Source organism: Acinetobacter thutiue, from assembly GCF_030385805.1.
GTDB lineage: Bacteria > Pseudomonadota > Gammaproteobacteria > Pseudomonadales > Moraxellaceae > Acinetobacter > Acinetobacter corruptisaponis.
The window spans coordinates 115343-230685 of the sequence record NZ_JAUDZE010000004.1; the positions used below are offsets into that span (position 1 = coordinate 115343).

84 protein-coding genes, 1 pseudogene and 2 CRISPR repeat arrays (2 of these 87 running past the window's edge) are annotated in these 115343 nt (G+C 41.3%); of the genes and pseudogenes, 40 read left to right on the forward strand and 45 right to left on the reverse strand.

Annotation, left to right across the window (positions count from 1 at the left end; translation table 11 throughout):
* Positions 1-1002 carry the 3' portion of an SWIM zinc finger family protein gene (locus QTA56_RS10885; protein WP_267980973.1) on the forward strand. Its footprint begins 336 nt before the window's first position, so the window shows 1002 of its 1338 coding nt (coding positions 337-1338); its start codon lies off the left edge, out of view; it ends in the stop codon at positions 1000-1002.
* Positions 1003-1061: 59 nt separating this feature from the next.
* On the opposite strand, the gene pstB is transcribed toward QTA56_RS10885, so the two are convergent.
* The 6 genes from pstB to QTA56_RS10915 form a co-directional block, all read right to left on the reverse strand.
* Positions 1062-1976, reverse strand: coding sequence for a phosphate ABC transporter ATP-binding protein PstB (gene pstB / locus QTA56_RS10890; protein ID WP_267980974.1), 915 nt, complete (start codon positions 1974-1976; stop codon positions 1062-1064).
* A gap of 14 nt (positions 1977-1990) precedes the next feature.
* Positions 1991-3385: a phosphate ABC transporter permease PstA gene (pstA, locus tag QTA56_RS10895; RefSeq protein WP_267980975.1), complete on the reverse strand. Its 1395-nt coding sequence runs from the start codon at positions 3383-3385 to the stop codon at positions 1991-1993.
* Positions 3382-4761, reverse strand: a complete 1380-nt coding sequence (gene pstC, locus QTA56_RS10900) for a phosphate ABC transporter permease subunit PstC (protein ID WP_267980976.1) — start codon at positions 4759-4761, stop codon at positions 3382-3384. The genes pstA and pstC overlap by 4 nt, the downstream gene beginning before the upstream one ends.
* Positions 4762-4860: 99 nt before the next feature.
* Positions 4861-5892 carry a substrate-binding domain-containing protein gene (locus QTA56_RS10905; RefSeq protein ID WP_267980977.1) on the reverse strand — a complete coding sequence of 344 codons (1032 nt, stop codon included), beginning with the start codon at positions 5890-5892 and terminating at the stop codon, positions 4861-4863.
* Between the two features lie 305 nt (positions 5893-6197).
* Positions 6198-7730 carry a pyridoxal phosphate-dependent decarboxylase family protein gene (locus tag QTA56_RS10910; protein WP_267980978.1) on the reverse strand — a complete coding sequence of 511 codons (1533 nt, stop codon included), beginning with the start codon at positions 7728-7730 and terminating at the stop codon, positions 6198-6200.
* Between the two features lie 3 nt (positions 7731-7733).
* Complete coding sequence (locus QTA56_RS10915; protein WP_267980979.1) at positions 7734-9104, reverse strand: diaminobutyrate--2-oxoglutarate transaminase; 1371 nt, start codon at positions 9102-9104, stop codon at positions 7734-7736.
* 467 nt (positions 9105-9571) lie between these two features.
* Between QTA56_RS10915 and QTA56_RS10920 the strand changes: the two genes are divergently transcribed.
* Positions 9572-10273 carry an SIMPL domain-containing protein gene (locus QTA56_RS10920; RefSeq protein ID WP_267980980.1) on the forward strand — a complete coding sequence of 234 codons (702 nt, stop codon included), beginning with the start codon at positions 9572-9574 and terminating at the stop codon, positions 10271-10273.
* Between the two features lie 44 nt (positions 10274-10317).
* Here QTA56_RS10920 and QTA56_RS10925 read toward each other — a convergent pair whose 3' ends face one another.
* Entirely contained in the window at positions 10318-10947 is a 630-nt protein-coding gene (locus QTA56_RS10925) for a TetR/AcrR family transcriptional regulator (RefSeq protein ID WP_267980981.1), read from the reverse strand.
* A gap of 111 nt (positions 10948-11058) precedes the next feature.
* Between QTA56_RS10925 and QTA56_RS10930 the strand changes: the two genes are divergently transcribed.
* A complete protein-coding gene (locus QTA56_RS10930) occupies positions 11059-11526 on the forward strand; it encodes a hotdog fold domain-containing protein (protein WP_267980982.1) in 468 nt (155 codons plus the stop codon).
* A gap of 54 nt (positions 11527-11580) precedes the next feature.
* Here the strand turns inward: QTA56_RS10930 and QTA56_RS10935 are convergent, their stop codons facing one another.
* The 3 genes from QTA56_RS10935 to QTA56_RS10945 form a co-directional block, all read right to left on the reverse strand.
* Positions 11581-12675, reverse strand: coding sequence for a fatty acid desaturase family protein (locus QTA56_RS10935; protein WP_267980983.1), 1095 nt, complete (start codon positions 12673-12675; stop codon positions 11581-11583).
* Positions 12676-12689: 14 nt separating this feature from the next.
* Entirely contained in the window at positions 12690-13757 is a 1068-nt protein-coding gene (locus tag QTA56_RS10940; protein ID WP_267980984.1) for a ferredoxin reductase, read from the reverse strand.
* Between the two features lie 209 nt (positions 13758-13966).
* Positions 13967-14881: a LysR family transcriptional regulator gene (locus tag QTA56_RS10945; protein WP_267980985.1), complete on the reverse strand. Its 915-nt coding sequence runs from the start codon at positions 14879-14881 to the stop codon at positions 13967-13969.
* Positions 14882-14985: 104 nt separating this feature from the next.
* On the opposite strand from QTA56_RS10945, the gene QTA56_RS10950 reads away from it, so the two are divergent.
* From QTA56_RS10950 to dps, 5 genes are all read left to right on the forward strand, one after another.
* A complete protein-coding gene (locus QTA56_RS10950; RefSeq protein ID WP_267980986.1) occupies positions 14986-16053 on the forward strand; it encodes an HlyD family secretion protein in 1068 nt (355 codons plus the stop codon).
* Positions 16046-17656: a DHA2 family efflux MFS transporter permease subunit gene (locus tag QTA56_RS10955; protein ID WP_267980987.1), complete on the forward strand. Its 1611-nt coding sequence runs from the start codon at positions 16046-16048 to the stop codon at positions 17654-17656. The genes QTA56_RS10950 and QTA56_RS10955 overlap by 8 nt, the downstream gene beginning before the upstream one ends.
* Positions 17657-17659: 3 nt before the next feature.
* Positions 17660-19108, forward strand: coding sequence for an efflux transporter outer membrane subunit (locus QTA56_RS10960; protein WP_267980988.1), 1449 nt, complete (start codon positions 17660-17662; stop codon positions 19106-19108).
* A 153-nt stretch (positions 19109-19261) separates the two neighbouring features.
* Entirely contained in the window at positions 19262-19960 is a 699-nt protein-coding gene (fabR, locus tag QTA56_RS10965) for an HTH-type transcriptional repressor FabR (protein WP_004755822.1), read from the forward strand.
* Positions 19961-20180: 220 nt separating this feature from the next.
* Positions 20181-20678, forward strand: coding sequence for a DNA starvation/stationary phase protection protein Dps (dps, locus tag QTA56_RS10970; RefSeq protein WP_267980989.1), 498 nt, complete (start codon positions 20181-20183; stop codon positions 20676-20678).
* A gap of 64 nt (positions 20679-20742) precedes the next feature.
* Here dps and rapA read toward each other — a convergent pair whose 3' ends face one another.
* The 14 genes and pseudogenes from rapA to QTA56_RS11040 form a co-directional block, all read right to left on the reverse strand.
* On the reverse strand, positions 20743-23580 hold the full coding sequence (gene rapA / locus QTA56_RS10975) for an RNA polymerase-associated protein RapA (protein WP_267980990.1): 2838 nt from the start codon (positions 23578-23580) through the stop codon (positions 20743-20745).
* 145 nt (positions 23581-23725) lie between these two features.
* Positions 23726-24370, reverse strand: coding sequence for an RluA family pseudouridine synthase (locus QTA56_RS10980; protein ID WP_267980991.1), 645 nt, complete (start codon positions 24368-24370; stop codon positions 23726-23728).
* 171 nt (positions 24371-24541) lie between these two features.
* Positions 24542-26371: direct repeats of the CRISPR family, unit length 28 nt; unit sequence TTTCTAAATGACGTATGCCGTCATGAAC.
* Between the two features lie 234 nt (positions 26372-26605).
* Entirely contained in the window at positions 26606-27907 is a 1302-nt protein-coding gene (gene hemL / locus QTA56_RS10985; protein WP_267980992.1) for a glutamate-1-semialdehyde 2,1-aminomutase, read from the reverse strand.
* An 83-nt stretch (positions 27908-27990) separates the two neighbouring features.
* A complete protein-coding gene (gene thiE, locus QTA56_RS10990; RefSeq protein WP_267980993.1) occupies positions 27991-28602 on the reverse strand; it encodes a thiamine phosphate synthase in 612 nt (203 codons plus the stop codon).
* A 336-nt stretch (positions 28603-28938) separates the two neighbouring features.
* The gene (locus tag QTA56_RS10995; RefSeq protein WP_267980994.1) at positions 28939-30636 is read right to left on the reverse strand and encodes a hypothetical protein; all 1698 of its coding nucleotides are present in this window, start codon (positions 30634-30636) and stop codon (positions 28939-28941) included.
* Positions 30637-30827: 191 nt separating this feature from the next.
* Positions 30828-31775, reverse strand: a complete 948-nt coding sequence (locus QTA56_RS11000) for a hypothetical protein (RefSeq protein WP_267980995.1) — start codon at positions 31773-31775, stop codon at positions 30828-30830.
* Positions 31776-32036: 261 nt separating this feature from the next.
* Complete coding sequence (locus tag QTA56_RS11005; protein WP_267980996.1) at positions 32037-32906, reverse strand: hypothetical protein; 870 nt, start codon at positions 32904-32906, stop codon at positions 32037-32039.
* A gap of 91 nt (positions 32907-32997) precedes the next feature.
* The gene (locus QTA56_RS11010; protein ID WP_267980997.1) at positions 32998-34164 is read right to left on the reverse strand and encodes a helix-turn-helix transcriptional regulator; all 1167 of its coding nucleotides are present in this window, start codon (positions 34162-34164) and stop codon (positions 32998-33000) included.
* A 120-nt stretch (positions 34165-34284) separates the two neighbouring features.
* Positions 34285-35333: direct repeats of the CRISPR family, unit length 28 nt; unit sequence TTTCTAAATGGCGTATGCCGCCATGAAC.
* Positions 35334-35459: 126 nt separating this feature from the next.
* Positions 35460-36071 carry a type I-F CRISPR-associated endoribonuclease Cas6/Csy4 gene (cas6f, locus tag QTA56_RS11015; RefSeq protein ID WP_267980998.1) on the reverse strand — a complete coding sequence of 204 codons (612 nt, stop codon included), beginning with the start codon at positions 36069-36071 and terminating at the stop codon, positions 35460-35462.
* A gap of 11 nt (positions 36072-36082) precedes the next feature.
* Positions 36083-37096, reverse strand: a complete 1014-nt coding sequence (cas5fv, locus tag QTA56_RS11020) for a type I-Fv CRISPR-associated protein Cas5fv (protein ID WP_267980999.1) — start codon at positions 37094-37096, stop codon at positions 36083-36085.
* Positions 37097-37107: 11 nt separating this feature from the next.
* Positions 37108-38097 (reverse strand): type I-Fv CRISPR-associated protein Cas7fv, encoded by a 990-nt coding sequence (gene cas7fv / locus QTA56_RS11025; protein WP_267981000.1) that lies wholly within the window; start codon positions 38095-38097, stop codon positions 37108-37110.
* A gap of 1 nt (position 38098) precedes the next feature.
* Entirely contained in the window at positions 38099-41053 is a 2955-nt protein-coding gene (locus QTA56_RS11030) for a CRISPR-associated endonuclease Cas3'' (protein ID WP_267981001.1), read from the reverse strand.
* Positions 41050-42030: pseudogene (gene cas1f, locus QTA56_RS11035) on the reverse strand (type I-F CRISPR-associated endonuclease Cas1f). The gene QTA56_RS11030 and the pseudogene cas1f overlap by 4 nt, the downstream one beginning before the upstream one ends.
* 109 nt (positions 42031-42139) lie before the next feature.
* On the reverse strand, positions 42140-42511 hold the full coding sequence (locus tag QTA56_RS11040) for an Mpo1-like protein (protein ID WP_267981002.1): 372 nt from the start codon (positions 42509-42511) through the stop codon (positions 42140-42142).
* 177 nt (positions 42512-42688) lie between these two features.
* On the opposite strand from QTA56_RS11040, the gene QTA56_RS11045 reads away from it, so the two are divergent.
* Complete coding sequence (locus QTA56_RS11045; RefSeq protein WP_267981003.1) at positions 42689-44137, forward strand: CYTH and CHAD domain-containing protein; 1449 nt, start codon at positions 42689-42691, stop codon at positions 44135-44137.
* A gap of 275 nt (positions 44138-44412) precedes the next feature.
* On the opposite strand, the gene QTA56_RS11050 is transcribed toward QTA56_RS11045, so the two are convergent.
* Positions 44413-45045, reverse strand: a complete 633-nt coding sequence (locus tag QTA56_RS11050; RefSeq protein WP_267981004.1) for a hypothetical protein — start codon at positions 45043-45045, stop codon at positions 44413-44415.
* A 106-nt stretch (positions 45046-45151) separates the two neighbouring features.
* Between QTA56_RS11050 and QTA56_RS11055 the strand changes: the two genes are divergently transcribed.
* Positions 45152-45535 (forward strand): DUF3144 domain-containing protein, encoded by a 384-nt coding sequence (locus QTA56_RS11055; RefSeq protein ID WP_267981005.1) that lies wholly within the window; start codon positions 45152-45154, stop codon positions 45533-45535.
* A 53-nt stretch (positions 45536-45588) separates the two neighbouring features.
* Here QTA56_RS11055 and QTA56_RS11060 read toward each other — a convergent pair whose 3' ends face one another.
* From QTA56_RS11060 to icd, 3 genes are all read right to left on the reverse strand, one after another.
* Positions 45589-48357, reverse strand: coding sequence for a M16 family metallopeptidase (locus tag QTA56_RS11060; RefSeq protein ID WP_267981006.1), 2769 nt, complete (start codon positions 48355-48357; stop codon positions 45589-45591).
* A gap of 144 nt (positions 48358-48501) precedes the next feature.
* Positions 48502-49320: a PhzF family phenazine biosynthesis protein gene (locus QTA56_RS11065; RefSeq protein WP_267981007.1), complete on the reverse strand. Its 819-nt coding sequence runs from the start codon at positions 49318-49320 to the stop codon at positions 48502-48504.
* A gap of 188 nt (positions 49321-49508) precedes the next feature.
* Entirely contained in the window at positions 49509-50765 is a 1257-nt protein-coding gene (gene icd / locus QTA56_RS11070) for an NADP-dependent isocitrate dehydrogenase (RefSeq protein WP_267981008.1), read from the reverse strand.
* A 197-nt stretch (positions 50766-50962) separates the two neighbouring features.
* On the opposite strand from icd, the gene QTA56_RS11075 reads away from it, so the two are divergent.
* Positions 50963-51766, forward strand: coding sequence for an rRNA large subunit pseudouridine synthase E (locus QTA56_RS11075; RefSeq protein WP_267981009.1), 804 nt, complete (start codon positions 50963-50965; stop codon positions 51764-51766).
* 115 nt (positions 51767-51881) lie between these two features.
* Here QTA56_RS11075 and QTA56_RS11080 read toward each other — a convergent pair whose 3' ends face one another.
* Both QTA56_RS11080 and QTA56_RS11085 read right to left on the reverse strand, forming a co-directional pair.
* On the reverse strand, positions 51882-54113 hold the full coding sequence (locus QTA56_RS11080; RefSeq protein WP_267981010.1) for an NADP-dependent isocitrate dehydrogenase: 2232 nt from the start codon (positions 54111-54113) through the stop codon (positions 51882-51884).
* A 503-nt stretch (positions 54114-54616) separates the two neighbouring features.
* Positions 54617-56320, reverse strand: a complete 1704-nt coding sequence (locus QTA56_RS11085) for a M61 family metallopeptidase (protein ID WP_267981011.1) — start codon at positions 56318-56320, stop codon at positions 54617-54619.
* A gap of 436 nt (positions 56321-56756) precedes the next feature.
* Here QTA56_RS11085 and QTA56_RS11090 point away from each other — a divergent pair, with 436 nt between their 5' ends.
* The 9 genes from QTA56_RS11090 (at position 56757) to QTA56_RS11130 (ending at position 67410) form a co-directional block, all read left to right on the forward strand.
* Positions 56757-58079, forward strand: coding sequence for a D-alanyl-D-alanine carboxypeptidase PBP6B (locus tag QTA56_RS11090; RefSeq protein WP_267981012.1), 1323 nt, complete (start codon positions 56757-56759; stop codon positions 58077-58079).
* Positions 58080-58172: 93 nt separating this feature from the next.
* On the forward strand, positions 58173-59459 hold the full coding sequence (locus QTA56_RS11095; protein WP_267981013.1) for an NAD(P)/FAD-dependent oxidoreductase: 1287 nt from the start codon (positions 58173-58175) through the stop codon (positions 59457-59459).
* Positions 59460-59584: 125 nt separating this feature from the next.
* On the forward strand, positions 59585-60067 hold the full coding sequence (locus tag QTA56_RS11100) for an FKBP-type peptidyl-prolyl cis-trans isomerase (protein ID WP_267981014.1): 483 nt from the start codon (positions 59585-59587) through the stop codon (positions 60065-60067).
* Between the two features lie 122 nt (positions 60068-60189).
* A complete protein-coding gene (locus tag QTA56_RS11105; RefSeq protein ID WP_267981090.1) occupies positions 60190-61632 on the forward strand; it encodes a cryptochrome/photolyase family protein in 1443 nt (480 codons plus the stop codon).
* A 185-nt stretch (positions 61633-61817) separates the two neighbouring features.
* Complete coding sequence (locus QTA56_RS11110) at positions 61818-62564, forward strand: hypothetical protein (protein WP_267981015.1); 747 nt, start codon at positions 61818-61820, stop codon at positions 62562-62564.
* On the forward strand, positions 62564-63469 hold the full coding sequence (locus tag QTA56_RS11115; protein ID WP_267981016.1) for a hypothetical protein: 906 nt from the start codon (positions 62564-62566) through the stop codon (positions 63467-63469). The genes QTA56_RS11110 and QTA56_RS11115 overlap by 1 nt, the downstream gene beginning before the upstream one ends.
* Positions 63456-64706: a glycosyltransferase family 2 protein gene (locus QTA56_RS11120; protein ID WP_267981017.1), complete on the forward strand. Its 1251-nt coding sequence runs from the start codon at positions 63456-63458 to the stop codon at positions 64704-64706. Before QTA56_RS11115 ends, QTA56_RS11120 begins: the two co-directional genes overlap by 14 nt.
* The gene (locus QTA56_RS11125) at positions 64707-66554 is read left to right on the forward strand and encodes a hypothetical protein (protein ID WP_267981018.1); all 1848 of its coding nucleotides are present in this window, start codon (positions 64707-64709) and stop codon (positions 66552-66554) included. It abuts the gene before it with no gap.
* Positions 66532-67410: an alpha-amylase family protein gene (locus QTA56_RS11130; protein WP_267981019.1), complete on the forward strand. Its 879-nt coding sequence runs from the start codon at positions 66532-66534 to the stop codon at positions 67408-67410. Before QTA56_RS11125 ends, QTA56_RS11130 begins: the two co-directional genes overlap by 23 nt.
* A 49-nt stretch (positions 67411-67459) precedes the next feature.
* On the opposite strand, the gene wecB is transcribed toward QTA56_RS11130, so the two are convergent.
* Positions 67460-68590, reverse strand: coding sequence for a non-hydrolyzing UDP-N-acetylglucosamine 2-epimerase (gene wecB, locus QTA56_RS11135; protein ID WP_267981020.1), 1131 nt, complete (start codon positions 68588-68590; stop codon positions 67460-67462).
* Between the two features lie 2 nt (positions 68591-68592).
* Positions 68593-69807: a tetratricopeptide repeat protein gene (locus QTA56_RS11140; protein ID WP_267981021.1), complete on the reverse strand. Its 1215-nt coding sequence runs from the start codon at positions 69805-69807 to the stop codon at positions 68593-68595.
* 229 nt (positions 69808-70036) lie between these two features.
* On the opposite strand from QTA56_RS11140, the gene QTA56_RS11145 reads away from it, so the two are divergent.
* Positions 70037-70738: a VIT1/CCC1 transporter family protein gene (locus tag QTA56_RS11145; protein WP_267981022.1), complete on the forward strand. Its 702-nt coding sequence runs from the start codon at positions 70037-70039 to the stop codon at positions 70736-70738.
* A 119-nt stretch (positions 70739-70857) separates the two neighbouring features.
* Entirely contained in the window at positions 70858-71901 is a 1044-nt protein-coding gene (locus QTA56_RS11150) for an NAD(P)H-dependent flavin oxidoreductase (RefSeq protein ID WP_267981091.1), read from the forward strand.
* A gap of 536 nt (positions 71902-72437) precedes the next feature.
* Here QTA56_RS11150 and QTA56_RS11155 read toward each other — a convergent pair.
* Positions 72438-72836: a hypothetical protein gene (locus tag QTA56_RS11155; RefSeq protein WP_267981023.1), complete on the reverse strand. Its 399-nt coding sequence runs from the start codon at positions 72834-72836 to the stop codon at positions 72438-72440.
* Between the two features lie 392 nt (positions 72837-73228).
* Here QTA56_RS11155 and QTA56_RS11160 point away from each other — a divergent pair, with 392 nt between their 5' ends.
* Together QTA56_RS11160 and QTA56_RS11165 are read left to right on the forward strand one after the other, a co-directional pair.
* Positions 73229-73948, forward strand: coding sequence for a response regulator transcription factor (locus QTA56_RS11160; protein ID WP_267981024.1), 720 nt, complete (start codon positions 73229-73231; stop codon positions 73946-73948).
* Between the two features lie 38 nt (positions 73949-73986).
* The gene (locus tag QTA56_RS11165) at positions 73987-75813 is read left to right on the forward strand and encodes a sensor histidine kinase (protein ID WP_267981025.1); all 1827 of its coding nucleotides are present in this window, start codon (positions 73987-73989) and stop codon (positions 75811-75813) included.
* 53 nt (positions 75814-75866) lie between these two features.
* Here the strand turns inward: QTA56_RS11165 and ppk1 are convergent, their stop codons facing one another.
* Positions 75867-77945, reverse strand: coding sequence for a polyphosphate kinase 1 (ppk1, locus tag QTA56_RS11170; protein ID WP_267981026.1), 2079 nt, complete (start codon positions 77943-77945; stop codon positions 75867-75869).
* 124 nt (positions 77946-78069) lie between these two features.
* Entirely contained in the window at positions 78070-78744 is a 675-nt protein-coding gene (gene mtgA, locus QTA56_RS11175) for a monofunctional biosynthetic peptidoglycan transglycosylase (protein ID WP_267981027.1), read from the reverse strand.
* Between the two features lie 124 nt (positions 78745-78868).
* On the opposite strand from mtgA, the gene QTA56_RS11180 reads away from it, so the two are divergent.
* Positions 78869-79675 (forward strand): rhomboid family intramembrane serine protease, encoded by an 807-nt coding sequence (locus QTA56_RS11180; protein ID WP_267981092.1) that lies wholly within the window; start codon positions 78869-78871, stop codon positions 79673-79675.
* 273 nt (positions 79676-79948) lie between these two features.
* Here the strand turns inward: QTA56_RS11180 and QTA56_RS11185 are convergent, their stop codons facing one another.
* Both QTA56_RS11185 and QTA56_RS11190 read right to left on the reverse strand, forming a co-directional pair.
* Complete coding sequence (locus tag QTA56_RS11185; RefSeq protein WP_267981028.1) at positions 79949-82432, reverse strand: ABC transporter permease; 2484 nt, start codon at positions 82430-82432, stop codon at positions 79949-79951.
* Positions 82429-83133, reverse strand: coding sequence for an ABC transporter ATP-binding protein (locus QTA56_RS11190; RefSeq protein ID WP_267981029.1), 705 nt, complete (start codon positions 83131-83133; stop codon positions 82429-82431). Before QTA56_RS11190 ends, QTA56_RS11185 begins: the two co-directional genes overlap by 4 nt.
* A 36-nt stretch (positions 83134-83169) precedes the next feature.
* Here QTA56_RS11190 and QTA56_RS11195 point away from each other — a divergent pair, with 36 nt between their 5' ends.
* Positions 83170-83799 carry an arylesterase gene (locus QTA56_RS11195; RefSeq protein WP_267981030.1) on the forward strand — a complete coding sequence of 210 codons (630 nt, stop codon included), beginning with the start codon at positions 83170-83172 and terminating at the stop codon, positions 83797-83799.
* Positions 83800-83826: 27 nt separating this feature from the next.
* Here the strand turns inward: QTA56_RS11195 and aac(6')-I are convergent, their stop codons facing one another.
* Entirely contained in the window at positions 83827-84267 is a 441-nt protein-coding gene (aac(6')-I, locus tag QTA56_RS11200; RefSeq protein ID WP_267981031.1) for an AAC(6')-Ighjkrstuvwx family aminoglycoside N-acetyltransferase, read from the reverse strand.
* Between the two features lie 106 nt (positions 84268-84373).
* Entirely contained in the window at positions 84374-84988 is a 615-nt protein-coding gene (locus QTA56_RS11205; RefSeq protein WP_004674784.1) for a carbonic anhydrase, read from the reverse strand.
* Between the two features lie 237 nt (positions 84989-85225).
* Here QTA56_RS11205 and QTA56_RS11210 point away from each other — a divergent pair, with 237 nt between their 5' ends.
* Positions 85226-86239, forward strand: coding sequence for an alpha/beta fold hydrolase (locus QTA56_RS11210; protein ID WP_267981032.1), 1014 nt, complete (start codon positions 85226-85228; stop codon positions 86237-86239).
* Between the two features lie 20 nt (positions 86240-86259).
* Positions 86260-87270, forward strand: a complete 1011-nt coding sequence (locus QTA56_RS11215) for a hypothetical protein (protein ID WP_267981033.1) — start codon at positions 86260-86262, stop codon at positions 87268-87270.
* Between the two features lie 32 nt (positions 87271-87302).
* Here the strand turns inward: QTA56_RS11215 and QTA56_RS11220 are convergent, their stop codons facing one another.
* On the reverse strand, positions 87303-89333 hold the full coding sequence (locus QTA56_RS11220; RefSeq protein ID WP_267981034.1) for a ligand-gated channel protein: 2031 nt from the start codon (positions 89331-89333) through the stop codon (positions 87303-87305).
* 226 nt (positions 89334-89559) lie between these two features.
* Positions 89560-90198, reverse strand: coding sequence for a Fe-S biogenesis protein NfuA (nfuA, locus tag QTA56_RS11225; RefSeq protein WP_267981035.1), 639 nt, complete (start codon positions 90196-90198; stop codon positions 89560-89562).
* Between the two features lie 153 nt (positions 90199-90351).
* Here nfuA and QTA56_RS11230 point away from each other — a divergent pair, with 153 nt between their 5' ends.
* On the forward strand, positions 90352-90969 hold the full coding sequence (locus tag QTA56_RS11230; RefSeq protein WP_267981036.1) for a rhomboid family intramembrane serine protease: 618 nt from the start codon (positions 90352-90354) through the stop codon (positions 90967-90969).
* Between the two features lie 166 nt (positions 90970-91135).
* Complete coding sequence (locus QTA56_RS11235) at positions 91136-92266, forward strand: helix-turn-helix transcriptional regulator (RefSeq protein ID WP_267981037.1); 1131 nt, start codon at positions 91136-91138, stop codon at positions 92264-92266.
* Positions 92267-92287: 21 nt separating this feature from the next.
* On the opposite strand, the gene epmA is transcribed toward QTA56_RS11235, so the two are convergent.
* Both epmA and QTA56_RS11245 read right to left on the reverse strand, forming a co-directional pair.
* Positions 92288-93271: an EF-P lysine aminoacylase EpmA gene (gene epmA, locus QTA56_RS11240; RefSeq protein ID WP_267981038.1), complete on the reverse strand. Its 984-nt coding sequence runs from the start codon at positions 93269-93271 to the stop codon at positions 92288-92290.
* The gene (locus tag QTA56_RS11245) at positions 93268-94335 is read right to left on the reverse strand and encodes a 4-phosphoerythronate dehydrogenase (RefSeq protein ID WP_267981039.1); all 1068 of its coding nucleotides are present in this window, start codon (positions 94333-94335) and stop codon (positions 93268-93270) included. Before QTA56_RS11245 ends, epmA begins: the two co-directional genes overlap by 4 nt.
* Before the next feature lie 444 nt (positions 94336-94779).
* Between QTA56_RS11245 and QTA56_RS11250 the strand changes: the two genes are divergently transcribed.
* The 10 genes from QTA56_RS11250 (at position 94780) to QTA56_RS11295 (ending at position 109203) form a co-directional block, all read left to right on the forward strand.
* Positions 94780-95997 carry a tyrosine-type recombinase/integrase gene (locus tag QTA56_RS11250; RefSeq protein ID WP_267981040.1) on the forward strand — a complete coding sequence of 406 codons (1218 nt, stop codon included), beginning with the start codon at positions 94780-94782 and terminating at the stop codon, positions 95995-95997.
* 132 nt (positions 95998-96129) lie between these two features.
* Positions 96130-97089 carry an Abi family protein gene (locus QTA56_RS11255; protein ID WP_267981041.1) on the forward strand — a complete coding sequence of 320 codons (960 nt, stop codon included), beginning with the start codon at positions 96130-96132 and terminating at the stop codon, positions 97087-97089.
* Between the two features lie 594 nt (positions 97090-97683).
* Positions 97684-99192, forward strand: a complete 1509-nt coding sequence (locus QTA56_RS11260) for a recombinase family protein (protein WP_267981042.1) — start codon at positions 97684-97686, stop codon at positions 99190-99192.
* A 2-nt stretch (positions 99193-99194) separates the two neighbouring features.
* On the forward strand, positions 99195-100103 hold the full coding sequence (locus QTA56_RS11265) for a ParB/RepB/Spo0J family partition protein (protein WP_267981043.1): 909 nt from the start codon (positions 99195-99197) through the stop codon (positions 100101-100103).
* On the forward strand, positions 100090-100962 hold the full coding sequence (locus QTA56_RS11270) for a plasmid partitioning protein RepB C-terminal domain-containing protein (protein ID WP_267981044.1): 873 nt from the start codon (positions 100090-100092) through the stop codon (positions 100960-100962). The genes QTA56_RS11265 and QTA56_RS11270 overlap by 14 nt, the downstream gene beginning before the upstream one ends.
* Positions 100963-101235: 273 nt before the next feature.
* Complete coding sequence (locus tag QTA56_RS11275; RefSeq protein WP_267981045.1) at positions 101236-102546, forward strand: TolC family protein; 1311 nt, start codon at positions 101236-101238, stop codon at positions 102544-102546.
* Positions 102536-104230: an efflux RND transporter periplasmic adaptor subunit gene (locus tag QTA56_RS11280; RefSeq protein ID WP_267981046.1), complete on the forward strand. Its 1695-nt coding sequence runs from the start codon at positions 102536-102538 to the stop codon at positions 104228-104230. The genes QTA56_RS11275 and QTA56_RS11280 overlap by 11 nt, the downstream gene beginning before the upstream one ends.
* Before the next feature lie 4 nt (positions 104231-104234).
* A complete protein-coding gene (locus QTA56_RS11285) occupies positions 104235-106403 on the forward strand; it encodes a site-2 protease family protein (protein WP_267981047.1) in 2169 nt (722 codons plus the stop codon).
* Positions 106396-108396 carry a preprotein translocase subunit SecA gene (locus QTA56_RS11290; protein WP_267981048.1) on the forward strand — a complete coding sequence of 667 codons (2001 nt, stop codon included), beginning with the start codon at positions 106396-106398 and terminating at the stop codon, positions 108394-108396. The genes QTA56_RS11285 and QTA56_RS11290 overlap by 8 nt, the downstream gene beginning before the upstream one ends.
* Positions 108397-109203, forward strand: a complete 807-nt coding sequence (locus tag QTA56_RS11295) for an efflux RND transporter periplasmic adaptor subunit (protein WP_267981049.1) — start codon at positions 108397-108399, stop codon at positions 109201-109203.
* Positions 109204-109245: 42 nt separating this feature from the next.
* On the opposite strand, the gene QTA56_RS11300 is transcribed toward QTA56_RS11295, so the two are convergent.
* Together QTA56_RS11300 and QTA56_RS11305 are read right to left on the reverse strand one after the other, a co-directional pair.
* Positions 109246-110484: a hypothetical protein gene (locus tag QTA56_RS11300; RefSeq protein WP_267981050.1), complete on the reverse strand. Its 1239-nt coding sequence runs from the start codon at positions 110482-110484 to the stop codon at positions 109246-109248.
* Positions 110485-110563: 79 nt separating this feature from the next.
* Positions 110564-115343, reverse strand: partial view of a tandem-95 repeat protein gene (locus QTA56_RS11305; protein ID WP_267981051.1) — the 3' portion only. It continues 31619 nt past the right edge of the window; the window shows 4780 of its 36399 coding nt (coding positions 31620-36399); its start codon lies beyond the right edge, outside the window; its stop codon occupies positions 110564-110566.

Here is a 115343-nt window from a genome sequence, read left to right on the forward strand (position 1 = left end):
TTTATTGCCAGTGGCACAACCAATGTTGATTTTAATGAACCTATGCTGAATGCTTTAAATGTAGTCAAGAAAAATGAAGTAATGGTATTAGGTGTTGGCGAAAAAGAAGTGAAAGTAAGTACTTCTCAAGGCACAATCACGGAAAAGAAAGTCAAATTACCACAACGCTGGATTAAAGGTTTAACCAGTGTGCAAGTTTATTTAGCTGATATGACAGAAAAATTTGAGTTAAATAAGCTACAAACCATTCAACTGTTACAATCTATTCCCAAAGGTAAAAGTCTATCATCTTTTTATTTAAGTTTTAGAGCCAATCGTTATCAATTTAGTCCAATTGCAACAGCAAATAGTGTTTATATTGGTGGCATTGAGCGTTTACAGTTATTACTCGGTTTATTGCCTTATATTGAAAAAAGTAAAATTTATCAGGCAATTGATGGAGAAAGCTGTGCGATCTGTTTATATTTGTCTCATATGCGCTTTACTCTTGCACTTTCTCCTGCCAATAATCGTGGATTTTCAGGCGAGGGTAATATTTTGGAGAATATGCTGCAAGATATCCCCTTAGAATATATCCATGCTGTGAATGGTTTATGTAAAGCCAATGAAAATTTTAACCCAACATTGCTTTCAATTGAACATGCCATTGATTTTCAAAAAATGGATAGCTTAACGCATTCATTATCGGCAATAGGATTATTAGGCTTTGATTTGCACAATCGGCAGCATTATTATCGGCGTTTACCGTTTAAAATGGAGCGAATCTTATTACTTAACCCACGTTTGAAAAATGCCAAAAACCTAGTCAAAAATAATGGTATACAATTGATTAAAAATAATGTTGGTGATATTGAAGCTCAAGTCACAGGCACTGATGTGATTCATACCGTTATTATTAAAAATGGACAAGCCAAATGTACCTGTGAATGGTTTAATCAACATCAAACCAAACGAGGTTTATGTAAACATATTTTGGCTGTAAAAATAGCAACAAACCCTTAAATAAAAAGAGAAATCAATTCAATGATTTCTCTTTTTTGATTTCTATTTAAGTTGATATATCAACCAAAACGGCCTGTGATATAAGCTTCTGTGAGTTGATGATCAGGCTGAGTAAAGACTTTTTCAGTCGAGTTGACTTCAATCAGGTCACCCAAATGGAAGTAGGCGGTACGGTCAGACACACGCGCAGCCTGTTGCATGGAGTGGGTCACGATTGCAATGGTGTATTGTTCAGACAGTTCAGAAATCAGTTCTTCAATTTTCGCCGTCGCAATCGGGTCCAGTGCTGAACAAGGCTCATCCATCAGGATCACTTCTGGGCTGACCGCAATGGTACGCGCAATACATAAACGCTGTTGCTGGCCGCCAGACAAACCTGTTCCTGGTTGGCTTAATCGGTCTTTCACCTCATCCCACAGACCTGCTTTACGCAGACTGTTTTCAACAATTTCTTCCAGATCATATTTGTCACGTGCCAAGCCATGCAATTTCGGGCCATAGGCAACATTGTCAAAAATTGATTTTGGAAATGGGTTTGGCTTCTGGAACACCATTCCTACCTGTGCACGCAGCAATACCACGTCAAGGTTGGGATCATAGATGTCCTGATTATCCAGTGTCACCTTACCTGTCACACGACAGCTATCAATGGTGTCGTTCATACGGTTTAAGGTACGCAGGAATGTTGATTTACCACAACCCGATGGACCAATGAACGCAATCACTTCATTCTGGTAAATATCTAGGTCAATGCCTTTGATCGCTTCAGTTTCACCATAATAAACATGAACATCCTTGGTACTGATTTTCACTTCACTGGTTTTTGGCTTTTTACCTGAAGAAGCTGTTTCAAACTGAGAGACAAATGCAGTACCTGATTGCTGAACTTGCGCTTCAGATGACGTAAATTCTGTTTGTTGTGGATTCACTGATTTATCCTTTTCTACGGCGTTCATAATATCAATCGTATTCATTGTACTCTCCTCAATTACCAACGCACTTCAAATTTCTTACGGAGCCAGATTGCAAGGCTGTTTAAACCAATCATGAGGGCAAGCAACACAATAATCGCTGCCGCGGTACGTCCCTCAAAGAAATTGCGCAATTCATTACCCTGCCATAAATATACCTGTACTGGCAATGCGGTTGCCTGATCTAGTGGTGTAGTCGGAACGCTGGCAACGAAAGCACTCATACCAATTAACAATAATGGCGCGGTCTCACCCAACGCATGTGCAATCCCAATGATTGCGCCAGTCATAATCCCTGGCAATGCAAGTGGCAATACATGATGAAAAACGGTTTGAACTTTTGATGCACCAAGACCCAGAGCAGCCTGACGAATCGATGGTGGCACCGCTTTTAATGAGGCGCGCGTGGTAATAATCACGGTAGGCAAGGTCATAAGACTCAGTACCAAACCACCCACCAACGGCGCAGATAAAGGCAACTGCATCCAGCCAATAAAGATTGCCGCACCCAGCAGACCGAACACAATCGATGGAACTGCTGCCAGGTTGTTGATGTTCACTTCAATGATGTCGGTCATCATGTTCTTTGGCGCGAACTCTTCAAGGTAAATTGCACTCGCCACCCCAATTGGAATCGAGATGATGATGACGATCAACATCATGAACAATGAACCCATGAATGCCCCAGCCAAACCACTGGTCGCAGGTGAACTGCGTGAATCTGGGCTAAAGAACAGATTGGTATTGAACGTATTGGCAATGACCCCCTCTGCCTTTAACTTATCTGCAAGCTGACGCACTTCTGGATCAAGCTGTTGCTGGTCATCAGGCAGATTACGGTCAATATTTCCAGCGAGCCAGACATCCACATTGGCATCGGCCAGGAACTTAATCTCCTGCTTACTTCCAATCAGGGCTGGATTTGCCAACACCATGTCACGTAAACGATAGGCTTCAGAACTGGTGTACAAACCATTTAAATAATCACGCTGATCTTCAAGCGATTTATCTTTGGACACGATGCCATTCACGATCAGGGCATCCCAGTCCACCATACCCATTTCAGTTTGCCAGGCCACCATACGCTCTTCAAAGTGCGCGGGGGTTTCACCTGCCGTCTGCTTTGGTTTTGCACCAACATTAATAATGGCTGGATCAAAATAAACTGGAACCGTCATGCTGCTTTGCCAGAAAGATGGCAGACCTTTTGCCAGAATACTACCAAACAGCAAGGCAACAAATGCAAGGCCAATCACCACTGCCGAGAAGCCAGCAAAACGGAACGCCTTTTCTTTGCGGTGGCGCTTTGCCAAAGAACTTTGGATTTTTCTTTTGCGCTGTTCACGTTGTTCAGCAGCCACTTGTGGATCAAATACGTTCTGATCCAGAGGAGATGTATTTGATGAACTCATTCGTATTGCTCACGATATTTGCGCACGATGTACAGTGCAATAATGTTTAAACCCAAAGTGATCACAAACAAGGTTAAACCAAGGGCAAATGCCACCAATGCCTGTGGACTGGCAAAATCAGTATCACTGGTTAACTGTTTCACAATGGTCACAGTAACGGTTGAAACGGCTTCAAATGGATTGGCATGCAGCAATGGACTGTTCCCTGCGGCCAGCACCACGATCATGGTTTCACCCACCGCACGGGACACCGCAAGCAGGAAAGCACCTGTAATCCCTGGCAATGCGGCTGGCAACACCACCTGACGGATGGTTTCCGACTTGGTCGCGCCCAACCCCAAAGAACCATCACGCAAGGCACGCGGAACCTGGGTAATGATGTCGTCTGAAAGTGACGAAACGAATGGGATGATCATGATTCCCATCACAAAACCTGCCGTTAAGGCACTGGTCGCATTGATGTCAATTCCCACACTCTCACCGACCATCTTAAAAAATGGCCCAATGATCATCAGGGCAAATACACCATAAACGATGGTTGGAATACCCGCCAATACTTCAATGGTTGGCTTGGCCCAAGAGCGTAGGCGTTGTGATGCATACTCAGCCAAATAGATTGCAATCAGCAAACCAATTGGTACAGCAACCAGTAAGGCAATACCACTCACCATTAAGGTGCCCCAAAGCAGCGGTAAAATGCCGTAGCTTCCCTCTGCATTTCCTGTGGTACTAAAACCTGGGTTCCACTCTGTTCCGAAAAAGAAATCCACTGGACTCACAAAATGGAAAAAGTGCAAGGCTTCTTTCAGCATCGAGAGCACGATACCGATTGTTGTCAAAATCGCGACACCTGAACACAAAATCAGGCCAACATTAATCGCTTTCTCAACCTTGTTACGGGCACGGTATTGCTGGCTCACATGGCGTTTCGCCCACACCAGACCTGCCAAAGCCACACTGATCACGACCGCTAATTTTGCAAAGGAACCAATCGTCTGGAATTTTGCAAGCTGTTGCGCCGCTGCAACTTCATAGGCTGCGGGTTGATCGGTGACCCCAAAACCCGATGCAATTGCCTGCACACGGTCAATCAGCACATCACGCCCTGCCGCATCCATCGTTGCGCTGACAGAGGCTGGAATATTATTAAAGATAATATGCTGTAGCACACTTGGCTCAACCAAGTTCCAAATGATCAAAATTAAAAAAGCAGGAACACCACACCACAAGGCCACCAACGCCCCATAATACACTGGACGAGAATGGAGTGTTGCCGAGTTACTTCCCTTACCTGCCAGATTACGGCTTTTGCTCAGCCCGATTTGATATGCGATTGCCACAAGGGTCAATAACACACCGATAAGTAGCAGATTCATGTAATCTCCACTGTTTTCTCAATTTTCATGATTTGAAAAAACCTAGCTAGATAAAAAGGCTGATGATCACAAGTTTCACCAGCCTCCCTTTTCACAATATTATTTTACTGATTTGCCAGCTTTAAAATCAGCCAGAATTTTCGCACGCTCTTTGTCGCTTAAAGGAATCAGGCCAGCTTTTTCCAGTTTAGAACCTTTACCAGAAATTTTTTTGTTAAGGAAAAACTCTGGATACTGAGCTAAACCTTTGATTGATTTTAAGTGTTCGCCTTTCACGTAGAAGAACAATGGACGAGAAACAAGGTAGCTACCATCCAGCACGGTTTTCTCTGATGGCGTTACACCATTTACAGTCGCTACACGCAACTTGTCACGGTTTGAGTCATAGAAGCCCAGACCAAACACGCCAACCGCATTTGGCGAGGTTTTCAAGCGAGCCAATGTTTCAGTATAGTCACCCGCAACTTCAATCACACGACCATCTTTACGGAAACTTGAACATGCTTTCTTCTGTTCGTCTTTATCAAGGTTCTTGAAGTAATCAAATGATTCACAACCTGCATCAATCATTTTTTCCTGGAACACTTCACGTGTACCGTGGTTAGATGCAGGAATCACCAAAGTGATTGCCTCATTCGGTAATGATGGGTCAATCTGGTTCCATGTGGTATATGGGTTTGGAACCAATTTGCCATTTGATGGAAGTTGTGCTGCAAGTGCAGTAAACACGTGTACAGGCTTTAATTTATACGCCGCTTTTTTTACGTTTGACGCGAAAACAATCCCGTCATAACCAACCTTGATTTCCTGCACCTGGTTTACACCAGCTTTCTTACACGCATCAAGTTCAGTATCCTTGATTTTACGTGAAGCATTGGCGATGTCGATGGTGTTGTCACCCACACCTTGACAGAATTGTTTCAAGCCACCGCCTGTACCGCCTGAACCGACAACAGGTGCCTTGAATTGTGGGAAAGTATTACCAAACTCTTCAGCAACAATACTTGCAAACGGCAATACAGTTGATGAACCAGCAATCTGGATGGTGTCACGAGCTGCGTTTGCAGCCGTTGCTACAGTTGCCCCAGATATAGCGAATGCAATTGCGATATGACGTGGATTTAAGCGCATTATGTGTTTCTCTCATTTATGCAATTTAATTTACAACGCTTGTTACTTGAAGTGTTGTACTTTGGTTAATTGCATTTTGAGTGGATAATATGACAATTAGGTGACAACTTTATGACGCTTTTATGATGTTAATGATTGTAAGCTAGACAAGGGTATTATTGACTATTTTTTAACCAATTATCTATAATTTTATAATCACCTTGTTTCTAATGATCTATAGCAAAACGATTAAAAACAACTCATTACAGATAAATTATAAAAAAAGACCGCCTAAGCGATCTTCTTCTTTTCTACATAACACCCGATTAATCAATCGGCGGTGTATAGGTACCATCTGCAATCGAATTCTTAATACGATCAGCTTCTGCAAGCACAAGTGCAAGCAAATTCTGAACATTTTCAAGTGTTGCAACTGGACTTAAGGTGGTCATCTTCAAAGACTGAACATGACCCACTTTAGTCACACCAATATTCGCTTCACCACGTGCAAACAGTTCATCTGCCACGTTCTGGTTCAGGCTATCGATAAACTCAGCAGGATAACCCTGTGGCACAACACGGAACAACACGGAAGCAAATTGTGGCTCAACCAACAATTCCAGACCATCAGTTGCCTTGATATAGTCAGCAACCTCACGGGTCAACTTCACACCGTGGTCAATCATTGAACCATAAAGTTCTTCGCCCAATGCTTCAACTGTCATCCATAATTTCAATGCATCAAAACGACGGGTCGTTTGTAGTGATTTAGACACAAGGTTAGGTACACCATGTTCTTCATCATAGGCAGAGTTTAAGTACTCTGCTTCATAATGCATAAAGCGATAGTTGGCTTCATCTTTCAACAAGAAAGCGCCACAGCTAATGCTTTGGAAATAATGCTTATGGAAATCCAGTGTAATGGAGTCTGACAATTCAATCCCATCCAGCATGGCACGATGATCATTGGAAAGAATCAGTGCACCGCCCCAAGCTGCATCAATATGCATCCATGAACCATATTTATTGGTAATCTCACGGATTTTCTTGAGTGGATCAATTGCGCCTGCATCCGTCGTACCCGCTGTTGCAACAACACACGCCACGATTTTGCCTTCAGCTTGAAGATGAGCCATGGTTTTTTCCAGTGCATCAACATCCATCTGTGCATTTTCGTTCACAGGAACAGTCACAACTGACTGGAAGCCCATACCCATCATTGCCATGTTCTTTTGCACAGAGAAGTGTGCATTTTCAGAACAGATGACTTTGACGTTTTTCATTGCTTCTGCTGGAATACCATCGCGCTGAACTGACCACGGCTTGCCGTTTTCGGCTTGCCAGTTTTTCGAGATGCACCAGTCACGCGCCAACAATACACCCATCAAGTTTGACTGTGTACCGCCAGAGGTGAACACACCCGCCTGACCTGAGCCGTAGCCAACTTTTTGGCGAAGCCAGTCAACCAGCTGAACTTCCATCAATGAACCCGCTGGGCTTTGATCCCATGAGTCCATTGACTGGTTGGTCGCATTGATCAGCACTTCCGCAATCTGGCTCATCACCATGGTTGGACAGTGCAAGTGTGCTAGTGAATGTGGATGATGTACTTTCAGGCTTTTATTGAGAAAAAGCTCAACCATACGTTGTAATGATTGCTGTACACCCAAACCTTCTTTTGATGGATGAAAAGAAATTGCGGCACGCAAGTCCTTAATGCTTCCACCTGTGTACATTTTGTCGTTTTGCAACCATGCTGAAACGGCATTCACCGCTTCGCCCATTGCCGACTGGTAGTCAGCAATGGATTGTGCATCATTGCAGAGTAACGCTTTACGATGTTCTGCAAAATCAACCATGAATTAGCCTCGTACCGCTTTCAATGCTTCAGCAACCGCTTTCTTGAAGCGTGCAATCACTTCAACACATTCATCCTGATTGATGATCAATGGGCAAAGTAAACGGATCACTGTACCGTTACGACCACCTTTCTCAAGCAATAACTTATTGTTGAAACAAGCCGTTTGAATCGCAGCCGCCAATTGCGCATCTGCTGGCAGAGAACCCATATGGTCTGCTGGTTTGCGCTCATCAACGATCTCAACACCGATCATCAGGCCACGACCACGCACATTACCAATACATGGGAATTCCTGTGCCAGTTTCTTGAACTCAGCCTGTAGGAAATCACCACGCTGTTGCGCATTTTGAGCAAGATTCTGTTCAGTAATGGTTTTTAATACCACCAAGCCAGTACCCATAGCCAACTGGTTACCACGGAACGTACCCGTGTGACCTGCTGGTTGCCAGGCATCAAACTTACGCTTAATACCCAATACAGCAAGTGGTAAGCCACCACCCACCGCTTTAGACATCACCACAACATCTGGCTCGATTCCAGCATGTTCAAAGGCAAACATTTTACCTGAACGTGCAAAACCAGCCTGAACTTCGTCCAGAATTAAAACGATGTTGTGCTTTTCAGTTACTTCACGGATTTTTTGCAACCATTTTACTGGCGCAGTCACCACACCACCTTCACCCTGAATCGCTTCAAGAATAACGGCAGCAGGTTTGGTCACACCACTTTCAACATCTTCGATAAAGTTTTCGAAGAAGTAGGTTAAGGCATCTACACCTGCCTCACCACCCAGACCCAGTGGGCAACGGTATTCATGCGGGTACGGCATAAACTGTACGCCTGGCATTAAGCCATTTACCGCATTCTTCGCAGACAGGTTACCCGTCATTGCCAGTGAACCATGTGTCATCCCATGGTAACCACCAGAGAAACTGATCACTGAGCTACGACCTGTATAGGTTTTTGCCAGCTTGATGGCTGCCTCAGTTGCATCTGCACCAGATGGACCACAGAACTGTAGGCAATATTCTTCTTTACCGCCTGGCAAATAAGCCAAAAGCGCCTCAGTAAACGCATCTTTTAAAGGAGTCGTTAAGTCTAAAGTATGCAATGGCAAACCACTTGCCAATGTGTCCTGAATACTTTGAATCACCGCAGGATGATTATGACCTAAAGCCAATGTCCCTGCCCCAGCTAAACAATCGAGGTACTGTGTACCTTCAACATCAGTAACCCAGCAGCCTTGTGCTTTCGCTATCGCTAACGGTAATTTACGTGGATAACTACGAACATTCGATTCCATCTGACTTTGGCGAGTCAGATAATATTCGTTGGTTGCATCAGCGGCAGGGTTTACGGAAGTAACGCTCATATCGAATTACCATCTCTGATATGGGTAAAAGAAATAAGTCTGGTGACTTGCGGTCGTTTGACTCGGTGCTTTTTAGAATCTAGTGCAGACACAATGTTTTATATCTTTCAACTAGGTGCGAGATGATACCTAATTTTCAAAGAAAATAAACACTTTTTATGCCCGACATTCATCTAATCTTATTGAAAAAATACTTCTTTCCAATAACTATGATGAATTATCATCATACTATGTGACAAGTGAAAGAAAGTATGCTTTTTTTATTTGCAGTTTGTATTTTAGATAAATGGTCAAACACTTTTACCTAATCCACTATTTTTAATCATTTTTTGCTTTATTTTTCTGTTGCAAAACCTCCTTAATCCATTACAAAGACACCACAAAATATGCAGAAGTTTCCCATCACTTCTTTTTAAGATCAAAGCTGTGAAAAATAATTTTTTAATCCTCATTTTCAGGAAAATTTTATGCGTACTTTAGCACTTGTTACCATGATGGTCGGCGCGGCCCTTAGCCCCTCCCTTTTTGCCCATGACACCGAGAACCTGAACTACAATATTGTCAATATTCAGGCCGATGCGTCACGTCAGGTGGCCAATGATGAAATGCGTGCAGTTCTCTATATTGAGAAAAGCCATAAGCAGCCCGCTGAGCTTTCCAGCCAGATTAATCAATTGATGAATCAGGCACAGGCGATTTCGCGTAAATATTCACAAGTTAAAGTCGAAACAGGTGCGCAAAGTACCTACCCTGTTTATGACAATGACAGCAGTAAATTAAAAGAATGGCGTGCCCGTGCTGAAATTCAGCTTGAAAGTAAGGACTTTAAGGCGGCAAGCCAGTTGATTAGCGAGTTGCAGCAAAGCTTCCAGACCCAATCCATCAATTTCACCGTATCGGATGAACAGCGTAAGAAAGTTGAAAATGAATTGATGATTGAGGCCTCTAAAAACTTCCAGCAACGTGCCCAGGCGATTACTCAGGCATGGAATAAAACCCAATATAATCTAGTCAGTTTAAACCTGAATACCAGCAACTACTTCCCACAACCGATGATGCGTGGTGGCATGGCAAAATTTGCAATGGCGGAAGCTGCACCTGCACAGGACATGGCGGCGGGTGAATCAAAAATCACGGTTAGCGCCAATGGGTCGATTCAGTTTAAATAACTATCCAGAATCAGGAAAAGGCATGCAATATGCCTTTTCCTGTATCAATTTACACCTAAATTCTGCAAGGAATCCCAAGCTGCTTTTGCCAGCACATCCCGATAGACTTTAGGTGCGGTGTCTACTTTGCCAGACAACCAGGCCCGACAATAACTTTCAGTTGCCCCAATCACCAGTGACATCATGAGTTCTGCTGGAACTGATTTTAATAAGGCGGCATCGGCATAGCTTGAAACATGGCTGACTATTTTTTGATTTCTTGCTTTATTCTTTTCATTCAATGTCTGTCGGTATTCACCCTGCATCACACTAAAATGGGCGAGCACCAGGAACTGGGCAAACTTTGGCTGCTCAGACACCCAATCGGCATAAGCATAGATCAAGGCATACAAAAACTCTTGTAAAGATTGTGTCTCCTGTAAATACTGCTCCCGTAATTGTGTCTGATCATCCAGCGCGGCAAAAACCAGCGCAGCAATGATTCCATCCTTATTGTTAAAATGATGGTAAATCGCCCCCACGCTACTCCCCGATTTTTCCCGAATCATTTCAATGCTGGTCGTTTCCAGACCATATTCCAGAAAGCAGGACAACGCATCCAATAAGATCTGTCGTTTTAGTAATGATCTACGTTGTGGGTATAAACGTTCCAATAATTGCTGAGCTGCCTGCATAGTTCAATCAGATTTATCAATGGTCGGAACTATTGTGGATGACTTGACCACAACCTGCAAACAGAATTATATTCCGTAAAAGAATTTAATTCTGTTAATGGAAATCTTAAAATGGCTTCAACTTTAGAGTTATGGAATAAAGTCTCTGCCTTACCTGCTGGCAAATGGACATTCACACGCATGCTGTGCCTAAAAGCTCCTTATTTCGGCAGCATTTCGCCCTTATTTGAGGAGCTAAAACCCAATTCCTGTAAAATCTCAATCAGGAAAAAACGTGCTGTACTGAATCATATTGGTACGGTTCATGCGATTGCGATGTGCAATATGGCTGAACTGGCAGGCGGCACCATGACTGAAGTCACGGTTCCCCCTAGCCATCGCTGGATTCCCAAAGGCATGACCGTTGAATATTTAAAGAAAGCGGAAACTGATCTGGTCGCAATCGCCACACCAGTGGACAGTCATTATGATTGGGAAAAGGCAGGCGAGTATCTGGTTAATGTCGATATATTGGATCAGCACAATGATAAAGTTTTCCGTGCAACCATCACCATGTGGATTTCGAAAAAGAAGAAGTAAAAATAAAAAAGCCCTGAATTCAATCTATTCAGGGCTTTTATCTTACTTCAAAGCTTACTTTTTAAAAGGCAGCGCATATTTAAAAATACGTCCAACCACTTCACCAAACTGTTTTACAAAACTCGCATTATTGTAGTTTAGACCATACTTTTCACACACGGCCTGTACTTTCGGTGCAATTTGGCGATAACGGCGTGCAGGAATATCTGGGAACAAATGATGCTCAATCTGATGGCTGAGATGCCCTGTCAGAATATGGAATGCCTCTGACCCCATTAAATTGGATGAACCACGGATCTGGCGCATGTACCAATGCCCACGACTTTCATCTTGCAACACTGTTTTTGGGAACACTTCTGTATCTTTGGTAAAGTGACCACAGAAAATAATGCTGAATGTCCAGATATTACGGATGCCATTGGCAACCAGATTTCCTGTAAACACAGGAATGGCTGATGGCCCTGCAATCAATGGGAAAAATACATAATCCTTAAACAATTGCTTGGCGATTTTCTTCTGTACAGGATTCCACTCCTGCTTAAACTCTGCCATCGTTTTACGCTTATAGACTACCTTGCCCAATTCCAGATTCTGGATGGCGACCCCCCATTGAAACAATAGGCTAAATGGCAAAATGTATAGCGGTTGTATGACCGAAAACCTGGTCCAGCGTTGTTCAGGAAACAGGCGAAATACGCCATAACCAACATCATCATCCATACCTTTAACATTGGTATAGGTATGGTGCTTATAGTTATGGGTTTGTCGCCAGTTATCCGAGGTGCCAACCGTGTCCCACTCATAGGTTTGACCGTTAAATTTAGGGTCATTCATCCAGTCATATTGTCCATGCATGACATTATGGCCCAATTCCATATTTTCCATGATTTTGGCAAAGCCTAATAATCCTGTTCCCAATAGCCATGCAGGCGGAAACCATCCAGCAAACAGTAAGGCACGACCTAGAAAGCTACTATAGCGGATTGACGAATAAACACGGCGAATGTATTTGGCATCTTTTTCGCCCAAATCGTCCAGCACTTCCTGCTTGATTTGATCCAGTTCCCTGGCAAAAGCAGCCAGTTCGGCTTCAGTTAAATTACGATTTTTAGGATTTTGAAAAAATTGATATTTTACAGGCATATTCATATTGTCATTCTCGCTTATAGATCAATCACAAGATCAGATTGAGCTGAATTTACGCAAATCTTGAGTAACTGGCTTGGCTCATGGTTTGCTGAACCATTCAGTAGATTTTTGGTCGAACCTTGTGCCTTGGTGCAGGCACATTTATTACAGATTCCCATACGGCAACCATGCTTCGGCTTGATCCCCTGATGTTCCAGACTGCTTAGAATCGACTGACCTTTTGGAATGGCGATGGTCTTATTGGATTGTGTCAATGTGACATTGATAAAACCCGTATCAGTTGCATTGGTATCAAACTGGCTTAGGCTAAAGGCTTCAGTCTGGATTGAGGCTGCATACTTAAACAATGTTTCCACAGTTGCCACAAAGCCTGATGGGCCGCAGGCATAAACCGTGGTTTCATTTAAAGATTTAAGTTGATCAACATGAGGCTGGTTTAAACGTTGATCCTGTTCCTGTGTATAAAAAATTTGATAAGTAAAATTCGGAAAGTTTTCAGCGACTTCTTTTAGGTACTCAGCATAAGCCGCATCTTCATGCGTTTTCACCCAGTACATCAATTGCACAGATATGGTTTTAAACTGTCTGGACTGACAGAAAGCCTCAATCAAGCTCAGCATTGGCGTAATGCCACTACCTGCTGCAAGCAACAATAACTTTGGTGTCTGAACCTGCTGCTGCATTTCACCATAAGGCTGTCCCAAACGCAGAATATCACCTGTTTGACTTTGATCAACCAACCAAGAACTGACCAGACCTTGATCAACTTTTTTCACCGTTAGGCAGAGATGGTCTGCATCGACCTGCATCAGGCTATAGGTTCTTTCGTAATGACGACCCGCAATTTCCACCGTCACAGGATGATGCTGGCCTGCAACACCACGTTGCACATGGCGGTTACATTGCAAAATAAGACTCACCGTATCCTTTGCCACAATTTGTTTTTTTACGATTTTGGCAAGTGGTTGATTAATTGACCATAAAGGGTTGATTTTCTGTAACCAAAAATTGGCATCATGGCTGTTCATGACGCTTTGAGCCATTGAGTTAAACAGGGAAGCCCTCTTTTCGATTGCTTGCATGCGCAGTTACTCTAGTTGTTTTCTTAATTATTATACATATGTATATTTATTTGTATATACACTTGTATATTTATTCAAAAAGAATTGTAAACATGATTTTTTACAAAATGTTTACCATAAAATGAAAACAGATGGCCTACACCTCTCTTAAAGCTCATCTATAAGATCAGGTTTGTATGCACTGGTGAGGATCAGATTGAGATTGTTTTTTAAGAACTGATCGCATGATGGGGATTTAAATGCTCACGCATAAACTGGATAAAGACCTTGAGGGGTACAGGTAGCTGATGACGATTGGCATAATACAAATAATAGCTATGTGTCTGCGGTGACCAATCTGTCAATAAAGGCACAAGTCGGCCTTGCTGAATATCTTCAGCCACATAGCTTTCCACCATATAGCCAAGACCAATGCCCTCACAGATTGCTTTCATCAGCAAATCCACATCATTGACAATCAATGAACCCGCCACTGCAATTTCCAGTTGCTGCTGGTCTTTTTCAAAGTGCCATGCAACCAGGTTTTGGTCAGCTTTGCGTAGCTGGATACAATTATGCTGCTGTAAATCCTGTGGTGTTTGGGGAGCAGTATGTATTTTTAAATATTCAGGGGAAGCCAGCACCATAATACGTGATTCAGGGCTGGCAACCACCCGCAGCATATCCTTTTCTATCCTGAGTCCATAACGAATCCCTGCATCAAAACGACCTGAAACAATGTCGCTGTCACTATTATCCACCACAACCTCAACCTGAATTGCGGGATAAGCCGCTAGAAATTTTTTTAACAGGGGTGCAAGAATCATCTGGGCAGGAACGCTCGAAACACTTAGCCTCAAGGTGCCAATGGGGGTATTTCTAAAATCATTGATCGACTCAACCGCACTGTTCAATTCAGAAAAAGCGGGGGTAATCCGTGCCAGTAACCGCTCACCCGCTTCCGTCAGTGAAACACTGCGTGTGGTACGGTATAACAGCCTTACTCCCAAGCGCTCTTCTAGGTTACGAATGGTCTGGCTTAGGGTTGAGGGAACAATCCCCAACTGAATGGCTGCCTTGGCGAAATTCCCCTGTTCAGCCACGGCGGCAAAAGCACTCAGTTCAGCAAATTCTGTTCCACGCATTATTCGGTCCAGACGAATAGTTCATTCATATTATATGATATTAACATCCACTTTAGGCAAGCGCATACTTTGGCAAATTTTTATTTGTGCATAAGTTGAATGTCATGGCCGAAAGTGAAGTGAATAAAAAACAGAGCAACAACAACTGGTTAAAACAGAACCGCCGCTTCATGCTCATGCTTGGCCCACTGGTCATTATTGTCATCAGCGCATATTTCTATATTACAGGTGGGCGCTTCATTGGCACTGATGATGCCTATGTTCAGTCAGCACGTACCGATATCAGCAGCAATATTGCAGGGCGTGTCACAGAAATCGCAGTGCATGACAATCAACAGGTTCACCGTGGCGACTTACTGTTTAAGCTAGATGACCGCGATTTGCGAATTGCGGTGGAAAGTGCAAAAGCAGAACTGGAAAATGCCAAAATGCAGGTTGCGGCATTAAAGGCGACTTATTCACAACAACAAAACCATGTACAGGCGGCGCAAGAAACGGCTGACTATTATAGAAAAGAATATGAACGGCAAAAAAATCTGGCGGCTCAGGGTATTTCATCACAGACCCAACTGGATGAGGCTGAACATGCCTATCGCAATGCCCAGCAGCAAATTGCCATCAAGCAGGATGAACGTAAAAATGTGCTGGCCTCATTAAATGGTCAGGTCAATCCCAATATCAACCAACACCCTGCTGTACTCAAGGCTCAGGCTGCGCTTGATCAGGCGGAGCTAAATTTGTCTTATGCCACGGTAAGGGCACCTGTCGATGGAATCGTGACCAAAGTCGATCAGCTTCAATCGGGTTCTTATATTCAGGCAGCCAGTCCCGTATTTGCCCTGATGTCGAAAAATATCTGGATTGAGGCCAACTTCAAGGAAACTGAACTGACCTATATGCACCCAGGCCAAAATGTGACCATCGAAATAGACACCTATCCTGGACATGAGTTTCATGGCAAGGTCCTCAGCCTAAGTCCAGGCACAGGTTCCAGCTTTTCAATTTTACCGCCAGAGAACGCAACGGGTAACTGGGTCAAGGTGGTACAGCGTTTGCCTGTCCGTATCAGTATTGACGATGCAGATGCCAATGTCCGATTACATGCAGGACTCAGTGCATTGGTTAAGGTTGACACACAGCATAGCCGTTTAAAGAGTTTGACTCATGGCTAACCCGAACCCTCCCCAGGAGGATGTGCTTGAGGAAGCCATTGAGGATGCAGGTATGGGAACAGCAGTTCCCCAGCCACCGCATAGCGAAAAATCAGTTTCCGAACTAAATAAAGGACTGATCACAGTTTCAGTGATGGCTGCCACGATCATGCAGGCAATTGACTCAACCATTGCCAATGTGGCACTGCCGAAAATGCAGGGCACATTATCCGCCACACAGGATCAGATGAGCTGGGTGCTGACCTCATATATTATTGCCGCCGCAATTATGATCCCATTGACGGGTTGGCTGGCGGGACGCTTTGGTCGTAAGAAAGTTTTCCTGATTTCAATCATGGGCTTTACCATTGCCTCCGCCCTGTGTGGTCTGGCCACTAGTTTGCCTGAAATTGTAATTTTTCGGCTGTTGCAGGGTATGTCTGGTGCAGCTTTAGTTCCTTTATCGCAGGCCGTTTTATTTGACATTAACCGTCCCGAAGACTTTGGCAAAGCCATGGCAATCTGGGGCGTGGGTGTCACCATGGGTCCCATTTTAGGCCCAATGCTGGGTGGGTGGCTGACCGAAGATTATAGTTGGCGTTGGGTTTTCTACATCAATGTGCCGATTGGCATCATGGCTTTTCTCAGCCTGTCAGCTTCAATGCCTGAAACCGTCAAACATAACAACCCTTTCGATTTCTACGGATTTATTAGCTTAAGCCTTGGTCTGGGTGGTCTGCAAATGATGCTGGATCGGGGCGAACTGAAAGGCTGGTTTGGCTCTACTGAAATTATGGTTGAGGCTTTAATCGCCATTACAGCCTTTTATCTGTTTATTATCCATACCCTCACCCATAAACAGCCATTCTTAAGCCCCAAACTGTTTAAAGACCGTAATTTTGTCACGGCCAATGTGTTTATCTTTCTGGTGGGTGTGGTGCTGTTTGCCACGCTGGCCCTCGTTCCCCCCATGTTACAGCATGAAATGGGTTATCCCGTAATGACCACAGGAATGGTCACAGCCCCCCGTGGTGCAGGCACAATGCTCGCCATGATGCTGGTAGGGCGGCTCAGTGGCAAGGTCGATGCCCGTTTAATTATGGCATGTGGTTTGGGACTCACCGCTTTCTCACTCTGGCAAATGACAAACTTTAGCCTGCTCATGAGTGAAAACCTGATTATTACATCTGGATTTATTCAGGGTTTCGGCATTGGTCTGGCTTACGTGCCATTATCCACCCTTGCCTTTGCCACGCTTTCCCCAGCACTGCGCAATGAGGGAACCGCCTTTTTCAACCTGCTCCGCAATATTGGCAGTGCCATTGGTATTTCAATCGTACAAACCCTGCTGACTCAAAACACGCAAATCTTACATTCACATATGGTTGAGCACATTACCCCGTATAACCTCGGTGATACAGCTTTCTATGCCCACCATCTCAATCCCAACACGCAGGCTGGGTTGCAATCCATCAACCATATGGTGACCAAACAGGCGGCCATGATTGCCTATATCAATGACTATAAACTCATGATGGTGATTACCCTTGCCGTCATTCCCCTGTTGCTGCTATTACGCAAACCCAACCATGCGCCCAGCAAAGAACATACGGTTATGGAGTAACACATGAAATATTCAATCCCTTTGCTGTTGCTATGTACGAGTACACTGAATGGCTGTATGGTGGGGCCTGATTTTCAGCATCCCGATGTCGTGACCCAAACCCACTATAATACGGATGCCGACCTATTAAACGGTGATCAACGACTTGCAATTGGACAACAGATACAGGCGCAATGGTGGACACTGTTCGCATCAAAATCATTAAATGATGTGATTCAACAAGCACTTCAGAATAACCATGATCTTGCCGCGGCCAAGGAAACAGTCGCCCAGGCCAATGAGTTTGTTCAGGCTGAACGTGGGGGCTTACTGCCACAGGTTGCAATGACAGGTACTGTAGGCCGACAGAAATATGGCGCTGCCCTGTTTGGGCCTGCTGACTTTAGTATTCCACCATTTACCTATTACGAACTGGGACCAGAAATAAGTTGGTCTCCTGATCTGGCGGGTGGTAAAAAACGTGGTATTGAACGGCAACAAGCGATGGCCGAATATCAGTTGCATCAGCTGGATGCCGCCTATGTTAGTCTGACTGCACAGGTGGTGCAGCAGACATTGGCGATTGCCACCGCCCAGTCTGAAATTGCCATTACCCAACAATTGATAAATGAGGATGAAAAAAACTTAAAGCTCGTACAAACAGCATTGCAAGGGGGCGTTGCCACCCAGGTTGATGTGTTAACCGCACAAAGCCAGCTTGATGCCGATCGTGCAACCTTACCAGCGTTAAAACAAAAACAAAGTATTGCCCAACACGCACTTGCAATATTGGTTGGGTCTGCGCCCGCAGATTGGACTCCGCCCAATTTCTCGCTCAATGACTTTCATCTACCTCAACAATTACCCCTGAGTTTACCCTCTGAACTGGTACGCCAACGACCTGACATTCTGTCAGCCGAAGCCAACCTACATGCGGCCAGTGCTACCATAGGCGTTGCAACCGCCAATTTGTATCCACAGGTCAATTTAACAGGAAACATCTTACAGGAAGCCCTAACACCAAGTGGTCTATTAAAAAGCGTCAATAGTGCATGGGCTTTGGCAGCAGGCTTAACCGCCCCAATGTATCAGGGAGGTCGTTTAACTGCTGAAAAACATGCGGCTGAACATGGTTATCAGGCAGCTCTGGCACAATATAAACAGACCATTTTACAGTCCTTTGCCCAGGTGGCTGACAGCTTGCAGGCTCTACAACATGACCACGAAGAATTTGAGGCGCAACAACAGGCAGTCAATACGGCGCACTCATTTCTGCAACTGTCACGTAAAAGCTATCAGGCGGGTTCTACAGGTGTTCTACCTGTTGAGGATGCAACACGACAGGCTTACCGTACACAACTGGGGCTGGTGCGCAGTCAAGGTCAGCGTCTTGCGGACACTGCCCAGCTATTTACCGCACTGGGTGGCTCACCTGTTCAGCAGTCGCATGACACGCCAGATCAATCGAGATAAATCCAAGCCTATTTATTTTGCAGAAATATACCCTAGATGAATATGGAGCTTTCCCTGTTTCCCACAGTGGAAAGCAACCCTGATTGATTTACATTTCACAAGCCCATCGACAATCGCTATAATCCCAAGCAGCTTATTTATGTTTTGAAAATGATGGTTCATTCTTCTGTTTTACCACCCAGTCCTAAACCCGCAACAGATGAACAGGATCTTATCCCCATAAAATCTCCTGTACGTTCGGTTGGCCGAAAAGCCACCATTACCAAAGAAGAGTTATTTCAAGCCACCTTGAACCTGATTGGTCCACAAAAGAGCATCTCTTCCCTGAGTTTAAGGGAAATCGCGCGTGAGGCAGGCATTGCACCCAATAGTTTTTATCGTCATTTTAGGGACATTGATGAACTCGCAATCGCCCTGATTGATCGGGCAGGCTTGGTACTGCGTAAAATCATTCGTGAAGCGCGCCTACAGGCGGTATTGCAACATAGTATTATCCGCAGTTCAGTCGAAGTTTTTATTCAGCTTCTGGATGCGGATGAAGGTTATTTGGGCTTATTGTTGCGTGAAAGCTATACGGGTTCAACTTCCTATAAAGAGGCGGTAGACCGCCAGCTTTCATTCTTCCAGCAAGAGTTGCACGAAGACCTGATTCGTCTGGAACAGATCAACAATAACAGTCACATGCCACATGCGGATATTGCCGCCAAGGCCATCACCCAACTGGTGTTTAACATGGGTGCGAAAGTGATTGACCTGTCTGCTGAACAACGGATTGAAGTCGCTGAACAAACCATGCTCATGATCCGTATGATCCTGACAGGTGCCCGTCACTTAACAGAAGAACCGCTCTAGTTTTATATTTCCGTGTGGTGCAGCCCTTACTTGTACCACACTCAATCAACCCACTTACATTTCTTCCCATATTCCCCTCTTTATATTCCGTACAATATTCAAACTGATACAAAAGCAGCCAAAATCGAAACATTCAGGCGTATTTAGCGGCGTAAAATATTTATCGAAATAAATGGTTTTGATCCATTTTCATTCTTATTAAAATTGAAATGAGGTAACTATGAGTTCTTCAGCAGCGAAAGCTTTAAAAGTTTATACACGTAATAATTTAGATGATTCCATCAAAGAAGCAACGGTCAAAATATTAAATCAAATACTTGCAAATCTTATTGATTTATCCTTGCTCACCAAGCAGGCACACTGGAATATGCGCGGTAGCAACTTTATTGCCGTACATGAAATGCTGGATATGTTCCGCACCTCATTGATCACCCATCTGGACAATGTGGCTGAACGTGCTGTACAAATTGGCGGTACGGCACTGGGAACGACCCAAACGGTATCGCAAACATCGCATTTAAAACCGTATCCTGTGGAAATTCATGCGGTACAGGATCATTTGAAAGAACTTGCCGATCGTTATGGCGTGGTGGCAAACCATTTACGTGACACGATTGATAAGATTCAGGACCCGATTTCTGAAGATATTATCCATGCTGCCTTGGAAGACCTGGATCAATATTTATGGTTCCTTGAAGCTAATATCGAACAAAAGTAATTTCTGTTCAGCAATAAAAAAACGAGGGTCAAATGATCCTCGTTTTTTATTGCATGGTGATGATTTAAGGTTTGACCACCACCAACACCTGAATCGCTTCTGGGGTAACAGAAAGACTATCCAGTAAACCCAAGCCTTCCTGTTGGAATTTCTGTAAACGCTCAATTTCATCCTGACGGATGCTTGGATTAAATTGCTTGAGATAAGTTAAACGGTCAATTTCATATTGCCACTTGTGACCATAATGTCCTTTCGCTTGCTCAATTAATTCTGGCAATGAGGTTTTGGCAATCTCCAAAGCTTGCGCATAGCGGGTTTCAATCACATCACGACGGGCTTTCACCACCTGACGACAGCTATTGCCATCCAGATGATGCAAATATGGACGTAAAATGCTTGGATCAATCTTGGTTGACAAGTCCTGACCATTTTCACTCAGCAACACACGAATCAACTGTTTCGGCAGGCTTGATGGCAAGTTCAATGCCTTCGGCGCAACCACATCAACCTTAAACCACACTTCCAGTAACACCGAACCTTGCTTTAATGCATTCGATTTCAGCAAAGCCACATTGGTACTACCAAATGACTGTGTACGGATCATTTCCATGACACTTTCAATAAATGGATGTTCTAGTGTCAGATATTGTGCATCTTCACGGATTTGTGCCTGATCACGATAGAACGTTGCGGTCATGCCCTCTTCGTCCAGGGTTAAACCCTGCACCTGCATCTGGTCGGTTGGCTTGATAATGACCGTACCATTGCTTTGCTCATCAAAGTCAATATTGGTCGATGACATAAAACGCTTTACGAACATTGGTAAAGTGGTGTTGTCATCATAATCCTCAAGTGCCTGTACAATGCCCTGTGCCACAACTGGACGACAAGAATTGTACTCAAGCAAACGGTCACGGCCTGCCTGTAACTCAGCTTCCAACGCCTGACGCTGTACATTGACTTCTTCAAGCAAGTCTTCAAAAGTCTGACCTTGATCTGCCAATAGACAGTCTTTCAATTCAACAATAAAGTTCTCTTGCAGCGTTTGTGCTGTTGGAGAAATATTGCTGAAAATATTCAGTGCTTCGTTATACCAGCGGAACATACGTTCCTGCGCTGTACCGATCAAATATGGCACATGAATCTGGATACGGTTTTCCTGGCCAATACGGTCCAGACGGCCAATACGTTGTTCCAGCACATCAGGGTTGGCAGGCAGGTCAAACAATATCAGGTCACTGGCAAACTGGAAATTACGCCCCTCTGAACCAATTTCAGAACAGAGTAGAATCTGCGCACCATAGCTGTCCTCAGCAAAATATGCCGCCGCCTGATCACGCTCTAATAAACTCATGCCCTCATGGAACATCGCGGTACGAATACCCGCATGTAAGCGCAATACATTTTCCAATGCCTCCACCACAGGCCCACTACGTGCAATCAATAAAACTTTCTTATGTTTTAAATCCTTGCGTAGCACTTCCATCAACCAAGGCACACGCGGATCATTTTCCATCCATGCGCCATCCAGTTGGCCTTCTTCTGGCCACATCTGCTCACGCATTTTGCCATCAAATGACCAGTCTTCTGGGGCTGGTAACGGTGCTGGCTGGCAATCACGGCCTGGGAAACCCTGAATCGCCTCACGGGTGTTACGGAACAGGATACGACCTGTACCATGACGATCCAACAGTTCGTGAATCGCACGCATACGCTGTTCAGGCTGATCATCAATACGATGACCCAATAAGCCCTCAAGTGCGACCAAATGCTCTTCAGTCAAGGCCTCATCTGACATCAACACTTCAGCCACTTTTGCTGTTTGTTGATATTGCTCTTCCTCATCAAGGAAACGATCTAAGCTACTAAAACGTTGCGGATCAAGCAGGCGTAAACGGGCAAAATGGCTTTCCACACCCAACTGCTCAGGGGTTGCGGTGAGAAGCAGGACACCCGCCGTTTGTTCTGCCAGTTCTTCGACCAGATCATAACGGTCATTGCCGCCCTCTTCTTCACTCCACATCAGGTGGTGTGCCTCATCGACAACCAATAGATCAAAACCTGCTTCCAAAGCCTGCTCACGCAGGTCTTCATGGTCAATCATCAAATCGACACTGGCAATAATGCATTGCTCAGTCAGGAATGGATTCAATTCAGGATCATGCTCTTTAATCGAAGCAGTACGGGTGAGGTCAAACAGGGAGAATTGCAGGTTGAAACGGCGACGCATTTCAATCATCCATTGATACTGCAATGAATCAGGCACCAAAATCAGGATACGTTCTGAACGGCCTGTCTTGAGTTGCTGGTGAATGATCAGGCCCGCTTCAATGGTTTTACCAAGCCCAACCTCATCCGCAAGAAGAACACGGGGCGCAAAGCGCTTACCCACTTCATGCGCGATATAAAGTTGGTGTGGAATCAGGCCAACACGTGCACCGAGCAAACCACGTAATGGACTGGTGTGCATTTGAGCCTGCAACAACATGGCCTCAATACGCAGGTCATACCATTCCTTATAATCGACCTGACTGGCCAACAGACGTTCTAAAGGTTTTGACAACTGGATTTGCGCACCAATACGGGTTTCATTCAGTGCCTTGCGTTCCTGTTCGCCATTTGTCAAAGTGCGAACCACATCGTAACGGAGCACACCATGACGATCTTCGATGGATTCAACAATCCACTTGATGCCTTCCTGATCCTGAACTTCATCATTCACATTGAAGATGATACGGGATAAAGGCGCATTGTTGCGTGCATAGACACGGGTTTCATCACTTTTGGGGAATAAAATGCTGATAGAACGTTCATCTACATCAATAAGAACGCCTAAACCGAGTTCTGTTTCTGTATCTGATAACCAACGTTGACCAATAGCAAACTGCTGCAATTTTTCCACCTTTATCTCAAGTTAGCCTACATATTGTATTCCGTAGCCCTGATAGGGTTTAAGGTATTTTATGTAGTTTTCAACCATGTATTTTGACACAAAGCACCATCAAATAGCGTGCATCACATCATGATTTATTAAAAAGTTTTAGCAACTAAAACGGTACGGCACAATCAAAACTGAGTTGTGCACCTGTCTTAGGGTGAGTAAAGCTTAACTGCGTTGCATGTAAACACAAACGGTCATAAAGCTGCTGCTGTTCTGGCGTGGCATATAAGGTGTCACCAAGAATTGGATGACCTAAATATTGCATATGCACACGAAGCTGATGGGAACGCCCTGTAATCGGGATGAGTTTAACCCGCGTTACCGTTTGTCCCTGAATGTCGAAATGTTCAATGGCCTGCCATTCTGTTAATGCTGGTTTGTGATAGGACTCATCCACAATATGCAATGGCGGGCGGCTTGGATCATAGATTACAGGAATATCAACGGTACCCTGCCCCTCTAAATGGCCCGCAACCAATGCCTGATAGATTTTTGAGGTTTGACGATCCTGAAATTGACGGGAAATGGCGCTTTGTCCAAACCTGGATAGGCCAAAAACCAATATGCCCGAAGTATCACGGTCTAAACGATGAATGAGTAAAGTTTTTGGTTCTAGTTTTAATAAACGATTGATCAAACAATCTTGTAAATCAGGTGTTTTCCCTGGCACCGTCAGCAACCCTGCGGGTTTATGGATGACCATAAAATCTTCATCACGATGAATCAAATGTTCACTTAGAAAATCACTCAAGGTAGCCTTCCAACGACTGGATGAAAACAAGCGGGCAATCATAAAAAGCTTACCAGCAAATTACAATCACATTTTACCTAAATTGCTTATTTTTTTATTGCCAGTTATAGCCTGTCTGCTATTCATTTAAGAATCCAACCTGAAATATAACCGTTATAGAACTTCTTTACTTTTTTAAATGACGTATGCCGTCATGAACCAACATCAACCAGCAGCAAGAACGCTGTTTACTTTCTAAATGACGTATGCCGTCATGAACAGCGGACAACAGGCGCAGAAAGATATAGCTGATTTCTAAATGACGTATGCCGTCATGAACATAATCTGCCCGATAAGCCATATCACTCAAACTTTCTAAATGACGTATGCCGTCATGAACCTGGATACAACAAGACAAGGCCTTTAAAAGTTTTTCTAAATGACGTATGCCGTCATGAACGGTTAAGGTGATCCCGAAAGAATTCATTCTGGTTTCTAAATGACGTATGCCGTCATGAACGTTGAGCGCTTTGGCACGTTGTAGCATTGCCTTTTCTAAATGACGTATGCCGTCATGAACGTATTATCTATCAAGCAATTCAAAAAATGAAATTTCTAAATGACGTATGCCGTCATGAACCATTTTTAATTGGCTCAGTGGTTGCGGGTAAATTTCTAAATGACGTATGCCATCATGAACTCTGTAAGAAATGCTTGCTGTTTCGCAGAATTTTTCTAAATGACGTATGCCGTCATGAACACATAACAGGTGAAGCAATCATTAATCTCGATTTTCTAAATGACGTATGCCGTCATGAACACGATGAAGCGCATTTCAAAGCAAAATAATTATTTTCTAAATGACGTATGCCGTCATGAACCAACAAACAACTATGGTTTTGATATTTGGAACTTTCTAAATGACGTATGCCGTCATGAACTTGCAGCAATATCATTCTCTGATTCACATGCTTTTCTAAATGACGTATGCCGTCATGAACCGCGCTGGGTGTCTGAAATTCCATTAAACTCATTTCTAAATGACGTATGCCGTCATGAACCGGTTGTCACAGTGCTGTGTCTCTTATTCTCATTTCTAAATGACGTATGCCGTCATGAACACGATGCGGTAAGAGTGGAATATTCAGGGCGTTTTCTAAATGACGTATGCCGTCATGAACATCATTATTGCATTGTGAGCGGTCACGATCAATTTTCTAAATGACGTATGCCGTCATGAACTCAGGTAGTAACTAAACCGACCATCTTTTAAATTTCTAAATGACGTATGCCGTCATGAACGATTTTTACCCTTGATTGAGCAAAATGTGGGTTTTCTAAATGACGTATGCCGTCATGAACGTTGAGCGCTTTGGCACGTTGTAGCATTGCCTTTTCTAAATGACGTATGCCGTCATGAACCGGGTTCTGGCATGTATTCGATTTCGGGGAATTTTCTAAATGACGTATGCCGTCATGAACTAGGGCCACGCGGTAACTTGCGTGACAGTGCTTTTCTAAATGACGTATGCCGTCATGAACACACATTTAACAATTGGTTGAATCCAATCAACTTTCTAAATGACGTATGCCGTCATGAACGCGATCAAACCATTCATCGTCCTGCCCTTGGCTTTCTAAATGACGTATGCCGTCATGAACCTGCTTCAATTACGTTTCTTGATCCACCATTCTTTCTAAATGACGTATGCCGTCATGAACTCTAGAATCGTGAATGGTGACTTTAACCACAATTTCTAAATGACGTATGCCGTTATGAACTTCTTGGGTTGTGTGAAAATTAACACCAGATATTTCTAAATGACGTATGCCGTCATGAACATTTGTAAGGAAATGAACCAAGCCACTTTGACTTTCTAAATGACGTATGCCGTCATGAACATCATCACGAATCTCTACCCCCATGTCCAATGTTTCTAAATGACGTATGCCGTCATGAACAATGTATGCGACTGGCGGCAACTCACATGCTTTTTCTAAATGACGTATGCCGTCATGAAATCAAATAAAGGTAAAAAGAAAGTTATAACAAAGACTTACTATAATTTTTCCAATTTACCCAATCAAAAAACAACCTATTCCAACCTTTTGATTTTATTAAACTATTTAAGTATCCATAAAAAATAGGGTAAATAAACTGAATAAAGATATTAGAGGTCAGGACTGAGGTCGTGTACTTGCTAAAAAATACTGAAAAAAGCAAGCATATCTGACAAATATGCTTGCTATATCGTTTTAGCCTTTCATCTCGGCAAACGTTTCTTTCGCTGCCTGAATAGTATCAGCAATATCCTGATCCGAATGGACAGAAGAAATAAAACCTGCCTCAAAAGCGGACGGTGCAAGGTACACACCACGCTTTAACATACCGTGAAAGAATTTTTTAAAGGCTTCAACATCACAGGCCAACATGGAGTCAAAACTGGTAATGTCATCTTGATCTGTAAAATAAAGGCCGAACATACCACCCACCTGCTGGGTTTTGAATGGAATTCCTGCCTCATCTGCTGCCATCTGTAATCCTGCAAGCAATTTTTCTAACTGTGCAGCCAGTCCTGTATAGAAGTTTGGCTCACGTAAATGCTTGAACATGGCAATCCCCGCACGCATTGCCAATGGATTACCTGACAATGTGCCCGCCTGATAGACTCCACCCAAAGGTGCGATACATTCCATGATTTCGCGTTTACCACCAAATGCACCCACAGGCAGGCCCGCACCAATAATCTTACCGAGTGTCACCAGATCAGGCTTCACATTATATAAGGTGTGTGCCCCGCCTAGAGCAACACGGAAACCTGTCATGACTTCATCAATAATAAATACGGATTTGTATTCATCACAGACATCACGAATGGCCTGTAGGAAACCATCAATCGGTGTGACCAGATTCATGTTACCTGCCACTGGTTCAATAATTACCCCAGCAATCTCATGACCAAACTTGGCAAAACATTCTTGCAAGGCCTCAATATCGTTATATGGCAGTGTTAAAGTATGCTTGGCGAAATCAGCAGGCACACCTTTTGAAGTAGGTTCGCCCTCTCCTAAAGTCAGTAAACCAGAACCCGCTTTAACCAGCAATGAATCTGAATGACCATGATAGCAACCTTCAAATTTTACAATCTTGTCGCGACCTGTATAACCACGTGCCAGACGAATTGCAGTCATGGTTGCTTCGGTACCTGAACTGGTCATACGAACCAGTTCAATTGACGGCATAATCTCGCAGATCGTATCTGCCAGAGTGGTTTCATGTACCGTTGGTGCACCAAAGCTTAAACCATCCTCAGCCGCAGTTTGTACCGCCTGAATGATATCAGGATGGGCATGACCCAGAATCATCGGCCCCCATGAACCAACATAATCGACATAACGCTTGCCATCCACATCCCACAGGTATGCCCCTTTTGCCTTTTCAATAAAGACTGGCGTACCACCAACACCGTTAAATGCACGTACAGGTGAATTGACCCCACCTGGAATATGTTTATTTGCCTGTTTAAATAGCTGTTCTTGCTTTGGAGATAAACTCATAAAATGCTCAACCTAAATCGAAAACATGGGGAGCAATAAAGTTCCGAAGAACATCTCAGCTCCCGTAAAACGAATAAAAGAAATTATGCAAATAATTTTGCCCATGCATTTACACGGACAGGAATTTCAGCTGTTGTCCGTCCTAATATATCACTAATCACCGCACAAAGGCTTGCCCCAACATCAATCACCGTCTGGGAGTTCTCAACGGTCAGGCCACCAATTGCACAAATAGGCACATCAAATTTTTGTCTTGCCTGTTGAATAACTTCAATCCCAACATTTCCCGCTTCTGGCTTGGTTGAGGTTGCATATATAGCTCCAAAAGCAACATAGCTCGCACCCTCGGCAATCGCTTTTTCAGCAAGTTCCAATGAGTTGAGGCAGGTACGGCCAATAATCACGCCTTGAGGCAGACGTTGAATTGCATCGGTGATTTCACCATCTGATTGTCCGAGATGAACACCTAGACCAAATTGTTCTGCCAGCGATAAATCATCATTAATCACAAATGGAACCTGATATTTTTCACACAGGATCTTAATCTGCTCCACTTCAAGCGGCTGATCGGCTTTTGCGATTTTTTTACGACGATACTGCAAAATGGCAATATGTCCTGTTGCCAATGCAACCTGTAGTTTTTCTAGTAATAATTGGATTGGATCATCATTGGTAATGAGGTATAGACCGTGCATAAATTACTCAGTTCAACATATAATTTTTCATTCATACTTTAGTCAATATCGCATTCAGAATCTATACCGATTATTTTATCATTCTATTTTTTGCTACAATATCAATCAAAATCGCTTTTCTTCTTATCTTTTGCATTACCTTGATTCAAGCACAGTCTACTGCTTCTCTCATTTCATCGGATTATGATTCACTTTAAACAGCCTGTCTATTCCGTAAACAAGGAATAGACTTTTAGATATTTTTATGCTTAACAATATGAAATACTTTATTTTTCCTCTAATAGAATAAAAAAAAAGCCGCACTATTAGAGATGCGGCAGAAAATTTTAATTCAAATCACTTATTACAAAGATCAACATCTGCTTGATAGCTTTGTGAAACTACATTTTTAACTTTATCCCAAACTATTGGGTTTTGATCTGAATATGTAGTTTTATACTGTATGCTACTACTTTTATAAGTAATTGCTACTGAAATATCTTTGTATGGTAAAGGACTACAGAAAGCAATTAACCTATTATTAGAACTTAAATAATCTTGCCATGTTGTATTTACTCTACGACAAGCAGCTTCTTTAGCTGTCTCACCCGATACTGCTAAAGGATCATACATTTTAAACGGTTGGAAGTTTTTCTCAGCAAATCCAGTATAACTCACAGCACATGCAATAGATGTATTATCATATAACCCACCATTAGAAGGATAAAGCGAAGCTGGAGCTGAATATGTTTCTATACGATCATCACCCTCAGCTGAAACACTATTTGTAATCATAGTGCCAGTGCCAGTGCCAGTGCCAGTGCCAGTGCCAGTAAAATCTAAACTACTTTTACCTGCATTTTTTAAATCTTTTAAATTTACTGTATAGATTTTTTTATAACTTGCTAATGCAACAATACCTGTTTTAGGATTCCAGGCGCCATAGGTCATTACTGTATCGTTTACACTATACTCATAACTAATCGCCCATGTCTCTCCATTATCCTGAGAAATATAAATACCATCCTGTGCAAGTAAAACTAAAGAATCCCCCGCCCAAAACATATCAGAAACATACACTGTTTGATTTGCATTTCTCTTCGTTTTAGGATAAGCATGATAAGTCCATTGCCAGTCAGCGGCATCTGAATTTGCTGGAGCTGTGATATAACTTTCCATATCGACATCGTTGGTACTATAGCGAATATATGGTTTATTTGGAGACCATACCACTTCATTTTTATAAGTAGGACATAATGAGTCAATATATCGGCTTTTTTCAGTAGGTAGATTGTTAACTTTATATTTACCTATAATTTTCCAAGATTTTATGTCAAATGGTGGCATCCCCATTATAGTTGAACAGCCCATAGCATAATCATTATCATGTTCATTAAAAATCAGTATATTTCCTTTAGTTCTACCTGATAATTTTGAACCAAAATTAGTACTTGGCAAATCAATCTCTTTTTTATTATTTAGAGAATAAATACGCTCATACTTAATACCATCAGTTGATCGATTAGTATAATCTCCCCGCTGGGATACACTTCTTAACCATACTCCTTCAGAATATTTCATACGAATGAATAGATCTTCAATTCCACAATTAGCCGTTTTATCTTTTTCTGCTTCCGTCCATGTTTTCCCACCGTCTACAGTAATTGTCATATCAGAACGAGGACATTCTAAGTGTGAAGCGGAATATTTTAAATTTTCACCATCTACATCATAATAATGGTCATCTGCTCTTTGTGCATACCAATTCACACCATTCAATGAACCACCTAAAACCTTGCCACCCACGAAAGCAAAACCATCGTCCAATGCTTTAAGTTTTGCGATATATTGATCATCCGCAAGCGTCAGCTTTAAATCAAAAGTCGCTGTTGAAGTTGGATTTTGATTTGTATTATTTGGCTGTGTAGGTGTCTGTGAACCTTGCTCATTAATTTGGCTATTAGACGGTGGGCTTAGACTTTTCTTATTTTTTTTATGGCATCCTGATACAGCCAACATACTTAGAAATAACACACTTAAAACTGGATACTTCATCACAATCCCCTTACACATATAAATATTCTTTAGTAGTGTTCAAGAAAAACTCAGCGCTGTCTATTCCATAAACAAGGAATAGAATTTTAAGTATTTTTATGCTTAACAGAATGAAATACTTGAATTTTATTATAATAAAATAAAAAAAAGCCGCACTGGAGATGCGGCAAAAACTAAACAGTTAAAATCAATTAAAAACGAAGCCAAAGACCCAACTTCGCCACTGGAAACCATTCAAGATTCGATTTAAATGATTCTTTTTCTGCTTCCAACGCAGCGCCTAGCGTAGTGGTATGGTCTTTATCCTGAACAGCCAGATTGCCATTTTCAGGATACAACTCGATGGTTGGCTTGCCTGCATATAACGCACCAATCTGGGTGGTTAATCCAAAACGGCTCGTTAATGCTGGACTCCAGCCAATGCCAATATATGGCATGGTTTTCTTTTCATAATGGAGGCTACCATAAACTTTACCGACTTTATTCGCATCAAAGGTTGCATCATCAAAAACATATTCAGCCGTTCCAAACAAGGCATTGTCTTCATTTGGTTCAAGCGAGCCTTTGATTTTATTATCCTGATTCACCATGCCAAGCGTTACATGGAATTTACCTGCAAATGGACGGATATTGGCATAAAACGATTTAACGTCTGTATCAATATCCATTTTATATTTTGTTCCATCCATCAGTTCAAAAGATGCAAACTCAACATCTTTCCACGATCCTTTATTAAAGCCTGCTGTCAGGTCAATATAAGGATTGACTGAGAAGCCCACACCACCGCCAAATCCAAAAATTCCAGCCTCGGCAAATGCAATAAATGGTTTACTGTCATGGGTATAGTTCAAACCTAAAATCCGTTTGGTTAGGTTTTCCTCACCAGTTTCTAGTTTTGAAGCTGGTTGAATCACAGGTTCTGCCACAACAGGTGAACTAAATCCTTGTTCAAGCGTAGTCGTTTGGACAGTGTCTGTAGCTGCCGCTGTTGTCACATTCGTGGCAGTATTTTGTTCCTGAGCAATGACTGGTGCCGTAGTGACCTGACTATTTTCCTGACGTGTTACATTTACATTCAATTCTGCCATAGTGGCTGTGGAAACCAGACAAATGCCACAGGCCAACACATATTTATTCATACCAAAACTTCCCCTTTAAAAGCACGCCATTTTGATAGGCGAAAACTAGCGCAATCGCTAAATACAAAAACATATCAATCATATTTTATTTATACTAAACAAAACATTCCTCAAATGAGGAATGGACTTTATTGAAAAATTCATATTCAACATTTTTAAATAGTTGATTTTTATTTTAAAAATAGAAAAGCCACACTGGAGGTGTGGCATTGAGGTGAAAAGCTGTTGTTTTAGTTTATTACACGAATAATCCGCAAATTATCAATAATCCAATAATTCCTCCCAAGTAATCGTTTTATTAATAAACAGTTTGTTATTACTAAATGACTGATAAATCACATTCGTTTCATCCGCATTTGCAGACACTGTGGCATAGTTTTGAGGATTGCTCATACTGCTTACTTTTAACAGACCATTATAAGCATTGGAATCTTCATTTTTAAAGAGGAATGGCTGCTCAGTATTAAATTTAATACCGTAATCTCCAACTTCACTTCCTGTTGAACTCGACTCACCACTCATCTTGATAGAGAACGCGTCATTCCCCATATCTTTACTCTCAAATTTGTAATTATTGAGTAGGTATTCAACCGTTCTTTTTTGTTTCTTCTCATCTATTTCTATAGAGCTCACTTTAAAATTATTGATTGTTACAGTTGAATTAAAATCATCACCTTCCGCAGTAACGATTCCATTAATGGTACTTTTCTCACCATCATCAATAATTAATTTATCATATTGATATGTATATTTATTTCCAGTTGCTGTCTTATTTACAGTACCAGAGACAGTAACATCATCCCCAAATAAGCCCTTACAATCATTAAAAGTAATTTTGTTGGCTGTTTTCGTGATTGTTCCACTTTTACACTGAACATTGTCATTATCAAAAGCGTCATCAGTTCCAGTAATTAAACCATCTGTAAAACCCATTGGCATGAGTACACTAACCGCTGAACCCACTAGCCCATTTACAGTCTCTTGATCATTCCAGTTAACGGTTTCCTTTGGGGTACTTGGTGTGCCCTCTCCACCATTACCTTTTGGTGAACTATTACTATTATTGTCAGAACCACCACATCCAGCCAATAGTAGACTGCCAACTAAAATACTTAAAATTGTATATTTCATCCTAATTTCTCTTTATTGAGTTTTACTGCTAGTTTTAGAGAAAAATGCTGTTTTGTCTATTCCTCAAATGAGGAATAGACAAAAGGATTTTTTATATATTTAGGTTATAACGTGGAAGATTCAACAGCAGCTTAACCAACTCAGCCTGACGACTGGTTGAAGTTTTTTTAAAAATGGAGTGAAGCTGTTTTCTGACTGTATCTAAATGAACCTGATGCTTTTGTGCTATTTCCTTTGGTAGATCACCCTCTAATAAAGACAAGGCAACTTTTGCCTCGGCAGGTGACAAATTAAATGCAGCATGTAATAAATGCGCATCAACAGTAGATGAATAACCTGGATGATAAAATGTCAGCATGACTGAGGGACGGATACCAAAAGCTTTCATTTCCTGTTCAGAAATGAGTAGCGTGGCAAAGATATATAAGATCTCATCATTTTCATCAATGATTTTAATACAGCCATCATCCAGTATCTGCTCAGATAATAATTGTCTGGATTTAAATAGATATTCAATATGTTTTAAATTCTCCATCAATTGGGATTGATAGGGTTCTGGTAAAATAAACTTATTGTCTTCAATTTTAAGAATTGTATTTTTATCAAATAACTGTTTAGCTGCCATGTTTAAGTGAGAGACCTGCCCCGCAAGATTTAAGAGCATAATCGGCTGAGATAATTTATCAATTAAGGCATAACCCATAATCGCTTTGGTTGAAAACTCATAGATATGCCGTTGAATCGCCACAACACGCTTTAGGTGTACAATCAATTGATCCAGAAAATCCAAATCTTCTTTCTTAAGCGGTTGCCTTTCTATTGAAGTAAACACACCTAAAAGGACACATAATTTATCATCTAAAATTAATTCATGCGCTGCGGTGTAACGCACCTGTATGGGCAATAAAATATTTTGGTAAAGCGCGGAGTGAGCAACAAACTCATCTGATACGGTATGATGGCACTGATACCAGCCCTGACGTTCAGGCCTTAGAAACTCTCCCCAACGTGGATCATCTTCAACTGAATAATGTAAGTATTTAACTTCTGTACTTGCGATTTCTTCTTCTGTGATTACACCCACACTGTGACTAAATGAAAATGCCTGTTTTTGAAAGTCCAGTGCCAAAATATGTACTAAGGAAAGATTAAGAACTTGATTTAGTCGTGTTGCAAATTTATTCCATCCCTGTGTGCCTAAAGGGATTTTATAAATAAGCTCTACAAGCTCATCGTAGTACATATTATAAGGATTCATAAACAGGACCTAGTTAAGGCAATTATATTTAAAATATAGCAAAATTTATTTGTAGAGAGATCAGTATCTTTTAATGGATAAAAATAGTAAATAATTGCCGCTTATAGTCAGAGTTTGTAATTTTTAAATAACGTATGCCGTCATGAACAAGCCAGTGGATGAGATTGTCAGTGAGTTGGGTTTCTAAATGACGTGTGCCGTCATGAACGAATGGGCTAAAGTCATGTGTGATTGGCATGATTTCTAAATGACGTGTGCCGTCATGAACTTCCGTGCATCCTCAATCCGCACAATTAAACTTTTCTAAATGACGTATGCCGCCATGAACACTAGCTGGTATGCGCCTAGATCACGCCTGATTTTCTAAATGGCGTATGCCGCCATGAACAGTTTTCCACATGATTCCGCTATCTTCACATTTTTCTAAATGGCGTATGCCGCCATGAACTAGCCCCGTTTTCACAACCCTGTTGGGTTGGTTTTCTAAATGGCGTATGCCGCCATGAACCTGGCAAGGTCGGTTGCAGTTAAAACACCTATTTTCTAAATGGCGTATGCCGCCATGAACATGTTGCTGTTGTTTTTGTTTTTGTTCTTCAGTTTCTAAATGGCGTATGCCGCCATGAACACGGTATTAAAGATGCAATCGAGGGCCAATACTTTCTAAATGGCGTATGCCGCCATGAACTGTGGTTGTGTCTGTTGAATATCAGCGCGTGGTTTTCTAAATGGCATATGCCGCCATGAACTATTACATTTGGAAAATATTGCCCATTTCAAATTTCTAAATGGCGTATGCCGCCATGAACTTTTGCTATATTCCACCTTTGCCTGATCTATCTTTCTAAATGGCGTATGCCGCCATGAACAAACGGATACGTCTAGGACGTTCAAAACGATGTTTCTAAATGGCGTATGCCGCCATGAACATCAATGATTTACAGGCCTGTGGCTTTTCCAATTTCTAAATGGCGTATGCCGCCATGAACTATTTCAGTTTTATAAACGTCTTGAAGCTGAATTTCTAAATGGCGTATGCCGCCATGAACATGCTCGCTCTCCTGGTGCTGGTCTTGTTGCTTTTCTAAATGGCGTATGCCGCCATGAACGGGAAGATGATACAGATTTACCACAAGTATTTTTTCTAAATGACGTATGCCGTCAGTAATAATAAAGTAAAAAAACAAGTTACAACAAACATTTATCATGGATTTTAGCAATTTACCCAATCAAAAAATGTCTTATTGTAACTTATTGATTTTATTAAGCTGTTAAAGAATAGAAAAAATATTGGGTTAAAACTCTGGCACTGTTGTCGTTCGACTTAGCCCATAGGTTCCAAATTCTCCATCTTTTGCTTCGTCAGCAACAAATTTACCAATGTATAGCCGATAAAACCGATCTATGTTTTCCTCACGTTTGGCACTTAAGCTTTTTAAACTTGTATAAGGCTCAATCACAGGTTGTTCAACATATTCCTTAAAATGTTGTTTCGCTTCATCCAAAGAGATATTGCGACGTTGTGCCTGATGCGCAATACGCTCTTGTAAATTCATTTTTGGATTAACTCGGAAATAATTAGCATGTCCAGTAATCTTTGCTTGAGGTACGTCACGAGGTTTTGTGATATGCACATAATCAATCAATCGTTCTAGCCATTTGTCTAAATTAAGCTGCTGTAGCTCGTTTTCAGTATTGGCAAAGATACGGATTTTTGTACCCAAAAATCCAAGTTTCTTTTGCTGATTAATACGATACTGCGGAAAAGATACACCAAACGGTATCTTTTCCTGTTCATCAATATGTTCAACAAAAGCAATATGGAGCTGGGTATAAACTTTTGACCATAATTCATATAGAGAAAAATCAGGGCTATCCATTAAAGTTAATTCAATATAATAGTTCATACACACTTTCCCTAAATACGAATATCTGTGACATATGCAAGTCCTTTCTTTCCTAAGTAAAAAGAGGATACTCCAGCATTTTCAATCTTTTCTTCCAAATCACGTGCCTGATCTTTAGAAATATTAAGATTGATAGTGAGTTCACCGCTCGCCTTACTTAAAATTGAAATTACTTCTCCTTCACCCTTTTTCTTCTCTTTAAGTAAAAAAGGATTGCCCCAAATTAACTTTTTACTACCTGTAGTATAACGATCCATAAAATCTTTTTTGGTAAACCCACGCTTTGAAATACCACTTAATCCACCACTTTTCGTTAATGCATTCGTGAGATCATACTTTTTAGATAATCTTTCAATTTGTAGATATAAAGCAGAAGCATACAAGCTCATTAAAGGTAATTGCTCTTTAGCATTTAAATAATTCACATCATCAAATTTACTTTGTAAAATATCTAAAGCATCTTTTATTGAATCAATGATATCAATTGCTTTTTCAGCATTCAGTAACTCAATCTGGCTACAAACTGTAATTGGATCAAGTTCAATATCAATTTTAATCTGATATTTTTCATCCAAAATAAACTGAACTACAGTATCCAAGTCTAACCAAAGAATGCCCCATAATTCAGAAGAATATTCCGACTTAAAGGCAGGATCATTCGCCTTAATCATGCCTGTAAATGAGTTTTGATCTGTGCTACCCGAAACATTTCGGATATAGACCATTTCATTACTGATCATTGATTTATCTATGATATCTTCATCTTGCAGAATTTTTTCGATCTCAGAAAAGTAGTATTCTTTATCTTGACGAGCTTGATAAAGCTTTCGTTGTTCACCAATTAATCGGTTTAAAATCCCCATAACAGTATCTTTAGTCACATCACGCTTTTTATAATTTCCTGCTTGTTTCAATGTAGTCATTGATGCGATGAAATTACGCCCACCTTTCGGTAATGGTTCATTATTTGACCCATCCAAAAAAGAGTTACGCCAAGAGGAATCATATTCAATAATAATCTGCATCACTCACCTCATTATTGCGCTTCAAAATAAACCGCATAATCCGATTGAGGTTCAGAGTTTGCTTGATCGGGATGACGTTTAATCCGCATCATTTTATTGCTATCGTTATAATCCACCTCTAAAGCATCAACACACATATAACCCTTGGCTTGTTTAATCACCAATTCTTGAAGCATGTTTAAAGTTTCATTGACAAGAATATCAATCGCAGTATTATCTAATAGAATTCCAACTTCGCCCTCATTAAAAATCGTACCTTTACGCACATAATTTTTATGGAAAACAGCTTTTGGTTCTTTTGATGGATCTAAACTTTTAATAAATTTTTGTACGGTTTCAGCAATTTTCTCACCTTCACCTTCTTTAATGAGCATGGATGCACGATCAAATTTTTTATCGAGTGAAATAAATTGCAATTGTTCAATACTAATTGAACCATAAGCTTCATATTCAGTATCACCAAAAGTTGTTTTAGAGAAAATTGAATTTTCACCCCGCTTATATGTTTTTGTACCATCTGCTTGTGTAATTTCCTCACTTGAACTCGCATTAGAAAGCTGTTCAAAGTTACCATTCCCTAATTGATCAATAAAATCTGTAATCAACAATGGACTTGTACGTTTACATTGGCTTGAAGGTACAACATAACCACGAATTAAACCTGTAACTGATGCTAAAACATCAATCAAATTTTTATCTTTAGCATAATGTAAATCAAATGACTGGTCACGAAATAAATGATGACGTATACAATTTTGGCTGATATATAACGGTGTTTCATCAAAATTAATATCCGATGCTTCTTTACGATATTTATAGCCTGTTTCTTCTTTGATCTTGCCTGATAAGTTACTAAATCCACGTAACTTAGGTAAAGTATGATTATCAACAGTCTTACCATCATGTCCCATCAATGATGTTGGACCATTCCAATTTACTACCCCATAACCATATGCTGTAATTTTAAAGTCCACGCTTTTTACGCCATTTACTTTAGCCATACTATTTTTCCTCGTGTGTTGTTGTTAAAAATTTTAGTTTATCTAATGAAATAGAGCCTATTGGCTGTTGATCTGTTATTGCATAATAAATTGCTTCAGAATGTCGAACTCCTGTCCCCCCTACTTTATTGAGATCATCTTCGATATAGCTTAGATATAAAGGAAAATCTGCGTCTCTTGCATAGCTTTCTAATACTGCACAACGAGCTTGCTGTTTTTTCTCAGGAATCCCTTTGACAGGATGCGTCGAATCAACATTGCCGTGCTTTTGTGCAATAAAGTTAATCAAACCTAAATCTTTGATAATATTCAATGATTCTGTCAGATTATCATATTCAGTAGTATCATCCAAAGGTGGTGTATAAGCATATCTATTTTCAAAAATCGGCTGTTTAAAATCATTCAAATTTAAAACCGCCAATTGCACAAAGCGACTATCACCTCGTAATGAATTTTTACTGATCTTTGATTTTCTTTCAGCCATTTTAGGTTTTATCACTTTGGTCGGTTCAGTCACCTTTTTATTCATTAGATCAATGCTTTTCTTTAATGCCTTGTTCATATCTTGCATAACAGCAGACCTATCACCTAACTGCATTTGTTGTTTATAAAATTCACTATAAAGCTTATATAACTCAGCAATCTTAAATACTTTTCCATTCAAACGATCTTGTAAAAAGTCATACCACGCTTTAGTTGTTTGCAAACTATTTAATTGATTTAAAAAATAAGCCAATGAACCTTTGCAACTACCATTTTTCACATTTTCAGTAATCGCAATCTGTAAAATATTAACATCTCTACTTTCACCAAAGCGATCTAAACGCCCCATGCGCTGTAACATATTTTCAGGTGAAGTCATTTCACTTAACATATGTTTACTTGTAATATTTAATGATGCTTGTACAATCGGACCACTTCTTAATACATCATATTTTTGTGAGCCATCTTTTTTAAATGAATCAAACACTTCATCAAACCATATCTTTTTATCACTTCGTTTATATTTGGAGTGGAATAAGACACTATTCTCTTGATTTTTTTGATAAATAAAACCAAGTTGTGCCGTTTGTGCTGTATTGGAAATAATAAAAGTTTGATCTGAGTAAGTTTTATAAAATGGATTTCCCTCAATAACAGATTCATCATAATCAACAAAATCAATTTGGTATTGGCTTTGGTTAAAAGATGACATTTCAATAACATCATCTTTATGTACATTTAAAATATTTTCCAAATAATAGTAATGTGGCGTTGCCGAAACCAACAAAGTATTTTTCTCACAGCGTTTACGCATATTCTTATTGGTGATGAGTTCTGCAAATAAAAGATTAAAAATCTCCATGCCGATATATTCATGATACTCATCAAATACCACATACGCATCTATAAAAGGCAATAAACTATTCACATTGGTATGAGTAACAATTGAACCTAGAATTTGGTCAATTGTGGTGACAACGACATCACCAGAAAAAGGTTCTGGCTCATTTTTAATTTTGCCACCTTCATTGATATATTTAAATTCACCTGTCAAAATCTCAACTTTTGCATCAGGTAAATAATCCTGTGTTAATTCCTCAAAAATCCCTTGGCAGACTTGCACACGTGGGCAAACCCAAATAATTTTCTTAGCATCTTTAAGTCTTGCCCATTCCAAAGCAATTTTAGTTTTGCCACAACCCGCAGGACCAGCAAGCACAGCTATATCTCGTAAATCTGCAAGCTCTTGTGCAACTTGATTTTGCTTTTGTGTTCTTTCACTATCAGGAAATTTGTACTCTACATTTTTTAAATGTTCTGCTAAATTCGATAAAATTTCTTGATCATCTAACAATTCATCTAACCGTTTTTCAGCAATATAATCCATTAAATCTTGGGCGGTTTGTTTTGATACAATGCGGTCAGCACTAATCACGCATGCTCTTAATAAGTTATGCTGTGCATTTATTTGAATTTTTCCAGTCAGCACATCTATCGAATCTGTACTTGCATAAGATTTAAACTCAGGAAAATTCCGACTTTTAAAACTATATTCAAAATTTTCAATCAATGTGTTTAAGTTTTCTTCATTCCAAGGCAAATTTTGTTCAATCAACTCAATCGCATCAAAATGTTTAGCGATTCCATTTATACGTTTAATAACATTTGTACTATTTATAACTAAAATCGAAAATTTTTCAGCACTAATATTTTTAATTAAATATTCATAGGCTTTATAACTACTTGTAAAGTCATCATTTTGACGATAGGGCTTGGCGTGATGCCAATACAAAACATGTTGAATGCTTTCTTTCTGACGATTATTTAAATTCTTACATTGCGACTCTAATAAATTAAATATTAATAATGAAATTTCATTATGGCGAGGATGCTTATCAAAAGTGAATTTCACATCAATATGCTGACCATCTTCCTCAGGATCTTTTTGCTTACCTTTTTTCACCCAATCCTGAAAATGAGGATCTAATTTACCAAGATCATGTAAGCAACCTGCTAAAAATGCTACTTTAGATAGATTTTCATATTCATCATTATCAACAATTTTTTTAAACAGTTGCTGTGCTAAATAACCAATTGCAAATGAATGCTCTGCTAAAGGCTGTAATCGAGTATTTGCATAAAACTCGTCTTTTTTCGCTTTCATTGTCATCACATCCATAAATACTTCTTTTTGTGTACTATTCACAGGTACAATACCCTGTTCATTAAATTTATTCCGATTGCCCACAATCCACATCAATTCACTTCTACGACGACAACGTATCCAGTGACAGGAAACTGCGGTATTTTTGGTCACAGTTTTTCTCAACAATTTCTTAACAGCAACCAGCCCCTCTTCCGTAATCACTGTTTGCCAAGTGTTATCGCCTATTCGATCAGCAAAGGCATCCAGCACTCGACGAGTGCGAGCTAAAGCTTTCTTTTCACATTGGGAAATGAATGTGACAATCATAATTCATCCCCCTGATTTAAAAAGTTTCTGCAAGCTTGCAATTTGACCTGTTCAAACATCCAATCCAGACACCGATATTCGGTAAATTTTTGAAGTAACTGTTGGCGGAACTCCTGCTCAGTCATGCCCTCTTTGGCACAAATAAAAGCCCACGGCAACACCACCGCATCTTTAATCAAATCTGCTACATCAAAGACTAAAGCTCCACGTCTGGTTTTTCCATGCATTACCGCGAAACTATGACTAATACCTAAGACCCAAAGCGTTGTCGCACTGAGCCCATAAGCCAAATAATTCCCATGATTCAAAAAATCATTGGCTAAATCCCCTTGTTCTGGATTACGTTCAAAACTGAGTTTGCAACGAGTCGCCGCAATTTTATAAAGCTGTTTAGTAGTCATGGCTTCGGCAAGCAATAGATCTCCAACTTTGTTTTGACGTGGAATTTTTTTCTCAAAACCAGTTAAAGCTTGTTAAATATCCGCATCATCCAGATAAAAACCCTCCTCTTTTAAGTCTTTATCTTTGGCCCAGATCCTACGGATAAATTCAATACGGGCGATTTGAAAGGCTTTTGCCACCTCCAAACGTTTGGCTTCATCAAACCAGAAACTCATCCAGCCTTGCATGTATTCAGTGGGGCGATATTCACTTTGTGGGGTCAGCCATTCCACTTCACTGCCTGAAAATAAAGGCGTTCCGCCACCACCACAAAAGCCGACCAATACGCCTGCACTACACAGCATTCGCATTGCCGCTTGAGTAATAGATGTACCTGTTCCCAATAAAATCACTGTGGTGTTAGCGATCGGAATATTCCAGTATTGATTTTCCCTTGCTTTTTGATGGGAAGTGGCTTCGGTCAGGTATAGAACTCGCCCATCTTTTTGCATCACTCGACAATGTTCAAGGTAATATAAATTTGCTCGTTTAGAATGTAATATTGCTTTTAAGTCAGATGGGTTAAATTGTTCCATTCTTTTGATTTCTCTTGTTTTTTCTTATACTACTTGAACAGTTCGCAATAAAAAAGCTGCCGAAGCAGCTAGGCGACACCTGATGTCGTTTTAATAAGTATTTTTAAGATTAAGACTCAATTTTATCAAACTGGCGATCAATTAGACTTAAGCGACCACGCACGATATCAGACAACATTCTCCAGTCAGAGATAAAGCTGTAAAATGGTTGTTTAAAACTGGCTGGCTTATTATGTTCATGAAAGAAGTGCCCCACCCACGCACAGGCATAACCAGACACCAAACCATAAGCCAAGTATTTTGCCTTACGTTGACGGATAGCTTTCGTCCAAAAATAAATACCGAGAGAACTACCAACCGCATGTAAACGACGGCTATTGATATTGCGGTGTTCAGTTAAATAAAAGCGATAAAATTCATTATAGTTTTTAATGGGTAATACGAATTCCACTGGCTGAGTGATATTTGCTGGTGCATTCATTTTATGATCGTCCTAATCGTGCAAAAACTCTTCACACGTTACTGCATTTCTTGAACAAAATAAAGTTATTGTATTGCAACATACTTTCTCTTCAAAAAACTTTAACAATCATTTGTGTGATCAACAGGCTATACTCATTTCAATTCATTATTTTAAATGGTCAGGAGCCATCAGGTCATGGAAATCGAGCTTAAATTTCAACTTCCTGCATCCAAGAAAAAAAGTGTCTTACAAATATTAAATAAGCATAAGGCACAAAAAATTCATTTACAGGCCAAATATTACGATACGCCTGATCGCTTACTCGCCAAAAATTATGTGGCGATTCGCTTGCGTCAGGAGGGAGATGGCTGGGTACAGACCTTTAAGGCAGCCAGTAAAAATCATTTACAACGGATAGAAGAAGATGTTGTATTGGGCAAATGTGAACAGGAACCTGAACTTGATTTGTCGCTTTATCAGCATAACCAGACCGTTCAGAGTGTGTTGCAAGACATTCTGGGTGATGCACCTGCTAATTTACAATTGCAGTTTCAAACTGATGTGCAACGTACTTATCACTTATTTGAATTTAACAATTCACAGATTGAAGCGTGTCTGGATGATGGTGAAATTCGTACAGGCAAAGATCAGGCGAAAATCTGTGAAGTTGAGTTTGAACTCAAGCAAGGTTCTGCTCAGGATTTAATTGAATTTGCTCAAACATGGGTAGGAAAATATCAATTATGGCTGGATGTGCGTAGTAAGGCAGAACGTGGCAATTTATTGGCTATGGAGAAAAAATCCTCTCCTGCCACCAAAGCAAAATCACTTAAATTAGATCCGAATCTATCGGCTGAACAGGCACTGAAATTGGTGATTGAAAATGGCTTAAACCATATTCTACCCAATGCGGCTGCCATTGCTGGTGGCGTGGCTGAGGCAGATCATATTCATCAGGCACGGGTGGGTTTGCGTCGTTTACGTTCAGCATTAAAACATTTTTCCAATTGGTCACAACATATCAATCCTGCTTGGGAAAGTGAGTTAGCTGATATTTTTAGGGCATTGGGTCAATCACGTGATCATGATGCCATTCAGGATTCCGTCATTCCATTGATCAAGGAAGTCTGTGATTTTGATTTTGCATTAAGCTCCAGTAGCGATCCTGAAATTGCCACACGTTTAAGCAATACTCAAACCACACAATTATTTTTATCTCTCCTTAGCTTTATTTACAGTGAAAATGAAGCAAAGACCAAATTGTCCAAACAGGTCGCTAAAAGCTTAAGCAAGCTCTATCACAAGATTTTAAAAGATGCCGCCCAATTCCCTGAACTTTCCATAGAACAGCAACATCGTACCCGTAAGCGAGTTAAGCAGTTACGTTACTGTATTGACTTTACTGCTGGGCTTTATCCTGAAAAGCAGGTTCAGCAATTTCTGAATAAATTGCAACCGATTCAGGAATATTTAGGTTTTTATAATGACCTATTTGTGGCTGAGCAGATTTTCCAGCAACAAGCAGCAGAACAAGCTCAGTTCTTGTTTGCATTGGGTTGGGTCAAAGCTCAGCAGCCGCATGTAGCAAAAAAAGCAAATAAAAAGCTACAGGTGCTTTCTCATAAAGATATTTTTTGGGCGTAATTGTTTCTTTTATATAGCTAATCCAAGCAGCAAGTACAACAAACTAAAACCAGCATTTACTATCGTGGTGGGTGGCATGGATGCCGCCTGTTTGGCTGTGATACAAGGAAGTATCATCAGCCAAACAAATGGTTTTATCTACTTTGTCCGAAAACAAAGTAGGAAATCGCCTATGCGAAAACATTTAAACTTTACATAATGTTAGTGGCTGTGCAGTTATTTATCAAAACTAATACCCTACTCTTAAAAAGATATTTACTAAACTTAGACTATTCTCAGCGATACTTTCCAAAAATTTTCCAAATACCATTATCCGCAATCGGATCACTATAACTATCATTACGCTGTTTACGGGGTTTATCCCGTGCATCCACCAGTTGAAAATGTGGCTCAACACTTAAAATCATGCCATTCATATAGAAACGGGTTCGGGTATATTCACTCTGCCCATGCTGGAACACATAGGTCCGTAAATCAATAAATTCTCGATGTGCGACCAAAGCAGCCGTATCATCACTTTCTAACCATTCTTGCATAGCAAAAATCTGATCGGTTTCGAACTGCCCACATTTTTCCACCAGTGCCGCCACCCCGCGAAAAGTTTTAGATTCTTTGGCACGGGTTTTATTGATGCGGATACGGTCAACATGAAAGAAAAATAACGGCAAATTTAAATGACTGGGTAAATGAATCGCATCCACCACTTCATCCTGCATAAATGGCTGGCAAAGCTGCTGTGCCCGCTCGATCAAAGGCTGCCATTGTCGATAGTATTCATCCACTTCATGTTTCAGGCCATAATAAATCGGCAAGCCTTCTACATGCTGTAAATATTGCGGAGGATGAATATGTTGGCGCAGTAAGGCAATATCGGTTTTTAAGCTTTGCATCGCAATTGCATCTGACATTTTGGTTATTCTGTTTTGCTTAGGCTATTTTAGATTAAGGCAAAGGTTTAGTTTCAGCAAGGCTTTGTCTATAATAGTGTGTCTTAATTTGTCGCTGGAAATAATCATGTCTCAAAAAATTAACGCCACTGATGTGACGGAAGAAGACGCTTTAAATGCAATATTTTTTGAGCGTGCCGATGAATTTATCAAACAGGCCAATGAATTTTGCCGCCCGCCAAAAGGACAAAAAACTGATCCAGCCGAGTTACGGGGGCAAGTCAGTGCAGCCATGTTATTTGGAACAGCCCGCTTTAATACCTGGGTGGCAGCCAATAATTTTAAAGATGGCAATGAAATGCGTGATGCTAAAGAACAGGTGATGTCTTATATCTTGCAGCAGTTCCAGATGATGCTTGAAGACAACTTTGATGAATATTGTGACCAGTTTGAAAACTATTTACGTTTCCGTAAGAATGAAGATTTCCATGCACATAAACATGATCATTAATGATCTCCATATAAATAGTAAAGCCACCGATTGGTGGCTTTACTTTTGATCATTTATTTTCTAGCCTGAGCCTGCCCATACTGATCCGCCATCACCTCAACAAACTGATCCAGCTTTATATATTTCCTGATCACGGCATCTACATCAGCCTTGCTCAGCTTGGCAATCTCCTGATCACGCTTTTCACGATCCAGTAGGGTTTTATTACGTTCCAACTGTGCGGTTAACATGCCATGAATCTTGCGCTCATCTTCCAAGGAAGTGACACGTTTTTTCATAATATCGGCTTTGGCTGCTTCCAGTTCCTGTTCAGTTACACCTTTACTCAACAAGTCTGTCAAAACCTTATGCACAGACTGGGATACCTGATCAGAACGTCCAGCGGTATAGTTCGCTGTAATACTGATTGAGCCACTTTCTGTATCTGAATCCAAGTCCAGATTACTGCCAAAACCATAGACCAGCGCATTCTTTTCACGTAGTTCCTGTGCCAAACGTGAGGAAAGCTGCGAGTTCCCCATAATATGACTGAGAATAATCAATGCTGGTGCATCTGGATGGTAAGCACCAACAGGCATGGTAAGAACACTTTGGTAACTTCCAAACTCTCGCTGTTCTGACAGGGCATGTACTTTCTGCGCTTTAAAAGCGACATAAGGTGAAGTGATCTTTTGATAAGCCTGTTTGGTTTTCCACGAACCAAACGCTTTCTGCAACATTTGCTGCATCTTTTTCGGATCAAAATCCCCTGTTACCGCAATTTGGGCATGGTTGGTCACGAAGAATTGGTTATAGAACTGTTTAATTTGCGCTTGAGTCGCATCATTTAACTGTTTCTTGACCAGATCAGGCTCAAAGTGATAACGCATATCACCAGGCTGGTAGGTTTCCAGCAATCTTGCCAAGGTCATGGATGCAACAGTGGCAGGCTCGGTATACGGGCGATCCAGTACCGACAAGCTTTGGTTTTTCGCCAGATCAAATTCAGACTGGGCAAATTTAGGTTGCTTAACCACCTCAATAATAAAGTTGAGGAAATCTTCAAACTGGTCTTTTTTGGCATTGATGTTAATGGTCAAACCATTGCCATTTGACGTGACAGAAGCTCCACCACTTGCCGCAATTGCTCTATCGGTAATTTCCTGCAAGCTATGCTTTTCTGAACCACGCAGCATCAGGTAGCTGGTCAGGTCTAAAGTGACACCCTTGCCAAATAAGGTTTTTTCATCGCCAAAGTCCAGACTGATGGTGGCATAAGTTTTGTCATCGCGTGTTGGTATTGGGAATAAGGCATAGCGAATACCGTTTTTAAATTCACCACGTTGAATCTTTTGCTCATTCTTTTGCAACTGCTGGGCAGATTGAGTGACAAACTGGGTGACTTCCTGCTTATAAACGCTGGCATCTTTCAATGGTTCAGCTTTCTCAGCACTCTGGTCCAGCGTTTTAGGTTTTTCCTGAGTATTTTGAGCCATTGCCTTTTTCTGGTCTTCAGGTGTTGGCAAGATGTCTCCAGAAATACGGTGTGATGAAACTAAAAACTGCTTCAAGATCTGGTTGGCATCATTCAACTTTAAGTCCTGAATGGCCTGTAAATCTTTAAAATACTGATCCCACTGTCCATGTGAAGCCACAGCATAATCACTCAGGCGTGAACCTAAAGCTGTCGCATCCTTGGCAATAGTATCAGCGGCATTCTTGGTCATGTTCTTGACCCGCTGCAACTCTGCATCGGTAAATGGCTGGCTATTTTCCACACCTGTCGTTAAGGCTTCATCGACTTTTTTGGCATCATGATTCGGCGCATAAATCGCCCCCATAAACACCAGATTAAAATCCTGATCTAGCCATGTTGTGGATTGCACAGCGGTGCTAATACCTGTTTCCACCATACTCTTATATAGGGTACCACTCGGCTGCATGGTATAGAGTGCGGGCGCCATCGACAAGGCAGACTGTAGCTGTGCATTCTGCCCATTCATATAGACATGGAATTTGGCCAGGTCACTACCCTTTTGCACAGTAAACTGACGCTGCTCAATCTTACTGGAATCCAGTACAGGCACTTTTACAGGTGCAGGCACAGCCCGTGCTGGAATGGGGCTAAAATATTGATCAATTTTATTCAGTACTTCCGTTTTATCAAATTTACCTGAAATAACCATGATGGCATTATTTGGTGCATACCATGTTTTATAGAATTGGTTGAGTTCGTTCATGTTAATGGATTTTAATTCTGGCAAATCTCCAATCGGCAAACGCCCCAAATATTGATTACCGTATGCCGCTTTAAACATCTGATCCATTAAAACCGCAAAAGGCTGATCCATACGGATTTCGCGTTCACGTTTCACGATCTCGATTTCAGACGGTACAAATTTCTCCTGCAACACCAACTTGTCCATACGCTCAGATTCGAGGTACAGGATTTCATTTAAGGCGGTTTTTTCTGGACGGACAATATTCAGATACTTGGTGGAGTAATAGTCAGTACTGGCATTGGTCATCAGGGTATATTGGTCTAAACGGCGTTGAAACTCTTCACCCTTGACATTTTGTGTGCCTTTAAAAGCCAGATGTTCCAGTAAATGAGCCAGACCACCCTTGCCTTTTGGATCATTCAATGAACCTGTCAGGTAGATTGTGTTGACGTAAACCTTGTTTTCTTTATCGTTTGGTGCAAGAATAACTCTGAAACCATTATCTAATTTATACTCTTCAATATTTTTTTCAGTTTTGACCAGTACTGTCTGAGACCAGGAAGTTGCACTTAACCCGATTAAACAAAGAGAAAGGGTAAGCTGCTTAAACCGCATTAACATAGATTATCCAAGTATTTTTGGTGATTTAAATAAAAACAATAAGCTATAGTAGAGAACGATTCGCATTTTTAATAGTGATGTTTTGAAAAAAGCTGCTGATTTAAACAGCTTTTTTCTTTGTTTTTATAGAGATTTAGTTACAAATCAGATCATCAGTTCGGCCTGCATGTATAGTTTCGCATAGCCTGAGATTTCAATACGCTGTTCCGACTCAATGACACATTCCAGAATCCCACCTCGAGTGGAGGCCTGATAAGCTATCAGCCGTTTTTTATCCAGTTTTTCCGCCCAAAGCGGTGCAATTGCGGTATGAATTGAACCCGTTACAGGATCTTCGGCGATACCAACTGCTGGGGCAAAATAACGCGAAACACAGTCAAACTTCCCCTCACCTCTGGCAGTTATGGCAACATCAGGTTGAGATGCGGTAATGGCGGCACGTAATCTGCCTAACTGTTTTAATTTCTCAAAATCTGGCTGCTCATCCAATACATCCTGTACCGACTCATACTCAACAATATAGGCCTGGGCATTGAGATAGACGGCCTTAAATGGCTTGCTCAGACCCTCACGAAGTTCCTGCGGATAGTCTGACACCAGTTCAGCCCTACGAATTGGAAAATTCATTTTAATTTTGCCATCATCTTCCTGACTGACCACAAAAATTCCCAGCTTACGTACATGAAACTGAATGGTTTTCTCAGCAGTAAAATCCTTAAACAACACAAAGGCACTGGCCAAGGTGGCATGGCCACAAAAATCAACCTCAGCCGTTGGGGTAAACCAGCGGATTTCATAATTGGTCTTATCCACCTTTTTGACAAATGCAGTCTCGGATAGATTGTTTTCCAGCGCAATATTCTGCATCAGGATGTCATCCAGCCATTGCTCGGTGACAATCACCGCCGCAGGATTGCCCTTAAATAGTTGTTTGGTAAACGCATCCACCTGATACATTTTCATTGCACAGCACTCTCAAGATTTTTAATTTATTTTGAACACATGGTCTATAAATGATAGATACAGATTTTTTTAAATTTACGATACACGACCAGCTCTGTACATTTGACAGAAATTGAAAGTTCAATAGCTTGATAAAAGCATGAATAAAAAAGAGTGGTCGAAACCACTCTTATAGGACAAATAAAAACTTATTCGCCCATATGCTCAATGATTGCCTGACCAAATTCAGAACAGCGCAACAAGGTCGCACCTGGCATTAAACGCTCAAAGTCATAGGTAACAGTTTTCGCCTCAATCGCCCCTGACACACCCTTGATGATCAAGTCAGCAGCCTCTGTCCAGCCCATGTCACGCAGCATCATTTCAGCAGAAAGGATGATTGAACCTGGGTTAACCTTATCCTGTCCCGCATATTTCGGTGCTGTACCATGAGTGGCTTCATACACCGCAATTGCCCCACCAATGTTTGCACCTGGCGCAATCCCAATACCACCGACCTCTGCCGCAAGTGCATCGGAAATATAGTCACCATTGAGGTTCAATGTGGCAATGACAGAGTAGTCTGCTGGGCGCATCAGGATTTGTTGCAGGAATGCATCGGCAATCACATCCTTGATCACAATGTCCTTACCCGTTTTCGGATTCTTGATTTTTACCCACGGCCCACCATCAATTAGCTGACCACCAAAACGCTCCACTGCAAGCTCATAGCCCCACTCCTTGAACGCCCCTTCGGTATATTTCATGATATTTCCTTTGTGAACCAGTGTCACAGAGGGTTTGTCATTATCAATCGCGAATTGAATGGCTTTCCGTACCAAACGCTGGGTACCTTCTTTGGATACAGGCTTGATCCCGATGCCACAGCCCTCAGGGAAACGGATTTTGGTAACACCCATTTCTTCTTTCAGGAACTTAATGACTTTCTTTGCTTCTGGAGAATCGGCTTTCCACTCAATCCCAGCATAGATGTCTTCCGAGTTCTCACGGAAAATCACCATATCCGTCAACTCAGGATGTTGCACGGGTGATGGCACACCCTCAAACCAGCGCACTGGACGCACACATACATATAGGTCCAATTCCTGACGCAGCGCGACATTCAGGGAACGGATACCACCACCAACTGGTGTGGTTAAGGGACCTTTAATTGAAACAATAAACTCACGCAAAGCTTCAAAAGTTTCTTCTGGCATATAAGTGCCATAAATCCTGTCGGCTTTTTCGCCGCAATAAACTTCCATCCATTCGATCGAACGTTTGCCACCGTAAGCTTTTTGAACAGCAGCATCTACAACTGCCTTCATTGCTGGTGTAATATCCACACCAATACCATCACCTTCAATGAAAGGAATGATAGGATGATTTGGAACATTCAGTGACAGGTCTGTATTAACTGTGATTTTGTCACCATCTGCAGGAACCACGATCTTCTGATAACCCATTGTACAGGTTCTCCCTCATGTAGCTGGCGATTAATGTATACCTTGTTTTTTATGGCATACTTTGATTTTTTACTTCCTGATTCAGTGTAATTCAATCTTGTATCTTTTTAGATTTATATGAGAAATAATAACATTTCTCAGTAAAATAAAAGCATACATTTACCAAATACCCCATACTCTTAAAGTAGTATTTTTATATGAAAATTGTCGTATTTAACAAACCTTTTGACGTGCTGTCACAGTTCCGTGAGGATGAAGCCCATCTCACGCTTTCCCATTTTATCCACGATCCTGATTTGCGTCTTGCAGGTCGCCTTGACCTTGATTCTGAAGGACTCATGTTCCTGACAGATCATGGCGGGTTAAACCAGTACATCACCAATCCAGCGAACAAGAAATACAAGACTTATCTGGCTCAGGTGGATGGTGATGTCACTGAGGAAGCGCTTGAACAGCTTCGTAAAGGTGTGGAACTGGCAGATGGCATGACCCTGCCTGCCAAGGCAATTAAGGTGGATCAACCAGAATGGTTATGGGATCGTGATCCACCTGTACGCTACCGTGCCAATATTCCGACCAGCTGGATTGAATTGCAGATTTGTGAAGGGCGTAACCGTCAGGTACGCCGTATGACAGCGGCGGTTGGCTTTCCAACTTTACGCCTGATTCGTACCAAAATTGGTGCCATTGATTTAGTGCGTCTGGGTTTGCAGCCAGGTGAACAAACAGATATTGAACCGCTGCTTTATCCAGATTTTAAAGACCTGCCTGAAGATAAGCCTTACCGTTCTCGTTCCTATGTAAAAAAACCAGGTGGTACTGGCGGCAAGCCAATGCAGCATAAAAAGAAAGAAATTGATAAAAAAGATGGTGACAAGAAAAAGTCAGGGACTAAACGTATCTGGCAAATGGATGAAAGTGAAAAACCGCGTCGCAAGACCAATGGTACAACACGTCCAAATACCAAAGCGCCTCGTGGCCGTAATCGTAATGGCCGTTAAGATTTAATATTTCTTAGGTTAGTCATTAAAGCCCACTTCAAAGCCCCATAAAAAAAGCTAGTACCAAGGCACTAGCTTTTTATCAATACCAACTCAAAGTAAGTATTTTAGATTTTTAAACAGTTGCAAGCGCTGCATTGAATGTTTCACTTGGACGCATCACCGCATTCACTTTTGCTGGATCAGCAGCATAGTAGCCGCCAATGTCAGCCGCTTTGCCCTGCACTTGAGAGAATTCATTCACAATCTTCTGTTCATTCTCAGCCAGTGCTTTCGCAAGTGGTGTGAACTGCGCCTTTAACTCAGCATCTTCATCCTGTGCAGCAAGCGCCTCAGCCCAGTACAACGCCAAATAGAAATGGCTGCCACGGTTATCCAGCTCACCAGTACGACGTGATGGAGACTTGTCATTATCCAGTAACTTGCCTGTTGCCTGATCTAAAGTCTTGGCAAGCAATTTTGCACGCGCATTATCTTCTTTAATACCAAGCTCTTCCAGAGAAACAGCCAGCGCAAGGAACTCACCCAGTGAATCCCAGCGTAAATGGTTTTCTTCCACCAACTGCTGAACGTGTTTTGGTGCTGAACCACCCGCACCTGTTTCGTACATACCGCCGCCAGCCATTAACGGAACGATAGACAACATCTTGGCAGAAGTACCCAGTTCCATAATTGGGAACAGGTCAGTCAGGTAATCACGCAGGATGTTACCTGTTACGGAAATCGTGTCTAAACCACGCGCCACACGCTCCAGCGTATAACGCATTGCACGCACCTGAGACATGATCTGGATATCCAGACCATCGGTATCATGCTCTTTCAGGTATTTTTCAACTTTCTTGATTAGTTCATTTTCGTGCGGACGGTATGGGTCAAGCCAGAAAATCGCTGGCATGCCAGAGTTACGCGCACGTGTCACCGCAAGTTTTACCCAGTCACGAATCGGCGCATCTTTGACCTGACACATACGCCAGATATCACCTTGCTCAACGTTCTGGGTCATTAACACTTCACCTGTATCAAGGTCAGTGATGTTGGCAATGCCCGCTTCTGGAATCTCAAAAGTCTTGTCGTGTGAACCGTATTCTTCCGCCTTTTGCGCCATCAATCCCACGTTTGGCACAGTCCCCATGGTTTTAGGGTCAAAGTTACCGTTCCACTTACAGAAATTGATCATTTCCTGATAGATACGTGCGAAAGTTGATTCTGGCATCACCGCTTTACAGTCGTAAGGCTTGCCGTCAGCACCCCACATTTTACCACCACCGCGAATCATTGCAGGCATGGACGCATCCACAATCACATCATTTGGAGAATGGAAGTTATCAATGCCTTTGGCAGAGTCAACCATTGCCAAGCGCGGACGATGTTCCTGACATGCATGTAAATCCTCAATGATTTCTTCACGAAGCGAGGTTGGCAAGGTCGCGATCTTTTCGTAAAGGCCTGCCATACCGTTATTGACGTTAATTCCCAACTCGTCAAATAACTTGCCATGTTTTTCAAATGCATCTTTATAGTAGATCTTGACACAGTGACCAAACACGATTGGATGCGACACTTTCATCATGGTCGCTTTTACGTGCAGTGAGAACAGGATGCCTGCTTCACGGCAGTCTTCCAGTTGCTTCTCATAGAATTCACACAGCGCTTTTTTACTCATGAACATTGAGTCGATGATTTCACCATCCTGCAACGCCACTTTTGGCTTCAAGACAATGGTTTCACCCGTTTTGGTGATCAATTCCATTTTCACGTTACGTGCATGATCCAGTGTCATCGACTTTTCACCATGATAGAAGTCGCCCTCTTCCATGTGTGAAACGTGGGTTTGTGACCACTGTTTCCATTCGCTCATTGAATGCGGATGCTTTCTGGCATAGTTCTTTACCGCAGCAGGCGCACGACGGTCAGAGTTCCCTTCACGCAATACTGGATTTACTGCTGAACCGAGACATTTACCATAGCGGTCTTTAATTGCCTTTTCTTCTTCAGTCACTGGATTCTCTGGATAATCAGGAATCGCATAGCCTTTTGACTGAAGCTCCTTGATGCATGCCACCAACTGGGCAACCGAAGCACTGATATTTGGAAGTTTGATGATGTTCGTATCTGGATCCTGCGTGAGACGTCCAAGCTCCGCAAGGTTATTGGTCACTTTCTGCTCGTCGCTTAGGTAGTCCGAAAATTCTGCGAGCACGCGCGCGGCTACAGAGATGTCGCTTTTAACGATCTCAATGCCAGCTGGCTTAGTAAAGGTCTCAATGATCGGCAGTAGAGAGTAGGTCGCCAGTAGTGGCGCCTCATCAGTCAGTGTGTAAATGATTTTTGACTTTCCACCAGCCATATATAGCCCCTTGTGTTAAATGTTAGTTGTGAAGAACCGAGCTTTTGGCCCAGTCTTTGAGAACCGATGTGCTTAAATAAAACCCTGAGAGTATCGGCCCTCATCGCATCTCAGTCAACGCAATATCGAGTGATAACGACATTTCGAAAAAAAATACTACAAAACTCTATAAAAGTTGCAGCTATGTTTAGCCACCTCACATGAAGTTTTGGCTTTTCAAACACAAAACCGTTTCAGCTTAAATGAGATCTTTAAATTTACCATTTCGCAAACAAATAAACATAATGCCTTAGTATGAGTACGACACTAACAAAGTTTAATGAACAACATATGACTTTGGTCATGGTAAAAACAATCTAGATGCCAAGCCCTCAACTTTAGCAATACGCCACCTTGCAAGATGAACAGCACACCTGTATTCAGACCATTTCTATGGTGCTACAGATATGCATTTTAAATAATCATAAAAAAAGCACTGATTCACAGTGCCTTTTTCATGGGGATTAAACTTTCAACCAACGATCAAGTTTATTCTGATCTTCAATTTTCAACTCAATGGTGGTTAGTGCGTTTTCTCCACCCGAAATTTCAAACCGCAACAGCTCATCACGGCGGAAAGCATAAACCGTAAACGTTCCCTGCTGTTTTGCATATTTCGCCAGAACCTTTTCCGATGCTTTAATACCATCAATCGCAAGGATCACATCATTGGCAGACAGTCCAGCTTTTGCAGCAGCACTGTCACGGCGGACTTGCTGAATCACCACACCCTCAGCCTTATCCACGACTTTTAAACCAAATGGCAGCGCCTTGTCATTTTTAAGGACATAATTTAAACCAAACTCAGGCAAAAGCTGATCCAGCGGCAACTCATCTGTGGTATTGATCAAGTGATTGATTTGCTCAACCCAGTTATCCCCTGTCAGCTCATGACATAACTCAAAAATGGTGCGTTCATTGACCTGTATACCCTTTTGGGTATTTTCATATAAACGACGCATCAAGACATCAAGGTTTGAACCACGCAAACGCAGCCCCAAGTCCAGACAAAGCGCCACCAGACTGCCTTTGTTGTAGTAACTGGTGCCTGCATTGTTTGAGTTTTCATCCTGACGATAGAACTTGATCCATGCATCAAAACTGGACTCTGAAACAGACTGGAGCAGACGTCCTGGATTCTGCAAATAGCGGTCAATCTGTGCCTTTAATAAATCCAGATAGGATTTCTGCGAAATCACCCCACTACGCAGCAAAATCAGGTCATCATAATAAGAAGTAAAACCTTCAAATATCCAGAGTAAGCTGGTGTAACCCTCTTTGTGCAAATCATAATGGGCAAAATTTTCAGGACGTATAAATTTCACCAGCCATGAATGGAAATATTCATGGCTACATAAACCCAGAAAACGTTGATAGTCTTTGGAAGGTTCCTGTGTTTCATTCTCTTTCGGCAAATCATCACGCGGGGTGATCAGGCTGGTACTATTGCAATGTTCCAGACCGCCATAACTATTGCCCGTTGCCATGGTCATAAAGGTATAGTTTTGAAATGGTGCTGAACCAAACAGATCAATTTCAGTACGGCATATTTTCTCAATATCGGTTTTTAAACGATCCAAATTGGTATTGTGCTTGCCTGAAATCACAAACTCATGCGGAGTGCCATTGGCTTCAAAGCTAAAACGGCTTTGTTCAGCCAGCTCAAATGGACTGTCAATCAGTTGGTCATAATTGTCTGCTTTTAAGGTGAAGCGTCCCTTGACCAGACTTTTACTTGGCAGTCCCGTGGCAATCTGGAAATGCTTGAGTTCATCAGGCAGGAAAATTTCAACCTCACAAGGTGATTGTTCCTGATCTTGCAGACCTAAACAGACACAGGCAGGATTGACATACAAACGGGTTTGATCAACATACGCCCCACGCACCGATAAATCATAGGCATAGACATCATACTCAACCGTAATCAATTCATGGTCGTTATTGAACAAACGCCAGCGGTTTTTCTCGGTTTTTTTAATGCTGAGTAAACGCCCTGCTTCATCAGAAGCCTGAACCGATTCAATATGTTTTGAGAACTCACGGATCAGGTAACTGCCTGGAATCCAGGTCGGCAACCATAGCTCCTGATTGGGATTGGCAAGGAAACGTAAGGTCACATGAATAAGGTGTTGGCGATAATCGTCGAACTCAATTTGATAGTGCAACATAGCTTTAGATCGTAAAAATAAGACTCACTTCACACAGCTTAGCATTTTTTTACAAAGTCATGCGTAGATGTCTTAATTGTCTGCAAAAGTTTGGGGGCTGTTGTCACTTTATCTATGGTTGCGACAGTGGACATTTTTTAGGCGATACAAGGCATGACTTGTGAAATTTAGTCATTCTAAATAAACAAGGCATAACGTAGTAGCGACAAAAATGTCCCTGTCCCAAAGGGTTGTGGCTAAAATTCCCTCATACTTCGTTATGAAACTTGGCAAGGGAATAGCCATTCCCTGCGTTTCACGCCTCGTCTGATGAAATTTTAGCCTACAACGCAATTCATATATAAAATGTCAACAGCCCCTAGATTCTTCAACAAAAAAGTCATAGCATGCTTTTTTCGCATTCCATGCCACTGGATCGGCAGCACAAGGTGTTTACGTGAAATTTATCCTCTCCCTGTTTACGTTGTTTAGCTTAATCTGTACCCATCTCACCCATGCCAATTTACTGAATATTGCACCTGAATCGGTGGAAGCGCAGGCATGGTCAATTATGGATGCCCAGTCAGGCCAGGTCATTGCTGAACATAATAGCCACGTACAACGTGCCCCAGCCTCATTGACTAAAATGATGGTGGCCTACATTACCCTCAAGGAAATTGAAGTTGGAAAATTGCGTAAGGAAGAGGTGCTGACAGCGACACCTGTGGTTAAAATGGTCATGTGGGATGAATCGCAAATGTACCTGAAAGAGGGTGAGCAGATTTCGGTTGATCAGTTACTTGCTGGCTTAATCGTCATGTCTGCCAATGATGCCGCTGTCACCCTTGCGGAAAAGATTTCAGGCAGTGTGCCTGAGTTTGTTGCCCGCATGAATCGGGAAGCACAGGCCTTGGGAATGAAAGATACCCATTTCAGCAATCCTGCTGGCATCACCATGACTGACCATTATTCAACTGCGGCAGATCTAGGCTTGCTGGCAAAGGCCATCGTCAAGCAAACACCTGAATATCTACATTATTCAAAAATGCCAAGCTTTAGCTATAACCAGCGTTTTCACCATGCCACCAATTTTGCATTAAAACTTGACCCTACCTCAGATGGTCTAAAAACAGGTTATACCAAGGCTGCTGGCTATAATCTGGCCTTGACTGCGGAACGTCCAACCTTTAATCCACACGTTGATAAACGTCGTTTGATCGTGGTTGTGTTAGGTACCCCGAGTGCGGTTAAACGCGCCGAAGTCGCGCACAAGCTGATGGACCTAGCCTATACCTATACCCGTGATGAGGAAGTCATTCCAAAGCAAAGACTGATTGCTGAACTGCCTGTGATTAAGTCCACCCTAAAAATGTTTAAGGTCGAAACCAAGCAACCGACTATTGTCACCACATCCTTATATGATCAGGCAACGCCAATTGACCTGAATAGTTTTGATTTATTGACCCAGCGCATCCATCTAGTTGATGCAAACCAGCAGGTCAGCACAGTTGAACCACTGCAAACCACCAATACCCATATCAACATTGAGTTGAATGAACAGCATTTGACTGCACCTTTAACCCAGGTCATGAATCTGGCAACCGTGTCGATCTACCAAAATAACCAGTTGATCCGTAGTTTACAGATTGAAAATGATGTACAGATTGAGGAAGCAAGTATTTTTCAAAAAGTCATGATCTGGTTTGCAAACCTGTTTTCGTTATTTTCAACACAGGATTCTTCCAAGACTGCCAAACTCTACCCACTAAATCAAGGTTAAAAACAGACTATTTTGCTCAAGATTTACCATACAGCCTTGTATGCAAGGATGGCATAATCCAGTCATCCTTTCACAAAAATAATGAGGCTCATCATGAGCAAAACCTTACATCATATCGTGATCGTGGGTGGTGGCGCAGGTGGTTTGGAACTTGCGACCCAACTGGGTGAACGTTTTGGCAGGAAAAAGAAAGCCAGAATTACGCTGGTTGACCAAAACCTCACCCACATCTGGAAACCCCTGCTCCACGAAATTGCCGCTGGCTCCCTCAATCCCCACGAAGAACAGACCAATTACTTTGCCCACGCGGAAAAGCATCATTTTGAGTTCGTGCTTGGCACCCTACTGGATGTCAACAAGGATCAAAAACAGATTACCATCTCACCTCCCCAGCTTTCCAAAGAACACACGCCACTGATTCAAAGCCTGAGTTACGATACCCTGGTGCTTGCGGTGGGTTCGGTATCGAATGATTTTGGTACTGAGGGTGTACGTGAATATTGCCATTTCCTTGACAGTCGCCAACAGGCGGATATTTTCCAGCAGGATTTATTCCACCTCTACATTGAAGCGCAAAACCATTCCACTGAACGTGCCCTAAACATCGGTATTGTGGGTGCGGGTGCCACAGGTGTGGAACTGGCGGCTGAACTGATCGAAACCACCAAAAACTTCTATCGTTATGGCTTAAAGAAGATTGATCCGAAACAGGTCAAAATCACATTGATCGAAGCATCTGACCGCATCCTGCCTGCACTGAATGAAAAAACCGCAGCACATAGTGCCAAGCAACTCAGGAAAATGGGCATTGAGATTCTGACCGAGCATAAGGTGCAAAAGGTTGATGACTCCAATGTCTACTTTAGCAATGGCGATGTGTTGCATTCCGATATTACTGTGTGGGCGGCAGGCGTAAAGGCACCCAAAGTTCTGGAGGCATTAACCGATTTTAAACGTGACAAGATCAATCGACTGATGGTTTATGCAACGCTGCAAACCTATTCTGATCCAAACGTGTTTGCCTTTGGTGACTGTGCCAACTGTCAGTTGGATGCTCGTCAGCCACCGCTTGGCCCACGCGCACAGGTTGCTAGCCAGCAGGCAACTTTCTTGGTGGATGCGATGGCGGCCCGTTTATCAGGCTCACCACAACCAATGTTCACCTTTAACGACAAGGGATCGCTGGTTTCATTGAGCCGTAATCAGGCGGTGGGTGAATTGCTTGGTGATGTCAGCGTACAGGGATTTATTGCCAAAACCATGTATGTTTCCCTGTACCGACTGCATCAGGCCAATATTCATGGCTACACCCAGGCTGGGGCACTCACCGTCAAAGATTTTCTGACTCGTCGTGTACGTCCAAAAATTAAGCTCTATTGAGTTGAAATTTTAAATTTCGCTCCTATTTATAACTAAATCGTTTCAAAAAGTGGAAAATAGTCAACAAAAGCTATTTTTCACTTTATGATATACAGTTAAAACTATTGATGACATGGATTCAAAACATGACTGCTATTGCAAATAACCACGTGGTTTCATTCCACTACACTTTAACAAACGCTGAGGGTGAAACACTTGATCAATCTCAAGGTGAACCACTTGCATATTTGCACGGTGCGGGCAACATCATTCCTGGTTTAGAAAATGCACTTACAGGTAAAACTGTAGGTGAGAAATTTACTGTAAATGTTCCAGCTGCTGAAGGTTATGGCGAATACAATCCAGACTTAGTTCAAGAAGTTCCAGCGCAAATGTTCCAGGGCGTGGACAACATACAGCCTGGCATGCAGTTTCAGGCACAAACTGATGATGGCGTTCAAATCGTAACTGTTAAGGCCATTGAAGGCGACAATGTGATCGTTGACGCAAACTTCCCACTTGCTGGTCAAGACCTGACTTTTGAAGTTGAAATCATTGAAATTCGTGATGCATCTCAAGAAGAGCTTGATCACGGCCACGTTCACGGTGCAGGTGGTCACCACCACTAATTCATTTTTAAATGAATTGATTAAGGCAAAGCTTCGGCTTTGCTTTTTTATTGCCTGATACTTTTATAAAATAGAAAAATCGCTTAACTTCAATGGGACTCTCTTCTCTTGATATTCTGCCTATGTCCCATGCCTATCAACTGATCTGGTTTCGTCAGGACCTTAGAATCCATGATCATGCTGCACTTTGGCATGCAATGCAGGCTGGTCAGTGTATGGCACTGGTGATTCTGTCACCTGAACAATGGCAACAACATGACGATGCCCCCATCAAGATCGAGTTTTATCTCCGCCAGCTACAACAATTAAAACAGCAGCTTGATACCCTTAACATCCCATTAATCATCCAGCATATTCCTCTATGGAAAGATGTGGCCAACTTTTTTACGGACCTTATCCAGCGCATAAATATCGGCAATGTCTATGCCAATATTGAACTGGGCGTAAATGAATTAAAGCGTGACCATGATGTACAGGAAGTATTAAACCAGCAGCAAAAAGAACTGCTCCTGTTTCATGACCGTACATTATTCCCGATCCGTTCCATTCGCAATCAGTCCAACCTGCCTTATCAGGTTTTTGGGGCATTCAAGAAAACCTGTTATCAGCGTTTACAACATGGATTGCCGCAGTGTTATCCATTGCCTGACGCTCAGCAACCGCTTGCAGAGGATTTTTCATTTTTTAACCCAGCCAACCTGACCACCCTACAACAAGCCTATGCCTCAACGCTTGAGCAAAACATGATTGATCATTGGCCTGTTGGAGAGACATACGCCTTAGATTTATTAGATGAGTTTGTAAGGGAAAGGTTGAGTAACTATAAACAAGCGCGAGACTTCCCTGCACAAGTTGGCACCAGTCAACTTTCAGCCTACCTGAATATTGGCATTCTCTCTATCCGCCAATGTATTCAGGCGCTGTTTAGGCAACAACATGGTGATTTTGTCATCCAGTCTGAAAGCCAGCAGGTGTGGCTGGATGAGCTGTTATGGCGTGAGTTTTATCAGCATATCCTGTTTGATTTTCCACAGGTTTCCAAACATCTTCCCTTTCAATCCGCAACACAGAATATCCCGTGGCGTGATGACCCAATTGCGCTGGAACAGTGGCAACAGGGAAACACAGGCATTCCAATTGTGGATGCAGGCATGCGTCAGTTACTGGCAACAGGCTGGATGCATAATCGGGTGCGGATGATCTGCGCCATGTTTTTAAGCAAAAACCTGCTCATCGACTGGCGTAAAGGTGAGCAATGGTTTATGCAGCATTTGGTTGATGGCGACTTGGCGGCAAACAATGGTGGCTGGCAATGGTGTGCCTCCACAGGCACTGATGCGGTTCCCTATTTTCGGGTATTCAACCCAATCAGCCAATCATTAAAGTTTGACCCGAACGGCGACTACATTCGTCAATGGGTACCTGAACTCACTGATCTGGATGCAAAAACCATACATGAACCTTATGCCAATGCCATGATTCAGAATCTGGACTACCCTATGCCAATCGTGGATTTAAAGACCAGCCGCACACGGGCAATTGAGGCCTTTAAGACATATTTATAATCATTTAAAGGCTACTGCCGAGACGGACCCGTTCTATTTCTTAACATATCAATATAGACAGAACAAACTGTATGTTACTGTTTATGCAATTAAATTCTAAAAATGAATAACATAAAACCTAACGAACCCATAATCCAATAATGTTACATTGGTCACAAAACAGATTTAATAAAACTATAAGCCCCATGCAAAAGAACCCTGCACCAGCACTCGTCTTATGGATTATTTTAGCCCAAGTATTCATGGGAATTGTTGCATACGAGTGGTTGCCAGCAACCTATCGTGGAAGCTGGATATTGTTACTGATTTTGCTGATTTCTGGTGCTTTTCTGAATATTGGAATGGCACTTATTCTGGGTTTGGTCGCGTTTGTGGGTATGGCTGTTTATTTCTCTTTTGATCTGGCCAATCAAACCTATATTGAAAGGCAGTTGCTACTTTTGTTTGTTATTCCCATTGCGCCAATCTTCCTGAGTGCGATACGCCATAATATCCAGAATGCGCTGAGAACCTATCGGGCAATCCAGAGCTACGACCGCAATTACCAGCATGATATTTTACCGCTTACGGCGCTCAACCATTTTCAGGTCGAACTGAGAAAACTGTTAAAGCTCACGCATAAAGACCACTATACAGTTTACACCACCCACATCAACAATGCCCTGCTGATCCGTGAGATGCTGGGTGAGGATGTCTGGAAAGAAACCCAGAACCAGATCATGGCCATTCTTTCCACCGACCACAACAACGTGATTTACCACTTTATCAATGAACAGTTGAGTGAAATCAGAAGTATTGTGATTCATGAGGCCAAACCTACGGGTGATCAGTCTCCCCCACAGTTTATACAGGAATTGCAGGCCCTCAGCGTACTCAAGCTACAGATTGAACACCATAAGGAATCTCTACCTCCAACTGTGGGGGTAACTTGATGTCAGTGATTGTCAATATTTGTGGAATGCTCATCGCAACCTCCAACTTTCCAGACACCACGCTGCAACAGTTTTACCAGCAGTATTACCACTGCAAGATTGAACGCAGTTATGATGAAACCTCGACACAGATCCAGCCTGCGCAGGCGGTTGCCCAGTTATTTCCACAGCCACCCACCTGGTGGCCTGTGTTCACTGCTGACCAGTTAAACTCCGAAAGCTTCAGGTTGCTGATCGACCAAGGCATCAAGCCAGGTGTGATTCTCCCCAATGAATATTTCAGTGTATTGGACTATTTCAGGATTAAAAAAGCGGTCAATGAGGGTGCCATTCCAGTTGCCATCTACCAGATGAAACATTCCAAATATTTTGCCGCAAAGGCCACTTTCTCCACCGCCCTGGGGTTAAGGCCACTTGCGGCAATCATCCAGACAGGTTGGGATGAAAACCTGATTTCCCAGCCTGCGGGAAGTTATATTGTCCAGAGTGATGAAGAGGGAGACCTGGACCTGCCCGCCCGTGCCATTCAGCACCACCAACACTATTTCTATAGCGCCACCACCGATGCGGTACAAAGTTCAGGCTATCAGGTCATCATTAATCCCCCGATAGATATGTCAGTAAACAATATTGAATATCCACACCTTGGAATTTCCTGGCGAATAAATGGCACCGATTATCAAAGTACCCCAGAACGGGTAAAGACCAATCCCTTTGGTTATTTCCTGATTGCCATGAGTACGGTGGTGATTCCACTGGACTATATTTTTTCAGCGCATTATCCAAGTTTACTCAGCACCTTTGGTAGTTCCATTTCATGGATTTCATTATTACTTGGTGGGTTCTTACTCTTCCTTCTAATCATTTCCATTATTCGTAGGAGAAGAATAAATGCCCGCGATTGACATTCTTTTCCTATTTGGTTTTTTAGGCATCTGGATTCCCCAGGCATTTTGGGCATGGCTTAGTTTTCAGGCATGGAAATACTCAAAAAATGCGGCAAAGGAACTGGAAAATATGCCTGTTCCTGATCAATGGCCTGTGTTAAGTGTCCTGATTCCCGCCTATAACGAGGGCGTGGTCATTGAAGACACCCTACATGCCATTGCCCAGCAGGACTATCCCGCACATGCCTATGAAGTGCTGCTGATCAATGATGGTTCAAAGGACAATACACTGGAAATTGCCGAACGCATGGCGGCCATTTATCCCTGCATCAAGATCGTCAATGTGCCCAAAGGTATGGGGGGCAAAGGCAAATCACGAACCTTAAACAATGGTTTGCCGCACGCAAAGGGTGAACTGATTGTGGTCTATGATGCTGACAGCACGCCAGAATCCAATTGCGTTCGGCTACTCGCCCAAACCCTGCTGGCAGATAAAAAACTGGTTGCAGTCAATGGCAAGGTCAGGACACGGAACTGGCGGGACAGCATCCTGACCCGCTTTATTGCGATTGAGTTTATTTTCTTCCAGTGGATTTTTCAGGGTGGCCGCTGGCAACGTTTTGAGCTTTCCACCCTGATGGGAACCAACTACGTCATTTGGCGTGATGCGCTGGAAACACTGGGCGGTTTTGACGAAAAATCGCTGGTGGATGACACTGAAATGAGCTTCAGGATTTTTCTGGGGCAAAAGCGGATTAAGTGGGTGCCCTATGCGGTGGGCTGGCAGCAGGACCCTCCCTCATTGAGCGTGTTCATCAAGCAGCGTTCACGCTGGACTCAGGGCAATTTTTATGTCACCAGCAAGTATCTGCCGATTGCACTGAGGAAACCATTTCCTATTGGTATCGAAATCTTTAACAACATTATGTGCTACGTCCTGTTCGTGCCCGCACTGATCTGGAGTCACATCACCTTAACCCTGGGTCTGCTTGGTATTGCGGGGATTAGCGTTGCAGGTCCATTTACCCTGCTTTGGGGAATGTCGTTCTGCCTATATGTGGCGCAAATGTGGTTCACGCTTTCACTGGAACGGGCCAAACCCCAGTTGTATTTCTTCTCGGTTTTATCCTATGTCACCTATTCCCAAATCTTCCTGTTTATTGTTTTTAAAGCGGCGTACGACATGCTGAAAAATAAGATTCAAGGCAACTCCCTGCAATGGTACAAAACTGAACGTAGCAAAGAGAGAAAATAAATGAAGAAAAATACCTTACGCCACCATATCCTCAGTATTCTTTTGGCAAGCACCACCCTCTCTTTGCCAGTGTTGAGCTCTGCGGATACATGGAACACATGGACCTTTGACAACATCAACACATCCAATAAATATACGATAGAGCCCCATTTCTTCTATGTTGGTAAAGGTTCGGAGTGGCAAAGCATCCGCTTTAGCAGTGAATACTCAACTGAGCACTTCACCACCTTGCTGGTCAAGTATGATGACAAGCTGATCTATAACACCACCCTGAATGGTGCGGGCGAGTTAAGTTTTAACATCCCCGCCAGCGAAAGTGGCTTCCACCGCCTGGACTTTATTTTACAGCAGTATTCACCACCGACATCACCCGCCGCTGACCGTACAACATTCTGTAGTGAGGATGTTGATCAGGTGACTTACTTAACCAATTCAAAAATGGATTATCTACGCCATCGACCTGTCTATAAGTTAAAAGACCTGCCCGATGCATTATTTAATCCGCAGATTGTACGCCCAACGCCTTTTGTAGGTGTGCTCAAGTTCAACTCAGCCAATATGGCTGAGGCCACCATGCTGGGTCGTTTGATCAACGCATGGACACCTGTAACACCAATTCGATGGTATGAACAGAGTGCACCTGCGGATCAGGCAGCCAACTTCTTTATTGAAATCAGCCGTTCCGCCACACCACTGCCAAACGGCACCTTGGTGGAAATCAGCGCGCAAAATGAAATTCCAACCCTGCGCATTCAATATGACCAGCCTGAAAAGCTCGCTTCCGCCATTAATGGTCTGCTCAATCCTGAGTATCTAAAACAGCTCGACACATCGGCCACATTTCTTCCTAATAAACTAGCTGCACCGAACTGGGCAAAACTAAAACAGATCAAAACCCTTGCAGACTTGGGTATTGAGGATTTCAGGCTCAATCAGGCGGACAAGAACCTGTTTCTAAACTTCCCAGCAGTTTGGCAACCCACTGATATTTTACAGGGCCAGATTGCCTTGCGGGTTCAAAGTGGCTTACTGGAGGGTTCCAATATCACCACCTGGATTGATGGTGGTCTTGCAGGCAGCCTGAAAACGGCGGAGTTGGAATCAGACCCAGTCAACCGACAGTTTAACTACTTTGCCAAAACCATTTCTGACAATACCACCTTTAGCATGAAGCTGGAAAACTCGGTGATTGTCAACTCCCAGTGTTTGCCTACCGCCAAAGGTTCTTTATGGATTGACACCAAGAAATCGACGGTGAAACTGCCGCATAAAATCAAGAATGGGGTGGCCTCCCTGTCCATGAGCTTTGCCACTCACCCGACCATTGCAATTGACGGCAATCCAGGCAGTCTGGAAATGGCGATCGCCATCAGTCAGGCTGCTAAAAAGATGCTGATGACCAATGACCCTGTTCCATTGAATCTGGTTAAATTTGACAATTCAAAACCAGAAGTCCTGAATATTCGGGTAAATCCGAATATCTACCGTCAACAGATTCTCATGCATCCCGACATTATTTATGCACCTGCGGCTGCACGTGGTTTTCTGGTCAATGTCCACAACCAGCGTTTCGATGTGATTACCGATTCGGTTGAAGGTGCGCAAAACTTCACCAGACTTTGGGACAAGGTTCAACCGAATATTCCGAATAATGTCAGTAAAATTCTAGTGGCAGAAAATGGGCAGATCTTTACGCTGCAAAAAATTATTATTGGCAACCAAAAAGCGCCTCTGGTACAGCAATCTTCTTTCTTTATACTGATCGTTATAATCTCTGCTATCATGATTGTGGCAATTTTGCTTTGGTACTGGCGCAAACGACCTCATGATCAGAAGAAGGCGGATTAGAACAACACTTATAATATTATCAGCCTTGTTGTTTTTAGGAGGTTGCATGCACCTGATGCAGTCAGAAGTGCAGCCTCCCCAGATTGAAGGTATTTTCTGGCAACCTGACTTGGCCAGCACCCCACCCTCAGGCAATTGGCACCTGCTGGGTGTTTCGACTTTTATCCCACAATGGTCAGTGGTGCAGTCAAAGGCATGGTTTGACCATGACACAGGTTTTAGCAAATGGGAAAGAAACATCAACCTGAAACAGCTCAGTCAGAACGCATGGGCACAACATATTATTCTCGGTTTGGCGGGTGAATATAATGAAAGAACAGCCCGTGCTGAGGTGTTACGTCTCGGCAAGGAATCGCAATCGATTATCAGCAAGGCCCAGCCCGTTCCCCTAAAAGGTTACTACTTTCCTGTTGAGGCCGACCCCACATGGTTAGGTGTACATCGACTTGCCCAGGCAATTGAAAGCCTGCCTAAACCAATGTGGATCAGTATTTATAGTGGAGAGACAACTCCTGAACATATAGATATGTGGCTTAAAAGCTGGCTGCCCAAAGATACAGGGGTGTTTTTTCAGGATGGTGTGGGCGTGGGTACACGCTCACCGCAACAGGCACGGGAAATACTGAATCAACTCCAGCAGGAATTTGGCAAAGACCACATCATTATTGTTTTGGAAGCCTTTCGCCCAACCTCAAAAGGGACCTTTCGCCCAGCCTATCCCTGGGAAATCATCCAGCAGTTGAAAGCTTATGAGGGCCAAAAAGTTTATATTTTTGATGGTCCCCATTATATGAACCGTTTTAACGTTTACAGTGTTGCATTGTGGTATCGCCTGCATTACGGCTCACCGCACTGAATAGATAAAGGCGAACACAGTTCGCCCCTAGGCCTTATATTTAATTTTCCTATGAGGATTGTGCAATCACATCCAGAATCCGTTGTGATGCCTGACCATCACCAAATGGATTCTCAACATTTGCCATCGCAGCATAATGAGCCTGATCTGAAAGCAATTTTTCTGATTCTACAATAATCCTGGCCTGATCTGTGCCCACCAAAATACCCGCTCCCACTTGCACCACCTCTGGTCGCTCAGTGGTGTCACGTAAGATCAACACAGGTTTATGGAATGATGGGCTTTCTTCCTGCAAACCACCAGAGTCCGTCAGGATAAACTCGGCACGGTCAATCACAGCCAGCAAACTTGGATAATCAAGTGGTTTCACCAGATGCACCTGAGCGTGATCGGCAAATTGGGCCTGCACTACATCGTGCACCGCTGGATTTAAATGCACAGGCCAAACAAAATGAACATCTGGATATTTTTTCGCCAAATGTTCCACCGCATTACAGATATTCTGAATGCCCTCACCAAAATTCTCCCGACGATGCGCCGTAATCAGCACTACTCGGGCATTGGCTGGAAAAGCTAAACCATGCTGTTGCAGATAATTGTGCTGTGTCGCTTGCTGTTGAATCAGTTCCCGCCCTAAATAGACGGCATCAACAACGGTATTTCCTGTTACGGTAATGGCATCATCAGCGATATGTTCTTCCAGCAAGTTCTTTCTGGATTGTGCTGTGGGTGCAAAATGCCATCGGGTAATTCTGGAAACCAGTTGACGATTTCCCTCCTCAGGGAATGGGTGGTCCAGATCAAAAGAACGCAGCCCCGCCTCGACATGCGCCACAGGAATTTTCATGGAAAATGCCACCAGCCCAGCGGCAAGCACGGTGGTGGTATCCCCCTGAATGATGATTGCATCACGCTGCTGACCATCAGTAAAGATATTTTCCAGTTGACCTAACCCTTGAATGAGTAACTGATTTAGGCTCTGTCCAGCATTCATCATTTTTAAACGTTGATCAATTTTGATATTGAAGAACTCAATCGCGTCACGCACCAGTTCATCGTGTTGCCCTGTAAAAATCACTTCAACATTAAAACGGTCATCCTGTTGCGCCAATAGAATCACTGGAGCAAGTTTGATCAGTTCTGGACGTGTACCAAAGACAATCGAAATCAGTTTTTTCATGCTTAGAAATCCTTATAAAACACCAGTTCAGTACGCGTATTGTTATAACTATCCTTACCATCATCCAGACCACCATTAAAATAGTGTCCATATAGACGTTCTACACGCAACTTGACTGGAGCATAGTTAAATGGTTGCCATGCGATGCCCGCACCATATTCAAATAAATTGTTGTAATTTTCATTTTTGGAGTCAGCCAAGGCATGTAGTTTGCCATAGGCCTGCACCGTACCTGTTTCACCACGGTACAGATTAAAGCCCGAACGCAATCTCAGGTCAGCAATCACGTTATAGTCTTCACGGGAATAACTGGCAACATTGCCATACAGGTCGGTAAAATAATCATTCCAAACGTTACTCTGCTCTATCGGGGGATTGACATACCATTCCTGATAGCCTGCAAGACCACCCACCACGCTTTCACGGAATTTATCCCGATTACGGTCAATCAGGTCATAGCTCCCACCAATTTCCAAATATGCCCGAATGGGTAATGTTTCCCAAGGTTGGTAATTGGCTCCCACACCCACCGTAACCGCATTCTCATCAATAATTTCTGGACGTACCCCACCCTTTGATTTTGTGTCACGGTTCAGGTTTAAAAAGCCATAAACCTGTGCCCGACCATTATCCAGATTTCTTCCATAGCGCATTTTTAATGGAAAAATAAAGTCGTCATAACGGGATTCATAGGATGGCGCGAAATAAATATCCTTAAAGATTGGCTTCAGCACCGAACCACTCAGGTTTTGTACAGCCTGCTGGGATTTAGCCGCAATTTCCACATCTGAAGAGCTGGATAAGTTTTGGAAAATCTCCAATGCCTCCTGATTTCTTTTTTGTTGATTAAGTAGATAAGCTTCCTGTAGCTTAAGCTGATCGTCCTGCGGTGCAAGCTGTTCAGCCTTACGGACGCTCTGAATCGCCTCATTTTGCTTGTTCAAACGAATCTGCAAATAGGTCAGGCTTTTCCAGACCTTTATGTCCTGTGGAGTCAGTTGCCCAAGTTCAATCAGGATTTTTTCAGCGTTTTCTGGCTGGCTCTGTTCAATTTTATAGAACTGATCCCAACGATCATAAATGGGATTGCCTGGTTTATAGGCGGCATCCCCATCTTTAACGAAATCAGGTTCAGCACTCATCGCCTGCTGGGCTGAGAAAGCGAGGGCCAAGATGAAGAATGAATGATGAATACGCTTTTTTTTCGAATGGTTCATCTAATATCTCAACTAAAAATAGCAACAGGGTGAGTTATAAAAAATCGATTTAATCTAAATAAAAGTGTTAAACCATTCACATATTATAACGAAGTCACCGTTATCGTATCGTTAAAATAAGTTATTTTATAGCTAAGTTAAGTGGATGAATCATTGATAAAATTTTCATAAAAATGATTTTTCATAATGGACTTGAGACTTGTTTCATTATTTTTATAAGAGCCGAATTATGTCTTTTTCCCATCATGCAGAACCTCATGTTATACAACGCTCAGGCTGGTTACGTGCCGCTGTGCTTGGTGCAAATGATGGCATCATCTCCGTGACCAGTTTGATTATGGGCATGGCTGCCAGTGGTGCCAGTTCACATACCCTATTGATTACCTGTATTGCAGGGCTGATCTCTGGGGCAACCTCAATGGCTGCTGGAGAATATATTTCCGTTAAGTCACAGGAGGATATTGAAAAGTCAGACCTGCGTTTTGAGGCCAGAGAGCTTGAAAAGAATCCCCTTGCGGAACTTGGTGAACTCACCCAGATTTATATTTCACGTGGCTTAAACCCTGAACTGGCACATGAAGTTGCCAAACAGTTGACTGAACATGATGCGCTGGGTGCCCACGCCCGAGATGAAATTGGCATTCATGAAAATACTGCCGCCAATCCTGTTCAGGCAGCACTTTCTTCTGCCGCCTCCTTTTCATGCGGCGCCGCCCTCCCCATGCTGGCCATCCTGCTCAGTCCAGACACTTTTATTGCCCATGCCGTTTTGGTGACAGGCATTATTTCACTAGGGCTGTTGGGTGCACTTTCCAGCTATTTTGCGCATACCTCAATGCTCAAAGGCGGTCTGCGCATTATGTTATGGGGCATTTTAGCCATGGCTTTCTCAAGTTGGGTGGGGTCTTTATTTAATGTCTCAACCATTTAAAACCATTATTTTTTTCAGGAATAAATATTATGTATATTCAATAATTAAATACTGGTTATTATTTGCAAGCGTTTTTGTTTTTGCGTTATGGTGACTAAAAGCAAAGTGAGAATATAATGATGTCAATCCTAGAATTACTAGAAATAAAACACCCTATTTTTCTTGCACCTATGGCAGGTGTATCAACGCCTGAACTGGCCGCTGAAGTTTCTAACCAAGGCGCGTTTGGTTCTTTGGGATTGGGGGCAAATACGCCAGAAACGGCAAAATCTGAGATTTTAAAAACACAGGCACTTACGGATAAACCCTTTCAGGTCAATTTCTTTTGTCACCAACCTGAACAGCTCGATGAACGAAAAGCCCAACAGTGGATTGAATATGTACGACCTCAATTTGCCAAGTTTGGTGCCGAACCACCGACCAAGTTGCGATGCATTTATCCAAGCTTTTTAGACAATGATGATTTTTTAAATGTGGTGCTGGAAACAAGTCCCAAAGCTGTGAGTTTTCATTTTGGTATTCCCCATCCTCACCAGATTCAGGCACTCAAAGATGCAGGGATTGTCACCATGGTTTCTGCTACTAATCTGATCGAGGCACAACAGATTGAGGCGGCAGGAATCGACATTATTATTGCACAGGGTATTGAGGCTGGCGGACACCGTGGTATTTTTAACAAACATTTTGATGCATCGATTCGAACCAGTCATCTAGTCCAGTTGATTAGCAGACACTGCAAACGCCCAGTGGTGGCTGCTGGTGGAATCATGAATGGTGATCAGGCCAAATTGATGTTTAAGCAAGGTGCCTCCGCTGCACAATTGGGAACGGCTTTTGTACAGTGCAGAAGCTCAAATGCCAATGCAGCCTATCGTAAGGCATTATTCAGCCAAAATATTACCCAGCTCAGTGCCAGTTTATCAGGTCGTCCAGCCCGTGGACTGCTGGGCACATGGCATACCCAGATTGATGCGCCCAACCGCCCAGAATTACCCGAGTATCCATATGCCTATGATATAACTAAACAATTGATCAGTGTTGCCAGTCAGCACAATGATCCTAGTTATGGTGCATTCTGGGCTGGCATGAATGTGGGACAGATTCGGGAACTGGAAGCAGCCGACCTGATTAATCAATTAGTGTTGGAAATGAAGACCCATTAAAACATTTGAATTAAAAAAACCCGTTCAATTGAACGGGTTTTCCACTTTATGCTTTAAATTTTACCACCCAAAACCAACGCCTACACCACCAGAACTCTCTTCCTTGATAAATGCGCCACCAATGGTAAGTGAATTAGTCACATAGCACCTTGATAGTTAAAGCATTCAGCCACTTTCTGCATATAACTATAGACATCCGTTTGGTAAAATAATTTTTGAATTTCAATTTCCCCTTTTTGAGGATATTCCAATACATAAAATTAGTGAAATATCTATTTCCTTTTCCGCTATAAAATCTAAAAAACTGTTATACTTTCTATCAACCTAAATTGATCTAACATTAGGTTCATCCTGAGTAGACGGGTTTATAAATAAAGCCTATAAAAAAGTAAAGAGTTTAAAATATCTATATTAAATTCCCTATCACTAAAAATTAGCATTTAGAAAGGAAATAGTTTTTATATTAAGGTTTCACATCAAAATCATTAAGACAAATTAAATTTATAGAAATTATTTATATCCATTAAAGTCAGTATTTAGTATTCAATATATACAATAATTTCATATTGCAATATTTCCTTAAATTCCCTAAGTTGGTTTTTTTCCTGCAACATCATATAACTGATCTTGTGAAATGGATTAATTGTTTCAACATACACCTTTCGCTTTCCTTGCCTAATTTTTTTATCCTTTAGGTCAATTTCCTTACCATCCCAAAGATTTTCACAAAGTACCTGATCAGAACCAACGATTCTTTCCTGTCTTAAGTTGAAATGTGGCAACGAGCATCCATCAGGTACAATAATTTTAAATTTTAGTTTACCTGCCTTAGGTAATTTCCAGTTTTTAAAATTTAAGGAACAACGATTTTGCTGTCCCAAATAAGGTTTATAGCAAACCATGATACGATCCATGATTCTCAACTGATCAGACATTGTATTTTCCCCTAAAATGCCAATATATTGATCTGCAATCCTGTAGAAATAATATAGAACTTCCATTCTTTACTTATTACTACCCCAGTATTAAGTAATCCTTAAAAATAGCTTTTTAATTCAGCCATCTTTATAAAATCCTTTTAAATCTTAATTATTTATATCTTTCCCAACCAAACAATAAAGAAAGAATAATTTAACGAATCCTAAATAACTTCGTCTATCACTGAAAACTGGTATTTTTACTAAATGGTAATTAATTCTGAACAAAGATTATATAGGTAATCACTGAAAATTTTATGGGAAATAAATGCGCTCAAAATGACAAATTTTGTCAAAATAAAACCTAAAATACCAAATTACAGTGATAGCAAAAACCCTGTATTCTGCCTATGCTAGAAACTGGGAATCACTTTTTAAGTCTTATTATGGTTCATGTATCTCAAACTGAGTTGATCTTGCCTGTACCTGTCTTTATTCTGGAAGACGATGCAATCATGCAACAGCGTTTAAAAAGAATACTGTTAGAAATTGGCTATGCAGAAGACGCTCTTATTTTTGCCCAGACCTTATCTCAGGCAATAGACATGCTTAAACAGTACCCAATTTCCTTTTCATTAGTTGACCTCGGTTTACCCGATGGTAATGGTATTGATTTTATAGAAAATTTAAGACAGACCGATGAGATCTCACCTGTTTTGGTCATCTCGGCATGGAGTACGCAGGAAACTATTTTAAAAGCGATACAGGCGGGCGCAACTGGTTATCTTTTAAAAGAACGGGATGATTTCGAAATCATGTTATCAATTCGTAGTATATTACGTGGTGGAGCACCCATTGACCCATTTATTGCCCAACAAATTTTGTCAAAAATTCCATTTGAACAAAAAGTAAAAGATGTGGCGACGGCAGAACAAAATAATTTACTCTCAACTCGGGAATTTGAAATTCTCCAACTGGTTGCTCAGGGAATGACCAACCGAGAAATCGCTGATTTTCTTCATTTATCAAAATATACAATCGAATGCCATATCAAACATATTTACCGAAAACTTTCGGTCAGCAGCAGGTCAAAGGCTATCAATACAGCACGCTCAATGGGTATTTTATAAATTTTTTTATCAAATCTCTATGGTTGTGCGGGCTACTCTTGTCAGGGCAAAATGTTTTTGCTGGGCTTTCATTATCAGATCATTCCCAATGCATAGCAAGCATCCAATCGATACAGGTAGCAAAAGCAACTGGACAGGATGGGGTTCAGCGTCCAACGACAGGCTGGATTAAAATTAGGCGATTTCCTGATTTAATTGAATCACACTGGAAAGGTTATTCGGGAAATGTGTGGTATCAGGTGAAATGGAACTATCAATGTTCTCAGCTTAATCCATTACCAATAACTCTAGTGATCAGCAATATCAATATGGCGGGACAGCTTTATCTGAATGATGATTTAGTTTGGCAAGATCACTCTCTGGTTGAACCTCTATCCCGTAGCTGGAACATGCCCCGCTACTGGAATATGCCTGCATCCAGTCTCAAACAGGGTGAAAATATTTTCTGGATTCGGGTCGTTGGCGTAATGACCCAAGGTTCTGGAGTCGGAAATGTCGTATTGGGAACAGCCGATCAGGTTATGCCTAAATTTCAGACCTTTTGGAATCAGCAACGTGTATTAATGTTCTTTAATCTCATTTTTTCTTTAGCACTCAGTACTATTGCACTTCTGGTATGGCTGTTCCATCGCAAAGACCAGTTATTCGGTTGGTTTGCATTAACCACAGGTGCGTGGAGTTTGGTGATGACCAATATAGTACTGTTAGATGCTCCATTTGGTTTAACCACCTTAGAAATTGCCCGTATTAGTGTGGTTTGTTTTTTTGCGTATAGTATTTTTTCCTGTTTTTATGCATGGCGTTTGGCACAGCAAAAATTTCCACATTTAGAAAAAATATTATTATTGCTGTTGTTGATTGCAAGCAGTATGGCAATCGTGCTACCAGATCCAGCCCTATATAATTTTATCCCTACAACTTTTTTTCTTGGCGTACTGATTTTATTATTGAACTTTATCAGCTATCAATGGATCGCCTATCGTTCCAAATTATTGGAAGCCTATTTACTTGCTTTTGTATTTATATTTTTTATCCTTGTAAGTATTCATGATGCTTTATTTTTACTTAATCAAGTCGATGGTTTTATTTGGATGCCTTATACTGCACCTTTAACTACATTATTGATTGCAATTATTTTAGCGTTACGTTTAGCCAAAAATTTAAGAGAAATTGAAAACTTTAACCAGACACTCAAACAAAATATTCTTGAAGCCCAAAATGAACTGACACTTTCTCTCAATACCCAGCATGAGCTTGAACTGGACAATGCCAAACTACAGGAACGTTTACAACTTGCCCATGATTTACATGACGGTTTGGGTGGTTCCCTCGTCCGTTCAATGGTCACAGTAGACCAAAGCCAGACCAATCTCAGCAATCAGCAGTTTTTATCCATGCTCAAAATACTAAGGGACGATTTGCGGCAGGTGATTGACAGTGGTTCAAGTACAGGTGCCAAAGTGCCTGACACACCCATTTTATGGGGGGCACCTTTACGCTATCGTTTCACCCAACTGTTTGATGAGCTGAACATCAAAACAAAATGGTCTTTTCCTGAATCATGGCAAAAACAGCCAACTCCGCTGGTGTGTTTAACATTGCTTCGGGTCGCAGAAGAAGCCCTGACCAATATCCTGAAACATAGTCAGGCAACATCGGTAAAATGCGCCCTGTTTTTCTCCAATGGGCAACTGGTACTGGACATTGAAGACAATGGTATTGGCTTTGATGTAGAAGCGGTTCAGAATGCGGGAATGAGTGTTGGGCTAAGAAGTATGCAAACACGTCTGGAACGGCTGGGTGGACATCTTACGGTTCAATCCGAGGCTGGAAGAACCTGTTTAAAGGCCTGCTTGCCTGTTTAATTGCAGAATGTTCCAGCACACCAAAATGGTATATGCTGGAACGACACTATCCATTATTTAATTGCATCCAGCAAAGTCTGCTGTGCATTATGGGGTTCTTCACCAGCGGCAGGTTTGGCTCGTTCCCACACACCATCACCCTGTAACAACCATGCCTGTTGATTATCCTTGAGATAATTAAGTAAACCAAGTTGATAAATACGTTTTTTCGATGCTGGGTCTTCAATTGGAAAACATGCCTCAACACGATTGAACAGGTTGCGATCCATCCAGTCTGCACTTGAGCAATAAATACGTGGATTGCCATTATTGCTAAAGTAATAAACGCGGGTATGTTCAAGAAAACGTCCCACAATCGAGCGGACACGGATATTTTCAGACAAATTTGGCAAGCCTGGACGTAGACAACAGATTGAGCGAATAATCAGGTCAATCTGCACCCCTGCCTGAGAGGCCTCATACAGTTTATTGATCAGTTGAACTTCGGTTAAGGCATTGACCTTGACAATAATTTGCGCTGGCTTGCCCGCTTTGGCATTGGCAATTTCTTCATCAATATAATTGATCAATTGTGCATGCAAGGTAAAGGGTGCATGTAGAAGCTTTTTCGGCTTCGCCATTTTGCCCATTCCCGTGAGTTCCTGAAAAATACGGTGTACATCTTCGCAAATGTCTTTATCTGTGGTCATCAAGCCATAATCGGTATAGATACGGGCATTGGTGGCATGGTAATTACCCGTTCCCAAATGCACATAACGCACCAGTTTATTGTTTTCACGGCGCACCACCAGAATCATTTTGGCATGGGTTTTATAACCAACAATGCCGTAAACCACGACAGCGCCCGCCTCTTGCAGCACATTGGCCACTTCAATATTGGATTCTTCATCGAAACGGGCACGCAACTCAATGACTGCTGTCACCTCTTTACCATTACGCGCTGCTTCTGCCAAAACCTGTACAATTTCCGAATCCGCACCACTACGGTACAGCGTTTGTTTAATTGCCAATACTTGTGGATCACGCGCAGCTTCACGTAACAGTTGAATCACAGGTGCAAAGGATTCAAACGGATGGTGCAGCAAGATGTCCTGTCTTTGCATGGCAGAAAAAATACTTTCAGTCTTTTTAAAGACTTTGGGAATCACAGGCGTATGTGAGTCATAACGCAAGTGCGGACGTTTAAAATTGGAGAGTAAACGTGCCAAATTGACTGGGCCATCAACTCGATAGAGCTGTTCTTCATTCAGATCGAACTCATCCAGCAAATATTCATAAATATGTTTTGGACAGTTATGTGTGACTTCCAGACGTACCGCACGACCAAAACGGCGTGAACTTAATTCGCCTTTTAAGGCTTTTGCTAGATCTTCGACATCTTCGTTTAATGCCAAGTCTGCATTACGGGTGACGCGGAATTGGTAACATCCCGTTGCAGTCATGCCAGGGAACAGGTCAGACACATGCTCATGGATGATTGCGGACAACATCACATGATGCTCTTTACCACCTGTCAATTCATCAGGTAAACGCACCACACGCGGTAAAGAACGTGGTGCAGGCACAACCGCCAAGTCAATCTGACGGCCAAAGGCATCCTTACCCTCTAGTGTCACGATAAAGTTCAGGCTTTTATTAACCAAACGTGGGAATGGATGTGCAGGATCAAGGCTGATTGGTGTTAAAACAGGTGCGACCTGTTCCTGAAAATATTTTTTAATCCATGCCGATTGTGCAGGCGTCAGTTCACCACGACGCAGGAAACAGATATCTTCCTCACGCAGCTTCGGTAGAATTTCTTCATTCAGGATACGGTATTGACGTTCAATGGCAGCATGTGCAGTTTTAGAAATCTGATCAAGCACCTGTTTCGGTGTTAAACCATCTGGACTACGGCTTTCATTGCCCAGCGTCAATTGTTCCATCATTCCTGCAACACGAATTTCAAAAAACTCATCAAGGTTACGGGAAAAAATCAACAAGAAATTCATCCGCTCCAATAATGGATGAAGTGGATCGACTGCCTGTTCCAAAACGCGCAGATGGAAATCGAGAATCGAAAGTTCACGATTAATATAGCGGTCATTATAGCTGTATTCTATTGGGGTCGTTGGAGCCACTGCCATATTCATACCAAACCTTGTTGATTTATCATTTATCAAGTGATGGTTTAAGTATGCTGCAAAATTATTTCAATTTGGTAAAAAAGCCCAAAAATATTGGGCTTTTTTCACTTAATCACAGTTCGAGATGGGCTTACTCTGGAATTTGTGTTGCATTCATATATTTCAAGATACTTCTTTTTCGATATTGAAGTTTTCGGTCATCCCGATGGTCCTGATAATATTTTGGATTCGGTAATAAAGCCGCGAGAAAAGCAGCCTGTTCACGGGTCAGGCTTTTTGAACTTTTACCATAATAAAACTGTGCTGCCGCCTCAACCCCATAGATATTCTGGCCGAATTCCACTGAGTTCATATACACTTCCAGAATACGACGTTTTGACCACATTCGCTCCATCATCCAGGTCGCAACAACTTCCTGTCCTTTTCGAATAAAGGAACGCTTATTGTAGAGAAACAGGTTCTTTGACAGTTGCTGTGAAATGGTGGAGCCACCCGCCACAATTTTGCCCTTTTCATTGTTCCGTTCCAAAGCATCCTGAATACCCTCAATGTCAAAGCCATGATGATGGATAAACTTGGCATCCTCAGCCGCTAAAATCGCATGCTTGAAATTATCACTAATGTCATCATAATCACGCCATTGCTGCTTGATTGGCTTAAAGTCAGTCAGATAATCCCAACGCATAAACATGGTGGTTTCAACAGGATGGGTACGCCACCACACCAGACTGCTAAAAATCCAGAGCTGGATTAACAATACCAGACCAATAATCAACATGAGCGCGCGCGCTAAAAAGGCCTTCATTAAAGTGCATCACTCCTTGGGACATCTGTTCTGCAAAATATCAACAAATGCCGTAAATACCGTTGATATTTTGTAGGATATATTCATGCTAAGCTATTTTTACATCAATCACTTGCTTAAACCTATGACTGAAATGACACCACCACAGATCAATAATCAAAAATTGCAGATACAGGCGTGGTGGTTTACTGCAGCACTCATTGCAGTGAATGTCGGATTATTCGGCTGGCAAATTCTTTCAGGCGTGAATATTACCGACCCAGCGCCTGTGGATGCAATTGCCTGGGGCGCAGATTTTACCCCGCTTACATTTCTTGGGCAGCCTGAACGTTTATTTACCAGCATGTTTTTTCATTTTGGCCTGATTCACCTGATGCTGAATATGTGGGCACTGTATATTTTTGGCAGTGTGGCGGAACGGTTATTTGGTCGGTTGTATTACATCGGAATGTATGTGCTCGCTGGCCTCATGGGGAGTGTGCTTTCTAGCTATCTCAGCATTCGTGATAGCTATGAATTATTACAACATTTTGATCCGAAACTACTACCGCATATCAGTGCAGGTGCGTCTGGTGCAGTGATGGGATTGGGTGCAGCACTCACTGTTATTTCACTGTTTCCACCTTTGCCTCAGCAACGTTTTTGGCTGGATAAGAAATCACTATTGATGGTGATGGCAATTAACCTTGTGTTTGGTTTCACCGTTGCAGGCATCAATAATGCGGCACATATTGGTGGCATGATTATGGGTGCTTTATTGGCAGGTGCATGGTATCTGGGAGAAAAAATACAAAAACCTGCTTTGATTCAGATCGGTGCTTTAATTATAGGTACTGTATTACTCGCTGCTTTTTATTTCTATTGCAAAGAATTAAGTACAGGGCTTGATCCATTATGGAATGAGATTTTAAATCAAAATCAATTAAAATAACCAATATCGCATATTACGAATAAATCTCAACCTGCACCGCCCCATAAGTTTGTAATTTTCAAATGTCTTTACATAGACATTTCCTTACTTTTCATAGGTGAGGAGTATACTCCGCAAGGTAAGCAAAAATCCTTTGTAGGGCTGACGGTACATCCTGAGCAATTTCAAAGCAACGCTTTGAAAGCAGCGCAAGACGCAGCCCTACAGGCGACATCCATGTCGTCTTCACGATAGCAAATCATGAGTAGACTCTTAATTAACAATGTATCAGCTTCAAGACTGATTCATTTCCCTTAAACTCTGTAACGGCGGAATATCACATAGATAACTGAGACGATAACGACCAATCAACATACAAATCAACATCATGCTTAATGGTAAAATCATCCAGATCGCAGGATGCCACTGAATCGCCATTTGCATCTTATAACTGGCAATTGCACTGATCACCTCGGCAAACAAACAGGCCACCACTCCTGCCAATAAACCAATAAAGCCAATTTCCAGGCTTAACATCTGTTTTAGCCTGTTTTTACCACTGCCAAAAGAGCGTAATAACGCCACTTCCTTACGACGTTCATCCATCAGCACATTGAGGCAGGCAATCAATACCAACACACCAGACAGTCCAACCAACAATGCCAATACGGTAATGATCTGTACCAGTACATCCACCAGACGTTTGACTTCATCCAGAATCCGTCCCACATCAATAAATACAGTATTGGAAAATTGCTGGATCAGTTGCACCATTTTCGGCTGATCTGCTGGCGGTACATAAAAACTGCCCAGATAGCTACCTGCATTTTCATCCATACTTTGCGGTGAAAAGATAAAGAAAAAGTTCGGGCTAAAACTCTCCCACTCCACTGAACGCAGGTTAATTACCGTTGCCTGCAATGTGCCCTCTGGCAAGCTAAAATCAAGACGATCACCCACTTTAATGCCTAATTCATTGGCCAGTTTGGCTTCGACTGAGACCTGCCCCACTTGGCTAAATTTCGGATTACCCTCGGTAATCACATTATCTTTCGGATATTCTGTAGCCTGAGTCAGATTCAGTTCCCGACGCAAGGAGTTATTTTGCTTGACCAGCTCAGGTGCAAAGGCCTTTCCATTTTTTGCAATTAAACACCCCCGAATATTGGGATAGAGCGGTGTCGATTGCCAATGATTTTGTTCAAGTTGCTGCTTCAACTGTGGCATATCAAAAGGTGGTAAACCATAAACAAACTGATTGGGCGTACCCTCAGGGAGTTGCTGTTGCCAGCGTTGTAGTAAATCTGTTCTGAGCACACTGAGTACAGTAATCAGACTTAATCCCAAAGCCAGCGCAGTGACCTGTAAGGCCGTCTGATGCGGAATCCGCACATAAGCCGAAATTGGATGCTTCAATTGTTTAATGGCTTTTAACATCAACCAAATTACGGCATAAAGCACAGCACAAAGAATTAAAATTGCAGCCAAGACCAATAGGCTGAGTTGCAGATTATCGCTCAATACCAAGCTAAAAATGATCAAACTCATTACGCCCACTGCAAACATGGCAAAGTAAGATTTACGCGAACGCTCCTGCTGGCGGATGACCCGAATCGGTGGCGTATTCAACAATTCCCAGATACTTGGCAGAATAAAACCAATCAGCACCATCACACTGGTAAAAATCGCCACAGGCAAAGCCAGCAAGAGATCGGTTACAGCAAAACTCAGTTGCAGTTGTGGAATCAGTTGCAGCATGAGTTGCAATAAACCGTAGCCCAAACCAATCCCAATCAGGCTACCAAGTACAATGGATAGAGCACTAACAATCCCAAGCAAAGCAATATAGGAAAATAAAATCTGACGCTTACTCGCCCCCAAACAACGCATCAAGGCAATATGATCCTGATTCTGTTGTACATAACGCTGGCTGGTCAATGCAATGGCAATGCCACACAGCAAAATGGTCAATAAATTGGCAAGCTGTAAGAATGTATCCAGATTCTCAATCGGCTTCATCAAACGTGTATTGGATTGATTGGCATCACGCAGTTTAAGCGAACTTTGTTCATTATTTTCAAGCTGTTGATCTTGCTGTGGTTCAATAGGTTGCTGTTTTTTTTGCTGCTTAAAGATTTTCTTAAAGGCTTTGATCTGTTCAGGCTGACCTGCCATTAATAAACGATATTCAACACGGCTACCCACCTGAATGGCATTGGTCTTGGCAATATCTGCCTGATGAATGATGACCGTCGGTGAAAAACCTGAAAATCCCAGCTCCTGATTGGAATCATGCTCAATCACGCCTGTTACGGTAAACTGCCCATCGGCAATCGCAACCCGATCCCCCAGTTGAGTATGCAATAAATCCATGGCACGGGGACTTAACCACACCTGACCTTGTTGAATAGATTGTGCTTTAGGCTGAATTTCCAGTTTGCCACGTAATGGAAAATGCTCATCCACTGCCTTGACATTGACCATCACAAACTGGTCTTGGGTATGCGCCATTGAGCCAAATACCGTCACAGGTGCCTGTTGTAAATTCAGCTTTTGCGCCTGTTGTCGCCATTGAGTTTGAATCGGATCATTATCCGTCATCACCAGATCAGCACCCAGCATTTCCGCAGCCTGTAATGCCACCGCATTCTGAACCTGGGTATTGCTAAATTTTAAAGCCGTAGTGGCACTAATCGCCAAAGACAAGGCAATGATGAGTAAATACAGCCCGCCAGTACGAAAACTTTGCAGCAATAAGGGCTTGAGAATTGATGTCATATTCCCTCCCCAGCCTTGACGATTTCCCGAATCTGACCATCAAACAGTTTGACATGACGCTGACACAAGGCCGCCAGATTCTGGTCATGGGTGACCAGCACCAAAGTTGTACCTAATTCTCTATTTAGATCAAATAATAGCTGCTCAATTTCCTCGGCAGTTTGCCCATCCAGATTACCTGTCGGTTCATCAGCAAAAATAATCTTCGGTTCGGCAATCAGCGCACGGGCAATCGCCACACGTTGCTGCTCACCGCCTGACAAGACTTTTGGGGTTTGCTGTGCCTGACGCACCAGCCCCACACGTTCCAGCCATGCCAGTGCTTTTTGCTCAGCTTGCCTAAAGTTAAAATCAGGTTGCAGACGTAACGGCAACATCACATTTTCCAGCGCATTCAGTTGCGGTAACAACTGAAATGCCTGAAATACAAAGCCAATATTTTCCAGTCGTACTTGTGCACGTTGTTCTTCTGTTAAGGTATGAACAACTTGCCCACAGACTTCCAATTCGCCTGAACTTGGCCGATCCAGCGTCGCCAAAATACCCAGTAAAGTCGATTTACCTGAACCTGAACGCCCTGTTATGGCAATCTGTTCACCCTGATAAATATCCAAATCAATATCTTTTAAAATGGTTAAACTTTGCTGGTGAATCTGAATATTTTGTGTAACTTTTCGGGCAGAAATAATTGGTTGTGGCATGATGTCACGTATCCTTTAGGACAAATTTTAAATGCGATGCAAAAATCTAAACTGATCTGGTCCATCCCTAAAACACTTGGAATCATGACCCTCTGTGTGATTCCAACACTGGTTTCAGCCAAGACCATTTTAATTTTGGGTGATAGCCTGAGCGCAGGTTATGGCATAGATGCCAAACAAGGTTGGGTAAATCTGTTACAACAACGTTTAGACCAACAGTATCCGAAACAGCACAGGGTGGTCAATGCAAGTGTCAGTGGCGAAACCACCAGTGGTGCATTGGCGCGACTGCCTAAATTATTGCAAACCTATAAACCAGAAGTTGTTGTCATTGAACTGGGCGGCAATGATGGATTGCGTGGGCAACCACCACAGATGATTCAAAAAAATCTCGCCCAATTGGTACAACTGAGTCAAAAACAGAAAGCCACTGTTTTACTGTTTGGTATGAAAATACCACCGAATTATGGAACTGCGTATAGCAACGCTTTTGAAAATAATTATAAAATTGTAAGCCAACAGTATAAGGTGAAATTACTACCTTTCTTTTTAGATGGTGTAGCAGGCAACAAGACTTTGATTCAGAATGACCAGATCCATCCCAATGCCAAGGCACAACCGATCATGCTAAATCTGGCTTATCCTTATATCAAAGGCGCGTTATAAACCGTGCCTTTGACTCAATAAAAAATTTCAACTGATATTTTTCTTAAAATACACCACACGTTCAGTTTCCTGAAAACCCAGCGCGCGATGCATGGCATGACTGATCGTATTATCAATCGCAGCATCTGAAGCAAATTCTGTACATGCAAATTGCTTTGCCCATTGTTCTACCTGTTGCACCAAAGCGGTGGCTATACTTGAGCGTCGATATTCAGGCAAGACATAAATGCCTTCAAGAAAAGCTACAGGTGACGTTTGCGTGCCATTTACATATTCGTATCGAATAGAAGCTTCCAGCATGGCAATCGCTTGTTGCTGATCGGAATAAGCTAATAATTGTAGCGTATGTATTTGTCCAAGTAGCTGCTGCATTTCTACTAAATGCGCATCTTCAGATTCAGGCCAGAGTAAGATTCTTAATTGCAGCCAGTCAGCCAAAAGTGGCTCAGTTACCGTGATGATGTTCATATGTTTTCTGTTCTTTTATCGCCTTGGCATTTATTTTAATTCAATCAAAAATAAAGTTTAAGCTTGCAGCAAACTGAATAGGGCGAGTTAAAACTCGCCCTGATCCTTAGAAATCAAAAAAAGTGACTTCGCCTGTTTCCAATGAGTATTCAGCACCGACCACAATCAGCTTGCCTTTCTCAATCAACTGTTCTAGCACAGCAGAACCATGACGCAACTGATTCACTGATGCAAATACATTGGAACGAACCGCATGGGCAGACAGCTTTTTCAAATCACCTTTGAGTTCGGTTTGCATCAAAATCTCAACCGATGGACGAACCCGATTCACAATCGACATCAGGTTAGACGATGGCGGCTGCTCTGGATGCATCAAGGTATCAATGGTGGCCTGAATCGCACCACAATGGCTATGCCCCAGCACCACCACCACGGCACAGTCATATCGCTCTGCCGCAAACTCAACACTTCCTACCTGTGACGGCGCAACGATATTGCCTGCAACACGAATCACAAATAAGTCACCCAAGCCCTGATCAAACACCATTTCCGCAGGGACACGTGAATCTGAACATCCTAAAACAATTGCAAATGGGTTTTGACTTCCTGCCAATGCAGCACGTTCCTGGTGAGACAGGTGATTCTGTGAGGTTGCCTCACCTTTCACAAAACGAGCATTACCAACTTTTAAACGTTCCAAGGCTTCTTTAGCAGTGAGCATGCGTGCATCCATCTATGATTGACATGAGCCAACAGTTTAATGTGCGCCTGTTTGAAAGTCACTGACAAAAATAGAATCCATCTAAATACCAGCCTGTCTTTTAATCAGGAAAATAGCGAAAAACGAATGATTTCATTGGCAAGAATTTCCATACATCTGTAGATTATGCAAATGACTCCCCTAATATCTTCCCCAATAATCAATGGGTTTAAAAATAGATCAAGGATAGAACAAATCATGATGAACCGTCTTTTTTCCATCTCCTTTCGCAAGACCTTAACCGCAGCTTTAATTTCATGCAGCTTGGCGACAATCGCAATCAGCTCAACACAGGCAGCCGAAATAGAAATGAGCTTTCAGAATGTGCTGCAACAGGAACGTGCATGGGCAGGTTTACAGACCAAAACCTTAAAAGTCGGCGATATCACCTGGTCATATAGCGAAGGTGGAAAAGCAGGACAACCGATCGTGATTTTAATTCATGGCCTGGCGGGCAGCCGTGACAACTGGAACCGTGTGGCACGAGCCTTAACCGCCAACTACCATGTGATCATCCCAGACTTGCCAGCCAGCGGTGAAACACAGGTTCCGAAAGATTTTGACTATTCCGTTCCAAACGTCACTGAAAAGTTACGCCGTTTTGTTGAGGCAGCCAACCTAACCAGCCCAGCACATATTGCAGGTCACTCACTTGGTGGTTCAATTGCCATGCTCTATGCAGGGCAATATCCATTTGAGACCAAAAGCCTGTTTTTAATTGATGCTGCGGGCGTATATAAGACTGCAACCACGCCATATTTAAAAGATCCAAACCAGATCAAGAATATGATTGTCAGCAAGAAAGGCGATTTTAATTATTTAATGCAACAAGCCATGTTTACCCCACCATTTATTCCAAAAGAGATTGCTCAGGCACAGGAAAAAATGATGATTGGTCAGGTTGAACAAACCCAGAAAATGGTAGATCAGTTAATTGCACTCAATAAGTTATATACTCCAGATTCATTTGCGTTGCTGGCAAGATCCATTGATGCACCAACACTGATTTTATGGGGCAAGCAGGATAAAATTATCAATGTTGAGGTTGCACCTGAGTTAAAATCACTGCTAAAAAATGCCCAGACACCTGTCATTCTGGATAATGTAGGCCATATGCCTATTCTGGAGGCAGACCAATTGGTGGTTCAACAATATTTACCATTCCTGAGCAAGATTCAGTCACAAAAACCTGTAACTGCGCCAACTCCATAAACTTAAAGTTATAAAATCCTATGCCTAAACATCCAATGATAGAACAACTGATTGACGCACAACTTGATTTTCTGGATCAAGAGTTTACACAGGCCGAAACCATTCAACATGAGTTTAAACAGTTCTATCATTGGTTGCGCTTACAGCAACTCCAGCATATCTGGTCATTTGAACAAATCTTTAAACTGATTGAGAAACAAATCCTAGACACACCTGCCAGTTCATTTCTGATTGAACAAATTGCAGAACATATCCGCTTTGCCCTGATTCATCCACGCAATGATCAAACCAACATTGAAGATGTGATTCCTGTTTTAACCATTGACTCAATTGCGCAATATGTTGCAGGTAAAAGTGGCCATCGCCAGCGCCTGATTAAAACCATTGTCGATAATCCTGCCTTTTCTGCCCTGATTACCCAGTTGATTCAACACTCCATTCAGGATTATCTGGATAATTCAGTGATGTCCAAACGTGTGCCAGGCGTTGGGCATTTCATGAAAATGGGCAAATCAGTTTTGGAAACGGTGACCGATTCCAACCTGAATGACACGATTGGTCATTACCTACAAAAGAATATATTAAAAATCAGCCAGATGAGTGAACGGGTATTAAACCAGCACTTTAATGATGACAAGTTGTACCATTTCCAGGCCAACATTTGGCATAAAATTAAGGTCATGCCCTTATCAGTCTTACGCAACTATGTTGAGGTACAAGACCTACCTCAAACTGTGGGAATGGGACATGAAATCTGGGATCATATCCGTCAAACAGATTATTTAAAACAGCAAGTTCATGATGGGGTCTATGCATGGTATGCACGTAATCAGGAACGCACCTTTGATTTATTACTCCGCGATCTGAATATTGATGAAACCCTGATTGAAAATGAATTGAGTGATTTACTGACACCTATGTTACAGCAAGTGATTCAAACAGGTTATTTAAGACAACGTGCCCGCACCTATTTAGAAAAATTTTATTATTCAGAACAGGTTTCTGAAATTCTGACAAAACAAGGCGCATGATGCGCCCTGTTTTGCAAATATCGAGTTAATATTTAGAAACTGTAAGTCACACCAAGGTTATAACGGCGACCATCCAGAACATAACTATAGGTTTCTGTATCAATCTCTTTATCAAACAGGTTATAAACGCCTGCGGCAATCGCGACATTCTGGGTAGGCTTATAGTTTAACCCTACATCAACCAAGGTATAGGCTGGCTTGCCTTTTGCCATCGCGGTACGGCTTAAATAATCCGATGTCTTGCTGCGATAGTTGACACGTCCCCAGCTAGAAAACTGGTCACTGATTTCCCAGTCTGCGGTGGTATTGAACATATGTTTTGGCATTTCATTTAAAGGCTTGCCTTTATTCACACCACTCTTTTGCTCTGTATCAGTAAAGGTATAATTTGCACTCAGGTTCACATTTGGCAAGACTTGCCAGCCCAATGTTGCTTCCGCACCACGCATGTTGGCTTTATCCACATTTTCCCGCAAGCTAACAAAGTCAAACTTTTCACCCAACCAATCACAACTCAGTGACCCAGAAGCACCCTGACAGGTTCTGATTTCAGTAATCTTGTCCTTAAATTCACTGTTAAACAGGGTCAGTCCCGCATTCAGGTTATCGAGGTTATCCCAGTTGAATGACACTTCATAGTTTATGCTTTTTTCAGGTTTAAGCTCAGGATTACCCACAATCACGCCCTTGCTCTGACCACCACCTGTTGCCTGTCCCCACTCTGCAACCGTTGCACGTAGTGCTGGTGTCTTATAACCTGTCGATACGCCACCCTTGATTACCCAGTGATCATTTAAGCCCCAAACGCCATAGACTTTCGGACTCCAGTGATCACCAAACTTCTCATCCTTGTCCAAACGAAGTGAACTGGTCAGGGTAAACTCATCGACAATATTCCATGCATCTTCAACAAACAATGCCCAGCTATAACGATCTAGACTGGAAATTGGTGTCGCGCCGCCAAGACTCAACTGGTTGCCTTTATCATCCAGCTCTTCCTTTAAATACATGCCACCAAAACTCAGGCTGTGCTGATTCAGGTTAATCTTGTTCAATGTATTAAATGTGGTGTTGACCGCTTCCATATTACGTGATGGATTGTCATTTTCTTCACGCTGGATATAGGAATGGGTTTCCACTGCACCAATCTGCCCACGATGGGTCAGGTTGTATTCTGTACGGTAATAATCTGTTAATGAATTGACGGGTGGATTTCGACCTGTTTGCACAGGTGAAATGGTTTTTCCCACAGTTGCATCACGGTTCTGGATCGAACGCTGGTATTCCAGTTCAACGGTATGGTCATCATTTGGTGTCAAACTTAATGCCGCCCCACCTGCACGAATTTTTTGCTTGTTATATCCCCCATAGATTTCATCTTCTTCACGCTGCGAAAATAAACCATTGGCCTTGAATGACAATAAGTTGGCAATCAGGGGACCTGAAAGATAGGCATTGGATTGATAAATATTTCCTGATTTGGAATCTTCTTGTAATGTCGTATCAAGTTTGATTGATCCCTGCCATTCATTACCTGTTTTCTTGGTAATGATGTTGATCACCCCACCCATTGCATCTGAACCATACAAGCCTGACATTGGGCCACGAATCACTTCAATACGCTCGATTGCGCCAATATTTGGCAACCAGCCCTGTTCAATCCCAGAATTGTCACTATTTGGGCGGACTGAACGTGTATTGATTTTTTTGCCATCGACCATAATCACGGTATAGGCACTGCCCATTCCACGGATACTGATGTCGCTTGAACTGCCACCACCTGTGACCACCACACCTGGAACATCCTTTAAGGCATCCGTTACATCACGGTAGGCCTTTTTATTGATTTCTTCCTGAGTCAATACTGAAATGGAAGCCGCAGCCTTTTTAATATCCTGTTCAAACCCGCTTGCCGTAACCACAATTTTTTCCAGCTGAACTGCCGCATGATTATTTGAAAGTTCACCTTTATTTTGTTGGCTTTCTGCCGCATGGGCATACGCCATCATGCCACTGAGAATTGAGAGGGTAAGTAATGATTGATGGGATATTTTATTGGACATAGTCACACCTGAATCAGATAAATCTTAATAATTTCTTAAAAATTCATGGGAATTCTAACAAAAAATAAATAAAACACAATAAAAATGATAATTATTATTATTTATAAATCCTCTTTTGATTTATTGTATCCTGTTATGAAACAAGAAGAAATATGATTATTTTTTATCAAAAAATAAAAAAGCCCTTGATAGGGCTTTTTAAAACTACTGTATATTTCCAGCTTTATTACTTAAAATATGCACCCTCAGCCTGAGTATGGTCAGTTTGGTCAACCACACGCTGCAACTCAGGAACATGCTGTCTCAAGGTGGTTTCCACACCCTGCTTTAACGTTACATCAATCGCAGAACAGCCCTGGCAACCACCACCAAATTTCAACACAGCGGTTAAACCATGTTCAGGATCATTCTGTACTTCAACCAAGCTACAGTTACCGCCATGCCCTTCCAATCCAGGATTAATCTCAGATTGCAGCACATAGGTGATCCGTTCTTCAATTGATGCATCTGGCCCTACACGAGGTACTTTCGAGTTAGGCGCACGGAAAGTTAATTGCCCACCAAAACGGTCTTTGTTGTAGTCAATCACGGCATCAAGCAAATATGGGATAGATGGCGCATCGATATAAGCTGGAAAGTCAGGGTAATCCTGCTTATAGTCAGTTGGCACCACTTCTTCAGGTGCACTATAGGCCATACAACATTCGGCACGTGGTGTACCTGGATGTTCTACAAAAACTCGAACGCCAATTCCTGGAGTATTTTGCTTTGTTAATAAATCACTTAAATACTCTTGTGCAGAGGGAGTAATCAAAAGGTTTGGAATTTCTTCTGCGACAGCAGTGTTGGTGTTCTCAGTCGACATAACAATAATCCTCAAGCTGATGTCGTTATATTAACCGAAGATGGAGGGGATTTAAAAAAAATCAACCATTTTTGTAGGAATTATATGCCAGATGATTGTTTATTCACTTTTTAATGGCATTATTGCCTAGACACTGATCAATCTAAAATTTTTATGTTACCTCTACCCTTTAGTCACACTGTGACACTCATCATTATTACCATTGCAATTTCCCTATTGGCATTTTCCAATCAGGCCGTCATGAACCGCCTGATTTTTTGGCCGCCCGCCATGCAGCGTGGACAATATGACCGTTTCATCACCCATGGTTTTATCCATGCCGATGGCGCTCATTTACTGTTTAATATGATCACGCTGTTTTTCTTTGGCAATATTATCGAAAGCTTTTATCGCCAATTCTTTTATGACATGGGCTTTGTACTGTTTTATCTGGGTGGACTGATTATTGCGATCTTACCCAGCTATCTAAAGCACCGTCATGATGTACACTGGGCAAGTTTAGGAGCTTCTGGCGCGGTTTCAGCAGTCTTGTTTGCCTATATTTTATTTCAGCCCTGGAACCTGATTTTTGTCTTTTTCATTCCCGTGCCTGCCATTATCTTTGCAGTTTTATATGTTGCTTACAGCATCTGGTCTGGTAAACGAGGTAACAGCAATATCAACCATAGTGCCCATCTCTGGGGAGCGGCTTATGGCGTAGTGGTCACCATTCTGCTGGAACCACGAGTGATTCCACATTTTCTCAACCAGCTCACCAAATTACCATTTTAATAAATATTCAGGACTGGCCCCATATTTGGGGCTTTTATTCATCACATCTCATTTCGTCAGATAATTGCACAAAAAATCACAATTCCCTCAGAACCCGATTTTATTTAGCCAAAACCCATATAAAATATAGAAAATATACTTTATTCATTTTAATAGGGTTTTTTAAATGAATCTAATCCAGCAGAGCACTGTTATGGGAATCTTAAACAAGGTTCAGTGTGCCGATGACTGGATTATTTTTCTAGAACAACTGAATCATCATTTTAATGTACAGGCTTCCCAAATTTTGGCGATTGACCTTGAGGTTGAAGCCCTATCCTTTAGTATTCATCACGGCGTAAATTTTGATTCCAACCAATTAGAACAAGCAGCCCTAAAACAAATTCGTCTGGAAATTGATGATGATCCACGTTTAAGAAAACTACTGTCAGCGCCATTAAATGGCTGGATGCATTGTACAGAACATTTTGAGGAGCATGAGATTACCCAGACACAGGTCTACCAGCAGGTGCTGCAACCTTTAGATTTACGCTTCTGCTCGGCAATTCAGGTGATTTATGATCATAAAGTCTGTGTGATTCTCTCATTCCTCACCAGTTTCAGTCGTGGCCCCCTCGGCTGTGCCGAACTCCAGCCAGTTTATGAAATCTTGCCCCTGTTGCAGCAAAAGATGCAGCAATATCGCCATCATTTTGAATATTCCACTATGACCCTGCTGGGATCACAGCTGATTCAAAAGATGAAGCAACCCATTGCAATCATTAACTTAAACGGCGATATTCTGGAGATGAATCCAGAGGCTAAACATTTACTGGTAAATAATCAGCATATTCAAACCAGACAACGCCGTTTCACATTCAGCCTTGAAGATAACCAAATGGTGTTTAACCATAAATTAATGGAACTCGAACGCAGCTATAAAAACAGTCATGACCTGGCTTATGCGGAACGAACCAAGATCATGATGCTGGACCACCATTTATTCCTGACCCTGGATTTACTTAGCCCAGAAAAAACCCATAAGATTTTTGGATTGCGCCCAGTTTTACTGGCAACTTTTTCAGGCCTCAAACACAAACCAAAATATCAAAAGGAAATCTGTACCCAGCTTTTTATGTTTACCCCTGTTGAGCATAAAATTTGCGAACAGCTACTGGAGGGTAAAACCACCAAGGAAATTGCACTTTCATATGAGATTCAGGCAGATACAGTTAAAAAACATCTGCAATCCATTTTTAAGAAAACCAAGACCCACCGCCAGGGTGAACTGGTTCAGTTACTCATGCAATTTTCATAAAAGTATTTGATACATCAATCATTAAGCAATTTCAGCTGGAAATGCAATGACCTGATCAATCTTGACCTGATTCATTGCTACCATCAATAAACGGTCTATACCGAGCGCAATCCCTGAACATTCAGGCATATTCGGCAAGGCTGCCAGTAAGTGCTGATCTGTTGGAATTACAGGTAATCCCTGCTTGGCACGTTCTTTATTATCTGCCTCAAAACGGGAAGCCAGCACTTCTGTATCCAGAAGTTCATCATAGGCATTAGCCAGTTCAAGCCCCTCGATATAAACCTCGAAACGCGCTGCGACCTGCTCTCCATCCTCATCCTGTTTAACTTTTGCCAATGACGCCATTTCTGGTGGAAAATCAGTCAAGAAAACGGGGGCATCAAAACCCAGACTCGGCTCAACAAAATGGGAAAACAACAGATCCATATAGCCTAAACGATCATCGCCCAAGTCAAGGTTAAGTCCAACCCGATGGGCTGTATCTTTAAGTTGCTTCAGTGTTGCCTGCAAGGGATTAATATCCAGACGATCCTGAAACGCATGTTTATAACTGAGAATCATGGGGCGAATTTCACCAAAACGATGTGCCAAACAAGTTTCCAGCAGGTCTGCGGTTTCATACATCAACGCCTTTAAATCCAGTCCAGGTCGATACCATTCCAGCATGGTAAATTCACTGTTGTGTTTACGTCCATGCTCATCATCACGGAAAACTTTACAGATTTGGTAGATCGCCCCACTGCCACTGGCCAGCAATCGCTTCATGGGAAATTCTGGTGAGGTCTGCAAATATTGGATATTTAATTTTCCATGTATATGACGCTGCACCTTTACGGAAGCCAAATGAACATCGGTTACACCTGCCTGAGATAAAATAGGTGTTTCCACTTCCAGCACATTGCGCTCAGCAAAGAACTGGCGAATTTTCTGGTACATCTCCGCACGCGCTTTTAGGGCTTCAATAGAACAGCTGGGTTGATAAGTTTTCATAGCCTGACTCATGCCTTTGGCCCTCCATGTGCAGCCCATTCACGGCGCAAAGGGTAATTTTTACGGAGTAAATCAAAAGCTTTCTGCTCTACTCTCCCTGCCTGAACACAGGCACGAAGCTGCTGATCATCTTCAGCAATATTATAAATCTGAACCAAATGTTGTTTTAATGAGGCTTTTAAATTCTGCTGCCCAAAATACTGTTCAACAGTTGGTAACTGACTCTCAAACCGTTTTGATGGTTGATAGCCAAATGTATGACAAAAGGCCTCATAAATCATCTGTGTGCCTCTGGCCTTACCCTCCAGACTATAGCCCGCAATATGCGGTGTTGCCAAAGCCAATCTTTCTAAAAGTTCTTGAGGAATTTCAGGTTCAAACTCAAAAACATCCAGCACAACCTGACGTTTGGTCTTTTCAATATCTGTCATCAGTGCTGATTGTTGAATCACTGGACCACGTGCGCTATTGATTAAAATAGCGCACGGTTTCATTTCAACTAATGCAGCTTCATCAAATAAATGCTGTGTTGGATAATCACCAGATGTGGTTAGAGGCACATGAATCGAGATCGCATCAGCCTGTTTTAACAGCTCCTGAAAGGATACATTTTCAATGCCAGCGAGTTGCACATAAGGGTCATAGCCAATCACATTCCAGCCCAATAATTGCGCCATCACTGCCAGTCGTTTTCCAACATTACCCAAGCCAACAATCGCTAAAGTAAACGCCTTATTTTCTTCCAATAAATCCATATTTAGATGCAGTAAGGCGGTAATGACATATTCGGCAACTGCCTGCGCATTACAACCTGCCGCATTGCTCCATGCGATGTTCTGTTGTTCTAAAGCTGGAATATCGAGATGGTCTGTGCCAATGGTGGCACTGCCCACAAATTTAATTTGAGTTTGATCAATTAAATCATGGTTGACCTTGGTCACGGATCGAACCAAAAGTGCATCGGCATCCTGTACATCTGCCTGTGTCAGTGTACGCCCTGCCTGATGCTGTATTTCTGCAAATTCCGCAAAGAAATAATCGGTAAACGCCAAATTTTCATCTGCGACAATTTTCATGCAGTGCTTTCCATAAATTAACCTGTGATTATTATCCTTAGCGCAAGAGAAATTGACAAATCAAATCTCAAAGTTACAGTTAAAATAGCAAGAAACCCTTAATTTTGATGGGATGATGAGACTTATCTGGAGTGCCACGCAATTGGTTTCTTTGGTGATTATTTTCTGCATCTGGATGATTATCTTATTTCGATAAATCCTAATAATGCCATAATAAAAAATCCCTGCAAACGCAGGGATTTTTTTGATAAAAACGATGATGAGATTACATCATGCCAATTAACAATCTAACCTTCTCTAAACACCAATTACATTAACAACTATCCATTTGATTTAAATATATTTTTATTCTAACTTTCCATAACAACGTGATACATGCAATTACCAATTTTTGTGAGTAAGATTGTGAGTAAGAGCTTTCAATAATAGCGTTACTCACACTTTATGCTAAACGATCTTAAAATCAAAAGATTAAAACCACGTGAAGAATTATACCGCATAGCTGATCATTCAGGACTGTGTATAGAAGTCCGCCCATCTGGTGGCAAATTCTGGCGTTATCGCTACCGATTTCTTACAAAAGCAAAAATGCTAACAATCGGTCAATATCCTGAAATTACTTTAGCATACGCTCGCTCAAAAACAATGGAGTATCGAGAGCAACTCGCCAAAGGAGTAGCCCCAATAAGCCACCAGAAAAATGAACGCCTTGAAGCAATCAAAGCAAATAATGGTACATTCCGTTTAGTCGCTAGCGAATTTATGAATTCTCGGAAAGCTCAACAATCCAAGAAATGGGAACAGCGCCGCACCAGTTATTTTGTGAAAGATGTTTACCCTCTTATTGGTAATAAGCCTATCCACGAGATTGACTCCATTGATATTAAGACTGTGCTTGATAGTACTATGACAAGAATCAAAAAATCAGGAAAGGGTACAGGAGAAGTTAAAGGAATTTTTGTAAGACAAATCATCGGTGAAGTTATGGAATATGCAATTATCACAAAACGTATTTCTATAGATCCTACTTATGTTCTTAGGGGTTACATTAAACAGCCAGATGTAACCCATGCCAGACCACTAACTGAGTCTGAAAAAAAAGTACTTATGCCTAAGCTCAATGCATACGGTGGCTCAGTTAGCACACGAAATGCTATTAAAGCCGCAACATACACATGGCTTAGAAGCATTGAGATACGTCGAGGCAAAAAGGAATATATTGATTTTGAAGATAAGACATGGACGATTCCAGCAGTATCGAGGGCTGATATTTTGGCTGGCAAGCGCAATATGAAAAAGAACAGAATGCATGTTGTACCATTGTCTGACCAAACCATTGAAATCATAAAAGAGCAATTTTCGCTTTATCCTGACAGTGAATATATATTTGCTGGAGAAGACGGAGAAATGATGGGTAAAACCACGTTGAATACTGCCCTGAGTAATATGAAGTTAGAGTTCAGGATGCATACTCTAAGAGCAACTGCATCCACTGTGGCAAATGAGAATGGTTTTAATAAGGATTGGGTTGAAATACAACTTGCCCACGTTTCTGATAATAAAACACGCGCATCATACAATCATGCTCAATGGTTAAATGACCGTAGAGCAATGATGCAATGGTGGGCTGATCATGTAGATAGTTGGAATAGTAATGAATGAATGATTTATATATCTACCAAATTCATATAATGATCTCTTCGAATGTATGAAGCATACTCTGAAAAGTACTGTGCATTATCAACTTTTAAAATCATCTCAGCATATGATCAATGAATGGTCTAGAGTTGGAACATGATTAAGCCTGTAAAAACATGGAAGTCTTATTCCGATCAAATACAACTATTGCAACAGCGTGGTTTAATCATCACCGACCAAGCTAAAGCAATCAATTACCTACAAAGAATAGGCTACTACCGTCTAAGTGGCTATTGGTATCCATTCCGCCAAACCAATGCAGTAACACAACAAAAACTGGATACTTTTATTGCAGGTTGCCAATTCGAAGATGCAGTACAACTCTATATCTTTGACAAAAAGCTACGACTTCTCATTCTAGATGCGATAGAACGCATTGAAATGGCAGTAAGAGTTGATATTGCTTACTGCTTAGGTAAGCTTAATCCCCTAGCACATCTGAATCCTGTCAGTTTTCATGGTGGTTTTTCCAAAACGATTCACCGAAATAAGACACAGACAGATTATCAAAGTTGGTTGATTCGTTATCAGGAAACCATACGGCGCAACAGCAAAACTGCATTTGTTCAACACTATATTCAAGAATATGGTGGGCAACTCCCTATCTGGGTTGCTATTGAAATATGGGATTTTGGTATGATGTCTACACTCTTCGCAGGGATGAAAAAGTCCCACCAAGATCAAATTGCTCAAAAGTATGGTGCAGCAGATGGTAAAGAATTTGCCAAATGGCTAAGAAGCTTTAATCATCTTCGTAATATTGCAGCTCATCATAGCCGCTTATGGAATGCCAATATTGTAGATCGTTCTAATGTCCCTACGACACTTTCAACTTATACCCTAAATAATGCTAAGCCTTTCTTATATTTATGTTTAATCAAACAAATATTAGATGTAATTTGTCCAAATTCACAATGGGGTGAAAGACTTAAGCAATTGTATTTAGATTTTCCACTGAAAAATCATGTGGTTGTAGATATAAGAGATACTGGCAGTATTACAGGATGGGAAAATTGGCAACTCTGGAAAAATAAAAGCCAACACGTACATAATTGATCACAACTATGAAGAGGTGTTGGGCGTATTAGGGTTATTATGGAGTAAAGCTAACTTTAGATCAATATCTCTTACCAACTATCTGATTTTTTAGACCATTACAGTAGCCAGTTTAAGTTAAAATTTCTAAGAAAGGATTCTTATCTAGAATTGCAGCGTTAGACTTTTTCTTTAAAAAATCTATTAAATTATCTTGACGATATAAAAGCATTACAATTTCCTGAAGTGAGCAAAAGAATAATGTTTTATGACTGAGAGCATCTCTACACTGAGATATTACGGACTCCGTATATATAATTATAAATATTTAAAAGATTAAGTCAGTATGAATAGCGTCATCTTCGAAAAGCTGTAGAGTACGAATATGTACCTCAGCCTGTCTAGGGTCAGTTTTTCCTATATAAATTGTATTAGTTCAGACTTAATCTGATAGATATGTTAAAAATTTTTTAAAAAGTATAATTGTCATAATACATACATTATTTTGTAACATATTCCCTCTACATTTAAAAATCACCCTATTTCTTTGATAGGATTATCGCTAAAAATGTCTCTATCAAATCAAAATAATAAAAAATTCATGTGGCCGCATATATGCGAATGTCCACTGATGATCAAAAAAATTCTATAGAAAATCAATTATCTTTTATTAAAGGCTATGCTGCCGCTCATAATATGATTATTGTAAAAGAATATAAAGATATAGGAATAAGTGGTTTAAAATTTGATAACCGCCCAGCAATACAACAACTTTTATCAGACGTTATCAACCATCAAGCCGATTTTGAAATCGTTTTAGTTTATGACATGAGCCGATGGTCTCGTTCACAAAATACAAAAGAAAGTCGGTTCAATCTGTATTTATGTGAAAAAAATGGTGTAAGGGTCATTTGCTGTGTAGGAAATGGGGCTAAATATGATAGTAATCCTGATGAGTTTTCCGCAGAAATAAGGGAACTATTTGATTTACATGACGCAGCTAATTTTAGCAAGAATCTATCCTTACGTGTCTTTCGTGGACAATGTCACCTCATCACTTTAGGATTTAGACAAGGTGGTTCTGCTGGTTTCGGTTTTCGTCGAGTACTTTTTGATGGTGCAGGCAATAGAAAATTTATCTTAAAACGTGGGCAATGGAAAAGTTTACAAACCGATCGGGTAATTTTAGAAAAAGGTCCTCAAGAAGAGGTTGATATCGTCAATAAAATTTATCAATGGTTTGTATATGATCGAAAAACTGAAAGAGAAATTGCAGATATTTTAAATTCAGAAAGTATAAAAACAGATCTGGATAGGCCTTGGACTAGAGGTGTCGTACATCAGATCTTAACCAATGAAAAATATATTGGTCATAATGTATATAATCGTAAATCCTTTAAACTTAAAGCTAAACGAGTATCTAACCCTCCAGAGGAATGGGTGCGTAAAAATCATGCTTTTCCAGCAATTGTACCATTTGATTTATTTGAGCAGACTCAAGACATCATTTATAAACGTTCTAAAAAAATCACAAAAAAACAGATGATAGAATTATTAAGAAAATTACTAGAAACTAAAGGTAAATTATCAGGTCTGTTGATTGATGAACAAGAGAATATGCCATCCTCATCTATTTATCGTGCTAAATTTGGTGGACTATTAAAGGCTTATATCTTGGTGGGATTTAAACCTGAAAGGGACTATTCATATATTGAAACAAACAAAAACCTAAGAGATATGTATCCGCAGATCTTAGAACAGGTAAATAAAGGTTTCAAAGAATATGGTTCAGAGATAAAACAACTAAGTAATGGTCTGATCTGTGTTAATAATGGGCTAAATATATCTATTATCTTATCCAGATGTATTACCAAGTCTCCATCAAATCACCAATGGTTATTACGTTTTGACAGTGGACTAAAACCAGATATTACAGTTGCAGTACGAATGAAACCTGATAATCTCAACATTTTAGACTATTACATCATTCCTCATCTGGCAATTCAAGATGACATATTAAAAATTAACTCACTCGATCAATTTACTCTAGATGTATATAGATTTGACTCACTTGATTTTTTGTATAAATCAACCACTCTTATTCCCCTTTTTAAGGTAAGCTAGTTATGCAAGAAATTGGCAACATAAAATTAATCCCCATTAACAAAATCAATATTGCAAATCCAAGAGCGCGTGGACGAAAACAACATAATGAAATTGTTGAAAGTATAAAAAATTCTGGATTAAAGAAACCGATTACTGTTAGAGTTCGCACCGACCAATCCAATGACCTTGAATATGATCTAGTCTGTGGTCAAGGGCGTATAGAAGCATTTAAAATACTTAAACAAGAATATATTTGGGCTTGTATCCTAGAGGTTTCTGAAGATCAAGGTATGGTCATGAGTCTTGTTGAAAATATTGCAAGGCATAATCGCTCATCTATTGAACAGTTACATGAAATTAAAGCACTAAAAGAAAGAGGTTATTCTAACAAGCAAATTGCTGAACGTATTGCGACAACAGAAAACTGGGTGAATATCGTCCTCGCTCTACTTGAACGAGACGAAAGCCGTCTTTTGACTGCGGTTGATAGCGGAGTAATACCTATTGATCTTGCTGTTTCAATCTCCAGAAGTAGTACCGTAGAAATTCAAAATTTACTCACTGAAGCTTTGGAAAAGAAAGAAATTAAAGGAAGTCAAATTTCAACTATACGCAATATTTTGGATAAAAGAGAAAGAGGTTTCAAGAACCAACCTAGTAATAATGTTTTTGGTCGTAACCCTATAAGACCAAATAAAATAAGTTTAGAGGATCTTAAAAAAATCTGCGATGAAGATATGATTGAATTTGAGCTCATATCAAAAAAATCTCAACTCGTGCAGGACAATATTATTTTTATACAAGAAGCCTTTAAAAAACTAATCGCTATTCCTGCATTTCGGGATTTATTAATTCAACAGGGAATTAAGAAGTTTCCTGAAACCTTACAGCATCTCATTGACTTTGGCCTGACTTATGAAGACAAATAAAGAACTAACGATTAAAGCATCATTTATTCCCAGTATTTATTTAATAGATATAGATAGAATCGTTCCATTAAAAAAATTTCCAAAAGAGTATAAATTAAGCAAAAAGTATCATCAAATTTTACAATCTGTAAAAAATATTGGTTTAGTTGAACCCTTAATTGTTTATCCCTCTCCTCAAAAACCAGATAGTTACCTACTAATGGATGGACATTCAAGGTTACTTGCATTACAGGCCTGTGAGCAAATTCAAGCTAAATGTATCATTAGCACTGAAGATGATACTTTTACCTATAATAATAAGGTAAATCGACTTGCATCAATTCAAAGTGTAAATATGATTATTAATGCTGTAAATATTGGTGTTCCTATATCAATAATTTCACAAACACTTAATATTTCAGAAAAAACTATAAGAGGAAAATTTAACTTATTAACGGGGATTTGTGAAGAAGTCATTAAAATTTTATCCGATCAGCATGTATCTATGGGTGTTTTTCCGATATTAAGGAAAATGAAAAAGTTACGTCAGATAGATGCAGCAACAGGTATGAAAACTAAACAAGACTTTTCTGTTAAATATGCTCGTTTCCTTTTAGATAGCAGTGCAGAACATGAAATACACCCTTTAGAAAAAAAGAAAAGTACGGTCGCTGATAGAGAAAGCAATGCCCAACTACAAAGAGAGATTTCAAATCTCCGAGTAAAACAAAAAAATAAGTATGATACCTTTGCAACAGATAGCTTTAAACTTACCATTATAAAACCATTTATCAAAGAGTTACTTAATAATGTAGAAATTGTTAAATGGTTGGCTAAACATAAAAATGAATATCTCCTTAAATTTAATGAGATTATATAAAACAGAAATGATAAATTCTTGTGGGCATAGCTTTGATTTAATTTCTTGGTCGAAACAAAAATTGGATTATGTCCTTTATTTTTCAATGGCTTAAAAAATTGAGGTTGGCGTAAAATGGTAGTGTAATACACAATAAACCCTCCTATTTATCTTTCACCCTCTACCAACTTTCTATTTTTTATGTAAAAATTACAAAAACATACAATTCATCACATCATGAATAACAATCACTTTCTTTCTACACACAAGATTATCTGTGCTGTGGTAACAACTTTGCTTACACAACAAGTGATCGCAGATGATTTATTTACACTTTTTTATAAGGCAAAACTTCACTCCCCTCATTTACCTTTGGCTGATGCTCAAAAAGAGATTGCCAAACAAAAATTAAATCAGGCTCTGGCAAGTCAGGATGCCAAGATTAATTTCACAGCCCAAGAGAAAATGGGACAAAATAAACGTCCTGGTCAACCTGAAACAGACTATCGTGTGCGCAATTATGCAGTACAGTTTTCTGTCCCGATCTACAACAAAATACAGGATGAAACAATTTCAACCGCACATCTTGGAGAGGCAATTGCTTTGGAGCAATTTCAGGTCAGTTATAATGAACTGTTGCAGAATGTTGTAGAGCAATACTTTAAAATACTGAGTTTAAAATCCAGACTTGAACTTATACAGCAGCAAAAAGTCCTTGTTTTAGAACAGAAGAGAATGGCAAATGCAAACTTCGCTCAAGGCATGGTTTCGATTACTGATCTAAAAGAAGCTGAAGCCAAGTTTTCAACACTACAAAGTCAAGAGAACAGCATCAATTTTGAGATCAGCAAGGAACAAAGTATTTTAGCTGAACTCATTGGTACAGATGAATTTACTTTTGCCAAAAATAGTATCCCCTTGGATAAATTACCTCAACTGTCTTATTCAGATCAGTCACTATATAATCAGTTACTCTTGACGAAAAACCATCAAATTAGAATTTCAGAACTGAATTTAAAAGTATCCCAAAACGAAATAAAACAATCCCAGGCAGAAAAATATCCTGTACTCAACTTCTCGGCCAAGTTAAGTCGAAACTTTGATTCCCAAGATTCTGCCTTTACCAGCAAACAGGATGGTCTGGATTATCTATATGGTTTTGAGTTAAACATTCCAATGTATAACTCTGAAAACTATTACAAAATTAAAGAGCAAAAAGCGACTTTAGAGAAAAATAAGAATGAGCTTTTGCTTACAACACAAAAGCAAAAGGCTCAAATGCTGGATAATTTTTATAGCACGCTCTCTTCTATTTCAAAAGCAAATGGAATGCAGGACGCCGAATACTCTTCTCAAAAAGCTTGGCTGGCGAATAAAAGGGCTTATGAAGTTGGAATGCGTGTCAATGCCGAAGTGCTAGAAGCCCAGACCAAATATTTCGAGGCAAGGCAAGAACGTCTTTCTGCATGGTATGAAGCATGGCAAAACTATATCAAATTAAAAATAACGACGGGCACATTAATTGAGCAAGAAATTATAGATATTGATCGAATTTTTTATGCAACCACATCTTCTCAAGAATTAAGTTATAACCATGTTAAATAATAATATTCATCATTTTCCAAATGCAATTCAAGTCTGGCTCATCAATTTAAAACGTTTAAATGTCAATGTATTAGATATTTGTTTTGAGAATTTAATCGATCTTGGCAGCCATGTTTTTCAAGATAATGATTTAAATGAATTATGGAATTCAATAAAAGCACAATTATCTACAGAGAAACCTGTCGTTATTCAGAAAAGTGAGCAAGGTTATCTCATTGGTTATTTATTAACAAACTCTAATTCCTCATCCTTAATTGGTTTATCCATAGCGCCTCCTATCAGTGAAATTACCCTTGAACTTATACGAACCAGCATGGGATGGCTTTTTTATGAACAGCAAAGCCAAAAACTGCAACACGCCTTTCAAGCGGAACAACTTCTAGAAATTTTTGCGCATGTGATTAATCAAACCCAGTTCAGAATCGCTGCTCAGGAATGGATTAACCAAACAACAACTTATATCAGAAATCAATTTTCGCATTATCCCAATATCCAGTTAAATTATTTGCTGATTAAAGATAAGCAAAAAGTTCAATGGATTGTGTCTTCCGAGCTGTCATGGACAGAAAAAGGCGCAGCAGATATGCAAAAGTTGAATGAAATTGCATTGCAAACCCTATTTTTACAACATGAGTTACATGAACAGCATTGGTTTGGCTATCCAGTGTTTAATCAGGGAAAAATTCAAGCGATCATTGTTGCCAAAGATCGTTATTTTGAACAACATGATTCACATATGGCACTCAGCCTATATTTAAAAAGCAATATTGATCTCATCCATCCCCTGCTCCAGCATTGGCATCAGTCAGAACAAGGACTAATCGAACATGGTTTAAAATCAGGACAAAACCTGTTCAAAAAATATAGTTCTGATGGACACTATACCTGGAAGATTATTACAGGCTTTCTGGTTGTATTCTTGTTGTGTATTACCCTGGTTCCTGTCGATAAACTCGTCACTGCCAATTTAAATGTTGAGGGTAAAACCCGCTGGATTATTTCTGCACCTACGCAGGGTTTTATACAGCAAGTATTGGTTCGTCCAGGTGATAAAGTCAAAAAAGCACAACCTTTAATTCAACTTGATGATACAGATTTAAGGATCCAGATTGCAGAACAACACAGCTTGCTTGATCAGGCGCAGCATCAATTCCGTGTTGCCATGGCTGAACAGAATTTAACTGACAGTGGTTTGGCAGCCAATCAGATTAAACAGCAAGAAGCAAAAATTCAGACCTTACAAAGAAAAATCAATCAAACAACAGTCACAGCACCAATTACTGGAACAATTATTGATGGCGACTGGATTCAGCAAATCGGAACACCTGTTGAGGATGGCAAGGAACTATTCCAGATTGCCTCACAAGATGCCTATAAGGTGATTTTACATGTTGCCGATAAAGATATTCATTTTATACAGAAAGATCAAAACGGGGTTTTAAAGTTAACTGGTTTACCTGATCAAACCTTTCCAATTCGTATTACCCGCATTACGCCTGTTGCTTCAGTGCAAAACAATGTCAATGGATTCAAAGTTGAAGCCGCATGGTTAGATTCCCCTCCAGCCCTCACACCTGGTATGCAGGGGGTTGGGAAAATCACTGTGGGTAAAACCAATTTGCTATTGCGCTGGTCAAGAGATTTCATCAATTGGATGAAACTAAAAATCTGGTCAAACTGGTAACACAATGCAAAGTCTGTTTTCAGAACACTGGCATCTTGTTCGCCATCTCAAACCTCAGTTAAGGCAAAATGTAGAGGTTTTGCCACGTACTCTACGAGGTCGGGCTTGGTTTTTACTGTTTGAACCGATGTCACAGCGCTTTGTCCGAGTGAATCCTGAAACATGGTATGTGATTACCTTATTAGATGGTCAGTCCAATGTTGAGCAAATATGGGACAGGGCGGCTGAATATATTGAACAGCAAAATGTCAATCTCAATAAACAATATCGGGCGATTAGTCAAAATGAATTGGTACAATTACTGACCCAACTCTATAACAACGATTTATTGCAGACTGAAGTATCTTTCGATTCAGAAGAAATGTTTAAACGCTTTAAGAAGCATAAATTTAATAAATTAAAACAGTCTTTCTTAAATCCAATTAGTTTAAAGCTTCCTCTGGTTTATCCTGATGCATTTTTTGATGGGTTCAAATCCCTTGCTCAAGCCATCTTTAGTATCTGGGCATTGTTATTCTGGATCATCATTGTTAGTCCAGCACTATTACTGCTTGCCGAACATTGGCAAAGTCTAACCAATAACCTGTCAGATCGAGTGCTATCGACTAGTAATCTTTTTATTCTCTGGCTCACTTATCCCATTGTTAAACTGATCCACGAATTTGCCCATGGCTTAGCCATCAAAGCCTGGAATGGCAATGTTCGGGAAATGGGACTGATGTTTATCCTGTTTATTCCGATTCCTTATGTTGACGCCACCTCCTCTTACCATTTTATTTCCAAATGGCAACGGATTGCGGTATCGATTGCTGGAATATTGACGGAGTTATTGCTTGGCGCAGTTGCCATCTATCTTTGGGTATCCACTGAATCTGGGCTGGTCCATGCCTTTGCTTATAACGTAATCTTTATCGCAACTGTTTCAACCGTATTGGTGAATGGTAATCCACTCATGCGTTATGACGGTTATTATATTTTGTCTGACCTACTCGAAATTCCCAATCTGGCAGGTCGGGCAACAAAATATTGGGTTTATTTATCAGACCGTTATATTTTTGGTGCAAAAACAGCACACCCTCCTTATGCAGCAGAAAATGAGCGATTTTGGCTTATTAGTTATGGTCTGATCTCTCCAATCTATCGCATCATGATTATGGTGGGCTTAATTTGGTTTGTCGCTCAAAAATACTTCTTCTTTGGTGTGATACTTGCCATTATTTCTGGATTTATGACCATTGTTTTACCTCTCTATAAAGGGGTTAAACACATTTATCAAGGAGCAACCTTGTCAAAATATCGTGATCAGGCAATCCGACGTTTATGGTGGATTATTGCCACCATCATTGTTATTTTGTTTGTTGTTCCTTTTCCGTTTTACAGTACCCAACAAGCAATCGTTTGGTTACCTGAAGAATCCATTATTCGAGCCAACGAATCAGGACATATCCAGAAAATTGATTTTAAGACTCATCAAATCCAACAAAACCAGATACTTTTTCAACTTTCCAACCCTGACCTTGTTGAAAAATACGAGTTACAAAAACTACAGGTTGAGGAGCTGGATTATAAACTGAGACAAGCTTCCCTTGATGATTTATCAGAACGTAAAAAGCTGGAGTATCAAAAGCAAGGTGCGGTGCAACAACTCCAGCAATATCAATATAAAATTAAGCAACTTGAGGTCAACAGTGCCGTTGCTGGAAAATGGTTTGCCAAAGATGCGATTGAACTCAATCAACGCTACTATAAACGTGGTGATATTATTGGTTATGTGATTAACCAACCTGCTCAAATTGTTCGTAGTGCAGTTTTACAACAGGATTATGATTTAATTCATACTCGCTTAAAAGGAATTGAAATCCGTTTTAAAAATCACTTTGACACCATTTATACGGGCAAAATCATTAGAAGCACACCACAAACCCAAAAGAAACTCTTATCTTCGGCGTTGGGGAGCCAAGCAGGTGGAAATATTACGGTTGATCCAAATGATCAGGAAGGCACAACCGCTTTACAGAATTATTTTGATCTAGACATTCAACTCTCCCAACCTTTGGATTCCTCGGTTTTTGGTGATGTCGCCTATGTTCGTTATGACTTGGGCTATTCTCCTCTGGCATGGCAATGGACCAGAAAATTGCGTCAATTATTTTTGGAGCAGTTCTATGTCTAATCTGCGTGCCATCCAGAATATGTCACTGCGCCCTTTCTATTTATCCAATGTGGCACGGGTAGAACAAAAAGATCAGGAATTGCATAAATTTGAAATTTTCTTTGCCAACCTTTTAGGCTGGATTCCTGCTAAAAAGATTTCCAGAAAACATGTGCGAAAGTTTGCACAAGCGATTGCCCCACATCGTGAAGAGTTAAGGCAACTTGACCAGACCCAACTCGTGCACAAGTTTCAACATGCGATTCAGTTATTGTCTACGGAATCTTCACATCACCAATCTATTGCCCTGATATTTGCTTGCGTGGGTGAGGCAATTTCTCGTGTCTTTAATATCTATCCGCATCCAGTACAGTTTATGGGGACCTATATTTTACTGACAGGCCGTCTTGCAGAAATGCCAACTGGGGAAGGTAAAACGCTGGTTGCTGGTATGGCAGCCACCATTATGGCAGCGACAGGAAATTTCGTGCATGTCCTCACCACCAATGCCTATTTAGCCCAACGGGATGAAGAAGAACTCCGCTCCTTATTCCAGTTCTTTCAACTGAGTAGTGGTGCAATTTATGGTGAAATGGAAATTCCTGAAAGAAAAGAAAATTATCATCAACAGATTTGTTATGTGAGTGCCAACGAGATTGTTTTTGATTATTTAAAGGATCATATTTCTGGCAAAGGAACACAGCCTAGACAAATTGAAAATCTTCGTTCGTTGGCGACTGGGCAAGTTTCTGAGGATACAATGATTGTTCCCGCTCTACATTTCTGTATTGTGGATGAAGCGGATAGTGTCTTCATTGATGAAGCTCAAACGCCCATGGTGATTTCGCAAGAAGCGGAAGGGTTGATTGAAGCTGCAATCATCCATTGGGCGATTGAACAGGCAAGACAACTGATTCCCGAAGTTGATTTTACCATGCTGGAGGCTGAGCACCATGTTGATATTGAACGCATTCCCACAGATAAGGAAGTCCCCCTACCTCAAGATGTACGGCCAATCTGGTATAACCATGCATGGAAAATGTTGCTGATTAAACAGGCCTTGTCTGCCCTACACCTCTACCATAAAGACCAGCATTATATTATTCAGGACAATAAAATTCAGATTGTAGATGAATCTACAGGTCGGATTATGGCTGACCGCTCATGGGAGCAAGGTTTACATCAACTGATTGAAGCAAAGGAAAATGTTGAACTGACCAAAGGGCGAGATACTTTAGCCCGAATGACCTTTCAGCGTTTTTTTAGACGATACCTGCTTTTATCAGGACTCACAGGCACTGGGCTGGAAGTTTCACGGGAACTCTGGATGATCTATCGTTTAAAAGTCTGCCAGATTCCCCCCAATATTCCATCAAAACGTAAGCAACTAAAACATCGTTATTTTAAAAGTAACCATGAAAAATACACGGCGATTGCACAACATGCCAAAGCAATCGCTGATACCAAACGTTCAGTTCTTGTCGGCACACGTAGCATTGAAGCATCAGAGGCTATTTCAGAAGCCCTGACCCAACTGAATATTGAGCATATTGTGTTAAATGCTCGGCAAGATGCACAGGAGGCAGCCATTATTGCTGAGGCTGGCCATAGTGGAAAAATTACCGTCGCAACCAATATGGCAGGTCGTGGTACAGATATTAAATTACGTCCAGAAACCAAACAGGCAGGCGGACTGCATGTTGTTTTGACTGAGTTCCATGAATCAGCACGAATTGATCGACAACTGTATGGCCGAGCAGGTCGTCAAGGTGACCAAGGTTCTTGTGTTGCCTATGTTTCAGGTGAAGATCAACTGATGCAACAAAACATTCAGTGGTTTATTTATGTACTGAATCTCATCCCTATTGTTGTATTACGGCATTATCTGTTGACACTTGCAGTCAAGCACATGCAAAAAAAATGTCAGAAACGAGCTTACCGTAACCGTATCGCCATGTTTAAACAAGATAAAAAATTAAATTCTCAAATTGGTTTTGCAGGAAAAATTTATTAAATGAAATATGCCCTCCTCTTTATCGCTACCATCACTTATTCGGCACCTGCCCTTGCAGAAACACTCAGTTTTGCCTGTATGGTACAGCCTGCACAAATTGTGGAAATACGGAGTCCTATTACAGGTATTTTACAAAGTATTCCTGTAAAGGCAGGCAGTCAGATTAAAAAAGGTCAGGTGCTGGCACAGATAGAATCCAGCGTAGAAAAGTCCGCAAGCCAAACAGCCTACTATCGCACCCAGTTACGTGGCTCTGCCAATACCGCACGTTCTAAAATCGAACATGCAGAAAGTAAAGTACAGCGTATGAAACAATTACTGGCTGAGAATTTTGTATCCCGTCAAGCTTATGATGATGCCTATAGTGAGTTACAACAGGCTCGATCTGAACTACAGACTGCACAGGAAAGTATTAAGCAAGCAGAATATGAGTATAAACAGAGTCAGGCCGACTTAAACCGTAGAACGATTTATAGTCCATTTAATGGTGTAGTCGTACAACAGTATATTTATGCTGGCAGTTTGGTAAACCCAACTGAAGGAAAAAATCCAATTTTAAAGATCGCCCAAACTGATCAGTTTAAGATCAATGCAATTATTCCCTTAAAGTACTTTAATACAATTAAAAAAGGTCAGAAAGTAAAGATCGTTCCAGAAACGCCATTTGAAAATTTTGCAGCCATTATTCAACTTGACCATGTCGATCAAGTGATTGATGCCAGTTCTGGAACTTTTAGTACAGGTGCAACCATAAAAAGTAGCGGTGTAAAATTCCCAAGTGGAATCCGTTGTAAGATGTATTTATAAAAATACATCTTACATACTTGCGAAGTTGTTCAATCCTAAAATTTAAATAACTTTCTTCTGGTACGGCGGTAATGCTGTTCCAGCTTCCTGAACTATCTTTAAAATATCATTATAGAAAAGATAATTTTGTTCTAAATAAAAAAGCTCTTTCTCCTCCGAGAACTCTTTTTTACTTTGTTCATAGCATTGGTCCAAAGCATCCTGATCCAGACTTACAGCATAAATCATCATCCTTGTTTTATAATATAACTGGATAATAAGCCCTTCAGGCATATCACCATACGCCCATGCCTGTAACTCCTTTAGATTCCCATTTCCCAGATGTGCAAAAATAAAACTGACATAACCATCAAATCCCCTAAAAAATTTCTGGATAGAAGTCCTATTATCCCAACGACCTGTTAGATAGTATTTTAATTCAAGATACCCTTGCTCATTTAAGACAGGCGTACGTATATCTTGATCTAACAATCTAATAATTAATTTTTCTTGTAATGCTTCCTGTTGTTCTTTAGGAATAAAATGACTGGTCAAATCCATTGAAAATGAAACCATAGGGCTTTTTGTCAATTTTCCAAAGCTCATTTTTAATTGATAAAAGATACCCTTGACCTCATCAATAAAGAGGCAACTACGGTATCCCTCATCTGGTGCCAGTTCAGGATGCTCAATATTTCTCCATGGATTAATAAAATCATGCCCAATATTATAGATATATAATTTTAAATTTTTAGCATACGGATGCTGGGCTGTCCACAAACGCACCAACTCCTCAGCCTTTTTTATATTACGGGGCGGTTCAATGTCTTCCAGATTAAAGGTTTGTGCCTGTGTACTTAAGGGCTTTAAAAATGAAGCAAGCACCTGTTCAACTGCGCCAAAGGGTGTCTGTAAAAGACCCATTCCCCAAACTGCGAAATAGGGTTCATAGAAACCAACTCCCGATGCCTGTACCGCCTCATAAAACACACGATACAGCGCATCGCCCTGTGCAAGAATGTCAAAATGCTCCAACTCCAGCATCGCACGAGGCTGGGCTTTTAGACCCTGCTGTAAGCCTACCATCCATTCCTGTATTTCATCAGAAAAGAACTCACTGTATTGCGGATCTGTTACCTTTATCGCAATATAATCAATCCATGCCTGTAGTGTCTTTCCCTCACTTGCTGTATTTCGATGCTGTTGGTATAAATCATAAGCTGCACGCTCTGAATCATTTATATCGGGTAAATCACCTGTAAAAATTTCAGGTTCCCATAAGTAAATTGCACCTAACGACATCTCATTTCCCTTAAGTTAAATCATATATGTTGTTTAAAAAAAACCTCATACTTTCTAGATATGAGGTCTAGCTTCTCAATTAAAATAATTGTTTCCAATGCTGCTGTGCTGTTTGTTCCAAAGCCTTTAACCATGCATCGGACTGTTCTTCCTGACGGAGTAGAATCAGGTCATCATCCTCATCTTTTGGAATGATGTTCAACTCTAACTGGGTTGAAAGCAATGGAATTGAGCATGCCCACTGAGCTTTGACTGTTAAGGAAACAGACGGAAGTTGATTTACCCATGTGGAGACAAAACCATTGACCAATTGCCATGGATTAACACATGCCTGACCATCTAACATCTTAATTGCAATATCAGTGGTTGTACTTGCACTACTCTGGTTACTTTGTTCAATTGCTGTGGCTTTCACCTCTATGGTCATATCCTGATTTCGACTACTTGCAAAGCGTAACTGGGTCCAGTCCCAAGCACTGATATCTATCCACTGCTGAGTTGAACTCACTGTGACGTAGTTGGTTCCATCGGTGAGTACTGTGCCCTGATTAAAACCTGTCAATTCCAGCTTGATACGCTCCGAGCCATCCTGATCATTACTATGTGCCGCAATAATTGGCAAGTAAGTGGTTTGCCCAACCATGGCGTAGACCTGATTCGCTGTCGAGGTATACGTTTCCGTCAAACGAATATTGCTGATAAAGGCGCTTCGTCCACTGATGTTGCCTTCAATCTGGAAGCGAATGGTTCTGTTACGACCATTACCATCAAAGACAACTTGGTATTGTTGCCAATTCAAGGCGGTTAGACCACTCACCGCATCAAATACTGCAATTTGTTGTCCATCTACATAAACGCCAATACGCCCAAAGTTTGCGGCCTGCCCCAATAGGCCTGCCATATCAAAACTTAAGCTATATTTATTGCCGTTTACCGTGCTCACTTGACGTTCTATCGCTGTTTGCTGGTATAAAGTGTCTTTACCATCATTTAGGCGTATCCAGGCATCACTTGTGGCACCTTGTAATGTAATGGTTTGGTTTGCAGTATTTTTTATCCGATCCCCATTATGCCAAACCTCAAAACCATCCAGTTTGAGTAGTTGGTCTTTCTGAGTTGTCCAGCCATCCAGACTCCAGCCATATACCACTGTTGCATTTTTATTCAGGATTGCATTATAAACGCCGCCCCATTCTGTATGGAAAATCTCACGGCTAGTTAAGGCATTTTGCGATTGTTGCGTTTCCAGACTCGGTGCATCGGCAACGGCTTCAATATATACCGTCAATTCATGGATTGCTGTCGCAATGCTGGCATTGGATTGTTCAATGCTACTCGCCACTACTTGTAGCTTCAACTCGCCACTAAAGTCTTTTGGTGGGGTGAACTGCAATGTATTGAGATTCCACATTGTGATATCTGCAATAGTTTGCTGCTGCGTCACCATAAACTGGTGCGTACCATCACTGAGTTGACTGCCTAATGGCAACCCTGCAATTGCAAGTTTCAGTTGCTCAGAACCATCCTTATCCTGTAACTGGGCTGCAATACTGGACAGTGGCATGGTCTGGTCTTCTTTACCTCGATTGAGTGGCTTACTGGTTGACAATACAATGTTATCAATCATGGCACCACGTCCACTTAAATGAGTCAGTGGAGCATCAATACGAATCTGAATATTTTGCAGTTTACCTGTACCTACGAAACTAAACTGAATATTTTGCCAGTTGAGCTGATCATTTGGGCTGGTGTTGGCATAAGTTGCAATACGTTTACCATCGACATAAATCCCGATCTGGGTAAAGCATTCACTAAAGCCCAATCGTCCTGCATAGTCAAAACTGAGTTTATAGCTACGGCCTAATTCAGTTTGCACATTACGAGAAATGCCTAATGTTTGAGCCTGGAACAGACCAGCATCATTGAGTTCTAACCAGTGATTGCCATTGCCAGTTTTGGCCTGAACTGTTTTAAGCTGACCATAGGCATTGTCCATACGGTCGCCATTACTCCAGATTTCAAAACCGTCCGTACCAAACAGGTTACAGTCCAGTCCCTTGAGTAATGTCCAGCCCTCAAACATATTTTGTTGAAGTAAAGTCGAAGTTAGATCAGGGTTACTTGCACCCTCCCAACCAGTCTGGAATAAAATCTCTTCATTATTTGTCGAGCCAATTGTTAATATTGGTTGATCTGCAACTGCCTCAATTTCAATATTCAGGAATGTAGCCGTACTGTAAAGTTGTCCATCAAAAGCCTTATAACCCACTTGGGCATAAACTGCTTTTTGGTTTCCAATCCCTGCAATGGCTCTGTCACTTGATTCATCTCTAAATGGAACAAAACGAACACGTGCAGCATTGAAATCAGCTTGATTAAGGCGTGTGCCAATACTCACTAATTCCCACTGATCATGAATAAACTGTTGTAATAACCCCGATTGTGGCAAGGCTGTAATTTCGATTTCCAAGCTATCACCATCAATATCACTGACTGCAAAATCAGTCCATTTTAAGGTGAGTGCCTGATCTTCCAGACCTTGTACCATTTGTGAAGTTGCAACTGGCGCATCATTTACTGCATGAATCGTAATAGATACCGTAACAGTCTGAGAGTTTAACTCCCCATCCGTTACATAGTAGCTAAAGTGGTCCGCACCAAAGTAGTTTGCATTCGGTACATATTGATAACGGCCATCAGCTAATTGAACCAACTCACCATTTAATGGTTGAGCCACAATTACAGCAGTTAAAACATCCCCATCTATATCTTGTGCTGTTGCCAATAAATCAATTGTTATGGTTGTATCTTCATCTGTCACAAACTGTTGTGCGGTCAGAGTCGGAGCATCATTTACAGCATTTACATTAATAGAAACAGTCACGACCTGAGAGTTTAACGCACTATCAGTGACATAATAGCTAAAACTGTCTGTACCATGATAATTGGCATTTGGTATATATTGATAATGTCCATCAAGCAATCGTAAAAGTTGTCCATGCATTGGTTCATTCACAATAACTGCTGTTAAGGCATCACCGTCAATGTCCTGTGCAGTTACAAGTAAATCAATAATTACCGCTGTATCTTCATCCGTCACAATGGCTTGTGCCGCCAAAGTTGGTGCATCATTCACAGCATTGATGGTGATAGATACACAAACAACCTGAGAGTTTAATTCTCCATCTGTGACATAGTAGCTAAAGCTGTCTGTACCAAAGTAATTCTCATTTGGAATATATTGATAACGTCCATCTGCCAACTGCTCCAAGCGTCCATGTTGTGGTTGTGTCGTAAAGTAAGTGATTAGCACATCACCATCTTCATCATAGGCACTTGCCAATGGATCAAAGATAAGGTTTTGATCTTCATCAGCCATAATATCTTGAGCATTTAATACAGGTGCAGTATTTGATGCCAAGACATGAATACTAAAGGTATAAGGCTGTGAACTATCTGTACCATCAGTTAAAACAACTGTAAAGGTATCATCGCCGACAAAGTCTTTATCCACGAGGTAGATATATTGCCCCGTGCTTTCATCATAGCTGATGGTGCCGTATTGCGATTGTTGCGTGATTTGTACGGTAATTGGGTTGTTTTCAACATCCTGAACATAGGCATCAAAATCCAATACCAATGGTTCACCTGCCACAATCTCCCAATTTGGTTGCTGACCAAATATAGGGGCATCATTTACAGGGTTAATTTCTAACTGTACTGTCGCAACCTTGGATTCCTGACCATCAACAGTGACAAAGTAGTAGCTAAACTGGTCTGTACCAAAATAGTTGGCATGCGGTACGTAGCTAAATTCACCATTGGCGAGTAACACCAGCTCGCCATGTTGTGGTGCGGTCACTAGCACAACGTTTTCAATTGACTTACCAATGAGTAAGTCATTATTTAAAACATTACCTGTTACAGTGGTGTCTTCATCAAATTGATAATGATCATTGATTGCTAAAGGTTCAGCAATCAAACGAATATTACTCAAGGTGACTGAACTATCTGCTGCACCAAAACCAAGCAAATCGAACGAAAGTAAGACTTCCCGACCAATGAGGGCTTGATCCAGATTGATAAAGAATGTTTGGCTACCATCACTATTGATGACTCGCTCAATACCTTGGGCCAAATAGCTTTGGCCATTCGCCTGTAGGTTAAACAGTGCATCGGTATTTGTCAGATCATTCACTTTAAATAGTGCTTCACCTGTTTTTGCATCAAGCAGCGCAACCTCAAAGGCATCATCTGGACTATTGTTATAGTCAGTTAAATGTTGGTCTTTTACCGTGAATGTAAGCACTCGATCTTGAGAACCTAGTTTAAAGGCTTGGGATAGGTTAGTGTGGCTACTACCAACTTCTTGTAGAATGGCTGAGTTTTCCCCAAGCGTTACACTACCTCGTGTTTTCCAACCCTGAGTGTTTTCCAACGCTGTAAAGTGAGCATTCGCATTATCAATAGAGTGCCATGTGTATATTGGCTGACCTTGACTATTTCGAGTTACAGTAATTTGTTTGCCTATGAAGTTTTCATTCTGAGTCAGAATTTCTTCTTCGACATTTCTTAACAAATCCTGAACAGTAGGCAACCTACGCATGCCTGCTTCAAGATTTCCACTCATAATATCATTAGCTTCATTCGTAACCGATATACCGAGTACATGCCCTAGCTCATGAATCATTACTGTAAGTAAGTCTATATGTTCAGCAGAAACAACCTGACCATTTGCTCGACCTAAATCTTCACCCTGCATTGTAAATTCAATGGAATCCATTGGTGTCGCATCGACAAACCATCCCAAACCAGAAGCATTAGGTGAGAAAGTAATACGTTTAGCTTGATAATTGGTA

Coding starts and splice junctions, on each gene's coding strand:
- pstB (WP_267980974.1), bottom strand. CDS start 1,976: ATGAATACGATTGATATTATGAACGCCGTAGAAAAGGATAAATCAGTG.
- pstA (WP_267980975.1), bottom strand. CDS start 3,385: ATGAGTTCATCAAATACATCTCCTCTGGATCAGAACGTATTTGATCCA.
- pstC (WP_267980976.1), bottom strand. CDS start 4,761: ATGAATCTGCTACTTATCGGTGTGTTATTGACCCTTGTGGCAATCGCA.
- QTA56_RS10905 (WP_267980977.1), bottom strand. CDS start 5,892: ATGCGCTTAAATCCACGTCATATCGCAATTGCATTCGCTATATCTGGG.
- QTA56_RS10910 (WP_267980978.1), bottom strand. CDS start 7,730: ATGGTTGATTTTGCAGAACATCGTAAAGCGTTACTCTGCAATGATGCA.
- QTA56_RS10915 (WP_267980979.1), bottom strand. CDS start 9,104: ATGAGCGTTACTTCCGTAAACCCTGCCGCTGATGCAACCAACGAATAT.
- QTA56_RS10920 (WP_267980980.1), top strand. CDS start 9,572: ATGCGTACTTTAGCACTTGTTACCATGATGGTCGGCGCGGCCCTTAGC.
- QTA56_RS10925 (WP_267980981.1), bottom strand. CDS start 10,947: ATGCAGGCAGCTCAGCAATTATTGGAACGTTTATACCCACAACGTAGA.
- QTA56_RS10930 (WP_267980982.1), top strand. CDS start 11,059: ATGGCTTCAACTTTAGAGTTATGGAATAAAGTCTCTGCCTTACCTGCT.
- QTA56_RS10935 (WP_267980983.1), bottom strand. CDS start 12,675: ATGAATATGCCTGTAAAATATCAATTTTTTCAAAATCCTAAAAATCGT.
- QTA56_RS10940 (WP_267980984.1), bottom strand. CDS start 13,757: ATGCAAGCAATCGAAAAGAGGGCTTCCCTGTTTAACTCAATGGCTCAA.
- QTA56_RS10945 (WP_267980985.1), bottom strand. CDS start 14,881: ATGCGTGGAACAGAATTTGCTGAACTGAGTGCTTTTGCCGCCGTGGCT.
- QTA56_RS10950 (WP_267980986.1), top strand. CDS start 14,986: ATGGCCGAAAGTGAAGTGAATAAAAAACAGAGCAACAACAACTGGTTA.
- QTA56_RS10955 (WP_267980987.1), top strand. CDS start 16,046: ATGGCTAACCCGAACCCTCCCCAGGAGGATGTGCTTGAGGAAGCCATT.
- QTA56_RS10960 (WP_267980988.1), top strand. CDS start 17,660: ATGAAATATTCAATCCCTTTGCTGTTGCTATGTACGAGTACACTGAAT.
- fabR (WP_004755822.1), top strand. CDS start 19,262: ATGGTTCATTCTTCTGTTTTACCACCCAGTCCTAAACCCGCAACAGAT.
- dps (WP_267980989.1), top strand. CDS start 20,181: ATGAGTTCTTCAGCAGCGAAAGCTTTAAAAGTTTATACACGTAATAAT.
- hemL (WP_267980992.1), bottom strand. CDS start 27,907: ATGAGTTTATCTCCAAAGCAAGAACAGCTATTTAAACAGGCAAATAAA.
- thiE (WP_267980993.1), bottom strand. CDS start 28,602: ATGCACGGTCTATACCTCATTACCAATGATGATCCAATCCAATTATTA.
- QTA56_RS10995 (WP_267980994.1), bottom strand. CDS start 30,636: ATGAAGTATCCAGTTTTAAGTGTGTTATTTCTAAGTATGTTGGCTGTA.
- QTA56_RS11000 (WP_267980995.1), bottom strand. CDS start 31,775: ATGAATAAATATGTGTTGGCCTGTGGCATTTGTCTGGTTTCCACAGCC.
- QTA56_RS11005 (WP_267980996.1), bottom strand. CDS start 32,906: ATGAAATATACAATTTTAAGTATTTTAGTTGGCAGTCTACTATTGGCT.
- QTA56_RS11010 (WP_267980997.1), bottom strand. CDS start 34,164: ATGAATCCTTATAATATGTACTACGATGAGCTTGTAGAGCTTATTTAT.
- cas6f (WP_267980998.1), bottom strand. CDS start 36,071: ATGAACTATTATATTGAATTAACTTTAATGGATAGCCCTGATTTTTCT.
- cas5fv (WP_267980999.1), bottom strand. CDS start 37,096: ATGCAGATTATTATTGAATATGATTCCTCTTGGCGTAACTCTTTTTTG.
- cas7fv (WP_267981000.1), bottom strand. CDS start 38,097: ATGGCTAAAGTAAATGGCGTAAAAAGCGTGGACTTTAAAATTACAGCA.
- QTA56_RS11030 (WP_267981001.1), bottom strand. CDS start 41,053: ATGATTGTCACATTCATTTCCCAATGTGAAAAGAAAGCTTTAGCTCGC.
- QTA56_RS11040 (WP_267981002.1), bottom strand. CDS start 42,511: ATGAATGCACCAGCAAATATCACTCAGCCAGTGGAATTCGTATTACCC.
- QTA56_RS11045 (WP_267981003.1), top strand. CDS start 42,689: ATGGAAATCGAGCTTAAATTTCAACTTCCTGCATCCAAGAAAAAAAGT.
- QTA56_RS11050 (WP_267981004.1), bottom strand. CDS start 45,045: ATGTCAGATGCAATTGCGATGCAAAGCTTAAAAACCGATATTGCCTTA.
- QTA56_RS11055 (WP_267981005.1), top strand. CDS start 45,152: ATGTCTCAAAAAATTAACGCCACTGATGTGACGGAAGAAGACGCTTTA.
- QTA56_RS11060 (WP_267981006.1), bottom strand. CDS start 48,357: ATGTTAATGCGGTTTAAGCAGCTTACCCTTTCTCTTTGTTTAATCGGG.
- QTA56_RS11065 (WP_267981007.1), bottom strand. CDS start 49,320: ATGAAAATGTATCAGGTGGATGCGTTTACCAAACAACTATTTAAGGGC.
- icd (WP_267981008.1), bottom strand. CDS start 50,765: ATGGGTTATCAGAAGATCGTGGTTCCTGCAGATGGTGACAAAATCACA.
- QTA56_RS11075 (WP_267981009.1), top strand. CDS start 50,963: ATGAAAATTGTCGTATTTAACAAACCTTTTGACGTGCTGTCACAGTTC.
- QTA56_RS11080 (WP_267981010.1), bottom strand. CDS start 54,113: ATGGCTGGTGGAAAGTCAAAAATCATTTACACACTGACTGATGAGGCG.
- QTA56_RS11085 (WP_267981011.1), bottom strand. CDS start 56,320: ATGTTGCACTATCAAATTGAGTTCGACGATTATCGCCAACACCTTATT.
- QTA56_RS11095 (WP_267981013.1), top strand. CDS start 58,173: ATGAGCAAAACCTTACATCATATCGTGATCGTGGGTGGTGGCGCAGGT.
- QTA56_RS11100 (WP_267981014.1), top strand. CDS start 59,585: ATGACTGCTATTGCAAATAACCACGTGGTTTCATTCCACTACACTTTA.
- QTA56_RS11105 (WP_267981090.1), top strand. CDS start 60,190: ATGTCCCATGCCTATCAACTGATCTGGTTTCGTCAGGACCTTAGAATC.
- QTA56_RS11110 (WP_267981015.1), top strand. CDS start 61,818: ATGCAAAAGAACCCTGCACCAGCACTCGTCTTATGGATTATTTTAGCC.
- QTA56_RS11115 (WP_267981016.1), top strand. CDS start 62,564: ATGTCAGTGATTGTCAATATTTGTGGAATGCTCATCGCAACCTCCAAC.
- QTA56_RS11120 (WP_267981017.1), top strand. CDS start 63,456: ATGCCCGCGATTGACATTCTTTTCCTATTTGGTTTTTTAGGCATCTGG.
- QTA56_RS11125 (WP_267981018.1), top strand. CDS start 64,707: ATGAAGAAAAATACCTTACGCCACCATATCCTCAGTATTCTTTTGGCA.
- QTA56_RS11130 (WP_267981019.1), top strand. CDS start 66,532: ATGATCAGAAGAAGGCGGATTAGAACAACACTTATAATATTATCAGCC.
- wecB (WP_267981020.1), bottom strand. CDS start 68,590: ATGAAAAAACTGATTTCGATTGTCTTTGGTACACGTCCAGAACTGATC.
- QTA56_RS11140 (WP_267981021.1), bottom strand. CDS start 69,807: ATGAACCATTCGAAAAAAAAGCGTATTCATCATTCATTCTTCATCTTG.
- QTA56_RS11145 (WP_267981022.1), top strand. CDS start 70,037: ATGTCTTTTTCCCATCATGCAGAACCTCATGTTATACAACGCTCAGGC.
- QTA56_RS11150 (WP_267981091.1), top strand. CDS start 70,858: ATGTCAATCCTAGAATTACTAGAAATAAAACACCCTATTTTTCTTGCA.
- QTA56_RS11155 (WP_267981023.1), bottom strand. CDS start 72,836: ATGTCTGATCAGTTGAGAATCATGGATCGTATCATGGTTTGCTATAAA.
- QTA56_RS11160 (WP_267981024.1), top strand. CDS start 73,229: ATGCTAGAAACTGGGAATCACTTTTTAAGTCTTATTATGGTTCATGTA.
- ppk1 (WP_267981026.1), bottom strand. CDS start 77,945: ATGAATATGGCAGTGGCTCCAACGACCCCAATAGAATACAGCTATAAT.
- mtgA (WP_267981027.1), bottom strand. CDS start 78,744: ATGAAGGCCTTTTTAGCGCGCGCGCTCATGTTGATTATTGGTCTGGTA.
- QTA56_RS11180 (WP_267981092.1), top strand. CDS start 78,869: ATGACTGAAATGACACCACCACAGATCAATAATCAAAAATTGCAGATA.
- QTA56_RS11185 (WP_267981028.1), bottom strand. CDS start 82,432: ATGACATCAATTCTCAAGCCCTTATTGCTGCAAAGTTTTCGTACTGGC.
- QTA56_RS11190 (WP_267981029.1), bottom strand. CDS start 83,133: ATGCCACAACCAATTATTTCTGCCCGAAAAGTTACACAAAATATTCAG.
- QTA56_RS11195 (WP_267981030.1), top strand. CDS start 83,170: ATGCAAAAATCTAAACTGATCTGGTCCATCCCTAAAACACTTGGAATC.
- QTA56_RS11205 (WP_004674784.1), bottom strand. CDS start 84,988: ATGCTCACTGCTAAAGAAGCCTTGGAACGTTTAAAAGTTGGTAATGCT.
- QTA56_RS11210 (WP_267981032.1), top strand. CDS start 85,226: ATGATGAACCGTCTTTTTTCCATCTCCTTTCGCAAGACCTTAACCGCA.
- QTA56_RS11215 (WP_267981033.1), top strand. CDS start 86,260: ATGCCTAAACATCCAATGATAGAACAACTGATTGACGCACAACTTGAT.
- QTA56_RS11220 (WP_267981034.1), bottom strand. CDS start 89,333: ATGTCCAATAAAATATCCCATCAATCATTACTTACCCTCTCAATTCTC.
- nfuA (WP_267981035.1), bottom strand. CDS start 90,198: ATGTCGACTGAGAACACCAACACTGCTGTCGCAGAAGAAATTCCAAAC.
- QTA56_RS11230 (WP_267981036.1), top strand. CDS start 90,352: ATGTTACCTCTACCCTTTAGTCACACTGTGACACTCATCATTATTACC.
- QTA56_RS11235 (WP_267981037.1), top strand. CDS start 91,136: ATGAATCTAATCCAGCAGAGCACTGTTATGGGAATCTTAAACAAGGTT.
- epmA (WP_267981038.1), bottom strand. CDS start 93,271: ATGAGTCAGGCTATGAAAACTTATCAACCCAGCTGTTCTATTGAAGCC.
- QTA56_RS11245 (WP_267981039.1), bottom strand. CDS start 94,335: ATGAAAATTGTCGCAGATGAAAATTTGGCGTTTACCGATTATTTCTTT.
- QTA56_RS11250 (WP_267981040.1), top strand. CDS start 94,780: ATGCTAAACGATCTTAAAATCAAAAGATTAAAACCACGTGAAGAATTA.
- QTA56_RS11255 (WP_267981041.1), top strand. CDS start 96,130: ATGATTAAGCCTGTAAAAACATGGAAGTCTTATTCCGATCAAATACAA.
- QTA56_RS11260 (WP_267981042.1), top strand. CDS start 97,684: ATGCGAATGTCCACTGATGATCAAAAAAATTCTATAGAAAATCAATTA.
- QTA56_RS11265 (WP_267981043.1), top strand. CDS start 99,195: ATGCAAGAAATTGGCAACATAAAATTAATCCCCATTAACAAAATCAAT.
- QTA56_RS11270 (WP_267981044.1), top strand. CDS start 100,090: ATGAAGACAAATAAAGAACTAACGATTAAAGCATCATTTATTCCCAGT.
- QTA56_RS11280 (WP_267981046.1), top strand. CDS start 102,536: ATGTTAAATAATAATATTCATCATTTTCCAAATGCAATTCAAGTCTGG.
- QTA56_RS11285 (WP_267981047.1), top strand. CDS start 104,235: ATGCAAAGTCTGTTTTCAGAACACTGGCATCTTGTTCGCCATCTCAAA.
- QTA56_RS11290 (WP_267981048.1), top strand. CDS start 106,396: ATGTCTAATCTGCGTGCCATCCAGAATATGTCACTGCGCCCTTTCTAT.
- QTA56_RS11295 (WP_267981049.1), top strand. CDS start 108,397: ATGAAATATGCCCTCCTCTTTATCGCTACCATCACTTATTCGGCACCT.
- QTA56_RS11300 (WP_267981050.1), bottom strand. CDS start 110,484: ATGTCGTTAGGTGCAATTTACTTATGGGAACCTGAAATTTTTACAGGT.